Annotated in this window: 105 protein-coding genes and 2 pseudogenes (2 of these 107 cut by a window edge); 42 read left to right on the top strand and 65 right to left on the bottom strand. The window is 63.0% G+C overall.

Annotated features, from left to right (window positions below; genetic code table 11):
• Nucleotides 1-2,389, bottom strand: a pseudogene (fdnG, locus tag HMPREF1484_RS06460) (formate dehydrogenase-N subunit alpha) (its annotated part extends 794 nt beyond the left edge of the window); the annotation flags it as partial.
• Between the two features lie 238 nt (nucleotides 2,390-2,627).
• Here fdnG and pepN point away from each other — a divergent pair.
• On the top strand, nucleotides 2,628-5,183 hold the full coding sequence (gene pepN / locus HMPREF1484_RS06450) for an aminopeptidase N (RefSeq protein ID WP_016664228.1): 2,556 nt from the start codon (nucleotides 2,628-2,630) through the stop codon (nucleotides 5,181-5,183).
• A 116-nt stretch (nucleotides 5,184-5,299) separates the two neighbouring features.
• Nucleotides 5,300-6,226: a mechanosensitive ion channel family protein gene (locus tag HMPREF1484_RS06445; RefSeq protein WP_016664227.1), complete on the top strand. Its 927-nt coding sequence runs from the start codon at nucleotides 5,300-5,302 to the stop codon at nucleotides 6,224-6,226.
• A gap of 9 nt (nucleotides 6,227-6,235) precedes the next feature.
• Here HMPREF1484_RS06445 and HMPREF1484_RS06440 read toward each other — a convergent pair whose 3' ends face one another.
• From HMPREF1484_RS06440 to HMPREF1484_RS06425, 4 genes are all read right to left on the bottom strand, one after another.
• Nucleotides 6,236-6,715 carry a thioesterase family protein gene (locus HMPREF1484_RS06440; RefSeq protein ID WP_016664226.1) on the bottom strand — a complete coding sequence of 160 codons (480 nt, stop codon included), beginning with the start codon at nucleotides 6,713-6,715 and terminating at the stop codon, nucleotides 6,236-6,238.
• Between the two features lie 14 nt (nucleotides 6,716-6,729).
• Nucleotides 6,730-8,106: a sodium/glutamate symporter gene (locus tag HMPREF1484_RS06435; RefSeq protein WP_016664225.1), complete on the bottom strand. Its 1,377-nt coding sequence runs from the start codon at nucleotides 8,104-8,106 to the stop codon at nucleotides 6,730-6,732.
• A gap of 106 nt (nucleotides 8,107-8,212) precedes the next feature.
• Nucleotides 8,213-8,533, bottom strand: a complete 321-nt coding sequence (locus HMPREF1484_RS06430) for a putative quinol monooxygenase (protein ID WP_016664224.1) — start codon at nucleotides 8,531-8,533, stop codon at nucleotides 8,213-8,215.
• 45 nt (nucleotides 8,534-8,578) lie between these two features.
• On the bottom strand, nucleotides 8,579-9,097 hold the full coding sequence (locus HMPREF1484_RS06425; RefSeq protein WP_016664223.1) for a gluconokinase: 519 nt from the start codon (nucleotides 9,095-9,097) through the stop codon (nucleotides 8,579-8,581).
• 99 nt (nucleotides 9,098-9,196) lie between these two features.
• Between HMPREF1484_RS06425 and HMPREF1484_RS06420 the strand changes: the two genes are divergently transcribed.
• The 3 genes from HMPREF1484_RS06420 to HMPREF1484_RS06410 are packed head-to-tail and all read left to right on the top strand — an operon-like array spanning nucleotide 9,197 to nucleotide 12,115.
• On the top strand, nucleotides 9,197-10,261 hold the full coding sequence (locus HMPREF1484_RS06420; RefSeq protein ID WP_016664222.1) for a D-2-hydroxyacid dehydrogenase: 1,065 nt from the start codon (nucleotides 9,197-9,199) through the stop codon (nucleotides 10,259-10,261).
• 35 nt (nucleotides 10,262-10,296) lie between these two features.
• Nucleotides 10,297-11,202 carry an acyl-CoA thioesterase II gene (locus HMPREF1484_RS06415; RefSeq protein WP_016664221.1) on the top strand — a complete coding sequence of 302 codons (906 nt, stop codon included), beginning with the start codon at nucleotides 10,297-10,299 and terminating at the stop codon, nucleotides 11,200-11,202.
• On the top strand, nucleotides 11,183-12,115 hold the full coding sequence (locus HMPREF1484_RS06410) for an SMP-30/gluconolactonase/LRE family protein (RefSeq protein WP_016664220.1): 933 nt from the start codon (nucleotides 11,183-11,185) through the stop codon (nucleotides 12,113-12,115). Before HMPREF1484_RS06415 ends, HMPREF1484_RS06410 begins: the two co-directional genes overlap by 20 nt.
• An 83-nt stretch (nucleotides 12,116-12,198) precedes the next feature.
• On the opposite strand, the gene HMPREF1484_RS06405 is transcribed toward HMPREF1484_RS06410, so the two are convergent.
• From HMPREF1484_RS06405 to HMPREF1484_RS06360, 11 genes are all read right to left on the bottom strand, one after another.
• Nucleotides 12,199-13,491, bottom strand: a complete 1,293-nt coding sequence (locus HMPREF1484_RS06405; protein WP_016664219.1) for a sugar ABC transporter substrate-binding protein — start codon at nucleotides 13,489-13,491, stop codon at nucleotides 12,199-12,201.
• Between the two features lie 98 nt (nucleotides 13,492-13,589).
• On the bottom strand, nucleotides 13,590-14,420 hold the full coding sequence (locus tag HMPREF1484_RS06400) for a carbohydrate ABC transporter permease (RefSeq protein WP_016664218.1): 831 nt from the start codon (nucleotides 14,418-14,420) through the stop codon (nucleotides 13,590-13,592).
• 11 nt (nucleotides 14,421-14,431) lie between these two features.
• Nucleotides 14,432-15,298, bottom strand: a complete 867-nt coding sequence (locus HMPREF1484_RS06395; RefSeq protein ID WP_016664217.1) for a carbohydrate ABC transporter permease — start codon at nucleotides 15,296-15,298, stop codon at nucleotides 14,432-14,434.
• A gap of 92 nt (nucleotides 15,299-15,390) precedes the next feature.
• Entirely contained in the window at nucleotides 15,391-17,919 is a 2,529-nt protein-coding gene (gene glgP / locus HMPREF1484_RS06390) for an alpha-glucan family phosphorylase (protein WP_016664216.1), read from the bottom strand.
• Between the two features lie 103 nt (nucleotides 17,920-18,022).
• The gene (locus tag HMPREF1484_RS06385; protein WP_147594899.1) at nucleotides 18,023-18,865 is read right to left on the bottom strand and encodes a hypothetical protein; all 843 of its coding nucleotides are present in this window, start codon (nucleotides 18,863-18,865) and stop codon (nucleotides 18,023-18,025) included.
• Nucleotides 18,846-19,337 carry an ATP-binding cassette domain-containing protein gene (locus tag HMPREF1484_RS06380; RefSeq protein WP_051120641.1) on the bottom strand — a complete coding sequence of 164 codons (492 nt, stop codon included), beginning with the start codon at nucleotides 19,335-19,337 and terminating at the stop codon, nucleotides 18,846-18,848. The genes HMPREF1484_RS06385 and HMPREF1484_RS06380 overlap by 20 nt, the downstream gene beginning before the upstream one ends.
• 20 nt (nucleotides 19,338-19,357) lie before the next feature.
• Nucleotides 19,358-19,561 (bottom strand): ATP-binding cassette domain-containing protein, encoded by a 204-nt coding sequence (locus tag HMPREF1484_RS11895; RefSeq protein WP_016664213.1) that lies wholly within the window; start codon nucleotides 19,559-19,561, stop codon nucleotides 19,358-19,360.
• Nucleotides 19,558-19,938: a GntR family transcriptional regulator gene (locus HMPREF1484_RS06375; RefSeq protein ID WP_016664212.1), complete on the bottom strand. Its 381-nt coding sequence runs from the start codon at nucleotides 19,936-19,938 to the stop codon at nucleotides 19,558-19,560. The genes HMPREF1484_RS11895 and HMPREF1484_RS06375 overlap by 4 nt, the downstream gene beginning before the upstream one ends.
• 131 nt (nucleotides 19,939-20,069) lie before the next feature.
• Complete coding sequence (gene ettA, locus HMPREF1484_RS06370; protein ID WP_016664211.1) at nucleotides 20,070-21,752, bottom strand: energy-dependent translational throttle protein EttA; 1,683 nt, start codon at nucleotides 21,750-21,752, stop codon at nucleotides 20,070-20,072.
• Between the two features lie 101 nt (nucleotides 21,753-21,853).
• A complete protein-coding gene (locus tag HMPREF1484_RS06365; RefSeq protein WP_016664210.1) occupies nucleotides 21,854-22,567 on the bottom strand; it encodes an HAD family phosphatase in 714 nt (237 codons plus the stop codon).
• A 47-nt stretch (nucleotides 22,568-22,614) separates the two neighbouring features.
• The gene (locus HMPREF1484_RS06360) at nucleotides 22,615-23,718 is read right to left on the bottom strand and encodes a PDZ domain-containing protein (protein WP_172620174.1); all 1,104 of its coding nucleotides are present in this window, start codon (nucleotides 23,716-23,718) and stop codon (nucleotides 22,615-22,617) included.
• A 142-nt stretch (nucleotides 23,719-23,860) separates the two neighbouring features.
• Between HMPREF1484_RS06360 and HMPREF1484_RS06355 the strand changes: the two genes are divergently transcribed.
• The gene (locus HMPREF1484_RS06355) at nucleotides 23,861-25,408 is read left to right on the top strand and encodes a zinc-dependent metalloprotease (RefSeq protein ID WP_016664208.1); all 1,548 of its coding nucleotides are present in this window, start codon (nucleotides 23,861-23,863) and stop codon (nucleotides 25,406-25,408) included.
• Entirely contained in the window at nucleotides 25,405-25,941 is a 537-nt protein-coding gene (locus tag HMPREF1484_RS06350; RefSeq protein ID WP_016664207.1) for an NUDIX hydrolase, read from the top strand. Before HMPREF1484_RS06355 ends, HMPREF1484_RS06350 begins: the two co-directional genes overlap by 4 nt.
• An 89-nt stretch (nucleotides 25,942-26,030) precedes the next feature.
• On the opposite strand, the gene HMPREF1484_RS06345 is transcribed toward HMPREF1484_RS06350, so the two are convergent.
• The gene (locus HMPREF1484_RS06345; protein ID WP_232049690.1) at nucleotides 26,031-26,588 is read right to left on the bottom strand and encodes a M48 family metallopeptidase; all 558 of its coding nucleotides are present in this window, start codon (nucleotides 26,586-26,588) and stop codon (nucleotides 26,031-26,033) included.
• A 578-nt stretch (nucleotides 26,589-27,166) separates the two neighbouring features.
• Between HMPREF1484_RS06345 and HMPREF1484_RS11685 the strand changes: the two genes are divergently transcribed.
• Complete coding sequence (locus tag HMPREF1484_RS11685) at nucleotides 27,167-27,328, top strand: DUF5679 domain-containing protein (protein ID WP_016664205.1); 162 nt, start codon at nucleotides 27,167-27,169, stop codon at nucleotides 27,326-27,328.
• 83 nt (nucleotides 27,329-27,411) lie between these two features.
• Here the strand turns inward: HMPREF1484_RS11685 and HMPREF1484_RS06340 are convergent, their stop codons facing one another.
• Together HMPREF1484_RS06340 and nudC are read right to left on the bottom strand one after the other, a co-directional pair.
• On the bottom strand, nucleotides 27,412-29,508 hold the full coding sequence (locus HMPREF1484_RS06340) for an ATP-dependent DNA helicase UvrD2 (RefSeq protein ID WP_016664204.1): 2,097 nt from the start codon (nucleotides 29,506-29,508) through the stop codon (nucleotides 27,412-27,414).
• Nucleotides 29,505-30,389, bottom strand: coding sequence for an NAD(+) diphosphatase (nudC, locus tag HMPREF1484_RS06335; RefSeq protein ID WP_016664203.1), 885 nt, complete (start codon nucleotides 30,387-30,389; stop codon nucleotides 29,505-29,507). Before nudC ends, HMPREF1484_RS06340 begins: the two co-directional genes overlap by 4 nt.
• 120 nt (nucleotides 30,390-30,509) lie before the next feature.
• Between nudC and HMPREF1484_RS06330 the strand changes: the two genes are divergently transcribed.
• The gene (locus tag HMPREF1484_RS06330) at nucleotides 30,510-31,421 is read left to right on the top strand and encodes a phosphotransferase (RefSeq protein ID WP_051120639.1); all 912 of its coding nucleotides are present in this window, start codon (nucleotides 30,510-30,512) and stop codon (nucleotides 31,419-31,421) included.
• Between the two features lie 23 nt (nucleotides 31,422-31,444).
• Here the strand turns inward: HMPREF1484_RS06330 and HMPREF1484_RS06325 are convergent, their stop codons facing one another.
• Together HMPREF1484_RS06325 and HMPREF1484_RS06320 are read right to left on the bottom strand one after the other, a co-directional pair.
• Nucleotides 31,445-34,741, bottom strand: coding sequence for an ATP-dependent DNA helicase (locus tag HMPREF1484_RS06325; RefSeq protein ID WP_016664201.1), 3,297 nt, complete (start codon nucleotides 34,739-34,741; stop codon nucleotides 31,445-31,447).
• Nucleotides 34,738-37,944 carry a UrvD/REP family ATP-dependent DNA helicase gene (locus tag HMPREF1484_RS06320; RefSeq protein ID WP_016664200.1) on the bottom strand — a complete coding sequence of 1,069 codons (3,207 nt, stop codon included), beginning with the start codon at nucleotides 37,942-37,944 and terminating at the stop codon, nucleotides 34,738-34,740. Before HMPREF1484_RS06320 ends, HMPREF1484_RS06325 begins: the two co-directional genes overlap by 4 nt.
• Nucleotides 37,945-38,084: 140 nt before the next feature.
• Here HMPREF1484_RS06320 and HMPREF1484_RS06315 point away from each other — a divergent pair, with 140 nt between their 5' ends.
• The 3 genes from HMPREF1484_RS06315 (at nucleotide 38,085) to HMPREF1484_RS06305 (ending at nucleotide 40,620) form a co-directional block, all read left to right on the top strand.
• On the top strand, nucleotides 38,085-38,696 hold the full coding sequence (locus tag HMPREF1484_RS06315; protein WP_016664199.1) for a TetR/AcrR family transcriptional regulator: 612 nt from the start codon (nucleotides 38,085-38,087) through the stop codon (nucleotides 38,694-38,696).
• A 195-nt stretch (nucleotides 38,697-38,891) separates the two neighbouring features.
• A complete protein-coding gene (locus tag HMPREF1484_RS06310) occupies nucleotides 38,892-39,113 on the top strand; it encodes a DUF3107 domain-containing protein (RefSeq protein WP_016664198.1) in 222 nt (73 codons plus the stop codon).
• Between the two features lie 19 nt (nucleotides 39,114-39,132).
• On the top strand, nucleotides 39,133-40,620 hold the full coding sequence (locus HMPREF1484_RS06305) for a DEAD/DEAH box helicase (RefSeq protein WP_016664197.1): 1,488 nt from the start codon (nucleotides 39,133-39,135) through the stop codon (nucleotides 40,618-40,620).
• 19 nt (nucleotides 40,621-40,639) lie between these two features.
• Here HMPREF1484_RS06305 and HMPREF1484_RS06300 read toward each other — a convergent pair whose 3' ends face one another.
• Nucleotides 40,640-41,989 carry a hypothetical protein gene (locus tag HMPREF1484_RS06300; protein WP_147594898.1) on the bottom strand — a complete coding sequence of 450 codons (1,350 nt, stop codon included), beginning with the start codon at nucleotides 41,987-41,989 and terminating at the stop codon, nucleotides 40,640-40,642.
• Nucleotides 41,990-41,994: 5 nt separating this feature from the next.
• Nucleotides 41,995-42,846 carry a PHP domain-containing protein gene (locus tag HMPREF1484_RS06295; RefSeq protein ID WP_016664195.1) on the bottom strand — a complete coding sequence of 284 codons (852 nt, stop codon included), beginning with the start codon at nucleotides 42,844-42,846 and terminating at the stop codon, nucleotides 41,995-41,997.
• A 72-nt stretch (nucleotides 42,847-42,918) separates the two neighbouring features.
• Between HMPREF1484_RS06295 and HMPREF1484_RS06290 the strand changes: the two genes are divergently transcribed.
• Genes HMPREF1484_RS06290 through HMPREF1484_RS06275 form a run of 4 tightly spaced genes read left to right on the top strand, consistent with a single transcriptional unit; the run spans nucleotide 42,919 to nucleotide 47,560 of the window.
• On the top strand, nucleotides 42,919-44,451 hold the full coding sequence (locus tag HMPREF1484_RS06290) for an aminopeptidase P family protein (RefSeq protein WP_016664194.1): 1,533 nt from the start codon (nucleotides 42,919-42,921) through the stop codon (nucleotides 44,449-44,451).
• Nucleotides 44,448-45,767 carry a magnesium transporter MgtE N-terminal domain-containing protein gene (locus tag HMPREF1484_RS06285; RefSeq protein ID WP_016664193.1) on the top strand — a complete coding sequence of 440 codons (1,320 nt, stop codon included), beginning with the start codon at nucleotides 44,448-44,450 and terminating at the stop codon, nucleotides 45,765-45,767. Before HMPREF1484_RS06290 ends, HMPREF1484_RS06285 begins: the two co-directional genes overlap by 4 nt.
• A gap of 5 nt (nucleotides 45,768-45,772) precedes the next feature.
• Complete coding sequence (locus tag HMPREF1484_RS06280) at nucleotides 45,773-46,435, top strand: DUF1003 domain-containing protein (protein WP_016664192.1); 663 nt, start codon at nucleotides 45,773-45,775, stop codon at nucleotides 46,433-46,435.
• A 6-nt stretch (nucleotides 46,436-46,441) separates the two neighbouring features.
• The gene (locus tag HMPREF1484_RS06275) at nucleotides 46,442-47,560 is read left to right on the top strand and encodes an Mrp/NBP35 family ATP-binding protein (protein WP_016664191.1); all 1,119 of its coding nucleotides are present in this window, start codon (nucleotides 46,442-46,444) and stop codon (nucleotides 47,558-47,560) included.
• 26 nt (nucleotides 47,561-47,586) lie between these two features.
• Here HMPREF1484_RS06275 and HMPREF1484_RS06270 read toward each other — a convergent pair whose 3' ends face one another.
• Nucleotides 47,587-48,018, bottom strand: coding sequence for a hypothetical protein (locus HMPREF1484_RS06270; protein ID WP_016664190.1), 432 nt, complete (start codon nucleotides 48,016-48,018; stop codon nucleotides 47,587-47,589).
• Between the two features lie 130 nt (nucleotides 48,019-48,148).
• On the opposite strand from HMPREF1484_RS06270, the gene HMPREF1484_RS06265 reads away from it, so the two are divergent.
• Nucleotides 48,149-48,805 (top strand): O-methyltransferase, encoded by a 657-nt coding sequence (locus HMPREF1484_RS06265; RefSeq protein WP_016664189.1) that lies wholly within the window; start codon nucleotides 48,149-48,151, stop codon nucleotides 48,803-48,805.
• A 42-nt stretch (nucleotides 48,806-48,847) separates the two neighbouring features.
• Here the strand turns inward: HMPREF1484_RS06265 and HMPREF1484_RS11290 are convergent, their stop codons facing one another.
• From HMPREF1484_RS11290 to dapE, 3 genes are all read right to left on the bottom strand, one after another.
• Nucleotides 48,848-49,018 carry a DUF3117 domain-containing protein gene (locus tag HMPREF1484_RS11290; protein WP_016664188.1) on the bottom strand — a complete coding sequence of 57 codons (171 nt, stop codon included), beginning with the start codon at nucleotides 49,016-49,018 and terminating at the stop codon, nucleotides 48,848-48,850.
• 98 nt (nucleotides 49,019-49,116) lie between these two features.
• Entirely contained in the window at nucleotides 49,117-49,863 is a 747-nt protein-coding gene (locus HMPREF1484_RS06260) for a TIGR00730 family Rossman fold protein (protein WP_040386885.1), read from the bottom strand.
• 10 nt (nucleotides 49,864-49,873) lie between these two features.
• The gene (gene dapE / locus HMPREF1484_RS06255; protein WP_016664186.1) at nucleotides 49,874-50,965 is read right to left on the bottom strand and encodes a succinyl-diaminopimelate desuccinylase; all 1,092 of its coding nucleotides are present in this window, start codon (nucleotides 50,963-50,965) and stop codon (nucleotides 49,874-49,876) included.
• Nucleotides 50,966-51,034: 69 nt separating this feature from the next.
• Between dapE and dapD the strand changes: the two genes are divergently transcribed.
• The gene (gene dapD, locus HMPREF1484_RS06250; protein WP_016664185.1) at nucleotides 51,035-51,985 is read left to right on the top strand and encodes a 2,3,4,5-tetrahydropyridine-2,6-dicarboxylate N-succinyltransferase; all 951 of its coding nucleotides are present in this window, start codon (nucleotides 51,035-51,037) and stop codon (nucleotides 51,983-51,985) included.
• A gap of 2 nt (nucleotides 51,986-51,987) precedes the next feature.
• Nucleotides 51,988-52,914 (top strand): hypothetical protein, encoded by a 927-nt coding sequence (locus tag HMPREF1484_RS06245; RefSeq protein ID WP_016664184.1) that lies wholly within the window; start codon nucleotides 51,988-51,990, stop codon nucleotides 52,912-52,914.
• A gap of 19 nt (nucleotides 52,915-52,933) precedes the next feature.
• Here HMPREF1484_RS06245 and HMPREF1484_RS06240 read toward each other — a convergent pair whose 3' ends face one another.
• From HMPREF1484_RS06240 to typA, 11 genes are all read right to left on the bottom strand, one after another.
• Nucleotides 52,934-54,283, bottom strand: coding sequence for a citrate synthase (locus tag HMPREF1484_RS06240; protein WP_016664183.1), 1,350 nt, complete (start codon nucleotides 54,281-54,283; stop codon nucleotides 52,934-52,936).
• 30 nt (nucleotides 54,284-54,313) lie between these two features.
• Complete coding sequence (dapC, locus tag HMPREF1484_RS06235; RefSeq protein WP_016664182.1) at nucleotides 54,314-55,465, bottom strand: succinyldiaminopimelate transaminase; 1,152 nt, start codon at nucleotides 55,463-55,465, stop codon at nucleotides 54,314-54,316.
• 31 nt (nucleotides 55,466-55,496) lie between these two features.
• Nucleotides 55,497-56,330: an inositol monophosphatase gene (locus HMPREF1484_RS06230; RefSeq protein ID WP_016664181.1), complete on the bottom strand. Its 834-nt coding sequence runs from the start codon at nucleotides 56,328-56,330 to the stop codon at nucleotides 55,497-55,499.
• Nucleotides 56,327-57,130, bottom strand: coding sequence for a glycerophosphodiester phosphodiesterase (locus HMPREF1484_RS06225; protein ID WP_084813933.1), 804 nt, complete (start codon nucleotides 57,128-57,130; stop codon nucleotides 56,327-56,329). The genes HMPREF1484_RS06230 and HMPREF1484_RS06225 overlap by 4 nt, the downstream gene beginning before the upstream one ends.
• Nucleotides 57,127-58,272 carry an ABC transporter ATP-binding protein gene (locus tag HMPREF1484_RS06220; protein ID WP_016664179.1) on the bottom strand — a complete coding sequence of 382 codons (1,146 nt, stop codon included), beginning with the start codon at nucleotides 58,270-58,272 and terminating at the stop codon, nucleotides 57,127-57,129. Before HMPREF1484_RS06220 ends, HMPREF1484_RS06225 begins: the two co-directional genes overlap by 4 nt.
• Complete coding sequence (locus HMPREF1484_RS06215) at nucleotides 58,269-59,069, bottom strand: ABC transporter permease (RefSeq protein ID WP_016664178.1); 801 nt, start codon at nucleotides 59,067-59,069, stop codon at nucleotides 58,269-58,271. Before HMPREF1484_RS06215 ends, HMPREF1484_RS06220 begins: the two co-directional genes overlap by 4 nt.
• A gap of 1 nt (nucleotide 59,070) precedes the next feature.
• The gene (locus HMPREF1484_RS06210) at nucleotides 59,071-59,964 is read right to left on the bottom strand and encodes an ABC transporter permease (protein WP_016664177.1); all 894 of its coding nucleotides are present in this window, start codon (nucleotides 59,962-59,964) and stop codon (nucleotides 59,071-59,073) included.
• A gap of 9 nt (nucleotides 59,965-59,973) precedes the next feature.
• Complete coding sequence (locus tag HMPREF1484_RS06205) at nucleotides 59,974-61,158, bottom strand: extracellular solute-binding protein (protein ID WP_016664176.1); 1,185 nt, start codon at nucleotides 61,156-61,158, stop codon at nucleotides 59,974-59,976.
• A 233-nt stretch (nucleotides 61,159-61,391) separates the two neighbouring features.
• Nucleotides 61,392-61,724 (bottom strand): ferredoxin, encoded by a 333-nt coding sequence (gene fdxA, locus HMPREF1484_RS06200; RefSeq protein ID WP_016664175.1) that lies wholly within the window; start codon nucleotides 61,722-61,724, stop codon nucleotides 61,392-61,394.
• The gene (locus HMPREF1484_RS06195) at nucleotides 61,721-62,197 is read right to left on the bottom strand and encodes a hypothetical protein (protein ID WP_016664174.1); all 477 of its coding nucleotides are present in this window, start codon (nucleotides 62,195-62,197) and stop codon (nucleotides 61,721-61,723) included. The genes fdxA and HMPREF1484_RS06195 overlap by 4 nt, the downstream gene beginning before the upstream one ends.
• Before the next feature lie 14 nt (nucleotides 62,198-62,211).
• A complete protein-coding gene (gene typA / locus HMPREF1484_RS06190) occupies nucleotides 62,212-64,128 on the bottom strand; it encodes a translational GTPase TypA (RefSeq protein WP_016664173.1) in 1,917 nt (638 codons plus the stop codon).
• 177 nt (nucleotides 64,129-64,305) lie between these two features.
• On the opposite strand from typA, the gene pgi reads away from it, so the two are divergent.
• The 4 genes from pgi to HMPREF1484_RS06170 all read left to right on the top strand — a co-directional run bounded on the left by pgi (nucleotide 64,306) and on the right by HMPREF1484_RS06170 (nucleotide 70,360).
• Nucleotides 64,306-65,997: a glucose-6-phosphate isomerase gene (gene pgi / locus HMPREF1484_RS06185; protein ID WP_016664172.1), complete on the top strand. Its 1,692-nt coding sequence runs from the start codon at nucleotides 64,306-64,308 to the stop codon at nucleotides 65,995-65,997.
• 196 nt (nucleotides 65,998-66,193) lie between these two features.
• Nucleotides 66,194-67,228, top strand: a complete 1,035-nt coding sequence (locus HMPREF1484_RS06180) for a 6-phosphofructokinase (RefSeq protein ID WP_016664171.1) — start codon at nucleotides 66,194-66,196, stop codon at nucleotides 67,226-67,228.
• A 51-nt stretch (nucleotides 67,229-67,279) separates the two neighbouring features.
• Nucleotides 67,280-68,053: a ZIP family metal transporter gene (locus tag HMPREF1484_RS06175; protein WP_016664170.1), complete on the top strand. Its 774-nt coding sequence runs from the start codon at nucleotides 67,280-67,282 to the stop codon at nucleotides 68,051-68,053.
• A gap of 72 nt (nucleotides 68,054-68,125) precedes the next feature.
• Entirely contained in the window at nucleotides 68,126-70,360 is a 2,235-nt protein-coding gene (locus HMPREF1484_RS06170; RefSeq protein WP_016664169.1) for an NADP-dependent isocitrate dehydrogenase, read from the top strand.
• A 20-nt stretch (nucleotides 70,361-70,380) separates the two neighbouring features.
• Here the strand turns inward: HMPREF1484_RS06170 and HMPREF1484_RS06165 are convergent, their stop codons facing one another.
• The 4 genes from HMPREF1484_RS06165 to HMPREF1484_RS06150 all read right to left on the bottom strand — a co-directional run bounded on the left by HMPREF1484_RS06165 (nucleotide 70,381) and on the right by HMPREF1484_RS06150 (nucleotide 75,360).
• Nucleotides 70,381-72,291, bottom strand: a complete 1,911-nt coding sequence (locus tag HMPREF1484_RS06165; protein ID WP_016664168.1) for a potassium transporter Kup — start codon at nucleotides 72,289-72,291, stop codon at nucleotides 70,381-70,383.
• Between the two features lie 151 nt (nucleotides 72,292-72,442).
• Nucleotides 72,443-72,937 (bottom strand): thiol peroxidase, encoded by a 495-nt coding sequence (gene tpx, locus HMPREF1484_RS06160; protein WP_016664167.1) that lies wholly within the window; start codon nucleotides 72,935-72,937, stop codon nucleotides 72,443-72,445.
• 111 nt (nucleotides 72,938-73,048) lie between these two features.
• Nucleotides 73,049-74,056, bottom strand: a complete 1,008-nt coding sequence (locus HMPREF1484_RS06155) for a PPK2 family polyphosphate--nucleotide phosphotransferase (protein WP_016664166.1) — start codon at nucleotides 74,054-74,056, stop codon at nucleotides 73,049-73,051.
• A 44-nt stretch (nucleotides 74,057-74,100) separates the two neighbouring features.
• A complete protein-coding gene (locus HMPREF1484_RS06150) occupies nucleotides 74,101-75,360 on the bottom strand; it encodes an MFS transporter (protein WP_016664165.1) in 1,260 nt (419 codons plus the stop codon).
• Between the two features lie 186 nt (nucleotides 75,361-75,546).
• Between HMPREF1484_RS06150 and HMPREF1484_RS06145 the strand changes: the two genes are divergently transcribed.
• Nucleotides 75,547-76,482 carry a DUF808 domain-containing protein gene (locus HMPREF1484_RS06145; RefSeq protein ID WP_016664164.1) on the top strand — a complete coding sequence of 312 codons (936 nt, stop codon included), beginning with the start codon at nucleotides 75,547-75,549 and terminating at the stop codon, nucleotides 76,480-76,482.
• 19 nt (nucleotides 76,483-76,501) lie between these two features.
• Here HMPREF1484_RS06145 and HMPREF1484_RS06140 read toward each other — a convergent pair whose 3' ends face one another.
• A complete protein-coding gene (locus HMPREF1484_RS06140) occupies nucleotides 76,502-77,014 on the bottom strand; it encodes a phosphoribosyltransferase (RefSeq protein WP_016664163.1) in 513 nt (170 codons plus the stop codon).
• Between the two features lie 229 nt (nucleotides 77,015-77,243).
• On the opposite strand from HMPREF1484_RS06140, the gene HMPREF1484_RS06135 reads away from it, so the two are divergent.
• Nucleotides 77,244-79,871, top strand: a complete 2,628-nt coding sequence (locus HMPREF1484_RS06135) for an MMPL family transporter (protein WP_016664162.1) — start codon at nucleotides 77,244-77,246, stop codon at nucleotides 79,869-79,871.
• A gap of 59 nt (nucleotides 79,872-79,930) precedes the next feature.
• Nucleotides 79,931-80,545: a hypothetical protein gene (locus tag HMPREF1484_RS06130; RefSeq protein WP_147594897.1), complete on the top strand. Its 615-nt coding sequence runs from the start codon at nucleotides 79,931-79,933 to the stop codon at nucleotides 80,543-80,545.
• Nucleotides 80,546-80,554: 9 nt separating this feature from the next.
• On the opposite strand, the gene HMPREF1484_RS06125 is transcribed toward HMPREF1484_RS06130, so the two are convergent.
• Complete coding sequence (locus tag HMPREF1484_RS06125) at nucleotides 80,555-81,790, bottom strand: threonine/serine exporter family protein (RefSeq protein ID WP_016664160.1); 1,236 nt, start codon at nucleotides 81,788-81,790, stop codon at nucleotides 80,555-80,557.
• 380 nt (nucleotides 81,791-82,170) lie between these two features.
• On the opposite strand from HMPREF1484_RS06125, the gene HMPREF1484_RS06120 reads away from it, so the two are divergent.
• Nucleotides 82,171-83,769 (top strand): inorganic phosphate transporter, encoded by a 1,599-nt coding sequence (locus HMPREF1484_RS06120; protein WP_016664159.1) that lies wholly within the window; start codon nucleotides 82,171-82,173, stop codon nucleotides 83,767-83,769.
• Here the strand turns inward: HMPREF1484_RS06120 and HMPREF1484_RS06115 are convergent.
• Nucleotides 83,766-84,311: a GNAT family N-acetyltransferase gene (locus tag HMPREF1484_RS06115; RefSeq protein ID WP_040386503.1), complete on the bottom strand. Its 546-nt coding sequence runs from the start codon at nucleotides 84,309-84,311 to the stop codon at nucleotides 83,766-83,768. The two genes, HMPREF1484_RS06120 and HMPREF1484_RS06115, sit on opposite strands and share 4 nt — an antisense overlap.
• Nucleotides 84,312-84,566: 255 nt before the next feature.
• On the opposite strand from HMPREF1484_RS06115, the gene HMPREF1484_RS06110 reads away from it, so the two are divergent.
• On the top strand, nucleotides 84,567-85,499 hold the full coding sequence (locus tag HMPREF1484_RS06110; protein WP_016664156.1) for a DUF2382 domain-containing protein: 933 nt from the start codon (nucleotides 84,567-84,569) through the stop codon (nucleotides 85,497-85,499).
• 97 nt (nucleotides 85,500-85,596) lie between these two features.
• Nucleotides 85,597-86,025 (top strand): GNAT family N-acetyltransferase, encoded by a 429-nt coding sequence (locus HMPREF1484_RS06105; RefSeq protein ID WP_016664155.1) that lies wholly within the window; start codon nucleotides 85,597-85,599, stop codon nucleotides 86,023-86,025.
• Here the strand turns inward: HMPREF1484_RS06105 and HMPREF1484_RS06100 are convergent.
• Nucleotides 86,018-86,446 (bottom strand): M48 family metallopeptidase, encoded by a 429-nt coding sequence (locus HMPREF1484_RS06100; protein WP_016664154.1) that lies wholly within the window; start codon nucleotides 86,444-86,446, stop codon nucleotides 86,018-86,020. The genes HMPREF1484_RS06105 and HMPREF1484_RS06100 overlap by 8 nt on opposite strands.
• A gap of 133 nt (nucleotides 86,447-86,579) precedes the next feature.
• Between HMPREF1484_RS06100 and HMPREF1484_RS06095 the strand changes: the two genes are divergently transcribed.
• From HMPREF1484_RS06095 to HMPREF1484_RS06085, 3 genes are all read left to right on the top strand, one after another.
• A complete protein-coding gene (locus tag HMPREF1484_RS06095) occupies nucleotides 86,580-87,290 on the top strand; it encodes an ASCH domain-containing protein (protein ID WP_016664153.1) in 711 nt (236 codons plus the stop codon).
• A 62-nt stretch (nucleotides 87,291-87,352) separates the two neighbouring features.
• A complete protein-coding gene (locus HMPREF1484_RS06090) occupies nucleotides 87,353-88,141 on the top strand; it encodes a class I SAM-dependent methyltransferase (protein WP_016664152.1) in 789 nt (262 codons plus the stop codon).
• Nucleotides 88,142-88,241: 100 nt separating this feature from the next.
• A complete protein-coding gene (locus HMPREF1484_RS06085; protein WP_016664151.1) occupies nucleotides 88,242-88,595 on the top strand; it encodes a VOC family protein in 354 nt (117 codons plus the stop codon).
• Between the two features lie 132 nt (nucleotides 88,596-88,727).
• On the opposite strand, the gene HMPREF1484_RS06080 is transcribed toward HMPREF1484_RS06085, so the two are convergent.
• From HMPREF1484_RS06080 to HMPREF1484_RS06055, 6 genes are all read right to left on the bottom strand, one after another.
• Nucleotides 88,728-89,519 (bottom strand): ABC transporter ATP-binding protein, encoded by a 792-nt coding sequence (locus HMPREF1484_RS06080; RefSeq protein WP_016664150.1) that lies wholly within the window; start codon nucleotides 89,517-89,519, stop codon nucleotides 88,728-88,730.
• Nucleotides 89,516-90,550, bottom strand: coding sequence for an iron chelate uptake ABC transporter family permease subunit (locus HMPREF1484_RS06075; RefSeq protein WP_016664149.1), 1,035 nt, complete (start codon nucleotides 90,548-90,550; stop codon nucleotides 89,516-89,518). The genes HMPREF1484_RS06080 and HMPREF1484_RS06075 overlap by 4 nt, the downstream gene beginning before the upstream one ends.
• A complete protein-coding gene (locus HMPREF1484_RS06070) occupies nucleotides 90,547-91,485 on the bottom strand; it encodes an iron ABC transporter permease (protein ID WP_172620173.1) in 939 nt (312 codons plus the stop codon). Before HMPREF1484_RS06070 ends, HMPREF1484_RS06075 begins: the two co-directional genes overlap by 4 nt.
• A 51-nt stretch (nucleotides 91,486-91,536) precedes the next feature.
• Complete coding sequence (locus HMPREF1484_RS06065) at nucleotides 91,537-92,589, bottom strand: iron-siderophore ABC transporter substrate-binding protein (RefSeq protein WP_016664147.1); 1,053 nt, start codon at nucleotides 92,587-92,589, stop codon at nucleotides 91,537-91,539.
• Nucleotides 92,590-92,642: 53 nt separating this feature from the next.
• On the bottom strand, nucleotides 92,643-93,530 hold the full coding sequence (locus HMPREF1484_RS06060) for a siderophore-interacting protein (RefSeq protein WP_016664146.1): 888 nt from the start codon (nucleotides 93,528-93,530) through the stop codon (nucleotides 92,643-92,645).
• Between the two features lie 412 nt (nucleotides 93,531-93,942).
• The gene (locus tag HMPREF1484_RS06055; protein WP_016664145.1) at nucleotides 93,943-94,725 is read right to left on the bottom strand and encodes a GAP family protein; all 783 of its coding nucleotides are present in this window, start codon (nucleotides 94,723-94,725) and stop codon (nucleotides 93,943-93,945) included.
• Nucleotides 94,726-94,921: 196 nt separating this feature from the next.
• Here HMPREF1484_RS06055 and HMPREF1484_RS06050 point away from each other — a divergent pair, with 196 nt between their 5' ends.
• Nucleotides 94,922-95,533, top strand: a complete 612-nt coding sequence (locus tag HMPREF1484_RS06050; RefSeq protein WP_016664144.1) for a TetR/AcrR family transcriptional regulator — start codon at nucleotides 94,922-94,924, stop codon at nucleotides 95,531-95,533.
• An 87-nt stretch (nucleotides 95,534-95,620) separates the two neighbouring features.
• On the top strand, nucleotides 95,621-98,218 hold the full coding sequence (locus HMPREF1484_RS06045) for an excinuclease ABC subunit UvrA (protein ID WP_016664143.1): 2,598 nt from the start codon (nucleotides 95,621-95,623) through the stop codon (nucleotides 98,216-98,218).
• A 293-nt stretch (nucleotides 98,219-98,511) separates the two neighbouring features.
• On the opposite strand, the gene HMPREF1484_RS06040 is transcribed toward HMPREF1484_RS06045, so the two are convergent.
• From HMPREF1484_RS06040 to HMPREF1484_RS11800, 4 genes and pseudogenes are all read right to left on the bottom strand, one after another.
• A complete protein-coding gene (locus tag HMPREF1484_RS06040; protein WP_141740568.1) occupies nucleotides 98,512-99,504 on the bottom strand; it encodes a serine hydrolase in 993 nt (330 codons plus the stop codon).
• 74 nt (nucleotides 99,505-99,578) lie between these two features.
• Entirely contained in the window at nucleotides 99,579-99,881 is a 303-nt protein-coding gene (locus HMPREF1484_RS06035) for a HigA family addiction module antitoxin (protein ID WP_016664140.1), read from the bottom strand.
• Nucleotides 99,868-100,150, bottom strand: a pseudogene (locus HMPREF1484_RS11990) (type II toxin-antitoxin system RelE/ParE family toxin). Before HMPREF1484_RS11990 ends, HMPREF1484_RS06035 begins: the two are co-directional and overlap by 14 nt.
• A 120-nt stretch (nucleotides 100,151-100,270) precedes the next feature.
• Entirely contained in the window at nucleotides 100,271-101,245 is a 975-nt protein-coding gene (locus HMPREF1484_RS11800) for a GNAT family N-acetyltransferase (protein ID WP_016664138.1), read from the bottom strand.
• A gap of 512 nt (nucleotides 101,246-101,757) precedes the next feature.
• On the opposite strand from HMPREF1484_RS11800, the gene HMPREF1484_RS06015 reads away from it, so the two are divergent.
• Nucleotides 101,758-102,300 (top strand): DUF488 family protein, encoded by a 543-nt coding sequence (locus tag HMPREF1484_RS06015; protein ID WP_016664137.1) that lies wholly within the window; start codon nucleotides 101,758-101,760, stop codon nucleotides 102,298-102,300.
• A 439-nt stretch (nucleotides 102,301-102,739) separates the two neighbouring features.
• Complete coding sequence (locus tag HMPREF1484_RS11795; protein ID WP_034372423.1) at nucleotides 102,740-102,868, top strand: hypothetical protein; 129 nt, start codon at nucleotides 102,740-102,742, stop codon at nucleotides 102,866-102,868.
• A gap of 93 nt (nucleotides 102,869-102,961) precedes the next feature.
• On the opposite strand, the gene HMPREF1484_RS06005 is transcribed toward HMPREF1484_RS11795, so the two are convergent.
• Entirely contained in the window at nucleotides 102,962-104,485 is a 1,524-nt protein-coding gene (locus HMPREF1484_RS06005; protein ID WP_016664135.1) for a SulP family inorganic anion transporter, read from the bottom strand.
• A gap of 197 nt (nucleotides 104,486-104,682) precedes the next feature.
• Here HMPREF1484_RS06005 and HMPREF1484_RS06000 point away from each other — a divergent pair, with 197 nt between their 5' ends.
• The 4 genes from HMPREF1484_RS06000 (at nucleotide 104,683) to HMPREF1484_RS05985 (ending at nucleotide 108,092) form a co-directional block, all read left to right on the top strand.
• Nucleotides 104,683-105,066: a MerR family transcriptional regulator gene (locus HMPREF1484_RS06000; protein ID WP_016664134.1), complete on the top strand. Its 384-nt coding sequence runs from the start codon at nucleotides 104,683-104,685 to the stop codon at nucleotides 105,064-105,066.
• A gap of 242 nt (nucleotides 105,067-105,308) precedes the next feature.
• The gene (locus tag HMPREF1484_RS05995; protein WP_016664133.1) at nucleotides 105,309-105,761 is read left to right on the top strand and encodes a hypothetical protein; all 453 of its coding nucleotides are present in this window, start codon (nucleotides 105,309-105,311) and stop codon (nucleotides 105,759-105,761) included.
• A gap of 82 nt (nucleotides 105,762-105,843) precedes the next feature.
• On the top strand, nucleotides 105,844-106,203 hold the full coding sequence (locus HMPREF1484_RS05990) for a helix-turn-helix transcriptional regulator (RefSeq protein ID WP_016664132.1): 360 nt from the start codon (nucleotides 105,844-105,846) through the stop codon (nucleotides 106,201-106,203).
• A complete protein-coding gene (locus HMPREF1484_RS05985; protein ID WP_016664131.1) occupies nucleotides 106,200-108,092 on the top strand; it encodes a cation-translocating P-type ATPase in 1,893 nt (630 codons plus the stop codon). Before HMPREF1484_RS05990 ends, HMPREF1484_RS05985 begins: the two co-directional genes overlap by 4 nt.
• Nucleotides 108,093-108,329: 237 nt before the next feature.
• On the opposite strand, the gene HMPREF1484_RS05980 is transcribed toward HMPREF1484_RS05985, so the two are convergent.
• From HMPREF1484_RS05980 to HMPREF1484_RS05955, 7 genes are all read right to left on the bottom strand, one after another.
• The gene (locus HMPREF1484_RS05980; protein WP_016664130.1) at nucleotides 108,330-108,770 is read right to left on the bottom strand and encodes an HIT family protein; all 441 of its coding nucleotides are present in this window, start codon (nucleotides 108,768-108,770) and stop codon (nucleotides 108,330-108,332) included.
• Nucleotides 108,767-109,090, bottom strand: coding sequence for a HigA family addiction module antitoxin (locus HMPREF1484_RS05975; protein ID WP_016664129.1), 324 nt, complete (start codon nucleotides 109,088-109,090; stop codon nucleotides 108,767-108,769). Before HMPREF1484_RS05975 ends, HMPREF1484_RS05980 begins: the two co-directional genes overlap by 4 nt.
• On the bottom strand, nucleotides 109,065-109,316 hold the full coding sequence (locus tag HMPREF1484_RS11275) for a type II toxin-antitoxin system RelE/ParE family toxin (protein ID WP_081976445.1): 252 nt from the start codon (nucleotides 109,314-109,316) through the stop codon (nucleotides 109,065-109,067). Before HMPREF1484_RS11275 ends, HMPREF1484_RS05975 begins: the two co-directional genes overlap by 26 nt.
• A gap of 9 nt (nucleotides 109,317-109,325) precedes the next feature.
• Nucleotides 109,326-109,631, bottom strand: a complete 306-nt coding sequence (locus HMPREF1484_RS05970) for a helix-turn-helix transcriptional regulator (RefSeq protein ID WP_016664128.1) — start codon at nucleotides 109,629-109,631, stop codon at nucleotides 109,326-109,328.
• Nucleotides 109,632-109,636: 5 nt separating this feature from the next.
• Entirely contained in the window at nucleotides 109,637-109,987 is a 351-nt protein-coding gene (locus tag HMPREF1484_RS05965) for a type II toxin-antitoxin system RelE/ParE family toxin (protein WP_016664127.1), read from the bottom strand.
• Nucleotides 109,988-110,159: 172 nt separating this feature from the next.
• On the bottom strand, nucleotides 110,160-110,519 hold the full coding sequence (locus HMPREF1484_RS05960; RefSeq protein ID WP_016664126.1) for a DUF6176 family protein: 360 nt from the start codon (nucleotides 110,517-110,519) through the stop codon (nucleotides 110,160-110,162).
• A 355-nt stretch (nucleotides 110,520-110,874) separates the two neighbouring features.
• Complete coding sequence (locus HMPREF1484_RS05955; protein WP_016664125.1) at nucleotides 110,875-111,501, bottom strand: MFS transporter; 627 nt, start codon at nucleotides 111,499-111,501, stop codon at nucleotides 110,875-110,877.
• A gap of 332 nt (nucleotides 111,502-111,833) precedes the next feature.
• Between HMPREF1484_RS05955 and HMPREF1484_RS05950 the strand changes: the two genes are divergently transcribed.
• Together HMPREF1484_RS05950 and HMPREF1484_RS05945 are read left to right on the top strand one after the other, a co-directional pair.
• Nucleotides 111,834-112,148, top strand: coding sequence for a transposase (locus HMPREF1484_RS05950; protein ID WP_016664124.1), 315 nt, complete (start codon nucleotides 111,834-111,836; stop codon nucleotides 112,146-112,148).
• Nucleotides 112,148-112,990 (top strand): IS3 family transposase, encoded by an 843-nt coding sequence (locus HMPREF1484_RS05945; protein ID WP_016664123.1) that lies wholly within the window; start codon nucleotides 112,148-112,150, stop codon nucleotides 112,988-112,990. Before HMPREF1484_RS05950 ends, HMPREF1484_RS05945 begins: the two co-directional genes overlap by 1 nt.
• Before the next feature lie 69 nt (nucleotides 112,991-113,059).
• Here HMPREF1484_RS05945 and HMPREF1484_RS10950 read toward each other — a convergent pair whose 3' ends face one another.
• Nucleotides 113,060-113,317, bottom strand: partial view of an antirestriction protein ArdA gene (locus HMPREF1484_RS10950; protein WP_255348421.1) — the final stretch only. Its footprint extends 576 nt past the window's final position; only the last 258 of its 834 coding nucleotides appear in the window; its start codon lies off the right edge, out of view; its stop codon occupies nucleotides 113,060-113,062.

The following is a 113,317-nucleotide window of genomic DNA, read 5'->3' as shown; positions in this document are numbered from 1 at the left end:
GACCGACCCACTTCTCCTGCTCCTCATCCCACCAGATCCAGGCCTTCTCCGGACTCCACGGCTTACCGTCGGGGTCTGCAGAGGCGCGGTTGTACAGGATCTTGCGGTTGGCCGGCCAGACCCAGCCCCATTCCCTCTCGGTGTAGGGGCGGCCATCGGCAGGCTCGCGCACCGCGGCGTGGTTGATGCCGTCGGCGTACACGCCCGCGTAGATCCAGCAGCCACCGGCCGTCGAGCCATCGGCCTTCATATCGACGAACTTCGACAGCGGTTTGCCCTTGTTTTCGCCCTCGGTGTAGTACCCGTTGATCTCGCGGATCACGGCTTCGGCATCAACCTCGCCGTGCTCATCGAGCGGGTAGTCCCAGGTCATGTCAAGGACGGGCCTGTCTCGAGGATCGTCTGAATCCTTGAGCGCTTCGCGGATGCGATTGCCGAGATCGAAGAAGAACTGCAGCTCGCTTTCGGCGTCGCCCGGCGGCGTGACTGCCTGGTGGCGCCACTGCACCATGCGCTGAGTCTGCGTGAACGAACCGGCCTTTTCTGTGTGGTTCGCAGCGGGCATGAAGAAGACTTCGGTGTCGATGTCTTCGGTCTTCAGTTCGCCAGTCTCGATTTCGGGGCCGTTCTTCCAGAACGTCGCCGTCTCGATCATGTTGAAGTCACGCACAACCAGCCACTTGAGGTGGCTGAGCGCCTTGCGGTGCAAGCGACCATTCGAGCTTCCGACCGCCGGGTTCTGGCCGATCACGAAGTAGCCATCCACCTTGTCCTGAAGCATGAGCTGCAGGGTCTGGTAGGTGCCATGCGCACCCGTGAGCCGCGGCAGGTAATCGAAGTGGAAGTTGTTCTCTTTGGTTGCGCTTTCTCCCCACCAAGCCTTGAGAAGGCTCGCGGTGAACTCTTCCGACTTTGCCCAGAAGCCCTTCTGCTTCTTGGTGCCCACCGAGTCGAGGTAGGTCTCCCAGGTATCCGTCACGCCTGCCTTCGGCATCGGGAGGTAGCCGGGAAGGATGTGGAAGAGCGTCGGGATGTCGGTCGAGCCCTGAATCGTGGCGTGCCCACGCAACGCGAGGATGCCCGAACCGGGGCGCCCCACGTTGCCCATGAGCAGCTGGAGAATCGAGGCTGTACGAATGAACTGCGCACCACCCGTGTGCTGGGTCCAACCCACGGCATAGCAGAATGCGGTCGTCTTATCGCGGCCCGAGTTCTTCGTGATCGAGTCGGCGATGTAGGCGAAGTCTTCCGGGCTGACGCCACAGACCTTCTCCACAACCTCCGGCGTGTAGCGCCGGAAGTGGCGCTTGAGGATCTGGAACACCGTTCGCGGGTGCTGCAGGGTCTCATCGCGGACGGGGAGGTTCTTCTCCTCGTCCATCTCGTACTGCCAGCTCGAGGTGTCGTACGTTCCCGTCTCCGGATCGAAGCCCGAGAAGAAGCCGTCGAGGTCCTCAGGATCTTGGTAATCCTCGCTAATGAGGGTCGAGGCATTCGTGTAGTGCTTCACGTACTCCTCGAAGAACAGGTTGTTCTCGAGAACGTGGTTGATGAGAGCGCCGAGAAGCACGATGTCGCCGCCTGCGCGGGTCGAAATGTACTTATCGGCAAGCGCCGAGGTGCGCGAGAAGCGCGGGTCGACGTGGATCACACGTGCGCCGCGAAGCTTCGCTTCAATAACCCACTGGAAAGCGACCGGGTGACACTCGGCCATGTTGGAGCCTTGGATGATGATGCAGTCCGCATTCGCGAGGTCCTGCACCGGCTGCGTGGCTCCGCCGCGCCCAAACGAGGATCCCAAACTGGGAACCGTGGCGCTGTGTCATATGCGGGCTTGGTTCTCGATCTGAATAGCACCCGTGGCGGTAAACAGCTTCTTGATGAGGTAGTTTTCCTCGTTATCGATGGTCGCGCCACCGAGCGAAGCGATACCGAGCGTGCGGCGCACGGGGCGGCCGTCTTCGTCGGTATCTTGCCAGTGCTTCTTGCGCGCCTCGAGGTAGCGCTCGGTAATCATCGACATAGCGGTCTCGCGATCAAGCTTGACCCACTCTTTCGACTTTGGAGCGCGGTAGAGGATGTCGGTCACGCGCCCGGGAGCGTTGACGAGCTGCTCGCTCGCGGAACCCTTCGGGCACAGGCGGCCACGCGAGATTGGCGAGTTGGGGTCGCCCTCGATCTGGATGACCTTGTTGTCTTTGACGTACACGCGCTGGCCGCAGCCAACGGCGCAGTAGGGGCACACGCTCTCAACGACCTTGTCGGCGGTTGTCGTACGCGCCTCGAGGTTCTGATAGGTGGGCGACTGGGAGGTGGGGCCGAGCCCCAGCACATCGCGAGACTTGGCCTGCCTCAGCACAGGCCAATTAAGAGGATTTAGTGATGCCATACGACAACCCTACCAGCGCCACGCGCAAAAGAAACCCTGGTCAGAAACGATCTTTAAGAAACTAAACCATTGCAAAAACTACTTCGGCGTCGGACTCCCTATCCCTCCGGGCGGCCGGGCACTACCCGCTCGCCCAGCCCTCGCGTCCGTGCATTCACCCCACCCGCTCCCACCCTGCGATGCAAAGATGGAGGGGACCCGCACGCGATGCGGCCCCCAACCCTAGGAGAATTCGAGAATGACCTCTGAAAATCTCACCCGCGCCGAGGCGCAGGAACGCTCCTCGTTCCTCAGCACCTCCCATTACGACGTGAAGCTTGACCTCACCAAGGGTCCCAAGACATTCCTCACGGAATCCACCATCTACGTCAACGCCACCGAGGCTCGCGAAACCTTCGTCGACCTCATCGCTCCCGAAGTCCTCGAGATCACCCTCAACGGCGAGACCCTCGACAACCCCGGCGAACGTTTCGACGGCGCGCGCGTCCAGCTTCCCGCGCTCAAGGTCGGCGAGAACGTCATTACCATCCGCGCCAACGGCGCCTACATGAACACGGGCGAAGGCTTGCACCGCATGGTCGACCCGGTCGACAACGAGGTGTATCTCTACACCCAGTTCGAGGTGTCCGATGCCCGCCGCATGTACGCCAACTTCGAACAGCCCGACCTCAAGGCCACCTTCGCCTTCACGATCACCGCTCCCGCCCACTGGCGCGTCATTTCGATCGCCCCGAGCCCCGAGCCCGTCCCGGCCGGTGAGGATTCCGACGGTCAGCCGATCGCCACGTGGACTTTCGAAAAAACACCGAAGATCTCGACCTACCTGACGGCTCTCATCGCAGGCAAGTACGAGGGCTACGACGGCACGATCACCTCCCGCAACGGCCGCGAGATCCCCGCGGGTGTCTACGCGCGCGCGTCTCTCGCCCCGTACCTCGATGGCGAGTACATCGTTTCGATCGCCCAGCAGGGCTTTGAGTTCTACGAGAATCTCTTCGATTACGACTACCCGTTCCCGACCTACGACCAGATCTTCGTGCCCGAATACAACATGGGCGCGATGGAGCACCCGGGCGCCGTGACGTTCGTGGAGCGCTACGTGTTCCGCAGCGCCGTCTCGGACGCAATCCGCGAACGCCGCGACCTCACGATCCTCCACGAGCTCGCTCACATGTGGTTCGGCGACCTTGTCACGATGAAGTGGTGGGACGACCTGTGGCTCAACGAGTCCTTCGCTGAGTTCGCCTCGACCCTCTCTTCTGCGCGCGCTACTCGCTGGACGAACGCATGGACGACCTTCGCTGGTTCGGAAAAGGCCTGGGCCTACAGCCAGGACCAGCTGCCGTCCACGCACCCGATCGTGGCCGACATGGTGGACTTCGACGCGGTAGAGACGAACTTCGACGGCATCACTTACGCGAAGGGCGCCTCGGTTCTGCGCCAGCTCGTCGCATACGTCGGTGAGGAGTCGTTCTTTAAGGGTCTTCGCGCGTACTTCAAGAAGTACGAGTGGCAGAACACGACCCTCAATGATCTGCTCGACGAGCTCGAGGCCACGAGCGGCCGCGACCTTCGCTCGTGGAGCAAGCTGTGGCTCGAGACGACCGGCGTGAACACGCTCCGCCCCGAGATTGATCGCAATAACGACGGCACCGTCGCGTCGTTCGCAGTTCTGCAGTCCGCCGCGAGCGAGCACCCCACGATCCGCCCGCACCGACTCAAGATCGGCGGCTACAGCCTCGAGGGCGGCGTCGTGACCCGCACCGTGAGCGTCGAGACCGACATCGACGGTGAGCGCACCGAGATCGCGGATATCGCGGGCAAGAAGGCCGACCTGTGGCTCATCAACGACGAGGACCTCACCTACGCGAAGGTCCGCCTCGACGACGATTCGCTCGCGTTCGCCCTCGAGCACCTGCGCGATATCGACGACGAGCTCGCTCGCACCCTCGTGTGGAGCGCCACGTGGGACATGACGCGAGACGCCGAACTTCCGAGCCGCCGCTACCTCGATCTTCTCCTGAAGAACATCGACCGCGAAAAGGACTCCTCGGTTCTGCGCACGCTCCTCGGGCGTCTGGACCTCGTGGGCACGCGCTACGCGGCCCCGGCTGATCGCGCTGAGCGCGAGAAGAAGGTTGCGTCGGCTCTGTGGGAGCTCACGCAGGGGGCCGACGGTGGCAGCGATCAGCAGCTCCAATTCCTCGAGTCGTATCTGCAGTTTGCCGGCAAGGACGACCTCGACACGGTCAAGGGTCTGTTCGAAGGATCTCTCACCCTCGCGGACCGCGAAATCGATACCGACCTCAAGTGGCAGATCACCATCGCTCTCGCCGCTCTCGGCGCTATCGACGAGGCCGGAATCGACGAGGTACTCGCGAGCGACGACACGCAAAACGGCCGTAAGAGCGCCCTCACGGCGAAGGCCGCGATCCCCACTGCCGAGGCGAAGGCAGCAGCGTGGAAGAAGACCGTCGGCGAGGACACGCTTGCGAACGAGCACCTCACCTGCGCCATCGTGGGCTTCAACCGCGCGAGCGAGGAATTGCGCGCGCCGTACATCGATCCGTACTTCGAGATGATCGAGAAGGCATGGGCGTCACGCTCGAGCGAGATCGCGAACCGTCTTATCCAGGGCTACTTCCCGGGCCAGTACCCGAGCGAAGAGATCGTCGCGAAAGCGGACGAGTGGCTCGCTTCGCATGAAGACGCGATCTACGGCATGCGCCGCCCCGTCCTCGAGGGTCGCGACTCCGTCGCGCGTGCGGTGCGCGTCCAAAACGCCGACAAGTAGTCCGCTGAGGAGGCTGCGCTGAGGGCGCGGCCACCGTCGGAAACCGTGGGCGGCCTCACCATCGGTGGGGCCGCCTTTTCATGCCCGTCTCAAGGTTTCCCTCCTACGGTGGGGGCATGAACTTTTTGGCAGAAACCACGACCCAAGAGGCTTTCTCGCTCGTGGACCGGATAGGCCAGTGGCTGCTCTCCAATGGCGTCACGATCCTCGTGATCATTCTGGTCGCCCTACTCGTGCGCTTCGTGGTGGGCATACTGGTCAATCGCATTTTTCAGACGATGTACCAATCAGGTTCGCGTATTTCGCGCATGACCAACGTCGTCGTGAAGAAGCACCCCGATGCCGGCCTCGCCGCCGCCCACGAGGAGCGCCGCAAGCAGCGTGCGGACACCCTCTCGACGGCGTCGAAGAATGTCGCGAGCGTCGTCATTTGGTCGATCGCGTTCGTCATGATCCTCGCGCAAGTGGGCGTCAACATCGCGCCGATCATCGCCTCGCTTGGTGTTGCCGGCCTGGCCGCCGGTATCGGCGCGCAAACGCTCATTAAGGACGTTCTTGCGGGCGTGATCATGCTGTTCGAGGATCTGGTGGCCGTCGGCGATTACGTCGATCTTCAGTTCGCCGAGGGAACCGTCGAAAACGTGAATTTGCGCGTCACCCAGGTGCGCGGCCTCAACGGCGTCCTGTGGACGGTGCGCAACGGGGAGATTATTTCGCTCGGCAATTACTCGCGCGGCCTCGGAACAGCGTTCGTCATACTCGATATCGCGAGCAGCGCCGATGATGCTGCGGTGACGGAGGCGATCCACGCCGTGTTCGATACGCTCAAGGCCGATCAAAAGTGGTCGAAGCTCATTGTCGGCGCGCCCCAGGCCACCGGAATTCTTTCGGTCGACGGTGCTCGCTACCAGCGCCGGATCACTGCCGACACCATCCCCGGCAAGCAGTGGGATGTGGAGCGCGAGATCCGCAAGCGCCTTCGCGCCGAGTTCGATAAGCGGGGCATCGAGTTTGCGCTCCCGCGCTTCCAGGAGTCGGCGTAGAAAAACGCGCTACGCGCGCCGGAATGTCAGCGGCGCGCTTGTGAAGCTCTCGAGGGCCGTGCGTAGCCGTGTGGGCATGCGCACGGCCTTCGCGGTTTCGGCCTCGACAATCACGATCGTCGTGCGCGCGATCGCGTAGGGCCGCTCCAGTTCGTCGGCCGTGAGTATTTCGTAGTCGAGGTCGAGCGACGCTCCCCCAAGCTTCGAGATCCACGTGCGCACGATGACCCCGTCCCGGCGGTAACCGAGCTGGCGCGCGTACTCGATCGTGTGGGCGGCCACGAGCGTGTGGAAGGCACCGCCCGGCGACAGCTCTGTGAGCGCGGTTGGGTACGCGGGGGCGCCATTCGCGAGCTCGGTGTCCGACGGCCGCCAAAAGGCCCTCGTGCGGGCCTCCTCGAGCAGCCGCAGATACGCGGTGTTATTAACATGCCCGTACCCGTCAAGGTCACTCCACCTGACGGGTACGGGAATATCGAGGAAAGGCACGAGTGCGACGAGCCTTATTCTGCCCTGTGGTCAAACGTGCCGTGCACGCCGACGCTTTCAATCATGCTCGTCGTGGGCGCGGGCTCGCGGCGCCTAAACGCGAGCGCGAGGATGATGACGCCCGCGAGCGTGAGCGCAAGCGCTACCCACCACGAGGCGCCCGCGAGAACTAGAGCCGGGAGCGTTGCGATGGTCGCGATATCGACAAAGCCGATCGGGATATAGGCGATGCCGTAGTAGTCGAGCGTCTTGGACTTCATGTCGGGATCGACGATGCGCAGGAGCGCCATGCCCATACCGGCGGTGCCGGTGTTCCAGCCCCACGTGAAAATGCCTTGCTCAACCTTGTGATCGGCAAAGAGTTTCTTGGAGACGAACACGTAGTAGGCAAGCACGAACAAGGTGCCCGCGAGGATAAGAATGAGAAGCGGCTGCCAGTAGGAGGCCACGACCTTCGGATCGATCGAGGCTACGCCGAAGGCCACGAGCAGGTCGGTTGACATGCCGCTTCCACGCTCAAAAATTTTCCCTTCGAAGACGTTTTCCGCTTTGAATGCTTTGAGAACGAACAGCACGACGTACCCGAGGAGGAACGAGACGCTGAAGGTAGGAACCGACAGCCACTCGACCTGGCTATTCGCCCACGAGGTGAACATGTAGGCGAAGGCCGCAATCATGAAGAGCAGCCCCAGGTGGTAGGTGATCGGGTCCAGGCTCGTCGAGGATACGGGAGAAACACCAATCGATTCGCGGTTCTCTTCGGCGATGATGCCCGTGCGAAGATCCTTCGGAAGGGACTTGAAGTCCTTGAGGTAGGCCGTGTTGCCGCGCATCGATTCGACCTTGATGATCGCGATTCCGCCCACGACGGACAGGATGATGCCGATCGTGGCGGACGTCATCGCGAGGGAAAGTGCCTCGGGCCATGTGTTGCCAAAACCGTCGGCGATCGCGGCTGCCGTGCCGTGGCCGCCCATGAAGCCGGCTGCGAGGAGCAAGCCGAAGCCGTCGGGCAGGTCATTGAAGAACAAACTGAGAATGCCGAGGGCGAAAATCAGACCGAAGCCCCATTGGAGAACCGAGATGGCCTGGGAGACGGACCACATGGTGCGAACGGCACGAAACACGTTGCCGAGTCCCGCGATTTTCGAGGTGAACGGAAGCGCCGCGAATACGACCGCGATCAGGATCGAGGAGTAGATGGGGACGGAACTACTGAACGGGATGATGTTCAAGACGTTGGGGCCGAGAATAAGGCCGAGAAGCCCGGCGATCAGGCCGGCGGGCAAGAAGAGAGACTGAATCGGCTTGACCCAGGCGCGCAAAAGCACACCGATGAGGATCAGAAGGCCCATCCAGCCGAGGTCGGTAAAGACGTCCCACGCGCTCATCGTTCACATCCTTTGACTCATCTCGCGAATATTTGCAAACGAGTCACGGTACCACGGGAAAGGGCTGGTGAGTCACGTTCACGTGAGAGGTGGCACCGGTTGGGACTTAATCCGCGAGTTCACCCATGGGACCCCAGCCTTCACCTTCGATGTCCTTCGAGATGATCTCGGGAGTTTCAGAGATGAGCGGGCGCATGGCATCCAGGCCGGCCTGGAAGTGCGGGGCGTTGACGTGCTTCTCTCCGGCCTCGGCGTCACGGTACATCTCGACAAGGAGGAATTCGTTTTCGCGCTCCGTGCTGCGGTACCACTCGAAGAAGAGGCAACCTTCCTCCGCGCGGCACGCGTTCGTGTAATCCGCAAGTTTTTCGAGGAAGGTGGCGGTCTCTTCGGGCTTGACCTGGTATTTCACGTTAATGAAAATCATGGCGCCAACCTAGCTTTTGACCCTGCATAGATCCTTGCCGCGCGCCTAGCAGGTGCGAGTGCCGTCATTGAGGCCGGTGATGATGTTCTCGACGACGTCCTTCGCGGGCTGTTCTATGCTCGCGATGATGCCAGCTTCGTCGTCGTCAAGCTGTTCGAGAGTCGCGAACTGGGAATCAAGAAGCGAAGCGGGCATGTACTCGTGGTGACGGTGCGCGATGCGCCCAGCGATGAGTTCTCGACTTCCCGCAAGGTGCACGAATTGGAGATCCGGTGCGAAGGAGCGCAGCTGATCGCGGTAGCGGCGTTTAAGCGCGGAGCACACGATCGCGCACGTGACGCCTTTCGCGCGCTCACGCGCGATGGTCTCGCCGATCGCGTCCAGCCATGGAGCGCGGTCCTGGTCGGTGAGCGGAGTTCCCGAAGCCATTTTGGCTTTATTGGCCGCTGGGTGAAGATCGTCGCCGTCGATGAACGTCAGCCCTAGACGGTCAGCGAGGGCCTTTCCGACGGTGGATTTTCCCGTGCCCTGCACGCCCATGATGATGAGCGGGGTCTGGCTCACGACAAGTCTCCTTTTGGTGTGCGGCGCTAGTTTTCCCCACCACTGTAGAGGATTCACCAGTGCGTTCCCCCTAGGATTGAAGGAGCGAAAGGAGACCTCATGCCACGCTCGAACGACCAGCGCCTGACCCTCGCCATCGCCGTCGACCTCCCCGAAGACGAATGCGCGTTGATCCGCGAGCGCGAACCTCGCGTGAGGCTCGTTCGCACCGGAGCTCTTGCGCGTCCGCGCCGGTACGACTCCGACTGGGTGGGCGATCCGGCTTTCACGCGCTCTGATGCAGACGAGCGGGCGTATCAGGAGATCCTCGAAAGCGCCGATGCCGTCGTGGGCCTTCCTGACGATAGCCCCGCGAAGCTCGCAGAGCTCGTGCGAAGCAACCCTCGGCTCCGCTGGGTTCACACGATGGCTGCGGGCGGCGGAGCACAGGTGAAAGCTGCGCATCTCAGCTCTGAAGCGCTTGAACGCGTCACGTTTACAACCTCGGCGGGCGTGCACGGCAGCACCCTTGCGGAGTTCGCAATCTTTGGACTACTCGCTGGGGCGAAGAACCTTCGTGGCCTCGAAGATGATCAACGTGCGCACGTGTGGCCAACCATTCGCGTACACCCTCGCCACCTCGATGAAATGACGGTTCTCGTGCTCGGTCTTGGCGGTATCGGCAAGGCTGTCGCCTCCCGGCTCAAGGCTTTCGGCACCGAGGTCTGGGGAACCTCGCGCTCGGGCCGCGCTGTCGAGAACGTGGACCGCATCGTGCCGCTCGCTGACCTTCACGACGCGCTGTCGAGGGTCGACGCCGTCGTGGTGACGCTTCCCGGCACGGACGAGACTCGCCACATGCTCGATCGGCAGGCGTTTTCTTCGATGAAGAAGGGCATGATCCTCACAAATGTCGGCAGGGGAAGCGTGATTGACGAGGCTGCGCTTCTCGATGCCCTCGACGACGGCACCGTCGATTTCGCTGCACTCGACGTGGTGGAGCGCGAGCCCCTCCCTCACGAGCACCCACTTTGGGATCACGAAAAGGTTCTCCTCAGCCCACACTCGGCAGCCCTGAGCGCGCAGGAGGGGATGCGCATCGCGGCGATCGTGGCACGCAACGCGACGGCGCTCCTCGACGGCACACCCCTCACAAATGTTGTCGATACCCTCAACTTTTATTAGGAAGGCGTTCATGCGCCCTTCGTTAAGATGGGCGCATGTCGATTCCTGAGCCAGCAGCCGTGACCCGCAGCCTCCTCGATCTTTTCGAGCTTCGGAAAATCGATGGGCCCGAGCAAACATTTGAGGGGACTTCGCTCCCCCAGCCGGGCGGGCACGTGTTTGGCGGGCAGATGATGGCGCAGGCCCTGATCGCAATGGCGCGCACCGTGCCGGAGGGGCGCCGTGTGCACTCGACCTACGCATCGTTCCTCGAGCCCGCTCGCGCGAGTGAGCCGCTGACCTTCACCGTACGCACGCTCCGAGATGGCGGGTCGTTCTCCACTCGCGCACTCGAGGTCACGCAGCGCGGAAACCTCGTCCTCACGATGAATGGCTCGTTCCAGGAACGCCAAGAAGGAGTGCACCACGTGGACGAGGTGGCGTCGGACCACTCCCCCGACATCCTCCCGAGCACACGCGACGAACTGGGCCGGGTAGACCACCCGCTCGCGCAGTTCATGGCGTACCAGCGCCCCGTGGACATTCGAAACGCGACCGGCTCTTTGTACTTCAATCCGGACCCTGAAAAGCGCGCCGAGCAGGCCGTGTGGATGCGTGCTCTCACCCCGATCGACACCCGCGACCCGCTCACCCATGAAGCGTTCCTGACGTATGCGAGCGACTACACTCCCTTCGAGCCGACCATCCGCCGCCAGGGCCTCACGTGGCTCACGCCCGGCCTGCGCGTCGCCACTCTCAACCATTCGATGTGGTTCCACTCGGATGTCAACGTCGACGACTGGCTGCTGTATGTGCAGCGCTCCCCTGCCGCGACCGGCGGCCGCTCGCTCAGCGTTGGCCAGATTTACACGCGCGAAGGCTCGCTCGTCGCGACCGTGAACCAAGAGGGCATGTTCCGTATCCGCACGGAGGTGAAGGACAGTGACCACCCCGCCGTTTGATCCGAGCGCCCGCGTCGAGAAGGTCGCAACCGGCGCGGCCTGGGCCGAGGGCCCTCTGTGGTACCCCCTCGAGAAGGTGGTGCGCTTTAGCGACATCCCGAACAACCGCATCATCCAGCTCGACCCCGCAACCGGCGAAACGCTCGTGTGGAAAAGCGGCGTCAACTACGCCAATGGCCGCGCTCACCATCCCGACCTGGGAGTCGTCGAATGCAACCACGGGACCCGCTCGCTCGATAAGGCGCCGCTCGTGCCGTTCATGGATGCGGAAATGCTCATCGACTTCTTCGAAGGCGGGCGCCTCAACTCCCCTAACGACGTTGCCGTGCACCCGATCGAGCACACGATCTGGTTCACCGACCCTCCCTACGGGATCCTCAGCGAGGGCCAGGGGCAGCCGGGCGAGATGGAGTACGGGCGCTCGTACGTGTTCAAGCTTGATCACCACGGCGACCTCGAGGCCGTTGTGACCGAACTGAGCCGCCCGAATGGCATCGCTTTTAGCCGCGACGGTAAACGCCTGTACGTCACGAACACCGCCGATAACCCCGATAAACCCGAGGAGAACGCCCCCGAATCCGTCACGGATAGCGCGGGCCGTCACCATATTTGGGCCTTCGACCTCGGCGCTGACAACGCGGTCGTCAAGGGCAGCGGGCGTCCGTTTGCCTGCCCCGCGGCCGGGGTTCCCGATGGCATCACCGTCGACGAAGAGGACCGGGTGTGGTCCTCCGGCGGGGACGGGGTGAGCGTGTTCGATTCCGACGGCTCTCTGATCGCCCACGCGCCCGTTCCCGAGGTTGTGTCTAATCTCTGCTTCGGCGGGGAGGACGGCCAGGACCTCTTCATCACGGCCACCACGAGCCTTTACCGGCTCCGCACGAACACCCGCGAGCCGTGGAGTTTCGCCTGATCGAGACTGTCGACAGGTACAGAAAAGGGGAAGCAGCACGCTTTTGCACTGCTTCCCCTTCATGACATCGGTACACGACGCCATCACGCCATTGCGGCGTTGCCCTCTTCCTGGGCTTTCTTGACGCCTTCCTCGGCGGAGAGATTGCCCGCGAAGATCTCCTGGAAGACGGGCATTACGGCATTAAGGCCGGCGAGGGACTTTGCGCCGGTATCCGCGGGGCCGGGATTCTTCGCCGCTTCGATGAACTGCTCGACGTCGACGCCCTGCTCTTTCCAGAAGTCCACGAAGGACTGCTGCGCATCCACGTGGCCGGGGAACGAAATTCCCTGCTCACCCAGGGGCAGCTGCCCCTCCTTCGAGCCGAGCCATTCGAGAAGCTTCACAACCGACTCCTGGTCCTCGCGCTTCGCGTTACCCGCGGCAACCACGCCGTGCACGAGCGACTTCGCCCCCTTCGGGCCTGCCACCATGGGGGCGATAGCCCACTCGAAGGCGCCGTCGACCGAGTCGTGGATCGTCTTGAGGCTAAACGGGCCGCTCTGGAAGAGGCCGAGCTTACCCTGAATAAACAGGTCACGCGCGAAATCGCCGTTCGTATTGGTGTCAGCGGCCGAAGGCGCAACCTTGAGTTCGTTGACGAGCGCAGCGAGGTAGGAGAACACCTGGACGCCCTGCTCTGAATCGAATGCGTACATATCGTTGGCATCCTGCCACTCGGCACCGTTCGAGCTCAGGAAGGGGCCAATGATGGATTGGCGATCGCACGCCGCATTGAAACCGAACACGCCATCCTTCGTGAGCGCGGTGGCGGCATCGCGAAGGGCATCCGAGCCGGCGGTGGGATCGAAGGCGAGTGTCGTGGGGTCCACGCCAGCGGCGTCGGTGAGGTTCTTGTTATAGAAGAGAGCGATCGAGTCCCAGACCTGCGGAACACCCCACAGCGAGCCGTCGCGGGTGTACAGGTCAACGACAGCCTTCTCCCAGTCCTTCACGGACCCGCCGAGCTTCTCCGAAATATCGACGAGCGCTCCGGCCTGCTGGAATTGGGTGAAGCTCGCGGAATTCAGCCAGAACACATCGGGGGCGCTGTCCGAAGCGCCGTCAGAGAGATCGAGAGGCAACTTCGTCCAGTAGTCGTCCCACGGAACAACCTCGACCTCGACCTTGATCCCTGATTCCTCGGTGAACTTCTTGAGCGACTCCTCGTATGCCGCCTTCGCCGTGCTATCCCAAATGCGGAACTTAAGCGCCCCGGCGTCGGCACCCGAGCCCTTCTTCGCGGACGAGCCCGAATCTGACGGCGAGCACGCGGCGAGTGCCGCGGCCGCGGAGGCTACGAGTCCACCGGAGAGAACTGTGCGACGTGAAACCATGTGATGGCCTTTCTTCAACGGTCGTGCGGGCACCCTCGTGCCCTGCACATTGTTAACGCACGAGCATACCGGATATTTATGGATGCCATAAGCGATGTTTATCGCAGTTCGGTTCCACCGATCGACTGCGCTACCTGCTTCTGGAACACGAGATACAGGAGGATGAGCGGAATCATCGCGAGCGTCGTTGCCGCCATGACCATCGTCCAATTGTTGTTGTATTGAGTACTGAGTGCCGAGGTCGCAACCGTAAGGGTCTGCCACGTGTCCCCCGTCGTGATGATGAGCGGCCACATGAAGGAGTTCCAGTGGGTCACCACGGTGATCACGATGAGCGTCACGATGATCGGACGGTTGAGGGGCACCACGAGGCTGCGAATCATCCGCAGATGCCCCGCGCCGTCAACGCGCATCGCATCCAGCAGCTCTTGAGGCACGCTCCGGAAATTTTCACGGAGCAAAAACACGGCGTAGGGGCTACCAAACACGAACGGCAACACGAGCGCCCAGAAGGTATTGCGCAGCCCCATCTGCTGGAAGGCGAGGAAAAGAGGCACGACAACCACGACCTGCGGAACAAGCAAGGTCGCAATAAACGCCCAAAACAGCACGTCACGACCGGGGAATTGCAGATACGCAAACGCGTAGGCCGCGAGAATGGAAAAAACGATCTGCCCCACAAGGATCACCGCGACCATTTGCGTCGTCACGGCAAACGGGGTCACAAAGCTATGGGACCCCGTGAAAAGCGCCGAAAAGTTCTCGATCGTCGCGGGGTCCGGAAGATGAATGGGGCCCTGGCGCAGGAAGTCACCGGGGGCACGCAGCGCCGTCATGATCGACAGCGAAAACGGCGCGAGTGTAAGCACGGCAGCAACGATGAGGATCGTGTACGCCACGACCGCTGAAAGCACCGACTTTTTCTTCATAGACACCGCCCTCAGGACATGTCGTAGGTGATGCGGCTCGAAAAGAACCGCTGCTGAATAAACGAGAGAGCCGCGAGGATGACGAAGAGGATCACGGCAACGGCCCCAGCCCGCCCAAGCCGACCCGCACCAAACGCCTCGTTGTAGATGAGCGAGGCAATGACCTGGGTGCTATCGCCGGGCCCTCCCCCGGTCAGCGAATACACGGTGTCGAACACCTGGAAGCTCGCAACCATCTGCGTGAGCGCCACGAAGAACGTCGTGGGATTCAAAAGGGGCAGCGTAATCGCGAAAAACCTCCGGATGCTGCCCGCACCGTCGAGCTCAGCGGCTTCGTAAATCGACGGCGGGATCTTCTGGAGCCCGGCCTGGTAGAACAGCGCGTTATATCCGACGGCCTGCCACACCGCAACGAACGCCACGGCAGGAAGGGCGAGCGTGTGCGAACTCAACCATTCGATTCGAGTTCCAAGCAGCGCGTTCAGGGCGCCGTAGGTGGGCTGGTAGATCCATTTCCACACGACGCCGATCGCAACCGGCGCGCACACCCACGGGATCACGACGATCACCCGGAACAGAGTCGACCCGGGGAACATCTTATTGAGCTGGATCGCGAGGAGTAGCCCGAGCGCAATCCCGAGAGGCACGCTCATGAGGGTGAAAAGGAGCGTGACAAACAAGGAGTTCCACAGGGCGTCACCCGTGAACAGGATCTCGTAGTTCTTGAGACCGATGAAGTCGTGCGAGCCAACGATCTCCCAGTTCGTCAGTGAAAGCCCGAAGGCCACAACAACCGGCAAGAGAATAAAGGCAAACACACCTATCGCCGCGGGCAACACGAAGAGCCACGAAAGAATCGGGTGGCGAAGCCGCATCATCCGATCGACTCCTTCCACCCGATACTCTCTGACACCTTGAGGTCGATACTTATGCCCGACCTAACGACAAGCTATGCCAGCGTACACCCCATTCACTGTGCGACGTGCACTAGGCCAAGCTCAGCGGTGTGAGCAAGAACGCGATGCGAGGGCACAACGCGCACGGTGTAGCCCACCGACCCGAGGGTTTCGAGCGGGTGCTCGGCCGCATAGCGGCCATCCACGCCCTGCGTCATCGCCACGGTGGTGGGATCCTCAAGTTCGCCGTCCTCGTTCGCGGAGCCCACGACAAGTTGGACCTGGACGTCGTCGGCATGGATCTCCCCGAGCTCAACACTCGCGCTCACGGCGAGAACATCACCGTCAACCGAATCCTCGACCTCGCGAACACTCACGCCACCCCAGCCCTGCGCGAGCCGCTGCTTGTACTCAGCGAACTCGTGAGAAAGACCCTCATCGTTCGCAAACAGCGCAACCGACTGCGATGCCGGCGCATACAGCTGCTCGACATAATCGCGCACCATGCGAGTCGCGGTCACCTTCGGCGCGATTTCCATGAGGGAATTGCGTACCATCTGCAACCACTTCGCCGGAACGCCGCTCTCGTCCCTGTCGTAGAACAGCGGAACGATGCGGTTCTCGAGAATGTTGTAGAGGCTCTCCGCCTCGAGGCGGTCGCGCTCGGCGCGATCCTCGATGTCGACGGTTTCGATCGTCCAGCCCGCGTCGTCGGTGGCCATTTCATCCCACCAACCGTCGGAGGTCGAGAACGTGAGACCGCCGTTGAGCGCAACCTTCATGCCCGAGGTGCCTGAGGCCTCCTCCGGGCGAATTGGATTGTTGAGCCACACGTCCGAGCCGGACACGAGGTACTGCGCCATGCGAATGTCGTAGTCCGCGAGGAACACGATGCGGTGGCGCACGCCGTGATCGTCCGCAAACTGCACGAGGCGCTGCATGAACTCCTTGCCGGGGTAATCCGCGGGGTGTGCCTTGCCAGCCACGACGATCTGCACGGGCCGCTCCTCGTTGAGGAGGATTTCCCGCAGGCGCTCCGGCTGGCTCAGCATGAGCGTGAGGCGCTTGTAGGTGGAGACGCGACGCGCGAAGCCGATCGTGAGCACGTTCGGGTCGAGCACCGAATCAACCCAGCCAAGCTCGCCCGGGTGCGCACCGCGGCGCACCCACGAACGGCGTACATCTTCGCGCGCACGCTCGACAAGATTCGCGCGCAGCGTATTTCGGACATCGAGAAGTGCCTTGTCACTCAAGGTCCCAAGCTGCGACCAGTCGCTGCGCGCCGACAGGTCAATATCGCCGAACACGCTCTTGTACAGCGCATCCATGGGGCGCGAGATCCACGTGCGGCGGTGTACACCGTTCGTAATCGAGGTGATCGGCACCTCCGCCTCGTCGAAGCCCGGGTAAAGGTCCTTGAACATGCGGCGGCTCGTCTCGCCGTGGAGCTTCGCAACACCATTCGACCGCTGCGAGAGGCGGAACCCCATGTGCGCCATGTTGAAGATCTGCCCGCCATCCTCGACACCGAGCGCGAGCGCAGCCTCCACCGGCAGATTCGGGACGAGGCGTGAAATGCCGTTGCCGTCCGCATCGAGGAAGTGACGCAGCTGGCCCGCATCGAAACGATCGATACCGGCGGGAACGGGGGTGTGAGTGGTAAAGACCGAGCCCGCACGGGTCTTCGTGAGCGCCGCATCAAAACTCAGGCCCTTACCCATGAGCTGACCGATGCGTTCGAGGCCGAGGAAGCCCGCGTGGCCCTCGTTGAGGTGGAAGACGTCTCGCTCGCGGCGCCCCTCGAGCTCAGCAAACCGCTCGACGGCTCGCACACCGCCGATGCCGAGCACGATCTCCTGTTCAATACGGTGGAAGTGGTCGCCACCGTAAAGGCGGTCGGTGATCTGGCGGGCGCCCTCGTCGTTGCCTTCAACGTTCGTATCGAGGAGAAGCAGCGAGATGCGCCCCACCTGGGCCTTCCACAGAGCGATCGTGATGATCCGCTCGCCGGGGAACGTGACATTCACGCACACCTGGTCACCGTCGGCATCCGTCACGGGCACGACCGCGAGATCCTCAGTGACGTTCTGCTTGTAGTTTTCCTGCTGCCAACCTTCGCGGTTGAGCGACTGGGAGAAGTAGCCCCACTGATAAAGCAGACCCACGCCGATGAGGTCGACGCCGAGGTCCGAGGCGGACTTCAGGTGGTCACCGGCGAGGATGCCGAGACCACCCGAGTAGATCGGGAGGGTCGGGGTGATACCGAACTCCATCGAGAAGTACGCGATTGCCGGAGCGGCCGGCACCTCTTTCTGGAACCAGCGCTCACTCGTCATGTAGGTGTCGAGATCCTCGAGGCAGTCCTCGAGGGCAGAGCGGAACTTCGGATCAGCCGCAACCTCGCTGTAGCGGCGCGCGGGCACCATCCCGAGTTGCACAACGGGATTGCGGTTGCTCTCCTCGTACGCACGCGGATCGAGCGCCTCGAAAAGGTCGCGGGTTTCGGCGTTCCAGGTCCACCGAAGGTTGTAGGCGAGGGTGCGAAGCCCCTCGAGCTCGGCGGGGAGTTCTGACGTCACGGAAAGAGTACGAAGTGCCTTCATATCCCTTAAGGTAGCCGAGCCCGCCGCTTACCATGCATGTTCCGCATGAAAAGTTCTTGCGGAGTTTGCTTGAGGTTAGCGGCGGGCTCGACCACGGCGATCATTACTGGATATCGCGGATTTTCGAGCAGTCCCACGCGCACCAGAAGAGAAGCGCGAGCGTGACGAGGCTCTGGAGAACAGGAAGTGCGATTGGGAGCAGTGGAACCTCCGCATCTGTCTTCACAGCGTTGATGATGGAGCCGAGGATGCTCACCGTCTCAATAGACCACGAGTCGACGTTAAACGACAGGGGAATGAGGATGGACACCACACCCACGAGTTGCGATACCACGGCCCACATGAACACCGCGACAATCACAGGCCCCGCGACTCCAAGCCTGCCCAAGAACCCCTTACTTCCCACAAGCACGGCGAAATACACGTAGGCGAGGAACGACACGACCCCAAGCACTATCCACATGAGCCCGCACGTCAACACCACCGGGTGCTCGCGGAATAGTTGCCCGACTCCGGTCATGAGATCACCGAGGGCGAGGTCTCCTTTGGGTGCAAGACACGCGAACGAAAGAATCACCATCACGAGCGTCCCCACGACCGATACGAATAAAGCAAGCACGCCGCTCACGAGCTTCCCTGCCAAAAGGGCGAGCCCACCGACGGGCCACGTGCGAGTGACCGGGGCTTCACGCCCCACCATGCTCACGTAGAAATACCCCGCAAGCACTAGGCCGGTCGCAGCGACCAACAGGCCCGCAGCCATCCATACCCCCACAAAAGCAACCGGCTTGAGAGGCGCCACGAGGGCCCCTAGGCCGGAGAACGCGAGTGCCACCGCAATGCCTGCGAGCGTGGCCATACCTGTCATCGGTAACACGCGGCTCATATCGAGCCGCACAATGGTCCCGAAGCCAGGCAACCTCATGCTATCTGCGTGTGCGTTCATATCCATACACCTTCCTCAGTCGTTCGACGAGCCCGTCGCCCGTCTGTTCACGCAGTTCATCGGGACAGACATCGTCGACGATCTGACCGCGGCGCATGAGAAGCGCCCGATCCACGATCAACTCGAGATCCTGCACCATGTGCGAAGTAATAAGGAGAGAACAGTCGTCGCCGAGAGCCGCGATCACCTCGCGCAACGTTTGCTCGCGCGAAAGCGGATCAACGCCAGAGATCGGCTCATCGAGAAGAAATAGCCGCGCGTCGCGTGCCATGGCGAGCGCGATATGCGCCTTTTCCTGCTGCCCTTTACTAAGTTCATGCAGACGCCGCGTTGGCTCTATACCGAAGTTTTTGAGGATCGCGCGCGCCTTAGCCTCGTCGAAGTCCGCGAACACCTGCCCAAACACGCGCATGCAGGACTCGACAGTAAAGCGCGCTGGAAGCGCCGAACGATCCGGCAGGTAGCTCACCATCGATTTCGATCGTGGCCCGACTAATTCGCGCACACCCGCACTTCACCAGAATCCAGTCGAACGAGGCCCGCGACTGCCTTGAGGAAGGTCGATTTTCCACAGCCGTTCTCGCCGATCAGCCCGACGATGCTCCCAGGCTCGACATCGAGATCGACGCTGTCGAGGGCAATCGTTGCCCCGTAGGCCTTTGAAGCCTTGTCTACTCGCAAAAGTTGCGAAGTCATGGTTTTTCACCCTTTCGAGAGTGATTTAAGAGACGCTCACGGAAGAGCGTTTCAATATCCTGGGGCGAGAGTCCTAGCCCCGTGAGCTGCTCGAGTGCACGATCCGCAATCGCTTCACTCTCGCTAGTTTTGAGGTCATCCGTAGCGTCATCAGTGACGAGCACTATGCGCCCCGATGTTCGCTCGCTCTTGGTATGGCCCCGCCGGTCCATCTCGGCGAGGGCTTTCTGTACGGTGTTGGGGTTGACGCGATAGTCGAGGGCAAGGTCGCGAGTCGAAGGGACCTTTTGGCCCGCAATCCATTCGCCCGCCGCAATTTTTCGCGTGAACTCCTCGACCAGCTGGACCCACACCGGTCTCGAAGCATCGAAGTCCATCCACACCACCTTGTCTTACTGTATTACGTACTTAATACAGTAGCACAGATGTTAAGGCAAAGAAAACCCGGGACCTCGAAAGTCCCGGGTTTTTCGGTCGACTCCTTCGCTCAAAGGAGCGAGCGACGTTATTAGTCCCTCGTGAGGCGGCGATGCGTCACGCGATGCGGACGCGCGGCATCCTCTCCAAGACGCGCAACCTTGTTCTTCTCGTACGACTCGAAGTTGCCTTCAAACCAGTACCAATTCGAGGGGTTCTCCTCGGTGCCCTCGTAGGCAAGGATGTGGGTCGCAACGCGGTCAAGGAACCAGCGGTCGTGCGAAACGACCACGGCGCAGCCGGGGAAGTTCAAGAGCGCGTTTTCGAGTGAACTGAGGGTCTGCACGTCGAGATCGTTGGTCGGCTCGTCGAGGAGCAGCAGGTTGCCGCCCTGCTTAAGCGTGAGCGCGAGATTCAAGCGGTTGCGCTCACCGCCCGAGAGCACGCCGGCCTTCTTCTGCTGGTCCGGGCCCTTGAAGCCGAACTGCGACACGTAGGCACGCGAGGGAATCTCAACCTTGCCGACCTCGATGAAGTCGAGGCCGTCACTCACGACCTCCCACAGGTTCTTCTCGGGGTCGATGTTCTCGCGGTTCTGGTCGACGTAGCTGATTTTCACGGTCTCGCCGACCTTGAGCTCGCCACCGTCGAGAGGTTCGAGCCCCACGAGGGTCTTGAAGAGGGTGGTCTTACCCACGCCATTCGGACCGATCACGCCGACGATGCCGTTCGGTGGGAGCGAGAAACTCAGGCCGTCGATGAGAACGCGATCGCCGAAGCCCTTCTTAAGATTCTTCGCATCGATCACGACGTTGCCGAGGCGCGGGCCCGGCGGAATCGTGATTTCTTCGAAGTCGAGCTTGCGCATCGACTCGGCTTCCTTCGCCATCTCCTCGTAGCGAGCGAGGCGTGCCTTGGACTTTGCCTGGCGGCCCTTCGCGCTCGAGCGAACCCATTCGAGTTCTTCCTTGAGGCGCTTTTGGAGCTTTTGGTCCTTCTTGCCCTGAACCTCGAGGCGCTCTTGCTTCTTTTCGAGGTAGGTCGAGTAGTTGCCCTCGTACGGGTAGAGGTGGCCACGGTCGACCTCGGCGATCCACTCGGCGACGTGATCGAGGAAGTAGCGATCGTGGGTAATCGCGATAACGGCGCCCTCGTAGCTCTGCAGGTGCTTCTCGAGCCACAGAACTGACTCGGCATCGAGGTGGTTCGTGGGCTCATCGAGGAGGAGCAGATCGGGCTTTTGGAGGAGAAGCTTGCACAGCGCGACGCGACGGCGCTCACCACCGGACAGGTGCGTCACCGGCTCGTCACCCGGAGGGCAGCGAAGCGCGTCCATCGCCTGCTCGAGCTGCGAGTCGAGATCCCAGCCGTTCGCGGCGTCGATCTCCGTTTGAAGAGTGCCCATCTCGGCCATGAGCGCATCGAAATCCGCATCCGGCTCACCCATGAGCTCGCCGATTTCGTTGAAACGCTGGACCTTCGCGTAAAGCTCGCCCATGCCTTCCTGGACGTTCTCGAGGACGGTCTTCTCCTCGTTGAGCGGCGGCTCCTGAAGGAGAATGCCCACGCTGTAGCCGGGGCTGAGGCGCGCTTCGCCATTGCTCGGCTCGTCGAGCCCCGCCATGATCTTGAGGATGGTCGACTTACCCGCGCCGTTCGGGCCAACCATGCCGATCTTGGCGCCCGGGAAGAAGCTCATGGTGACGTCGTCAAGGATGACCTTGTCGCCCACTTGCTTGCGCGCCTTGTACATGGTGTAGATGAACTCTGCCAATGTCTCTCCATTTGACTCGTGGGTTGGTTCCCCCGCCATGCCGCCGGCTCGAGCCGCAGCGGCGGGCACAATGGTTTCAGTCTAACGGTGGCGCCTGCGTTTCAGCCGAGCGGAACCCCACGTTCGGTAAGGATTTCACGCGCGATTTCCCAGCCGGGTCGGTCGGGTTCGGCGGCGGTGTCCGACGCCACCGTGCGGTCATTGCGCGGCCAATAGTGGGCATCGATGCCGAGCTTGCGGGCGGCATCGACGTTTGACTGCAGGTCGTCGAAGAAGATCACGTTGCGAGGTTTGGCAACGCCGCCCGTTTCGTGCGCAATCGCGTCGAGGAGGATTTCGAAGATCTCGAGATCGGGCTTTTGGACCTTCTCTTCGGCGCTAATGATCGCGAATTCAAAGGGCTCGAACCATTCTTGCTGACGCACGTACTCGCCGAAGGGTGCGTTCGTGTTCGAGAGCAGTGCAATTCGCACCGAGTTGCGCGCGAGATCGTGAATAAGTTCGCGACTCCCCTTGGCGATCTGACCCCAGTACCGGTTATCGAGGTCGATGAGGGCTTCGATCTCCTCGGCGGTCGGCTCACCGATCGCCCCGGCCTCGCACACGGCCCGCCAATACTCGACGACCGAGATCTCCCCGCCGTCGAGCTTCACGCGCTCGCGCCAGTACACCTCACGAACCGATTCGTACTCGCCACCGACTTCGGCGTGAACGACCGGAACGGGATTGTGGTGGGCGGCGAGCACACCTCCGAAGTCGAACACCACCGTGAACTGAGTGACCGAATCCTGTGACCTGCGCCTTGCGCTTGCCATAACCTCTCCTTCGTGTCGTGTGCGTGTACCGACGCTGTTCTCGCTGCCTAACCGCACGTAGGCAGGCCCCTGATCGAACCCGTAGAAGCGATCTGTTCAACCGAGTTGATGGCATCCGAAAGCGTGTCGATCTTGACCACCTGAAGGCCCTTGGGGATGTGCCCGGTGACATCATCGCAATTGTCCGAAGGGGCGAGGAAATACTCGGCGCCGTCGGACCGCGCCCCGATCATTTTCTGGCGAATCCCGCCGATCGGGCCCACCGTGCCCTGCTCATCGATTGTGCCCGTGCCCGCGATCTTCTTGCCTCCCGTGAGATCGCCGGGCGTCATCTCGTCGTAGATCGCGAGGGCGAAGATCATGCCCGCACTCGGCCCGCCGATCCCGTCAAGCGCGAAGTTCACCTTCACTGGGAACTCGAAGCCGCGCGAGAGCACGATGCCGACAAGCGCCCGCTCCCCCTCGTAGCGCGGCATGAGCGCGAAGGACTTTTCTTCGCCTTTGCGTCGCACGGTCACGTTTACCTTCTGCCCTCGCGGCGTGCGGCCAATGGCCTCTCCAGCCGAAGCGACATCGGTGACCTGCTGGCCGTTGACCGTGAGCACGACGTCGCCGGGCTCGAGGCGATTAGCCGCCCCTCCATCGCTTCGCACGCCTGCGACGATGGTCGTCGTTGAGTACGAAATGCCCTGCTTCGCGAGCGCAGCGGCGATCGCTTCCTGCTGCGAGCCGTTCATCTCAACCGTGTTCATAAGGCTGTTGTCTTCGGCATCCGTATCGTCCGGGTAGAGAGCCTCAACTGGCATGATCGAGCGGTCCCGATCGAACCACGCGGACATGACACCGGCGAGCGGGATGTCATAGCCGGGAGACCCCTGGACCGACACGGTCGTCATGCGCAGTTCGCCTTCACTTGCGGCCCCATCGCGATTCTCGACGCTCACGATGTCCTTGCCCTCGTATTCGCCGAGCACGTTGAGTGAGGGGCCGGGCGATTCGACGACGTAGGGAGCGGGCAGCACGGCGGCAACCACGGTCATCACGACGAGCACGAGCGCCGAGAGGTTCACCGTCCATAGGCGGCGCCTGTACAGGCGCGCATTCGTGACACTCTCGGGAACGATCATGAGCTTCGATAGGGCATTTTTCACGCGGTCATTGTCCCAAAGATTCCGCGAAAGCGCCTGCATGCCCCTTCGCGGGAAGCGAAAACTGTACCCCTCGTTCCCCGCGGTCGATACGCTTGGGTAATCCGTGGTCGGCGGCCCGCCGCCTCAATCGACAGGAGCGCGCATGAGCGACGAGTCCAACGAAGAAAACCTCCGCAAGTTCCTCGAGGAGATTTTCCAGGGGCAGATTCCCCCGGGCGCACTCGAGGGTCTCGATCTTTCCGAGCTCGCGAAGAGCGCCGGCCTGCCCAGTGACCCGGCAATGCTGCGCATGGCAGCGATTCAGATGCAGTCACTTTTTGCCGCGGGCGGCGACGGCCCCGTCAATTGGAAACTCGGCCATGATCTCGCGCGCCAGGTCGCGGCCGGAAACGTCACTCTCCTGCCCACGGGCGCACTCCCGCAGATCGGCGGCACGTCAATCGGCACGGCCGGCGATCCAAACGTGGGCGACACCGAAGAACGCGCCCTGCGCGAAGCAGGCAACATCGCAGCACTGTGGCTTGCGGAGAAAACAGATTTCGCAGTCGTGAGCGACGCGGTCGAGTGCTGGAGCCGCGGTACATGGGTGAACCGCACGCTGCCGCGCTGGCAGAAAATCGTCGAGCCGGTCGCGCAATACATGGCCGAGGCGATCGGCGATGCTTTTGCGAAGCAGCTCGGCGAGCTGGGCGGTCTCGAGCAGCTTGGCAGCACCGGCCCCCTCGGCGCCATGGGCGGGGCCCTCGGCGACCCGAGCGCCATGATGAAGAAAATGGGCGGCACGATGTTCGGCCTCCAGTTTGGCCACGCGATCGGCTCAATTGCGCGCGAGGCGATCGGCGTGACCGACCTTTCGCTTCCGCTTTGGACCTTCTATGCCCCCGTGATCGTGCCCGCAAACCTCACCGATGTCCTCGAGGGCACAGAGCTTGACCTCGACGCGGCGCGCATCTTCTTTACCGCGCGCGAAATCGCCCACCAGACCCTCTTCAAGAGCGCGCCGTGGCTTCCGGAGCATCTGTTCACCGCGATCGAGGGATACGCGCGAGGCATCACCCTCGACATGGGGGCTCTCGAGGAGAAGATCCGCGACCTCGACGTCAACAATCCCGCGGCGATCAGTGCAACCAACCCCGAGGACATCTTCACGTTCACGCGCTCGGCTGAGCAGGAGCGCGCCCTGACCGAACTCACCACGACCCTCGCGCTTATCGAGTCGTGGGTCGATCTCGTCGTGACCGAAACCCTCCGCGACAAACTCCCCCGCCTCGACGCGATGCGCGAACTCGTCCAGCGCCGCCGCGCAACCGGCGGGAGCGCGCTCGACACCCTCACAAATCTCGTGGGCATCGAACTGCACCCGCGCTCGGTCAAGGAAGCGTACGCATGGTGGGAGTCAGTGCTCGCGACCGAAGGGATGCAGGGCCGCGAAAAGGTCTGGGCCCACCCGGATCTCCTCCCCAGCCCCGAGGTTCTCAGCGGGCGCCCGCAAGCGCCACAGGCACCCGTGCCCACGGAGGATTCCGACGGTGACGGGCTTCCCGACCTTCCCGAGTTCGGTTCGATGAACTCCGCCTCTCCCGATTTCGACGAGGAACTTCGCAAGCTGCTGGACGGCGAGTTCGACGGCCGCGGAGAGGAACCTGAGGATCCCCGAGGCGACGACGAAAACCCGAGCGACGAGCAGTGAGTCTGCCCGGCCGATTCCTCGCAGAACTCGAGACATGCACCCCTTCGCGTGAGAGGGAGCAGTTTCTCGCGCTTGCGGCCTCGAGCGAGAATGCACACCTCAAGTCGAGTGGGCCCGTGCATTTCACGGCTAGCGGAATCGTCATCGATGCCTCCGGCCGGTTCGTTGCGCTGCATCACCACCGCAAGGTCGGGGCATGGCTCCAATTCGGCGGGCATATCGACGCGGGCGAGGAGAGCTTCGAGGGGGCCGCGAGGCGCGAGGTTTTCGAGGAGTCGGGGCTTGAAGACCTCGAGATCGTGGGCAACGCTCCTTTTAAGCTCCATGCGCACACCCTCAATAAGAACTTCACCGTGTGCAGCGAGCACTGGGATGTGCAGTACCTCATGCGCGCGGCAGTGACTCCCACGGGGCCCACGGATGCCCTGAGACTGAGCGAGGAAAGCAACGACGTGCGCTGGTGGAGGCTCGATGCGCTCCCGGCAGGCGTCGTACCTGACCTCGTTCCTACACTCGAACGGCTCCGCACCTGATCCCACAGCGTCCTCCTGCCGCGTTTCCGCTCAACTGTTTGAGGTGCGCACACGCGACCGGGCGAGGCCGGATCAGCGGACTGGGGGCATCAATCTTCATCCCGAGCTGAGCGCTGGGCAAATACGTACCCCTCGAGGAACCCATTCGCGCGCTCATGCTCGGGGTAAGAAGCCTCGAGGGTGCGGAAGGCCCGCGAGTGATTCGGTTCGAGAAGGTGGGCGAGCTCGTGCACAAGGACCGACTCGATCACGTATGTCGGCATGCCCTGCAGGACGTGTGAAAGACGTATTGAGCCATCCGCGCTCGTGCATGATCCCCAGCGCTTGCCTTGGTTTGTTACCCATCGCACGCTCGAAGGCTCTGGCACGCTCGGCAGGTACTTTTCCCTCAACGCACGGGCGAGCGCCATGAGGTCCTCGTCACTCGCAACTGCCGGCTCAGCGCGGTTGCCGTACTTCGCATACATGTCGCGCGCCCACTTGCGCGTCTCACGTGCCGAAAGTCTCGCGGGCACAAGCAACTCAAACACTCCGCCCCTGCGACGTGCGGTGATGGTTTTGCGACGGCGAGCTGAGCGAACCACGTCGATGGGCTCGCCGATGCCGTCGAGGTGGAGTTGTTCGCGTTCGGGTCGTCGGTGGGGCACGCAGCGAGTGTAGTGCGCGCGAGCTTGACAAGCACCCCGGTGTTGTGGATAAGCGAGGAAGTGCGGGGACTCCCGTCCCCTTTGTGACGAATTTTGCGGACTGCAACACATGTTGCAAGAAATTAATATTCACCACCGAGAAGCAGCATTCGCGCAGGTCAACATCACCGTTAGACCCCTATACCCGATTATCCACACACACTTTCCACACAGGTTCAAGGGGTGTCCACAACAACACCAAAGTTATCCACATTCACTCCCCGTCGTCGCTTTGACCCAGCCCGCCCCTGGCACTACATTCGATGAAGAAGCGATCCTCCGGGAAAACAAACGCTCGTGGGCGGGGAAGGCCTATGTGCGTTAAGCGCCCCCGGAGGATCGCCCCTTTTTTTATAGACAGCCGACACCTAAGTCTCCGGAACACCTCCTCAACCAGCCGTACTTGCGAACCATTCCCAAAAAGGGCTCTGACGTGCGGTTTCTTTGTCTCATACGCGGAGTGTTGAGTTCTCAAGGGCCCGAAATTGCCTATACAGTGGCGAGGAACAATGAGTTCATCACAATCCCTAGGAGCAACCATGGCTGACGAAACCTACACGGGCGAGTTCTACTGCGTGAAGTGCCGCGCGAAGCACGAAGCAACCGGCACCATCCAGGTCAACGACAAGGGCCGCCGCGCGGCAAAGGCTGAGTGCCCCGAGTGCGGCACGAAGCTCAACCGCTTCCTCCCCAGCAAGTGAGGCACGCGAGCGCACATTCGCTCGCCGTCCCCGCGAACAAAAAGAACCGGCGCCACGGTGGCGCCGGTTCTTTTTACGTGCGTTCAGCGAGCCTCGCTGATAATCGCGAGAACCTCCTCACCGAACTGGGTGAGCTTCGTCTGCCCCACGCCGGGCACCTGGTGAAGCTCCTCGAGGCTTCCGGGCGCTCGATCCGCGATCGCGAGCAGAGTCGAATCGGTAAACACCGCGAAAGCAGGACGCTTGAGCTCGCTCGCGCGCTCGCGACGCCACGCACGTAGTCTCCCGAAGAGCTCCGCGCTCTCCTCTCCCCCGCACTCCGCGTGGCGCCCGACTTTCTGTTCACCAGGCGTTGTGAGAGCCTCGCCGCACCCCTTGCACGTCGTGAACACACGTGCACCGCGCCGACCCGTCGTCCGCTTCATCGCCACGCGTTCAGCAGCGCCTTCGTCGCGGTGATCGAAAGCCCCCGCGATAAACCGAGAGGCCTTCCTCGATGCCTTCGCGCCCTCGGCCCGTGCCGCGGCCCAGGTGACGGTAAGGACGTCGCGCGCACGCGTCAGGGCGACGTAGAACAACCGGCGTTCTTCTTCGATTTCCTTGTCGGTCTTCGCGTATGAGATGGGGAACGTCCCCTCACTCGCTCCCACGACAAACACCACTGGCCACTCAAGGCCTTTTGCCGCGTGCACCGTTGCAATCGTGACGGCCTCGCTCACGGGGGCGCTTTGCGCCTCGCGGCGCTCCTCGAGCTCAGCCACGACGTCTTTCAGGCTCGCTCCCGCACGCTCGGCAATCGAGTCAGCCACCTGCACGAGTGCATTGAGAGAAGCCCACCGCTCGAAGATCGCCCCGCGGGATTCGGGAGCCTTCGGCGACCAGCCGCGCGAGGACAGGACATCGCGAACGACACGGCCCACATCCGGGTCGTTGCCTCCGCCCGTGCCTAGCGCCGCCCGCAGAGCACTCATCGCCTCGTGCACCTCGCGGCGCTCGAAGAACTTCTGGCCGCCGCGCACCTGGTACGCGACCCCCTCGCGGTCGAGAGCATCCTCGAACCGCTCGCTGTGAGCATTGACGCGCAAGAGAATGGCGATCTCGCTCGCATTCCTGCCCTTCGCGAGAAGCTCGGCAATCGAGCGCGCAACCTCACGCGCCTCAACTGTTTCATCGGGGTAGCCAACGACGAGGGGCCGGGTGGCGTCGGACCGCTGCGCCCGAAGCTCCACGTGCGAGTCCCTGCCCTCTTGTGCCCGCGCGAGCACAGCGTTCGCGACCTGGACGATTTGCGGACTCGAGCGGTAATTGCGCTCGAGCCGGATCACGTTCGCGCGGGGGAATTCCTTCCTGAATTCGAGCAGATAGCTCGAATCCGCTCCCGCGTACGAGTAGATGGTCTGTGCGGCATCACCCACGACGCACACGTCGCTCGCGTTGCCAAGCCACGCACGCAAAAGCCGGAACTGCAGGGGGGAGATGTCCTGATACTCGTCGACCGTGAAGTGACGGTACTGGGAGCGCACGGCGTGCGCCATCTGCGGATGCTCTTGAATCATCGTGGCCGTCAGCAAAAGAACATCGGCAAAGTCAATGAGGTGAAGCTCGGTTTTCAGGTCCTCGTACTGGGTCATAATCCGCGCGAGAGTGCGCGGCTCGAAACCTGCAACTCCCGCCCGAGAAAGACGCGCCGCCGCGAGCGGGTACTCCTCGGGAACGATCATCGAGGATTTCGCCCACTCGACCTCGGCGGAGATGTCGCGAAGGGCCGCCGGATCCACACGCATGTGCAGACGGCTCATGGCCTGCCCTACGAGCGGCAGGGTTCGGTCCACGAGGTCCGGGGCCGGGCCTCCGACGGTTGACGGCCAAAAGTAGGTGAGCTGCCTGAGCGCCGCGGAGTGGAACGTTCTGGCCTGGACGGCCGGCACACCCAGGTCACGCAGACGGGAACGCATCTCGGCAGCCGCCTTGGTGGTGTACGTCAGTGCGAGAACGTGGTTGGGCGCGTAGCCCCCACTGGCAATCGCGTAGGCGATGCGGTGGGTGATCGCCCGTGTTTTGCCCGTGCCGGCGCCCGCGAGAACACACAGTGGCGCGCCAACGGACTGGGCGACCTGGCGTTGCTCGGGGTCGAGACCCTCGAGGATGTGCTCGGCACCTCTCATCTCCGCAGTGCTCACGCGAGCTCCCCCTTCCTCCATGCGTCGATCATCGAGTGTGCGATTGACGTGGGCGATGGCAGGCGTAACTCCCCGCGCTCGAGGGCTCCCGTGAGTTCATCTCGCGTGAACCATGTGGCGCTCGCGAGCTCCTCGCGCTGGAGGGTGATGCTCGTACCGCTGCCTTTCGCAAGGCGCGAGGTGAACGCCACCATGATCGAGCGTGGGAACGGCCACGGTTGGGAGCCGAAATAGTTGATGTCACCGATGATGAGCCCCGTTTCTTCATGAACCTCGCGTTTGAGGGCATCCTCGAGGTCTTCTCCGGGTTCGACAAAGCCCGCGAGCGCCGAGACCATGCCGCCCGTGAAGCTGCGATTGTTGGCGAGCAGCACGCGATCATCGTGGTCGCGAACGAGAGTGATCACGGCGGGGTCGGTGCGGGGGAAGGAATCATGGCCGTTATCGCATGACTGCGACCATCCTCCGCGGGTCATTTTTACGGGGCTGCCGCAGCGCGCGCACGCGCGCGAGTCTCGATGCCACGTGAGCATTCCCACGGCGCTGAGTGCGAGGCTTCTCTCACGCGGGGAAAGCATGGGCGCGACCTCGCGGATGCTTCGCATGTGCACGTCGCTCGGGGGCGTCATGCCCGCGCCGTCAAGGCTTCTTTCGTGGCAGGCCCAGGCCTCGCCATCCTGCCACGGGCCGAGAAACACAGCGCCCGGAGCCTCGGGCATCCACAGGCGAACGTCGCCGTCCGAACACTCCTGCACCGCCACCGTGTCGCCGTGAACGACAACCGCGCGCCGCTCGAGTGTCGCGTGGGAGGGAGCGGGAATTCCTCGCGCATCATCTGGTGCCACGAAGTGGGACGTGAGGTACGTGTGAGGAAAATTCATGGGCGCTCGCATGTGTCCCACAGTATCCAACCCGCAGACAATGGATACGGTTAGGGGGTGAGACGAAATTCCTATGCACTGGCTGCCCTTGCCACGGCCGGGATTCCAGGTGTGATCCCCGTGGCCACTTCCGCGACCACCCCAGAGGGTGAGGAGATCGAGTCTGCACTCGTGCGTGACACGCAGGAACGACTGTGGGTCGTGAGCGCCCCCTCGACCCCCACTGCGGGCGCGCGTCTCGCGAAAGAAATTGGTGTACTCGAAGCGCTCTCGCGTACCGAGCTCGCTCCTTACCTGCAGGCGCCTCAGGGGTTTGCGTCGATACCCGAGGGCGGTCGCGCAGCCATCGCCCTCGCGCTCGAGGGGGTCCCGCTGCACCTCGATGAAGTCAGTCACGACCACGTGCTCGCCGCGAACGTCGGCCGCGCTATCGCGACGATCCACAACACTCCGAAAGCCGCGTGCCAGGCCTCTGGAGTCGAGGAATTCACCGCGGAGGAGATCCGCTCGAACTACCGCGCGAGCGTCGAGCGTGCCCGCGACCGTCACCCGATCCCCTCGGCCGTGGCACAGCGATGGACCCACTTGCTTGCCGATGATTCACTGTGGCAGTTCACGCCGCGTTTCACCCACGGCACTTTGAACGAAGACACGACCCTCACCACAGGCACCGAAATCTCTGGCTTTACCGGCTGGGAAAACGCGCAGGTTGCTGATCCGGCTCGTGATCTCACATGGATGCTCCACGGCCTCGACCCGGAAGCGTTCGACGCCTTCTTCACGGCGTATTGCGCGAACCTCGATGTGCGCCCGGATGCACGCCTCCAGGAGCGCACTCAGCTCGTCGGCGAGTTCGCCGTTCTCGAGTGGCTACTGTCGGGAAGCGACACCGACGATCAGTCAATCGTTGCCGATGCCCTCGAAATGCTGCGCGAGGTTGATGATGACCTCGCCGAACTTGCCCGCCGGGAAGCAGAGCACGAGTTCGATGAACTTGCCTCTCACGACCCCGAGATCACGCCCGAGCGCTAGCGCCTTTCAGCCCATACGCATAACTACGCGAGCGCGGCGAGCATCCGGCTCAGTTGCGCCTCGCTCGGGTGTCGCGTGATGTCGATCGTGCGTTCGGCTTGGACGTAGTGGAACTTGGTCTCAATCTGGTTGAGCGGCAGGCCGGTCTTCTGGTGCCACGCGAGGCGGTATACGGAGAGTTGAAGCGATTTGCGCGCGAGCTCCTCGCCTGAGGGGACGCGGCCCGTTTTCCAGTCCACGATCCATACCCCCTCACCAGACGGGTTCGGGTACACGGCATCGATCACGCCGGAGAGAAACGCCTTCTCAAGCGCGAGCGAAACCGGAACTTCGAGCGCGAGGGGAGTCATCGTGGCGAACACTGAGCGATCGAACTTGTCCTTTAGCTCCTGGAGGCTTTCGCGGACGTCATCGTCATCCTGATCGAGGGAGAGTTCCTCCACATCGAGCAGGGCGCCGTGAGCGTGGGTTTCCTCGACCCACGAGTGAAACCGTGTTCCGAGCCGCGCACTCGCGGAGGGTTTTCGCGGCATCGGTCGCACGAGTTCTCTCACGCGCTCATCGGCGTTTGCGCCCGAGAGCGCCACGAGATCCGAGGGGCTTAAGCGCGACGGGAGGCGCACGCGCCGTGCTTCACGCTCGGCACGCTGACTCGCGATGACGTGTCGGGTGGCTTCGGTGAAGCGCGCCAGGTCGGGGTGGGGCTGGGGCGTGGCGAGAGCATCCACATCACTCTCGCGCGCGAGCGCGACGGCTGCTGCCGCCGCCTTAACAGCTGCTTCTCGCGGGTGAGCTTTCGCGGGCCATGCGGCGAGGCGTGGAGAGGATTCGAGCGGGTTTTTCTCGCCGACTTCGCCTTCCATGTCAACGACCGCGACGCCCTCGAGCGCGCGAATCTCATCGGCGAAACGAGAGGCGCGGCGCGGCTTTGAGACTCCCTCGCCCCACGCCGAATACGTGAGCAGAGCGCTCTTTCTCGCACGTGTGAGCGCAACATACATGAGGCGGCGCTCCTCTCGCAGACTCTCTTTCCCACTGTCGAGACGAAACTCTTCGAAGAGTTCGTCGAGTTCAACCTGGGTTTCTGCCTCTGCCCAGCGAAGCTCCGCGAGAATCTCGCTATCGCCGCGAAGTTCGACGGGGATCGTGGCGAGAGAAAGTTCGTTGATCCACCCAAGCTCCCTCGGCGCGGGATACTCACGCGCGCCCTCCGGTTTTGCTGCACTCTGGCTCGTGTAGGAGGGGAAGGCCCCCTCGGTGAGGGAGGCAATCGCCACGTGATCCCATTCGAGTCCTTTCGCGGCATGAATGGTCGAGATCACGACTGCGCTCGAGTCACGGGGCCGGGTGGGCGCGGCTTCAAGACCACGCTCCTCGGCCTCGGACACGTCGAGATGCGCGAGAAACGCCGAGAGGCTCGGGGCTGTGGCTGTGCGGGCGTAACTTGCCGCCTGCGCACGAAGCCGCTCGATGTTCGCGAGCGCGTGTGACACGTCCCTATCCGGATCTGATTCGAGCGCGATATCGATGCCGAGGGCCCTCACGGCGACCGTCACAAGGTCTGGAATATCGAGCCCCTGGGCGCCGCGCACCTCCCTCACGATTTGCGCGAGCCTGGCGAGTCGTTCGCGGGCAGGCACGCTGAGGCGCTGGCCCGCAGGGCTCACGAAATCAACCGGGGGCGGCGAGGTAACGGCATCGACGAGCGTGAAGGCCGCAGCCGGATCAATGCGAGCTGCCCGCGCTCCGTCACTGCGTTCGAGCACACGGCGCCATTCACCGAGCACGGCGATGTCCGCCGGCGCGAAGCGGAAGCGCGGCCCTTCGAGCAGTTCAACGAGTGCATCGGAGCGCGAGGCATCGTTCACGACTTCGAGCAGCGCGCGCACATCGCTCACCTCGCGCTGAGCGAGGAGTGAATCGCCGCCCGCGACGCTCACGCTGAGCCCTGCGTTTTCAAGCGCGGATTGCAGAACCGGGATCCGCGAGCGCGAACGCACGAGGACCGCCGCGCTCGCTGGCGCCTCGTCGAGCGCTTCGCTCTCGGCTTCATGGGCGGCACGGATTTCGCTAATCCACTCGGCGATAGCGCGGGCCTCGTCGAACTCTGTCGCGTGGGCGGCGACGGTGATCGAGCCCGGGCCTGCGCCGGGTCGCGGGGCAAGCGTCGGAACCTTCACCCCGGCCGTGCTGCCCGCGAGCGGGGCGCTGATCGCGTTTGCCCCCTTGAGCAGGGCCGCGTCGTTGCGCCACGAGGTGCTGAGCGTGTATTGGCGCACTGGTGTGTCCTCGCTCCCCCACCTCTCCACGAACGCGGACAGTGACGCAGCCGAGGCACCGCGCCACCCGTAGATCGCCTGGTTCGGATCCCCCACGGCACACGTCGCGTGCCCGGTGCCGAAAAGTGACGCGAGCAGGTCGAGCTGTGCGACCGAGGTGTCCTGGAATTCGTCGAGAAGAACCACGCGGTGCTGGGTGCGTGCGTCCTCTCGCACCTCGCTGCTCGCCTCCGCAATAACGGCGGCGAAGCTCACCTGATCGGAAAAGTCGATCGCACCTCGCTCGCGCTTCTCGCGAGCAAATGCTTCGAGGAGCGGCACGAGGGCTCGTCGCTGCTCGAGAACGCGCCACAGCCTCTTGACGCTCGCTGGAGAGGTGCGTTTCTTCCCTCCATCGCTTTGAAGCGGGAGGTTCATCGTCTCGACTTCGATCTGTCGAAGATACTCATCGAGGTCCCGCGCAGTGCGGAGGTGATCGCTGAGCGCCCCCGAAAGTGAGAGCACCGCCGAGGCCACGGACCCGCTCGAATGATCGAAGGGAAGTTCCCCCTGCCATGATTCGACGAGGTCGTAGGCGATCTGCCACGCCGCTGCGGGCGGGAGCACCGTGAAGTCTGGGTCAATGCCGATCCGCAGCGCGTGCTCGTGCACAAGATCGAGCGCAAAACCGTTGTAGGTCGCCACGCGCGGCGACTGGCCGCCGAGGTGAACGGTGCTCGCCGCAAGCGTCGAGGGCAGCTCGATTCCCGCCGAACGCATGGCGGACGCAAGGCTCGAGAGTCGCCGATCGATGCGCTCGGCGAGCTCGTGCGCCGCTTTCTTCGTGAACGTCAGTCCAAGCACGTGGCGCGGTTCGACAAGGCCGTTTGCAATAAGCCATACGACTCTCGCCGACATCGTTTCGGTTTTGCCGCTTCCCGCGCCGGCAACGACGAGCGCGGGGGCGAGAGGAGATTCGATGACGGCTACCTGTTCGGGCGTCGGCTCGGGCTGGCCGAGAAGGCGCGCCACCTCGCGCGCGCCTAGGCGCACATTCGTCACATCTCCTCCTGAAACAACGGGCATGAACGCTTGGCGGGGCACACCTTGCAGTGGGGGTTGCGAACGAGGTTCACGCGCGCCGAGCGCAGTCGCGCGTCGATCTCCCGAACGAGGTTCTCGAACCAGTCGGGATCATCTCCCTCCCCGAGCGGCGCCTGATGCCGCAGGGCACTCGACTTCGCGTCAGTGCCAACGTAGACGAGGCTCGCCCCGACAACGGGCTCGTCACTTTCCATGTGCGCCAGCGCGTATTGGTAGGCGGCCAGCTGAGGGTCGCGTTCTGCCTGGGCTTTCGACTGTGCAGACTTACCCGTCTTGTAATCCACGACCCTGAGTCCGCCCGCTTCACGCTCAACCCTGTCGATGGAGCCGCGAATATCGACCGCTTCACCAAGCGGAACGGAAAAACGCTTCTCGACCGCTGCGACGTCCGGATGCGCGCTCTGGTAGGCCCCGAGCTTTTCGAGCATCTGCACGATTCGAGCGCGTTCGGCGCGCGTGCGCCAGTTCTGTTCGACCTCCTCGCCCTCGGGTGCGCGCTTCGCAAATTCAGCAACGAGCTCGGCCGCACCCGCCCTGGGGTGGGCCTCCGCGAGAGCGTGGATGAGAGTGCCCACCTCCTGGGCGGTTCCACTGCTTGTGCGGGCGCCCGCGCTTTCGAGGAGAAACGCACGCGGGCATTGCGCGGCTGTCGCGAGACTCGACGGGGAAAGCGCGAGGGTGCTACCCGAGGGGAACGGGGAGTCGGTGCGGGTGAGCGGCTGGTGATACCAGTTCTCAGGGCCTGCACTTTCGATCCCCTCCCGCTGAAGGGCCGCGAGAAGGCCCGCGAGGTGGCTAGGGTCCGCACTCTCGGATGCGAGGGCCCGCGCGAGCGCGGAAACAAGTTGGCGAGATTCGGGAAAGGGCCCGGGATTTGCGCTGCGGAGGGCCGACGCTACCCAGCCACACGGCACTACCTCGCACTTCACGGCGCTTTCGAGCACGCGAAACAAGCCCGAAGGCGCCGATTCATCGTTCTCAACGGCGGTCACGAGAACGCGGCTCCGTGCACGTGAAAGTGCCGCGATCGCGAGGCGAATCTCGTCGTGGAGGTTCGCGTTTCGCCTCATCGCCCGAAGTTCCGCTCGATTGGGTATGGGCCCGGGCCGGTCGATAAAGAGTGCCAGATCGGCGGCGCCGAGCACCCCCGAGCGGAGGCGGAGATTCGGCCAGGCCCCCTCGTTGAGGCCCGCGAGAATCACGGTATCGAAGCTCTCTCCCGCGACGGCTGCGGGCGTGAGTACGCGCACGATACCGCTCACCCGCCCGCGTGCGCTGAGGGAGTCCTCCGGCACGGCCTGGGCCTCGATGTGCGACATGAACACCGCGATGTCGTCGCCTCCGCGTCGCTCTTCGTAGCGGTCGGCCGCAGTAAAAAGCGCGCCGAGCGCATCGAGGCGAGCGTTGGCGAGCTGTGCGCGCGAGCGCGCCTGCACGCTCGCAGTCATGGCAATCGCCTCGTTCTGCCACCGCGCGGCAAGGTGCGAAGCCTCCCACGCCGCCCACAAAAGCGGAAGAATCCCCGAATCGCGCGCGGAAACGATCGCGTCGCGCATTCGGCGAAGTCGCCGAAGCGGAGCCGTCACCGCACGAAGGTAGCGTTCTCGACCGCTTTCTGACTCAGCAGCGGCACCTGCTGGCGCCGGTAGCGCAACTCCCGCATCGTTGAGGATCGAGAGGATCGCGGCGTCGCCGCGCGTGTGTGCACTGTGCGAGAGGGCCCAGCGCCGCAGCTCGCGCACCATGCCGTCGTCGATTCCGCCCCACGGCCCGCGGAGAATCTCGACGAGGCGCTCATCGCGTAACTGCTCGATTCCGAGTGCCCACGCAAGGATCGTGAAAAGGTCACGGATCACAGGCTCCTCGCGAAGCGCGGTAGCGCGAAGCGTCGCTTCGGCGTCAATCCCGACTCGTGACAGCCGCTCCGCGAGGGCCCGCGCGGCCGACGCCGAACGGCATACGACGGCGATATCGTCACGGGACACGCCGTGAACGGCCGCGAGGAGCCGAATCGCTGTCGCGATATCACGGGCTTCTGCCTCGTCACTCGAGGCGGTCGCGAGCGCGAAAGAATCAGCCACGCCTTCCTCATGGGTGAGCTTCCTCAGCGCAGTCGGAGCGCCCTCGAGCGGGAGGTGTGAGGCGAGTGTGGCAACGAGTCGCGAAAGGGCCGGTTCCTGGGCGTAGCTCTGCTCGAGCGTGACTACGGCACACGAACGCGAGTCAGAGGCGAGCGCACTTGCCATCCGCGATGCCGCATCGGCCATGCCACCACGAAAGCCCTCAACAGTCGCATCCGGGTTCGAGGTCACGAGGAAACGTCCGGAGCGGGCCGCGAGCGCCGAGACGATACGCACTCCGCTCGCGGTGAAGTCCTGGGCGTCGTCGATAGCGAGAAACTCCAGCGCCTCGGCGTTCTCGATCACCGCGCACGCGCGATCGACCAGAACCCCCAAATCAAGGCGCGCGCCCGCTTCGATCGCCATACTCCCCTCGAGCGCAAGCGAATCAAGGTAGGCCTCGAATACCGGCGCGGCTGCCGTCCACTCAGTGCGCCCGCACTGCTCGCCGAGCTCGGCGAGCTGTCGGGGCCCGAGGCCCCGCTCGGTGCAGCGATTCAGAAGGTCACGAAGTTCCGCGCGAAAACCCGCAAGTGGGATCGCTGCCGGATCAATCGACTCGGGCCACTGCGCGGGGACCTGCGCGAGAAGCTCCTCGAGGAGCACATCTTGATCAGCACCCGTCACGAGACTCGGTTGCGCACGTGAATTGCGCGCCGCCTCCTCACTCACGAGCGCGAAGGCATACGCGAGAGGGGTCATGACCGTCGGTAGCTCTAAATGAATCTGCGCACCCGCAGCGCGCTCTGCCATCGCTCGCCTCGAGAGTTCCTCGCGAAGAAACGCTGCACGCTCCCTCGTGGGGGCGAGAAGAACGACGGCGCGAGGATCAACACCTCCGCGCATCGACTCCCACGCGGTGTGGACACACAGGGAGGATTTCCCACTTCGCGGGGAGCCGTAGGCGAGCGTCGGAACCCCCTGCGCCACCGACTCGAGCGCACGCTTTTGCGCTGGCCCCGCTATCACCAGCGCAAAATCCGCGAGCATTGCGCCAGAATCGCGCGCGGCAAGCCGCAACTCCGCAGGATTTTCCTGCATGCCGCTTCCCTCCAATGCTTTAGGCCGAACCACGTCACTCATCGAAATATCACCCCACCATGGAGGTGAGACAATTAAACTACCCAGACAATGTTTTTCCGCGTTGATCGCCAGCGCCACCCGAAACACCAGGAGACACCATGCGCCGCCGCCTCCCTCGCGCAGAACGCCGTGCCCAGCTGCTCAGTGTTGCCACGTCAAAATTCGGTGAGCGCGGCTACCATCCCACGTCGATGGACGACATCGCCGAGGCCGCCGGTGTCACAAAGCCCGTGCTGTACCAACATTTCAGCTCCAAAGAAGACCTCTACATCTCCGTGATCCAGCAGGTTGGCGAGGTGCTTCGGGAGCGCATCGACGGCTTCGCCTTCGAAGGCGCCACGACCTACGACCGCGTCCGTGAGGGCATCGACGTGTTTTTTGGAGTGTTCGATGAGAACTCGAACATGCTGAAGCTCTTCTTCGGCAGCGAGTACGTGACCGAGAGCGTACAGGAGGAGGTTACCCATGCGACGTCGCGCGCAGCCGAATCCGTTGGGACACTCCTCGCCCGCGCGCGAGACCTCTCCCCCGAGGAAGCCATTGTCGTTGGTCGCACCGTCGTCACGTCCGTGCAAGCGATCGCGCGCGAAACGGATGGTGCCACCGAGGAACGCCGAGAGGCCATGCTCTCCTCACTTGCGCTGCTGCTCACAGGCGGGATTCGCGCGTTCGACCCTCGCGACGAAAAACTCACGCAAAACCCCGAGTAGGGCCCTGAGCGAACGCTGCACGGTTTCAGCTCTTCGCTCGATACACTTGCATGAGCGTGTGCTGAGCGGCCAGGCCGCTAAGCCTCGCTCACCTTTGCCGCGCCCCCGAATCTCGAAGCATTCTCAGCGAGACTCGTGCGGAGTGTGCGGCTCGCAAACCGTGCGCCCAGTGCGCACATGAGAAAAGGACACCCCATGGAAATTCGCATTGGCGTCACGCATTCGTCGCGGGAACTGTCGCTCGAAACCGACATGAGTGCAGCGGACCTCACCGCGCTCGTGGAAACGGCCATCAATGAGAGCTCGCTCCTCACGGTCACAGACACCAAGGGCCGCACGGTTCTCGTGCCCGGGGCGCGCATCAACTACGTCGAGTACTCGACCGAAGAGCCGCGCCGCGTTGGTTTCCTGGGCTAACGGAAAGTAGACCCCGAACGTGACTGACAACCAGACCTTTGCCGATTTCGGCGTGAGCGAAGAGATCGTCTCCTCGCTCGCCGATAAAGGCATCACCACTCCCTTCCCGATCCAGGCCATGACCCTCCCGATCGCGCTCAAGGGCCGGGACATCATTGGCCAGGCGAAGACCGGCACTGGAAAGACCCTCGGCTTCGGAATCCCCGCACTCGAAACCGTCGACCCTAACGTCACCGAAACCGATTCGGCATTCGGTAAACCGCAGGCCCTCATCGTGGTCCCGACCCGGGAGCTTGCCGTCCAGGTCAGCACCGATATTCAGGCCGCCGGCAAGCGCGGCGGCGTTCGGGTCCTCACCCTCTACGGTGGCCGCTCCTACGAACCTCAGATTGAGGCACTCAACAAGGGCGTCGACATCGTCGTGGGCACACCTGGCCGGCTCATTGACCTCATGCGCCAGAAGTATCTCGACCTTTCCCACGTGAAGGTCGCTGTTCTCGACGAAGCCGATGAGATGCTCGACCTCGGCTTTCTCGAGGACGTCGAGAAAATCCTCAAGGCCGTGCCCGCGAAGCGCCAGACCATGCTTTTCTCGGCCACGATGCCCGCGCAGATCATGGCGCTTGCGCGCCGCTTCATGACCCAGCCGACCCACATCCGTGCCCACGATCCCGGGGATACCGCCCGCACCAAGGCGGACATCACCCAGGTTGTCTACCGTGCGCACCAGCTCGACAAGATCGAGGTTCTCGCGCGGATCCTCCAGGCTGAGGGCCGTGGCCTCACAATCGTCTTTACACGCACAAAGCGCGAGGCTGACCGCACCGCCCACGACCTCGAGGCACGCGGCTTCGCGGCCGCCCCTCTCCACGGGGATCTCGGCCAGGGTGCGCGCGAACAGGCGCTTCGCGCGTTCCGGACCGGCAAAGTCGATGTCCTTATCGCGACTGACGTCGCCGCACGCGGCATCGACGTTGATGACGTCACCCACGTCATCAACTACACCGCACCGGAAGACGACAAAACCTTCCTGCACCGCACGGGTCGCACGGGCCGCGCGGGTAGGCGCGGAACCGCCGTAACGTTCGTGGACTGGGAGGATCTCGCGCGCTGGGCGCTCATTGCCCGCCAGCTCGGCCTCGAGTCGACGGAAGCGCGCGAAACCTACTCCACCTCTCCGCACCTGTTTAGCGACCTCAACATTCCCGAGGGAGCTAAGGGGACCCTCCCGAAGGACAAGCGCACGCGCGCGGGCCTCGACGCCGAAGAGATCGAAGATCTCGGCGGTCCCGATTCGCGCAAGCGTCGCGGCACGAACGGCCGCGGCAAAGGTCGCGGTGAGAGCCGTGGCCGCGGCAATAGCCACCGCCGCGGTGGTTCTCCTCGAGGCGGCGAGTCCGTTGATTCCGGGACGAAGGCCGAAGGCGACAAGGCGCCGCGTAAACGCCGCCGCCGCTCGCGCACGCGTCGTGTCAACGGCAAGGTCGTCGAGCGTAGGAACGACTAACCGCCCTCGGCACTCGCGATTAACCGCAGTTCGCGATTTCGGTGCGGTTACTCGCGAGCCATGCGGTGAATTCGCTAGGACTGAGCGCGGCCTTTTCTCGAGCTTCGGGAAGGGCCGCGCGCACGGCTTCGGTGTCGGGCACGATTGAATCGGGGGCGGCGCCGATCCTATTGAGGTTGATTTCGCCGTCCGTCGCAAGACTCACAAACGCGAGGTAGGCCGCGAGGTTTGTGCCGCTCGCCTTCGAAAAACCGCCGCATGGCGCGACGAACTCGCTCATGCCTAGCGCGCCTACCGTGTTGAGGAGATTCGGCCTATTGGACGGCAGTGCCTCACGGTCGCTCGGATCAACGAGGAGCGTCGCGGTCGACACATCGGATTCAACGAAGCGGTGCGTGCCGACGACGCTCGGAATCATGTCGCTTGGCAGCAGGTTCACTCCCGGCGCCAGCTGCGCCTGGAGCGCCGAAAGCGAGGTCGCAAACGGGCGCGGCGTACATACCTTGGGGTTCTCGCCCACGCAGCTAGCCCCGAAAGCCGTCTCGACCGGCTGAACGCGGCCGTTGTTGGAGATTCCCCCGGCGAGTGCGAGCACGGCAACGAGCACACCCCCGCTCGCCCACGTGAGAGAGCGCTCGCCAATGGCGGGCATGATGATCCCCACGCCGAGCCAGAGGATTGCGCGAAGGCCCGCGCTTGCGAGCGTCGGCTCGTAGAAGGACCACGGCGTGTCGATGTAACCGCCGAGGGCCGGGATTGACGCCGATACACCAAAGACGAGGGTCCACCACGCGATGAGGTACGCGATGACGCCCGCGATCCCCACCGCTAACGCATTGTTGATGACAAACGTGAGCACGGCCCCGCCGATCGCGAGGCTCGATATGAACGCCCATGTACCGATGCTCCACAGAATCCACAAGAGCGGGTTGATCGCCTTCGCGTCCCCCACTCCCCAGTGAACAAGACTCAGCGCGAGGACTGCGAGCGTCGGAATGAGCGTGAAGACTGCACCCCAGAGAATCGCTGCCAAGACGATTCCGGGCGAGAGCCGCCGGGACGGTTTCCTCATTCCCCGTTCAAGCTGGTGGGACTTCTCTCGCGCCTCGTCCGCGGCGCGCTCGGCGAGGCTTCGCCACGCGAAAACGAGTGCCCCCGCGACACTCGCGATAAGGCAAGCGAGGTTCTGCGGGGCTACGAACGCGCTAGGCCCCCAGCCGATCCACACGCTCGACGTGAGTGCGAGGGCCATGGCGATAATCCCGAGGGTCGCCACGGTCACGAATAGCGAGGCTTGTGGGTTGCCGACGATGGCTCGGGCAACTTCACGGGCATCGCCCCTACGGCGAGCGCGCTGAGAGCTTGACATCCCCATCACAGCCTTGCGGACGTCGCCGCGAGGATGCGCGCGAGGTTCTCGTCGCTCGTCGTGTTTTCGCCGAGGCGATTCGGTTTTCCGCTCCCGTGGTAGTCGCTGCCGCCCGTGACGATGAGATTGCGCTCGCGTGCGATCGCCGCAAGCGCTGCACGCTCAGCCTCACCGTGCTCGCGGTGGAAAATCTCGAGGCCGTCGAGGCCGCAGTCGATGAGTTCTTGGCATCCGTCGGAATCGAGCCCCTTGCCGCGCGTACGTGTCATGAGGTGCGCCCCTACCGCAAGCGCTCCAGACGCGTGAATCCCCGCGATCGCGTCTTCGGCTTCGAGGGCGCGGTAGGGCACGTAGTAGGGCGAGTGGGGAGCGAGCAGGTGCGCAAAAGCTTCAGCTCGGCCGCTCACGACGCCAGCGCGCGTCAGGGCGTCCGCGATGTGGGGGCGTCCGACGCTTGCCACGCTCACATCGCGGCTGCTTTCAGTATCAAGGACCGCCTCCCACGTGATAGGGAAATCCTCGCTCAGCCGCTCGACGATACGCTGCGCGCGTCGCTCTCGCGACTCACGCACCTCGTCGAGCTTGGCGGCGAATGCCGACCCCGGAGCGGAAGTATTACCAAGGGCGAGGATGTGGATGCTCCGGCCGTTGAGCTTCGCGGAGACTTCCATGCCGGGAAGGAAACCGAGGCCTGCGCTCCTCGCGGCCCCGCGGGCCTGAGCGATCCCGCGGTCAGTGTCGTGGTCGGTGAGAGCGATGACGTCGACTCCCGAGCGGCGCGCCTGTTCGATGACGGCCGCAGGCGGCTCTGTGCCGTCCGATACCGCCGAATGGGTATGAAGATCGATGAGGCTCATCGTTCCTCCTCTCACACCTCTTCTTGGCCGGCCCGGGTGGCTCTTGGCGCTCCCCCGTGAGAATATCGAAGGGTGAGTGAGATCAATAATTCAAAGTCCAGCGCCCCCGAGACCACCGACGATCTGAAGTCGAGGGGCGATACCCGCAGCCAGCGCCCCACGAGCGAGGCTTTTCTTAGCTTCCTCACCCAAGGGTGGGATGAGACGCTCCCGCCGGCAGGCCGCCGTGCCGTTGCCGATTTCACGCCCGCACGGCGCGACTGTCTCGTCGAGACGGTGCCCGCAACTCGAATGGTGCTTCCCGCCGGGGGCCTCAAGGTCCGCAGCAACGATTGCGACTATCAGTTCCGCCCCCACACGGCGTTTGCGTACTACTCGGGCCTCGGCACCGATGAGGAGCCCGATTCGGTGTTCGTCGTCGAGCCCGACGCCGAGGATCCCCGCAAGAGTCAGGCCACGTACTTCTTCAAGCCGCGCTCGGGCCCGGAGACCAACGAATTCTTCGCGGATTCTCGCTACGGCGAAATGTGGGTCGGGCGCCGCCCCACGCTCGAGGAAGTCGAGGAGCAGATCGGCGTGCCGTGCCGCCACATCGACGAGCTGCGCGACGCGCTTGCGAAGGACCTTGGCGACAACCTCGACCTCGCTGTCATCGAAGGAGTCGATGAACGCATCGATGCGCTCGTCGCCGAAATCCGCGAGCAAAACGGCCTCGAAGGCGGGCAAAAGGCCCGCACGGTCAATTCGTTCCTCGAGCAGAGCGCGTCTGAGTCCCGCGTTGTCAAGGACGCATGGGAAATCGAGCAGATGCGAGCCGCTGTCGCGACGACAATCAAGGGTTTCCACGAGGTCGTGCGGAACTTCCCGGAGGCCATCGCCCACGAGCGCGGTGAGCGCGTCGTGGAGACGGTCTTCAACCGTACGGCGCGCGCCGACGGCAACGGCGTCGGCTACGACACGATCGCGGCCTCCGGCCCGAATGCGTGCACGCTTCACTGGGTGCGAAACAACGGCGCCGTCAAGGAAGGCGACCTGATCCTCATCGACGCAGGTTGTGAAGTCGATTCGCTCTACACCGCGGATGTCACGCGCACGCTCCCCGTGACGGGTACCTTCACGGAGCCGCAGAAGAAGGTCTACCAGGCCGTTCTCGACGCTGCCGATGCCGTGTTTGCCGCGGCGAAGCCCGGAATGAAGTTCCGCGACCTGCACGCGACCGCGATGGAGGTTATCGCGGACCGCCTCGATCAGTGGGGCTTGCTTCCCGTGAGCGCCGAGGAGTCCCTCAAGCCCGAGGGCCAGTATCACCGCCGCTGGATGGTGCACGGCACAAGCCACCACCTCGGCATGGATGTTCACGACTGCGCCCAGGCACGCCGCGAAATGTACCTCGATGCGACCCTCGAGGAGGGCATGGTGTTCACGATCGAGCCGGGCCTGTACTTCAAGGAGAACGACCTCCTCGTTCCCGAAGAGCTGCGCGGCATCGGTGTGCGCATCGAGGACGACGTTCTCGTGACGAAGGACGGCGTCGAGAACCTCTCGCGCGAGCTTCCCCGCGAGATCGACGCGATCGAGGCTTGGATGGCGGAGTTGCTCAAGTGAGCCCGCACGAGCGTTTCTTTGCCGCACGCCTCGCGGGCACCGGGCTTTTCGACCCGCTCGGTGACCGCATTGGCAAGGTCCGCGATGTCGTTCTGATTCCGCAAGAGACCCACACCGCACGCGCGGTGGGACTCGTCATCGAGGTGCCCGGGAAGAAGCGCATTTTCTTGCCGATCACGAAGGTCACGTCGATCTCGACCGGCCAGGTCATTTCCGACGGTTCCCTCAACCTTCGCCGCTTCGAAATGCGCAAGAGCGAAATTCTCGCGGTGGGTGATCTGCTCGACCGCAAGGTGAACCTCGTTGACGGGACGGGCGACGCGTTCGTTGAAGATGTCGCGCTCGAGCAGGACCAGATCTCTAAGGAATGGGAGATCACGAGGCTCCACGTGCGCCGGTCGAAGGCTAAGAACGCGTTTTCGAAGCTCGTGGGCCGCAATGAGACGCTCACGGTCGGTGTCGATGAGGTCAAGGGCCTCTTCGGGACTCAGGCGGAGCAGTCCGCACAGATTCTGCTGGCCTCGTATTCGGACCTCAAGCCCGCTGACCTCGCGGATCTCATCCAGGAGATGGAGCCGAAACGCCGCGCCGACATCGTGCGTGACCTTTCAAACGAGCGCCTCGGATGGGTTCTCGAGGAACTTCCCGAGGACATCCGTGTTGAGCTCATGCAGGGACTCGAATCAGAGCGCGCCGCGGACATTCTCGATGCGATGGACCCGGATGACGCTGCGGACCTTCTCCAGGAGCTTCCCGAACCTATGGGCCAGGATCTCCTCACGCGCATGGAGCCGGAGGAGGCCGAGGACGTGCGCCGCCTGCTCGCCTACGACGAGTACACGGCCGGCGGGCTCATGACGACCGAGCCGCTGATCGTCGCCCCCGAGACCCCGGTCGCGCACTGCCTCGCTCTCATATCTCGCGAGGAGATCTCCCCCGCGCTCGCGTCGATGGTGTACGTGTGCCGCCAGCCGCTCGAGACGCCCACGGGCAAGCTCCTCGGGGGCGTGCACTTCCAGCATTTGCTTCGCGAACGTCCCGAGCGCCCCGTGGGCGAAATCATCGATCAGGATCAGGTGACGATGGCCCCTACGAGCCATCTCCATGACGTGACTCGCGAAATGGCGACGTACAATCTTGTGTCGCTTCCCGTGGTCGATAAGGATTCCCACCTTCTCGGTGCCGTGACGGTCGATGACGTCCTCGACCACGTTCTTCCAGAGGATTGGCGCGAGAGCGATGAGCCCGTCGCAACGACGACGGGGCAGATCGACCTCACGGGGATCGCGAGGGCAATTTCGGACCAGGAGGGGTGAGCTAGATGGCACGTGGCAAGAAGAAGCGCCCCCAGCTCGATGATCCCGCGCGCAAGAGGCGCGGGCTGTGGCGCATGTTTTCGAGGCGCCGCCCGAAGGACGACAACAATGATGGTTTCGGCCGCATGGCCGAGGCGATTGCGCGGTTCATGGGTACGCCCGCGTTCCTCGTGGGCATGACGATTTTCTGTGGCGTGTGGCTCGGGTGGAACACGTTCCTTCCCGAATCGGTCCAGTTCGACCCCCGCGCGCTCAACTTCACGCTTCTGACCCTGATTCTCTCGCTCCAGGCGTCGTATGCCGCTCCGCTTCTGCTCCTTTCGGACAACCGCCAGGCCGACCGCGACCGCGTGCAGGCCGAGCAGGATCGCCAGTCGAACGAAAAGGCTCACGCGACCACGGAGTTCATCACGCGTGAAATCGCGAGCTTGCGCATCGCGATGGCGGATGTGGCCACCCGCGACTACGTGCGCGGCGAGCTTCGAGACCTCCTCGAGGAGCTTCAGGCTGGCGACGACGACCCCACACCGGCCGCGGAAACCGCGGATGGCGCTGAACCGATCGAACCCGCACGCGATCACGCGCATTTGCGCTCGCTCCTGCGCGAGGACATTCGCGCCGTGCTCCGCGAGGAACTCGAGCAGATGCGCAGCGATGCTGCGGAGTGAGGCCCCGTGAGAACTGACCTTGCCTCGCAGGTTCGCTCCGCGCTCACGCGCGTGATCGACCCCGATCTCGGCCGCCCCATCACCGATGTTGGCATGGTCAGCTCTGTTGAGGTCACACCTGAGGGGGTGGCTCTCATCCACCTCGTGATGACGGTCGAGGGGTGCCCCATGCGCTCCCGAATCGAGAAAGAGGCCGCCGAGGCTGCGTCTCACGTTTCGGGCCTCACGGAAGTGCGCGTGACGTCGGGGACGATGAGCGAGGAGCAGCGCCGTGCCCTTGTCGAGGATCTTCGCAAAAGGCGCCGCGAAGTTCCCTTCAATAAGCCTGGATCTCTCACGCGAGTGATAGCGATCAGCTCGGGCAAGGGAGGCGTCGGAAAGTCCACGGTGACGGCTAACCTCGCCCTCGCCCTCACTCGCCTCGGCTATAGCGTGGGCGTCCTTGACGCCGACATTCACGGTTTTTCGATGCCCGGGATGTTTGGGGTGAGCACCCAGCCAACCCGCGTGAATGACCTTCTCATGCCGCCCATCGCCCACGGTGTCAAGGTCATGTCGATCGGCGTTTTCGTGCCCGAGCATCAGGCGGTCGTGTGGCGCGGCCCGAAAATGCATCGCGCGATCGAGCAGTTTGCGACGGACGTGTTCTGGGGCGATCTCGATTTTCTCCTTCTCGATCTCCCGCCGGGAACCGGCGACGTCGCTATTTCGGTCGCGCAGGTGCTGCCCACCGCGGAGCTTCTCGTCGTCACGACTCCCGACTCAGCCGCGAGCGGCGTCGCTTCGCGCATCGGCTCTCTCGCTCGCTCCACGGAACAGACGATCATCGGGGTGATCGAGAACATGAGTTGGTTGAGCACCGATAGCGGTGAGCGCCTCGAGATTTTCGGTAGCGGCGGCGGCGAGCGCGTCGCCGCTCAGCTAAGCGAGGATCAGGGCGCGGACGTTCCGCTCCTCGGGCAGGTTCCGCTCGCGCAAAGCGTGCGCGAAGGGTCCGACGCCGGCCGCCCTCACACCGCCTCCGAGTCCTCGAGCGAGGCGTACCTCGCGTTTATGCGCATCGCTGAGCAGCTCGCGAAACCGCGTGGTCTTTCGGGCCGGAAACTCCCGCTCTCGCTCGCGTAGCGCGCCTCGCAAGGTGCGGCGTAGGCTCAGGTTGCCTCGGGGTCGAACGGGGTCCCTTCGGGCTCCTGGGCCGCCTTGGAACCAGCCGCGCTGCCGGAGCCTTTCGCTGCCGCGCCGACACTCGCCACCGCTGCCGATGTGGCGCTCGTAGAACTCTTCACCGCATCGCGAAAATCGTTGACGTCGTCCTCGAGGCCGGTCGAATCCCACGCATCGCGAATGATTTTGCGCGGATCGTATTGGCGCGGGTCGTACTTCTTGAGATCGTCGACGGCAATGCCCATTTCGTCTTCGATCGACGCACGGGAGTTATCCGCCCATTTACGCAGATCGCGCACCCAGTGGATGACCTTGCGGGTGTATTCGGGAAGGCGCTGCGGGCCGATCAGGATCGTGAAGAGCAGGATGATGATGAGCAGTTCCCATCCCCCAAAAGTGAGGAAGACATCTGAACCCATCGACGTGCCTGCCTTGTCTCGTTCCGCTCAAAATGGTGCTCCGCCATTATTGCACGCACAAGTGGGAAACTCGCGCGGCGTGGCCTAAGCTTGAGTGCCACGAAATTCACGGCAAAGAGGGAGAGTGCACATGGCAACGGGCAAGTTGGCGAGCTGGGCGCTCAGCGAGCAATTCCTCGATGAGGAGCGGCTGTTTGCCGCCCCCGGGGTGTGTGAGCGGGCGCGCGAGCGCGGCAGCGCGATAGGCCTTGCGCCGGTTCTTGCGGGCTCGGCCGCACACGCGCGTAGCGTCGTCGCGATGCTCGGGGCACGGGCGATCGTGCAGGTGGGTGCTGGGGCGGGTGCGCTCAGCCTCTACCTCGCGAGTGCGATGGGTTCCGACGCCACCCTCACCGCAATCGATCCTGAGCCGGAAAACGTGCGGCTCGTGCGCAAGGCCTGTGCTGAGGCCCAGATCCCGGAGGCGCGCGTGCGCACGATTAACGCGCAGCCGCTCGACGTGTTTACGCGCCTCACGCGCGGCGCCTACGACATGATCGTCGTGAATGCGAGCGAGCCAAGGCTCGGCGCTCTCGTGGAGGGGGCGCTCGACATTATTCGCCTCGGTGGGGCACTGGTCATTATGAACGTCATGCACCACGATCGTCTCGGCGATTCGTCAGCGAATGACCCGGAGACGGCCCACATTCGGGAGGTCGTTGCCGATCTTAAGGAGCGAGACAATCTCGTGCTCGCGCTGTCACCCGCGGGGGACGGGGTGCTGACAGCAGTCAAGGCGAGGCTGTGAGGGAATAACCCCCACAGCCTCTAGGCAATTCAGGAGATGAGGTTAGGCGGGAACAACCGTGTTGAGGGCGTCGCGCAGCTCGCGCGCCTCATCCGCCGAAATTTCTACGACGAGACGACCGCCGCCCTCGAGCGGTACTCGCATGATGAGGCTCCGGCTCTCTTCGGCCACTTCGAGGGGGCCGTCGCCTGTACGAGGCTTCATCGCTGCCATGATCGTTCGCCCTTTCTCTGGCAATGGATCTGTCGTCCCTATTCTTTCACTTTGATCCGCCGATTCCTGGGAGGGCATAGAAAGCGCGAGGTAAACGGCTACTTCATATCGCGTTTGAGGACCTCGATAACCTCGTCGGCCGTGTCAACGATATTGATGAGATCGGTGTCGCCGGGAGAAATGTAGCCGTACTCTTCCTGGACGGTTTGCTCGAGCCAGGCGACAAGCCCGCTCCAGTAATCGCGGCCCACGAGAATAAGCGGAAACTTCTTGATCTTGTGCGTCTGGATGAGGCACAGCGCCTCGAAAAGCTCATCGAATGTGCCGAAGCCTCCCGGGAAGGCCACGAACGCCTGCGAGTACTTCACAAAGCAGGTTTTGCGCGTGAAAAAGTAACGAAAGTTCACGCCGAGCTCGACGTATTCGTTCATGCCCTGCTCAAACGGTAGCTCGATGCCAAGGCCCACGCTCGTTGTTCCTGCTTCAATCGCGCCGTGGTTGCCGGCCTCCATGATTCCGGGACCGCCGCCCGTAATGATGGCGAGCCCCATCTCGCCGATGCGCCTGGCCACCTCGCGTGCAAGCGCGTAGTGCGGGTGATCAGCTTTCGTGCGTGCGCTGCCGAAGAGCGCGACAGCGGGCCCGAGTTCGGCGAGCGCGCCGAAGCCCTCAACGAACTCCGACTGAATGCGCATGACCCGCCACGGATCGGTGTGAACCCAATCGCCCTCGCCCGCGTTCTGGAGAAGACGCTGGTCCGTGGTCTCGGTGGGGCGCTGTTTACCGCGCAGGAAAACGGGGCCCTTGCGGTAGTCGCTCAGTGGTCCGTGAAAGTGCTTTTTCATGATTTCCACGTTAGCTCAGGAACCGTTCAAGAGACCTGTAACAGTGGGTGAGGGCAGCCGTCGGAATGTATTCCCCATCCGTGTGGGCCAGAAGCGGGTCTCCCGGGCCAAAGTTGACGGCTGGCGTGCCGAGTGCACTGAAGCGCGCCACGTCGGTCCATCCCTGCTTCGCTTCCACGCTCACCCCATCGCCAAGGGCCGCGAGAAAGTCCCGGGCTGCGGGCCGTGTGAGGCCGGGCAGGGCGCCGCCCGAGGAGTCCGTGACCTCAAACTCGAGGTCGAGCCCAGCAAACACCTCTTCGATATGAGCGAGCGCCTCCGCTTCGCTCGTGCTCGGCGCGAAGCGATAGTTCACGAGTATTTCGGCCCGGTCGGGAATCACGTTCGTTGCGATGCCGCCCTCGATTGCCACCGCATTGAGGCATTCGCGGTACAGGAGACCGTCGATTTCCACGTCCTTCGGCTCGTAGTCCGCAAGCCGCGACAGCGCACCGGAAAGAGCGTGGATCGCGTTCTTCCCAATCCATGCGCGACCCGAATGAGCCGCGATGCCCCGCGCGGTAAGTCGCACCCGCATCGTGCCTTTGCAGCCTGCCTCCACTCCCCCGTTCGACGGCTCACCGAGAATCGCAAAATCGGCTTCGAGAAGCTCGGGGCGTTCGCGCGCGATACGCGTGAGCGAGTTGAGGCTTGCCTCCACTTCCTCGTGGTCATAGAAGATCCACGTGAGATCGTGACGAGGCGACGCGAGGGAGCACGCGAGCGCAAGGAACACGGCGACTCCCCCCTTCATGTCGCACGCACCGCGGCCGATGAGCCGCTCCTGCCCGTCCACGACCTGCACGCACGAGGGAAGATTGCCTGCGACGGGAACGGTATCGAGGTGGCCGGCGAGAATGACGCGCTCAGCGCGGCCGAGGTGGGTGCGGGCGATGACGGTGTCGCCATCGCGAATAACCTCGAGGTGCTCGCATGTACGCAGCGTCGTCTCGACCCTGTCGGCAAGGAGAGTTTCGTTGCCCGAAACCGACTCGGTATCGACGATTGCACGCGTGAGCTCGGTCAGGCCCGCATCGAGGGGCAGCGGTGTCGTGTTCATCATGCACACAAGCGTAGAGGTTTTCGGCGCGCTCCAACGAAATCCGAAGAGGCGCGCTATAGCCTGTGAGCCATGACTGAGAACACAAGCGCATGGGGCATCGGCCTCGCAACCATCGCGGACAACGGGACGACCCTTGACACGTGGTACCCCGCACCCGAACTGGGCAGTGCCCCCGATGACCTCGCCAACCATCCCCTCGCCGCCGCCCTCGCAAAGGCCGCGCGAGACGATGCCGCACGCGGCACCCGTCAGGAAGTCGTCACACGAGCCATTTCCCTGGCAGAGGCGCCGCGCGATGCGTCCGATGCGTACTTGCGCCTCCATCTACTCTCCCACCGCCTCGTAAAACCGAACGAGCAAAACCTCGACGGTCTTTTCGGCGCGCTCACGAATGTTGTGTGGACGTCGGAAGGGCCGTGTGCCGTGGACGGCTTCGAGGAGACGCGCCTGCGCCTCATCAGTGAAGGCCGGCGCCCCACGGTCTACTCGATCGATAAATTCCCCCGCATGGTCGACTACGTGGTTCCCGACGGCGTCCGCATCGGCGATGGCGACCGATTGCGCCTCGGCGCTCACCTCGCGAGCGGCACAACCGTCATGCACGAAGGCTTCGTGAACTTCAACGCGGGCACCCTTGGCACCTCGATGATCGAGGGGCGCATCTCGCAAGGTGTCGTCGTGGGCGATGGCTCCGACATCGGTGGTGGCGCCTCGACCATGGGCACCCTTTCGGGCGGCGGGACGGAGCGCGTGAGCGTCGGAGAGCGCTCGCTCGTTGGAGCAGAAGCAGGCGTCGGCATCGCCCTCGGCGACGACTGCATCGTTGAGGCCGGGCTGTATGTCACCGCGGGCACGAAGGTCACCCTCATCAACGGCGAGAATCGTTCCGTCGTCAAGGCTCGCGACCTCTCCGGGGTGCCGAGTCTCCTGTTCCGCCGTAACTCGCAATCGGGCGCCGTCGAGGCCGTCTCGCGCTCGAACAAGCGCGTTGAGCTGAACTCCGACCTTCACGCGAACTAATCATGGCCAAACGCCCCGCGCTGTCTCGCGTGGTCATCCCGCTCACGCTCCTTGCGGTTTTTCTCGCGGTCGTGGGCGGGAGCTTCGCCGCGCTCACTCTCTTTGACGGCGGCCAGCGCACGGGCCGCTGCACCGCGAGTGGGCTCTCGACATCGCATTCGTACTCGACCGAGCAAACCCTCAATGCCGCCACGATCAGTGCGGTCTCGATCGACATGGGACTGCCCCCTCGCGCCGCGTCGATCGCCCTCGCGACCGCCTACCAGGAGTCGAAGCTTAAAAACATCGACTACGGGGATCGCGATTCGGTAGGGCTCTTCCAGCAACGCCCCTCCCAGGGGTGGGGCACAAAAGAGCAGATCATGGATCCTGTGTTTGCCTCGACGGCCTTTTACGAGAAGCTCGCCAAGGTCAAGGGGTACGAGGACATGGACATCACCGTCGCGGCGCAAAAAGTGCAGCGGTCAGCGTTTCCCGATGCCTACGCCGATCACGAGGTCGAGGGGCGCCTCTTCTCCTCTGCGCTCACCGGCAACAGCGGCCCCGAGCTCGAATGCGACCTCGCCGCCGCTGGAGGTCCAGCGCATCCAGAGAAACTTCGCGAGTCTCTCGCGCGCGAGTTCACCCGGATGAGCGAGTCAGGCGAGGTGAAAAGTTCGCTCGGCGCCGCGGGATCAAACGCGCCTCAGGGGGCGGGTCACACGACCGTGGTCATCAAGACGGCCGACGAAAAGCGCGGCTGGGCGCTCGCGAACTGGGCCGTCGCCCATGCCGCACAGGACAATATCGTGGGCGTCGACTACCGCGGGCACCGTTGGGATCGCTCACGCCACGTCTCCCAGACGTCGTCGCAGTGGGACAGCGACGCAACGGGCGGGGCAAGCGGCGAGGATGACGCGGTCGTGATCTATTTCGCGAAGGGGGCGTGAGGCACGGCCGCAGCCTCGGTTATTTGGCCTTGTTCTCGCGCGCCTTCAGTTCCTCGCGAAGATCGTGGAGCAGGAGCTCCGACGTGCCCGTACGCTCCTCGATCGGAACGTATGCGCGCTCGGCTTCGCCCGTGTAGATCTGCCGCGGCCGCATAATCTTCGTGTCGGGATCGTTGATCGCCTCTTGCCACTGTGCGATCCACCCGGGCAGGCGCCCGATCGCGAACAGCACCGTGAACATGTGCGTGGGAAAACCCATCGCCTTGTAGATGATGCCCGTGTAGAAGTCGATGTTCGGGTAGAGATGGCGTTCAATGAAGTACTCGTCGCGAAGCGCGATCTCCTCAAGCTTCATCGCGAGCTCAAGGCGCTCATCATGGATCCCGAGCCGCTCGAGCACCGTATCGGCAATGCCCTTCACGAACTTCGCACGCGGATCGTAATTCTTATACACCCGGTGCCCGAAGCCCATGAGACGGGTGGAATCATCCTTGCTCTTGACCTTCTCCATGAACACTCGCGGATCCTGACCAGACTTTCGAAGGTCGTCGAGCATGTGCATGACGCGCGTGTTAGCGCCGCCGTGCGCCGGCCCAGACAAGGCCGCAACGCCGGCCGAGATCGAGGAGAAGAGGTCCGCTCCCGCCGAGCCGACGAGGCGCACCGCGGTCGCCGAGCAGTTCTGCTCATGATCGGCGTGGAGAATAAATAGCTGCTCGAGTGCACGCACCACAACCGGGTCCGCCACGAAATCCTCGACGGGAAAAGCGAACATGAGCCTCAGGAAGTTCTGCACGAGGCTCAGCGAGTTATCCGGGTACATGAGCGGCTGCCCGTTTGCGACCCGGTGGGCGTACGCCGCCATCGTGGGCATCTTTGCGAGAAGACGGAACGTCGAAATTCGGACCTGCTCAGGGTCGTTCGGGTCGAGCGAGTCCTGATAGAAGGTCGACAGCGCACTCACGCCCGCTTGGAGCACGGCCATGGGGGCGGCATCGCGCGGAAGGGCGATGAACACGCGCTTGAGGTTCTCGTCGAGAAGAGTCCGCTGCTCGATCGAGTGCACGAACTGGTCGAGCTGTCCCTTCGTGGGCAGCTCGCCAAAGATCAAGAGGAATGCGACCTCAAGGTAGCTCGAGTGCTCGGCGAGCTGCTCGATCGGGTAGCCGCGGTGCCGGAGAATCCCCGCCTCACCATCGATGAACGTAATGGCCGACGTCGTCGGCGCCGTGTTCATGAGCCCCGGGTCGAACGTCACCGCCCCCGTTTCCTTGCGCAGCCCCGCGATCGAAACACCGAGGTTGCCCTCGGTCGGCTCGACGAGCGGCAGATCCAGGTTTCGGTCATTCACGCTAAAGTGTGCGGTCATCGCGTTCCTTTCGTGTCTGTCGCAACGCTCTTAGCGGGCGGCTCGGAGCCTTTCGGCAGCGCTAGCGATCCGCTCGTCCGTCGCGGTAAGGGAGATGCGCACATGTCGCGCACCCGCCTCGCCGTAAAAGGTACCGGGGGCAGCGAGGATTCCCAATTTTGCAAGGCGCTCAATGCTCGCTTCGCTCGCCTCACCGAATGTCGTCCACAGGTAGAGGCCGGCCTCGGAATGCTCGATTTTTCCGCCGAAAGCTTCGAAAGCGGGTGCGAGAGTCTCACGGCGAGCGCGGTAGGTTTCGCGCTGGCGGGAGGCCGACGCTTCCTCTCCGAGGGCCGCTGCCATGGCGTTTTGAACGGGGCCCGGCACCATGAGCCCGGAATGTTTACGAACCGCGAGCAGCTCGCCGACGAGGGCAGGGTCGCCGGCGACAAAAGCGGCACGGTAACCAGCGAGGTTCGATTGCTTCGAGAGCGAGTAGGCGCACAGCACATTCGTGAGGTCGCCGTCATTCACGCGCTCATCGAGAATCGATGGGGCCTCGTCCACATCCCACGTGAGTGGCGCGTAGCATTCGTCGGAAGCGACGATGATGTCCCTCTCGCGTGCCCATGCAAGGAGGGCACGCAGCTCGCCGATATCGTGCACCGCTCCCGTCGGATTCGACGGCGTATTGAGCCACAGCAGGCGCACCGAGTCGAGGCAGACGTCGGAACCGAGCGCCCCCTCCCCCTCGCGTGCAAGCGCCCGCACATCGAGTGGGACGGGCCGGGCTCCCGCGAGCCGTGCGCCGAGGTCGTAGGTCGGGTAGGCGATATGGGGAAAGGCGACTGCCTCCCCGGTGCCGATGCCGAGCTGGAACGGAAGGTGCGCAACGAGTTCTTTCGAGCCGATCGTGGGAAGCACGCCACTGGCGCTGAGAGCTGAGGGAGCACCGCGGTGTGCGCGACAGAAATCGACGATGGCCTCGCGCAACTGCCCCGTTCCGGCGACCGTCGGGTAGCCGTGCGCATCCGAGGCGGCCACAAGTGCTTCCTGGGCGACGCGGGGCGTTTCATCAACGGGAGTGCCAACCGAGAGATCGACAATCCCATCCGGGTGTCGCTCGGCGAGTGCGCGCGCCGAGGCGAGCGAATCCCACGGAAAGGACGGCAAGGTCGAAAGGAGCGGCGTTCGCGAAGTCATGGTGCTCATCCTACGACCCCAGTGCCAGCTCTTACCGAGCTCGATCGCCTTCGCTCTCAACGGCGCGGCGCCACATACCGTGCAGCTCCGCCGCGATCGCGGGGTGCGCGACCATGATGCCGGTGGACGGGTCAGAAGGAAACAGGGTGTCGTGGCCGTCCCAATCGAGCACCCTCAAACCGGCCTCGTGTGCGATGAGCATGGACGCGAGGTGATCCACGGCTCCGAATCGCCCCACGAGCGCACCATGCCCTCTGCCGACCGCAGGCCCCACGAGCGACAGGGTTCCCGAGCCCATGATCCGGCTCGTCACGTCGATCTCGCCCAGAGAGCGGATAAATTCCGCCTGGCCCTCGAAGAATGTAGCCCCGAGAAGCTCAGTGAGAACGACGGAACCGGGCAGAGTGGACCGGTGTTCAACCGTGATGGGGCCACCGCGGTGCATGGCTCCGCGCCCCCGAATGGCCGAAAGAATCTCTTTCGTGCGCGGGTCTGCGACGACGCCAACGACGGGGCCATCCTCATCACACATGGCGAGGGAGAATGAAAACCAGGAGATGCCGTGCGCGTAGTTCGTGGTGCCGTCGATGGGATCGCAGTACCACGTGTACTCAACCCCGGCGCTGTCCTCGAACTCTTCCCCAACGAAAGCGTGCGTCGGAAACTCTTCCGCAATGGTCCGGCGTACCCAAAGCTCGATCCCCAGATCAATATCCGTCACGAAATCAGCGGCGTTCTTCTTTGTCGCAAACATCGAAACGTTCGAGGATGTCGAGCGGATCATCGCCCATGTGGCAAGTGACTGCGCAAGTTCGTGCGCGCGCGTCAACACATCGCGCCTTCGTCCCACGTGATCGGCGCTCATGCTCCCCGCACCTCCGCGTTCTGGTTCAGGACGCGCAGGAGGTCGCCCGCACGGTTGGACGTCACGGCCTCAACGCCCATCGCCGCAAGCGCTCTTGCAGTCTCGGCATCGTCAACGGTCCAGCAGGTGGTACGCAGCCCGAGGGCACGCGCATCGCCCACGGTTGTGGGCGAGCACATGCCAAAGTGGGGGTTCCACGAGTAAGGCTGGAGCTCCTCGACGAGGGCGGGATCCGGAACACCATCGAGGGGGTAGGTCATGCGCAGACGTGCAGCGGGGAGGATCTCGCGCACGGCACGCATGGCGGTGACTCCCCCCGTGAACTCCGCCCGTGCCGCTGCCGCGCGACGGTCATCTGAGTGGTGTCCCTCTCCCGCGGCGATTGCCCGGATCCGCGAGGCGCTCACGCGCGCAATCTCCTGCTCCGCCCCGTCAGGTTCGCCCGGGAAATCGAGAAGAAGCACGGCATCGCCCACGGCATCGAGAGCACGCTCGAGCGTGGGGACTCCCCGCTCAAAGCCGTGGTCATTCGCGCACGCGCCATGCTGAGTCGGCTCACGGGCTTCTAGCGCGCTCACCGAGAGTTCAGCGGGACTGGCCGTGCACTCCCACAAGCGCTCGAGCGTGGAGTCGTGCAGAAGAATGGGTTCTCCCTCTGCGCTGAGCCTCAGATCGACCTCGACAACCTCGAGCCCCTCGGCTACCGCGTGTGCGATCGCTTGGAGAGTGTTCTCAACGTGGGCAACGGGGTCGCCACGATGTGCAACGAGCTGCACAGGACTCATCATTTCTCCGTTCATGCTGCTGACTGCTCCCCGGTAGGTCCGGCAGGCGAGGTAGCCGCGTCGACGAGAACACCATCGCGATACACCAGCGCTTCGGTGATGCGCACCCCCACCTCATCGTCAACGCGCAAGTCGTCGGCCTTCGCGAGCGAGCGCACACGAATGGCGCCGACCCGCACGACGAGGTCGCTGAGGTGGCCCTTTGGGGTGATGCGCTCAATGGTGCCCTTGAGCTGGGCGGCGCGGGGATCGCCAATCACGACGTTCTCGGGGCGAATACCGCATTCGGCATGTTCGGCCGCTCCGGTCACGAGGTCAATCGGCAGCGGCTCGAGACCTTCGACGTAGATGCGACCGGAACCGTCGGCACGGCGCTCCACTCGCCCTTTCACGAAGGACATCGTCCCGATGAAACCCGCGACAAACCGCGTCGCCGGTCGGCGATACAGAGTCGTTGGATCAGTCAGCTGTTCGATCCGGCCGCCGTTCATGACGGCGATGCGATCAGCAACGGCGAGCGCCTCCTCCTGATCGTGCGTCACAAAGACGCTCGTCATGCCAAGTTCCTGCTGGATACGACGAATCTCTTCGCGAACCTGGACGCGAAGTTTCGCGTCGAGGTTCGAAAGCGGCTCATCGAGAAGCAAGAGCGAGGGGTTTTGGACGAGCGCACGCGCGAGAGCAACGCGCTGCTGCTCGCCGCCCGACAGCCGCGCCGGTCGGCGCCCGGCCTTCTCCTCGAGTCCGACGAGCGCGAGGGCCTCACGCACGCGTGCGGTGCGCTCGTCGCGTGGGACCTTGGCAACCTTGAGCGGGAATGCCACGTTCTTTTCGACGCTCATGTGGGGCCAGAGCGCGTAGTTCTGGAACACCATCGCCGAGGGCCGGCGCTCCGGAGGCAGCGACGTCACATCACGCTCACCCACGGTGATCCGCCCCGCATCCGGCGTGAGGAACCCACCGATCATCCGCAAAGTCGTCGTTTTCCCGCATCCCGAAGGGCCGAGCAAACAGACCATCTCTCCCTTCCCGATCGCGAGATCAAGATCTTTGATGATGCTCTTGCCACCGAGCGTGATGCTGACGGAGCTAAGCGTGAGCGGCTCGGGAGAGAACCGGCGAGCGGTTCGGGCAGCTTTCGATGCGGACTGTGTCATCGGATTTGGAAACCATCTGCGAGAGCCCCACCCATGATGTGCTTCCTTACGAGAAGAAGCAGCACAACGGAGGGGACGGTGAGCATGATGGAAAAAACGGCCGCGACCTGTTCCGGCGAATTGAGAACGAGCGTGTAGAGCTCGGTCGGCATCGTGGAATAACTGGGGGCACCAACGAGGTAGGTGGCCTGAGCTTCGTCCCACGACGCGAGGAAAGCCATGATGAGGGCGACGAAATACCCCGGGGCGGCAAGTGGAAGCGTGACGCTCACGAAAGTCCTGAGCCATCCGGCACCGCTATCGCGCGCGGCATCTTCGAGCCTGCGCGGTACCGCCGCAAACGAGGCGGCAGGAATCCACGTAAGAAAAACGACCTGACCGAGCATATGTGCGATCGTGACACCCGGAATGGTCTCCATGAGGTTGAAGGCGTAGTACAAAGCCGCAATGCTCACAAAAAGCCCCATTTTCGGGAACGCATTCGTTGCGAACAGGCCAAGGAGCATCACCGTGCGCCCCGGGAACTGCATACGCCCAAAGGCGTAGGCAGCGGGCATGCAGATGAGAGCCGTGAGCGTCGTCGATAGGACGGCGAACATGAGCGAATTGAGGATCGAGGTGACGAACTTTGGAGTACCGAAAACCTTTCCCCACCAGTCAAAGGTGAGTCCAGCCGGAAGGAGGTTCGGCACGCGCCACTCGGTCGCGAAGGCGTGAAGGGCGAGCCACACAATCGGCCCGGCTACGAAGAGCAGCAACGCAAGCGCGGCAAGTCCTGACGCAATTTTCCTGGGCATATCAGGTCATCTCTTCTTTTGCTTGTCGGTAGTTGGCCCAGACGTAAAGAACCCCAATCAGCGCAGCGAGCGCAAACACGACAATGGCCATGACAACTGACTGCTGCGGCTCTCCGTACGTGTTGAAGTGTTTCGTCATACTGACGCCGAGCATGGTCGGAGCCGAAGGGCCCGTGAGCCAGGGAACCGTGAACGACCCGACGTTCCCAATCGCGGTGAACGTCATGGCGATGACCGTGGGCACGAATGCCATCGGTGCCACGACGTCCTTCACAATGCGGATCGTTCCCGCACCAGCGTCCCGAGCGGCATCAATCAGGGCGTCAGGCACCGATTGAACCCCCGACGACACCATGAGGACCGCAAACGGAAGCGAGGACCACACCTGAGTCATGAGCACGAGGGTCGACGTGAACGCAATTTGAGGCGGGCTCGCCACGCCAAGACTCCGCATCGCTGAGCCAAAGAAACCGTCGGCCGCCCAGAAGCGAATCATGGCCCACGCCCCGATTACTCCCGGGATAAACATCGGGATGACGGCGAAAGCGGGAAGCATGCGGGTGATGCCCGACGGCCGCAGCCTCATCGCGAGAGCCACGAGCCACGCGAGGGCCGTGACGATCACGGTGGTGAGAATTGAAATGCTCACCGTCACCCGCAAATCCGAGAGAAATCGCGGATTCGAAAAGACCTCGCGATACGCGTCGAGAGTTGGAGCCCACGACTGCGTCTCGTGCGTGTTCTTACCGATCATGGCGATCGTCGTGTTCAACCCACCCGTGTACCCGAGGCTCAAGCCGAAGGCATTGATGACGGGAAAACCGATGAAAACGATGATGAGGAGGATCGGTGGGCTCGCGAGGAGCACACCGACCCATGACTGTCTCGATGCCACGCTTGCTCCCTAGGCGGTCGGAACCTTCTGGTCCCAGAGCTTGGCCTTGTTGTCTTCGTGGTCGCCAAAGTAGCCCTGGCCGAGGTTCTGCGTGTCGATGCCGTCGAATTTCTTTTGAATCTCCTCGGGCATGTCCTCGAGCGGGATGATCGGGTAACCCGCCATTGTCGTGGAAATGATCTGCTGCCCCTCGGGGGAAAGCGCGAATTTCGCGAGCGCGAGCGCGGCAGGCTTGTTCTTCGAGTTCTTCGGGATCCCGAGGAACGATGCGCCGCCCGCGAACGACGGATTCGAGATCTGCGTCGCCTTGACCCGTTCCGGGATCTTCCCGGACTCGCGGCCGGAAATGAACTGATCGGACCACACCGGGATCATCGCGACCTCGCCGTTGACCAAAAGCTCAATGCTCTGTTCGTTGCCGTTCGGGTAGGTGCCCTGGCCGTACGTGAACTTACCGATGCGCTTGAGCTCTTCCCAACCCTTGTCCCAGTGCTTTTCGTCGGCCTCGTCGTAGCTCGTCGTCATACGCTCGCGGACGTCCTTCGGGATGTACAGGTCGAGCACGCTCGTCACGAAGGCCGAGCCTGAGCCGCCCGTCGAAGGAGAGTTGTAGGCGAACTTGCCGGGGTTCTGTTCGATCCAGGTCAGAAGCTCCTTGAGAGTCTTCGGAGGTGTGGCGACTTGCTCCGTGTCGTACGCGAGGAGCACGGAGGAGGCTCGGTAGGGGAAGGCTTGTCCAAGTCCTTGGGCAAGCGCATCCTGGGGAACATCGCCGAGGGCGGGAATCTCTTTGGCGCTCACGTTGAGCAGAAGTTTCGCGTCTGCCGCGTCCGTCACCCAGCCGTCATCGATGAAGTCCATGCCCGAATCGCCGTCGCCGGCAGCGGACAAGCGCGCGAGCGATTGCTGGGAGCGTTCGGAGTGCAGATCGTGGTCAACCTTGATCGTGACCTTCGGGTATTTCTTCGTGAAGGCCGGCCCAAGCCCGTCCTGCCATAGGTCGCGCACGTTGGTGTCGCCGCCCGCGTGGATGCGAAGGGTCCCTTCGACCTCACCCGTCACATCGGCTGCCGACTCACCTCCCTTGTCGGAGGCTCCTGAAGAGTTTTTCGAGGCTGGCGCACATGCTGTCGCGAGGCCCGCGAAGCTAAGGGCAGCACCACCAAACAGAAGTGAACGTCGATTGAGGGACATTGCGTGGCCTTTCCACTGGCGCGCAAGGGGCGCATCGATTTGGACGACGCCTCGAGGTTAAGCGCGCCGATGCCCCCGCTACGCCCGTCCCCCGCCCACGCTCGCGAAAGGTCGTCAAGAGTTCACGCAGTGGTCATGAAAGACCCCGTTTAAAACGGGCTTTGCTAGCCGAACTTGGGCCTTCTGTTACTTGATGCTCACCTGCAGGCCACGTGGACTTTTGCTTCGAGGTTTTAGCCTTCGAGCGGGTTTTCCTGTGGGGGAAGTTTCTCGATGACCTCGTGGTCAAACGACTGCGGACCCAGCTTCGCCGCACCACCGGGGCTTCCGAGCTCGTCGAAGAACTCTACATTCGCGCGGTAGTACTCGCTCCACTGATCGGGCAGGTCGTCCTCGTAGTAGATCGCTTCGACGGGGCACACGGGTTCGCACGCACCGCAATCGACGCATTCGTCAGGCTGAATGTACAGCGAACGCTCGCCTTCGTAGATGCAGTCGACGGGGCATTCGTCAACGCAGGCACGGTCTTTGACATCAACGCACGGGAGGGCGATGACGTAGGTCATGGCTTCACAGTCCTTTCTTCGCGCTGGTTCGCGCGCGCGATGTTTCTGATTTGGATGGCCCACACGATAGCGACACCCACGAGAGGCACGATCACGCCGAGGAACTGGGCGGCCCAGCCCTGCCACTGCGCTTCGCCCGCAATCTGTGCTGGAACGAGAAGCCCTCCCCCGAGCGACGTGCCCGAAAAATACACGGCCACGAGTGTGAAGGCGAGAGCATCGATGAACAGTGGGAGCTTGCGCCCGCTAAGCGCGACCAGCATGCAGGTTGCGACGACCTCGTAGGCGCAACCAAACAGGAGCCCCCACGGCACGGACACGTCTTGGACGGTCGAGCGCATACGGTGCGTCCCAATCACGACAAGGCCGCCGAGCACCCCCACGATCGCGCCGACAACGATCTCGGTCGCGCGCGAGGTGGGCCTCGTACCGTCGGCGAAAATGACGCCTTCGTTGGGGTCCTTGTGACTCATTGTCTCGCCCTCGATTACGAGTTGCGGGCGCGAGCGCGAGCGCGCGCACGCTCGGTCGGGTCGAGGACGACCTTACGGATGCGCACGATTTCGGGGGTGACCTCGACGCATTCGTCCTCGGCGGCGAATTCGAGCGACTCCTCGAGCGTGAGCTTGCGCGGCGGAATGAGATTCTCGAACGCGTCTGCCGTGGCCGAGCGCATGTTCGTGAGCTTCTTTTCCTTCGTGATGTTCACGTCCATGTCTTCATTGCGGGAATTTTCGCCGACAACCTGCCCCATGTACACCTCTGAGGTGGGTTCCACGAAGAACGAGCCGCGTTCCTGGAGGTTGATCATCGCATACGGCGTCACGGCACCCGCGCGGTCAGCCACGAGGGAGCCCGTGTTGCGGAATTCAATGGGGCCCATCCAGGGCTCGAAGCCTTCGGCGAGCGAGGAGGCGATGCCGGTACCGCGCGTTTCGGTCAAGAAGCGCGAGCGGAAACCAATGAGGCCGCGCGCGGGAACGAGGAATTCCATGCGCACCCAGCCCGAACCGTGGTTGTTCATGGTTTCCATGCGCCCCTTGCGGGAGGCCATGAGCTGCGTGATTGTCCCGAGGTATTCCTCGGGAACGTCGATCGTCATACGCTCGATCGGTTCGCACGTGACGCCGTCGATCTCGCGGGTCAGCACCTGCGGCTTCCCCACGGTCAGTTCGAAGCCTTCGCGACGCATCTGTTCAACGAGAATCGCGAGAGCGAGCTCGCCGCGGCCCTGAACCTCCCATGCGTCTGGGCGATCAGTGGGCAGAACCTTGAGGGACACGTTGCCGACGAGCTCGGCATCGAGGCGGTCCTTGACCTGGCGGGCGGTGAGCTTGTGGCCCTTGACCTTGCCGGCGATCGGCGAGGTGTTGATGCCGATCGTCATCGAGATCGCGGGGTCGTCCACGGTGATGAGTGGGAGCGGACGAGGATCGTTGAGGTCGGTGAGGGTTTCGCCGATCATGATGTCGGGGATACCCGCAACGGCCACGATGTCGCCGGGGCGCGCCGTGCGCGTCATCTGCTCGCGTGTGAGCCCCTTCGTTTCGAGAAGTTCGGTGACCTTCACGCTCTTGATATCGCCGTGGCGGGTCGCCCACGCGACCTGCTGGCCCTTCTTGAGCTCGCCGTTCTCGATGCGCAAGAGCGCGAGACGGCCGAGGAACGGCGAAGCATCGAGGTTCGTGACGTGTGCCTGCAGCGGCATGTCGTCGTCATATTCGGGAGCGGGGATCGATTCGAGAATCGTCTTGAAGAGCGGTTCGACCGTTTCGGAATCGGGAAGCTCGCCGTCTGCGGGCTTGTTCGCGCTCGCACGCCCAGCTTTGCCGGAGGCGTAGATCACGGGGACGTCGAGCAGTGCGTCGAAGTCGATCTCGGCGTTGTCTTGCGAGAGGTCCTCAGCGAGGCCGAGAAGGAGATCCGTTGTTTCGTTGACGACCGCGTCGATGCGGGCGTCGGGACGATCAACCTTGTTCACGACGATGATCACGGGAAGGCTCGCGGCAAGGGCCTTGCGCAGAACGAATCGGGTCTGCGGGAGCGGCCCCTCGGACGCGTCCACGAGCAGCACGACGCCGTCGACCATGGACAGGCCGCGCTCTACCTCGCCGCCGAAGTCGGCGTGCCCGGGGGTGTCGATCACGTTGATCGTAATGCCCTCGGGGTGCCCGATCTCGGCTGCCGTCGGCCCCGAATAGTGGATCGCGGTGTTCTTCGCGAGGATGGTGATGCCCTTTTCGCGCTCGAGGTCACCGGAGTCCATCGCACGCTCGTCAACTTTGTCGCGTTCGCCGAACGCGCCGCCCTGGCGGAGCATGGCGTCCACGAGGGTCGTTTTGCCGTGATCGACGTGGGCGACGATCGCGACGTTTCGAAGATCGGAGCGGTGCTGAATGGTCATAGGAGCCTTATCTGTTCGGGATCGGCGGAAGTCTCGTGAGGTGTGGGGGTCCGACGCTTGCCTGGCCCACGCGCGCCCGATTCATGGTAACGCGTCCGGGCCCCTTATCGGCTGCGTGAGCCTTCTCGCGTGACGAATAGAAATCTGCCTCACAGGGTGAGGGATCACAATGGAAACATGAGTGAAAACAGCAATCTCTCCCCCGCCCCCGTTGATCCGACGACTACCGAGGCCTGGCAACGCCTCGAAGAGCACGACGGCATGCTCGACAAAGGCCTGCGCGAAGCGTTCGCCGAAGATCCCGATCGCGCCAAGAAGCTGAGTTTTGAGGCGGCGGATCTGTTCGTTGATCTCTCGAAGAACCTTGTATCCGAAGAAACCGTCGGACTCCTTCTCGATCTCGCAAACGAGACGGGCGTGTGCAAGCGCCGCGACGACATGTTCACGGGCGCGCACATCAACACGACCGAGGACCGCGCCGTTTTACACACCGCGCTTCGACGCCCGAAGGGGGCATCCCCCGCCCTCGACGTCGACGGCCAGAATGTCGATGCCGATGTGCGCGAGGTCCTCGAACGCATCTATGAGTTTGCGAATAAGGTTCGCAGCGGCGAGTGGACCGGCGTTACGGGTAAGAAGATCGAGACCGTCATCAACGTTGGCATCGGCGGCTCCGACCTCGGCCCCGTGATGGTGTACGAGGCACTGCGCCCGCTCGCGGATGCGGGGATTGAGGCACGCTTCATCTCGAACATTGATCCGACCGACGTGGGCGAGACGACGCGCGACCTCGATCCCGAAACAACCCTCGTGATCGTCGCGTCGAAGACGTTCACGACGCTCGAAACGATCACGAATGCGAAGCTCGTGCGCGCGTGGCTGCTCGACGGCCTGCACGCCGCGGGCGTCGCTGAATCACAGGATGCCGAAGCCGTCGCGAAGCACTTCGTGGCCGTCTCGACCGCACTCGACAAGGTCGAGGAATTCGGTATTGACCCGGCCAACGCCTTCGGGTTCTGGAGCTGGGTGGGCGGTCGCTACTCGGTCGATTCGGCGATCGGCACGATCCTCGCCGTCGTGTTCGGCCCCGAGGCCTTCGAAGAGTTCCTCGGCGGTTTCCACGCGATGGACGAGCATTTCCGCACAGCAGCTCCCGAGGAAAACGTGCCTTTGCTCATGGGGCTCGTGAACGTGTGGAACGTGAACTTCCTCGGCGCCGAGACTCACGCGGTTCTTCCCTACAGCCAATTCCTTCATCGCTTCCCCGCCTACCTCCAGCAGCTCACGATGGAGTCCAACGGCAAGTCCGTGTGTTACGACGGCTCAGCCGTGACTGCGGAGACCGGCGAGATCTTCTGGGGCGAGCCCGGCACGAATGGTCAGCACGCCTTCTACCAGCTCATCCACCAGGGTACGCGCCTCATTCCCGCGGATTTCATTGCGTTTGCTAATCCCACCTACGCACTCAAGGACGGCGATACCGACGTCCATGAGCTCTTCCTCGCGAACTTCTTCGCGCAGACCAAAGCGCTCGCCTTCGGCAAGACCGCAGAGGAAGTTGAGGCCGAGGGGACGACCGGCGCGCTTGTTCCCGCACGCGTGTTCTCAGGCGACCGTCCGACCACCTCGATCATGGCGAGCGCTCTCACTCCGAGCGTCCTCGGCCAGCTGATCGCGCTGTACGAGCACATCACCTTCGTGCAGGGCGCAGTGTGGGGCATCAACAGCTTCGATCAGTGGGGCGTTGAGCTCGGCAAGCAGCTCGCGAAGCAGTTGACGAGCGCCGTCGCGGGCGACGAGTCGGTTCTCGCCGAGCAGGATTCCTCGACGCGTCAGCTCATCGAGTACTACCGCGCGCACCGCGCCTAAATTGCGCGCTTAAGAAAACGGGACCTCGCCGAGGCGGGGTCCCGTTTTCTTTGACAAGTGGGTAACCCCCACAACCCCTATGCAATCCAACGCCGTTGCGGCTCGGCAGTCGGTCCGCCTAGCGGGATTCCCACGAAGTCCCGCGACTTTGTCTCTAGGATGGACGTGGCGCAAGACATAACCGAAGGAGAGTGGCATGAAGGTCGGCATTCTGACTTCTGGCGGCGACTGCCCGGGACTCAACGCGGTCATCCGCGGAGCAGTCCTCAAGGGAGATTCCATTTACGAAGATGAATTCGTGGGCTATCTCGACGGCTGGAAGGGAGTACGCGACAACGAATTCATCCCGATCCCTCGGCGCCTTGTGCGCGGCATCGGCCGTCAGGGCGGAACGATCCTCGGCACCTCGCGCGTCAACCCCTTTCACGAGGACGGAGGGGGCGCCGAGGGTGTGCGCAAAGTTCTCGAGGACCACGATGTGGACGCCCTCATCGCTATCGGTGGCGACGGAACACTGTTCACGGCCAATCGCCTCGCAGAGGCCGGCATCCCCGTGGTCGGCGTCCCGAAAACAGTGGATAACGACCTCGACGCCACGGACTACACGTTCGGCTTCAATACCGCCGTTGATATCGCAACCGAGAACCTCGACCGCTTGCGTATGACCGGCAACAGCCACCACCGATGCATGGTCGCCGAGGTCATGGGGCGCAGCGTCGGCTGGATCGCGCTCCACTCGGGTATGGCTGCAGGCGCGCATGTCATCTGCATCCCCGAATTCCCGCTCACGATCGACGAAATCTGCGAGTACGTTGCGCAGCGCGCTGCACGCTCAAAGCGCCGCTCCCCACTCGTCGTCGTCGCCGAGGGGTTCGTTCCGAAGGACGCGCCGGCAGACTTCATGGACTACGAGATGGACGAATTTGGCCGACCGATCCTCGGCGGCGTCGCCCAGCGCCTCGCCCCCTATATCGAAGAAGCCACGGGTATCGAAACCCGCGCGACCGTGCTCGGACACATCCAGCGCGGCGGCGAACCGAATGCGTACGACCGCGTCCTCGCGACCCGATTTGGCATGGCCGCAATCGACCTCGTGCACGAAGGCGGTTTTGGTCGCATGGTTTCACTGCGCGGGACCGACATCGTGAACGAGCCGCTCACCGAGGCAATCGACTCGGTAAAGCGCGTGCCCAGGTCCAGATGGGACGAGGTTCGCGTCCTTTTTGGGTAGGAACGCCGCGCATTTGCGCCCCAGTCCCGCTTTTTGATAATAATTCTTAACATGCTGACCGCGCTCGCCCTCACCACAATTGCCGGGCTCGCCACGATCCTCGGCTCTCTCATAGCCTTGAGTGAGCGTGCCCGCGAACCGAAAGCCCTAGGCGCGGCTCTCGCGTTCGCCGCAGGTGCGATGCTCACCGTCAGTGCTCTCGAGCTCCTCCCCCACTCGATCGGTGTGCTCGGAGCTGGCACGACCACCCTTTACTGCGTTGCCGGCCTCGTCATTGTGGGCGCCCTCGACCTTGCTTCGCGAGCGTGGGAGCGCCGTGCGGTCACGAGCGCTAGGGAGGCGCCGCAACCGTCGGACTCCTCAAGTGCACGAGCGCTTTTGCGCACGGGCCTCATCACGGCTCTCGCACTCACCGCGCACAACATTCCCGAAGGGTTCGCGACCTTCTCAAGTGCCCTGCAAGACACCGTCTTCGCACTCCCGCTTGCGGCCGCGATCGCGCTGCATAACGTTCCCGAAGGCGTCGCCGTGGCCGCCCCCATCCTCCACGCGACCGGGTCACGCACGAAGGCCATCGCCGCGACAGCGCTCTCGGGGCTGTCCGAACCGGTCGGAGCCCTCGCGCTCTACGGGCTCCTCACCGCCACGGGGCACGCCGCGAACCTCGAATGGGCAAACCCCCTCATCGCAGGGGTGATGATCGCGATCAGCGCGCTCGAGCTCCTCCCCCTCGCCTACACGCACACCCGGCTCGCGCGAACCCTCACGTGGTGCGGTGTCGGTGCGCTTGTCATGGCCGCGAGCCTATGGGCGCTCGCCGGCTGAGCGCGAGGTTTGCACCCCGCCGCCGCCTGGTACGTTTGAGAAGTTCGTGACCATCACCGCGAGGAGAAGCTGATGTCCGCCATCATGTACACCATCACCGACGAAGCCCCCATGCTTGCGACCGCCTCGCTCCTACCAATCGTGCGTGGCTTCGCCTCGAAGGCCGGCGTCGACATCGAAACCCGCGATATTTCACTCGCAGCTCGCATCCTCGCCGCATTCGCGGACCGCCTCCCCGAGGACCAACGCGAACGTGACGCTCTCGCCGAGCTCGGCGCCCTCGCTCGCACCGCAGAGGCGAACATCATCAAGCTTCCCAACATTTCGGCCTCGGTTCCGCAGCTCAAAGCCGTAATCGCCGAACTTCAGGCACGCGGTTACGACCTCCCCGACTACCCGGATAGCCCCGAAACCGACACCGAACTCGACATCCGTGCGCGATACGACGCCGTCAAAGGCTCCGCCGTCAATCCGGTGCTCCGCGAAGGAAATTCTGACCGCCGCGCGCCGCGCGCGGTCAAGAATTTCGCGAAGGCCCACCCGCATCGCATGGGCGAGTGGAGTACTCACTCGCGCACCGAGGTCGCCACCATGAGCGAGGGCGACTTCCGCTCGAGCGAACGAAGCTTCGTCGTTCACGGCGACACAACCTTCCAGATCGTCCACGTCGCCACCGACGGCACCGAAACAATCCTCAAAGACACCGTGGCCGCCGAAGACGGCGACATTATTGACGCGAGCGTCATGAGCATCGGTGCTCTCGAGCAATTCCTCACCGCTCAGATCGATAACGCCCGCGAGCACGACGTTCTATTCTCGCTCCACCTCAAGGCCACGATGATGAAGGTCAGTGACCCCGTCATCTTCGGTCACGCGGTGCGCGCATTCTTCCCCGAGGTCTTCACGCGGTTCGGGGCAAAACTCGAGGATGCGGGGCTCTCGGCGAACAACGGTCTCGGCGCGATCCTCTCGGGCCTCGAGGCGCTCGATGCCGAAACCGCCGAAGCGATTCGCACGCTCGTGAATGACCGCCTCGCCGAAGGCCCCAAGCTCGCGATGGTCGACTCGGATCGCGGCATCACGAACCTTCACGTGCCGAGCGACGTCATCGTGGATGCGAGCATGCCCGCGATGATCCGCACGGGCGGAAAAATGTGGGGGTCCGACGGCGCCCTGCACGACACGCTTGCCGTCATTCCCGATAGCTCCTATGCCCCCATCTACCAGGTTGTGATCGACGACTGTCGCCTCCACGGTGCCTTCGATCCGACGCGCATGGGAACCGTGCCAAACGTCGGCCTCATGGCGGAAAAAGCCGAAGAATACGGCAGCCACGACAAGACTTTCATCGCCCCCGCAGACGGGCGAATCGAGATCCGCTCGACGTGCGGGTGCCACGATGCGGCGCTGACATCGCACGCCGTCCAGGCCGGCGATATTTTCCGCGCGTGCCACACGAAGGATGCACCCGTGCGCGACTGGGTCGCGCTCGCTGTGCGTCGTTCCCGCCTGAGCGAAACACCCGCCTTCTTCTGGCTTGACCCGGAGCGGGCCCACGATCGCGAAATTGCGGCGAAGGTCGAGCGCGCCCTCGCCGACGAGGACACCGACGGCCTCGACATCCGCGTGCTCAGCCCCGTCGAGGCCATGTGGGAGACTCTCGCGCGGACGCGCGACGGACTCGACACGATCTCGGTCACCGGCAACGTTCTGCGCGATTACCTGACCGACCTCTTCCCCATCATGGAGCTCGGCACCAGCGCCAAAATGCTCTCGGTTGTGCCCCTCATGGCGGGCGGCGGGCTCTTCGAGACGGGAGCGGGCGGCTCCGCTCCGAAACACGTCCAGCAGCTCGTGACGGAAAACTACCTACGGTGGGACTCTCTCGGGGAATTCCTCGCGCTCGCCGAATCGCTGCGGCATCTTGCGCGCCGCGACGACAATCACGATGCCGAGGTGCTCGCGGATACCCTCGAGCGCGCAACCGAAACGTTGCTCACCGAAGGCAAGTCACCCGAGCGGCGCCTCGGCGGCACCGACAATCGAGGCTCGCACTTCTACCTCGCACTGTACTGGGCGCGTGAGCTCGCTTCACAAAGCGACAGCAGTGCGCTCGCGCGCACGTTTACGCCCGTCGCGAGCGAGCTTGATGAGTCCGCCGCTGACATCGAGCGCGAGCTTCTCGCGGTTCAGGGCACGAAGGCCGAGATCGGTGGTTATTACCGGCCCGATCCTGAATCGACAGCAGCGGTCATGCGCCCTTCAGCCACGCTCAACGCGATCATCGACCAGCTCGCGGCGCGCTAACGCGCCCGCCTCCGACCTCCCTAGAAGCGCAGGTCGGTTTCGACGCCCATCGAACGCGCAACCGGCAAGTGGAAGTGGTCGCTTGCGCGTGCCTGGTTTTTGAACATCACGCGGAACACTTTCTTCGCGACGAGCGTCAGGAACGTCGCGGGCGCAAGCACGAGGTTGGCGCGCGCTGTCACGAACCACGTGGACTTGAGACGCTGATTGCTCCAACGCTCGCTCGCATCGGGGCACGAGGCGAGAAGACGCATCGCTTTCGGCACATCCAGGTGTTCCTTGAAGCCGAAGTGGACGTTCACGCATTCGACGCCGTCGGGCACGCCCGGGACGTCCAGAATCTTGATGCGATCTTCCGCGTTCACGCGTGGAACAGGCTCGGTCGTCACCTCAGCAATCACGACGCGCGAGTGGATGGCGCGATTCACGCGCGTTTGCGTGAGAAGCGCGAGCGGCGGCGTATGGACATCCTGGTGGAGGTACACGACGGTTCCCGGGAGCTTTTGGAGCTGCTTCTTTTCCGTGCGCGCCACGAATTCCTCCCACGTTCCGCACAGGTCCCGGCGGCGCTCACGAAGGCGATTGGCGCCAAAGCGCCACACGTGCATCGTCGCGATGCACAGCGCCGATACGACGAGGGGAATCCACCCTCCCGTGAATACTTTCGCGGCGTTGGCCGCAAACAGGAAGAGCTCGGCGCTCGCAAAGAACGCGGCCACGACGATTACCTTCCACAGTGCCCACTTTCGCACGTAGCGGAGGTAGAGGAACAAGAGGGCAGTCGAGAGGAGGAACGATCCCGAAACGGCGATGCCGTACGCGCTCGAGAGCCCCTGCGAGGAGCGAAAGGCGAGGATGAGCACGAGTGCCCCCACGCACAGTAGCCAGTTCACACCGGGCACATACACCTGCCCCTTGTGCTCGCTCGTATACGTATGCGTGAGGCGCGGAAGCAACCCCAGCCGCTGGGCCTGCATCGACACGCTAAACGCCCCCGCGATCACGGCCTGCGAGGCAATGATCGTCGCGAGGGTCGCAAGAATCACCACGGGGAATTGAAGGTTGTGCGGGACGAGATCGTAGAACGGGTGGCTCGCGCTGCGTTCGCGCAGAACGAGCGCTCCTTGCCCCAGATAGTTCAGTGCGAGGCACGGGAAGACGAGCGCAAACCATGCCCTCGCGATCGGTCCTCGACCAAAGTGCCCCATATCCGCATACAGGGCTTCTGCTCCCGTCACCGTCAGCACAACAGCGCCGAGAGCGAAGAAGGCCAAGAGCGGTTCCGTCACGATAAAACCGAGAGCGTGATGCGGGGAAAGCGCCCCGATGATTTCCGGAGTCTTCACGATCGACAGCACGCCGAAGGTCGCGATCACAAGGAACCACACGATCATGACGGGCCCGAACGCGCGGCCCACGACGCCCGTCCCCCACCGCTGAATACTGAACAAGGCAAGCACGAGCACGAGCGCGATTGGCACGACGAGCGGGCCGAGGGCGGGAGACGCCTCTTCGAGTCCCTCCACAGCCGACAGAATCGAGATGGCCGGGGTGATGAGCGAATCGCCGTAAAACAAACCCGCCGCGCACATCCCGAGCACCATTACCGCGCCGAGCAGACCTCGCGTGCGCGCGCTCGACAGGACGGATGTCAGAAGCGCCGTGAGCGAGAGCTCGCCTCCCTCACCGTCGTTATCGGCACGAAGGAGCACACCTACGTACTTAATGGAGACCGTGAAGGTGACTGCCCACAGCACGAGGGACAACGCACCAAAAATATGCTGGGGATCAGGGGGAAGCGGGTGGCCGTCGGCCTCTGTGAAAAGCGCTTGGAATGCGTAAATCGGCGAAGTGCCGATGTCTCCGAAAACAACGCCGAGGGCGGCGACGGACAGTGCAAAAATACCTTGTGAACGGGCGTGAGTTGTCATCACGACCGACGAGTCTAACCTGGCCCCATGAGTCAAGAAACCGTTAAGGCTGTCTCGTGGCTCACGAATCCGTAAGGCCGTACAGCGGCTATCAGCCCCACATACGAAAGCGCCCCGGCACACACCGGGGCGCTTTCGTACTGTCGCGAAATCAGAGAGCCGCGAGTGCAGCCTCGTAGTCGGGCTCGTCATCGACACTCGGCACGAGCTGCGAGTGCACAACCTTGCCGGTTTCGTCGGCGACGAGCACGGCACGAGCGAACAGGCCGGCGAACTCGCCGTCGGACAGCACCACGCCGTAGTCCTTGCCGAAGCTCGAACGGAAAGCCGAGAACGTGTGGACGTCATCGAGGCCCTCCGCGCCGCAGAAACGCTCCTGCGCGAACGGAAGATCAACCGACACACCGATCACGACGGTGTTGTCGAGCGAGGAGGCCTTCTTGTTGAACGTGCGCAGCTGCGCCTGGCACGTGGGCGTGTCAACCGAAGGGAAAATGTTCAGCACAATGCGCTTGCCGGCGAAGTCGTCAAGAGTGACGTCTTTCAGCTCGGCGTCTGCAAGGGTGAACGCGGGAAGCTGATCGCCAACCTTGGGGAGCTCCCCGTTCGTCGACACGGTTGCGCCTTCAATGGTGACTTCTGCCATCGTCATTCCTTCTTTCATCGCTATGTCCGGCCGCGACATGCGGCCCTGCTACGACTCGTACAGTAGAACCGCCATCTGACCGTTGCCAGAAAGCGGCGCACCCTGACACGCCTACGCCCTCTCCGCTTTCATACGCTCAATGGCCTTCTTCACATCAAAGTCAGCTTTCGGATAAGCGGGGGCGATGCGTTCGAGCGCATCGGTCAGAAGCTGCTGAACAGCCAGCCGCGCGTACCACTTTCGATCCGCGGGAACGACGTGCCACGGAGCCCACGCCTTGTGCGTCTCGCGGATCGCAGCGTCGTACGCATCCATGTATGCATCCCAATGCTCACGTTCGTCGAGGTCGCCCATGTTGAACTTCCAGTGCTTATCTTCGCGTTCGAGACGCTCGTAGAGCCTCTCCCACTGCTCCTCCTTGGAGATGTGCAGCATGACCTTCACGACCTCGTAGCCCCGTTCTTCGACGAGTTGCTTTTCAAACCTGTTGATGTCGCTGTAGCGCTTCGCGAGAGTCTTGTCGTCTGCCCACCCGTGGACGCGGTGGATGAGCACGTCCTCGTAGTGCGATCGATCGAACACGCCGATGAAGCCCGGCTCGGGAAGCGCTCGACGAATACGCCACAGGAAGTGGCGATTCTTCTCCGTTGCCGTTGGGGCCTTGAAACCTTTGATTCGCACGCCCTGCGGGTCAACAGCGCCCACCACGTGACGCACAATTCCGCCCTTGCCGGCAGTGTCCATGCCCTGGATCACGAGAAGGACGCGGCGGCCATTTTCTTGGTCGCGATGCTCGGCCCACAGTCGCTCCTGGAGCTCACTGAGGTACGCGCTGCGGGCGGCGAGGATTGCTTTGCCGTCCTGCTTGTCGCCGCCAAACTCGAGCCGCGCCTTCGTCGAGAGGTCGCGCACGGAAGTGAAGCCCTCGAGGTCGAGCGGGAGCTCGTGCCCGCGTGGGCGCGCGTCAACATAGGTACCGTCCTCGACGATGTCGAGTGCAGCATCACTTACCTTCAGGTGTTTCTTCGCCTGATCGAGAACGATCTGTTCGCGCTGTTCACGCACGGGCGCCTGAGCGTTCTCAGTGCTCTTTTTGCTCTTCTTGTCCTTTTTGGCCATACCTTCAGTCTAGGAAGCGGCGAGGGGCCCTCCCTGACTCATACTTACCTAGAGGCTCGCCTGTGCGTGAGTGCGATGAAGCGCGTCACGATGAGGGCACCGAGGGCGACGGCAGCCGTCGACACCCAGACCGCCGCGCGGAGCCCGGCGCTGTCCACGATGAGGCCGCCAATGATCGCACCCCCACCGATCGAAATGTTGAATGCCGCGCTATTGAGAGCGGTGCCTGCCTCAACTCGATCCCCCGCCTCGGCGTTGACGAGCGACTGAATCGACACCGAGGCCATGCCGCCAAAAAAGCCCCACACAGCGATGATGACGAGAGCATTGACGGGGGCGGACATCACGGTCGCGACGAGGATGAGCGAAAGCGCCGTACCCACCGCAAGGACAAGAACCGCCAAGGCAGCAGAGCGTTTGATGAGCGGGCCGGCGGCGAAGTTCCCGATGAGGCCGAGCGCCCCGTAAAGCAGCAGGTACATGCTGATCTTTTCGAGATCGACGTGGGCGAAGTCTTGAAGGATCGGACTCACGTAGCTGTACGAGACGAACTGGCCCGTCACGATAATGAGCGTCAGCACAAATGCGTAGCGCACGCCGCGGATCTTCACAGCACCGAGGGTCGAGCGCACGGTTTCCACCGCGGCCGACTGCACGGGCCTGACCATTGCGACCATCATGAGGCCCACGACGAGGGCGAGAATACCCGTGGCAGCGAACGCGCCGCGCCACCCGAGCATCGTTCCGAGCCACGTTGCGAGAGGCAGTCCAAGCACGAGCGCGCTCCCGTTCCCGGCAAACGCAATGGTCAGCGCAGTCGTGCGGTCCTCTTTTTTTACCTGGCCAATCGCGACGAGCGGAAGCACGGGCCAGTTCATCCCGATTGCAATCCCGGTGAAAATGCGCGAGGCAAGAAAGAGCGGCCACGAGGTGGAGAAGAAGGAAATCGTGCAACTCACGACTACCGAGAGAAGAGCGAGTAGCAGCACGGTCTTACGGTTCAAGGGGCGAGTCACGCTCGGCACGAGTAGGGCCACAACGCCCGCGATCACGCCGGGAAGTGTCACGGCGAGCCCGACGGTTCCTCGGCTCACACCGAGGTCGTTGGAGATAAGCGTGAGCACGCCGATGGGAAGCTCTTCGATGGTGATAAGCGTGAAGATCCCGAGAGCCAGCGCGACCACCGCGATCCAATTCGAGCTCTCCGGCTCGCTGTTCGGTGCTGCCTCGGGGAGGGTCGACGGATCGACCTCCGGGTTAATCGCGGGAATAGAGCCTGTCACGGTAGGAGGAACAGCCGACACGGCACACCCCTTCATCGTTATGCGGCAGACACGTCAGGTGCCTGGGCTCACGGATGTTGACCCGCGCAGCGCCCAACACTCTAGGAAAAGACGCGAGTCTCCTCCAAGTTGTGGTGGCGGGATTCACCGCGCGGATACCCATAAAATGGGAGCGCCCTCGACGCGCGCACCGGAAGGTTTTTCCTTATGGCCATTGGCTTTGCCGCACTGCTCGACGATATCGCCGCCCTCGCGCGCATGGCCGCGGCCAATGCCGACGATGTTGCCGCCGCGTCCATGAAGGTCAGCGCAAAGGCAGCGGGAGTCGTCGTTGACGACGCAGCCGTAGCTCCGCAATACGTACGCGGAGTCAATCCCAAGCGGGAGCTGCCGATCATTTGGAAAATCACGAAGGGTTCCTTGCTCAACAAGGCCATCATCCTCGTGTTCGCGCTCCTTCTTTCGCAGTTTGCGCCGTGGGTCCTCACGCCGCTACTCATGCTGGGAGGCACCTACTTGTGCTTCGAAGGTGCCCATAAGATTTGGGAGCTTGTCACCGGCAACAAGGAAGCGAAAGAAGCCGAGCCTTCCGTTGTGCAGGGAGAGGATGCGGAAAAGAAGGTTGTATCGGGGGCCGTGCGCACCGATTTCATTCTCTCCGCAGAAATTATGGTGATCTCGCTCAACGAGGTCGCTGACCAGCCCCTCGTGGATCGCGCCCTCATCCTCGTGGTCGTCGCGATTGTCATCACGCTCGCCGTTTACGGGGTCGTGGGGCTGCTCGTCAAGATGGACGACGTTGGGCTCGCGCTCACGAAACGAGATTCAGGCGCCGCGAAGACGTTCGGCGCATGGCTCGTGCGGGCAATGCCTGTCGTCATGACCATCATCAGCTACGTCGGAATGTTCGCCATGCTGTGGGTTGGCGGTCACATCATGCTCACGGGGCTCGATGAGCTCGGGCTGCACGCACCGTACGCGCTCGTGCACCACCTCGCCGAGGGCGTCGAGGCGATCGCGGGCGTGGGCGGAGTGCTCGCCTGGCTCGTCGATACGCTGTGCGCCCTGGTGTTCGGGCTCGCGTGGGGCGCCGTCGTGGCCGGCGTGTGGGCACTGACCCCGTGGGGGAAGAAGGCCCACTAGCGCCAGCGGGGCCGGCCGCTTACTTTTCCGTGGGAGTGACGGGCGGTTCAGCCGACCAGGGGAACACGATCCAGTCGGCGGTATGTTTCCAGACGAAATGAGGCTCGACGACCGACGTCGGCTTCGAGTACAGGACCGCGGAGCGCGCCTCGGCGCCTTGAGCCTCGAGAAGCTCGAGGACAAGCGCGAGGGTACGGCCGGAATCGGCAACATCGTCGACGACGAGCAGGCGCTTGCCTTCAATAGCCTCGGTGTCAAGCAGCGGCGCGAGGAGAACTGGATCGGGAAGGGTCTCGTGAACGTCGGTGTAAAACTCGACGTTGATAGCGTCGGCAAGTTTGAGTCCCAGAGCGTATGCGAGGGACCCCGCCGGGAGCAGGCCGCCGCGCGCAACGGCGATGATGATCTCGGGCTCGAAGTCCGAATCAATGATGGTTTGTGCAAGTTCACGGCTCGCGGTGCCGAAGGTCTCCCACGTGAGGACCTCCTTCACCTGCAGATCGCTTGAATCGGCGTGGTAGGCCCCTGTCACGGCGTCCTCGTTTCCCCGGCTTTTCCGGATCGCACCGGTTGTTCCGGTGGTGTGTTCGTTGTCTTCTCCCCCGTCGGACCCTCGGGGCCAACCGGTCGTGGCTCCATTCTAGGGGCGAAATTCCGCGTCTTCGAAACGCTGCTGCCGGGTGCGTACACTAGTAACGACTTCGATACAGCCGCCCACCCTTTTGGTAGGCACCTCGCATGTGAAGACAGCAGGAGCCGCGATGCTTGATTATTGTGCGTCTCTCATCGTGCGTGCGCGGCACCTCATCGTCGCCCTTGCGGCGTTGTGCGCGGTGTTCTTTGGAGCGTTGATTCCCTTCGTCGGCGTGAATGCCGACATGGCGAAGTATCTGCCGTCCGCATCACCGATGCGCGCCGGAACCGAAGTCCTCACAGATCAGTTCGATGACCCCGATCTTTCGACGTTTCGGGTCATGGTGGATGGACTCGCTGACGACTCGGAGCGCAAAGAGGCCCTCGCTGCCCTCGAGAAGCTCGATGGGGTTCACCACGTCACATCGTCAACCAATGCCACTCCTGCCGATGGCGACCCAGCCCGATACATCAACGGTGACCACACGCTCTTCGTCGTCTCCTCCGAATCCGACTACGCAGACCCTGCGGCGACGTCCCTTGCCGAGGAACTCTCCGCACTGAGCGAGTCCGGCCTGAACGGGCACTCCCTCACCTTCACGAGCGATAATCCGTCGACGAGCGGTGAGCTTCCCCTGTGGATCGCGGCTATAGCTGTCGCTCTGCTCGCCGCGATCCTTATCGCGATGAGTGCATCGTGGATCGAGCCTTTGCTCTACCTCGCGACGATTGGCATCGCCGTGCTCCTCAACATGGGATCCAACGTTGTCCTTGGCGAAATCGCCGAAGTGACGTTTTCGATTGCCGCTATCCTCCAGCTCGTCTTGTCGATGGATTACTCGATCATCCTCGCCAATCGATATCGGCAGGAACGCGCCGCGCAGAAAAGCCACGGTGCGGACTCCGTACCAGATGCGAGCGCAATCGCCATGCGCCGAGCCTTGCCCAAAGCCTTCAGCGCAATCGCCTCGGCATCGATTACGACCATCGTCGGCCTCCTCATGCTCGTCTTCATGAGCTTCAAGGTGGGCGCCGATCTTGGCATCGTCCTTGCCAAGGGCGTGGCGATTTCGATGCTGACCGTTTTCACGGTCCTTCCCGCATTCCTTGTCATGTGCGACTCCTTGATAGCGCGCACGCCAAAACCGTTCCTCAGCCCCCGCTTGGGCGTGCTCGCTCGGCTCGAGCACGCTGCACGGTGGGTCGTTCTCGCTGTGTTCGTCGCTATCCTTGCGGGATCCGCGTTCCTCCAGTCCCGTACGGAGACGGCGTACACGCTTTCGACCCCCGACCCGGTCGCCGAGCATTTCACCCCCGATAACGACATCGTGCTCGTCTATCTCAATTCGAATGCTGAGCACATCCATGAGATTGCCGATGCTGTAAAGCGCGATCCGCACGCGATAAGCGTGATGGGCTACCCCACCACCGTCGGGGAGCCGCTCACGAAGGGCGAGATGAAACGCACCTTGGAGGAATTTGAGGACTCGCACGACTCTGGGAACGCGAGTGGGAACAAAGACGGTTCCGACGGCTCCTTGGCCCTCAACGACACGGCCCTCTCGATGGTGTATTTCGCCTACCACGACGGACAGGCGGGAACCATGACGCTACAAGAATTCGTGGCTGCCGCTCGCGAGGCTGAAAACCTCAGTCAGAAGGGAGAACTCGGGTCTTTCACGTCGGGCGGCATCAGCCGGATTGAAGGAGTCGGCGCCCTCGAGCGCGCACTCGATTCAGGTCAGGTGCCCGGTGACGTTCTCGGCCGCGAGTTCACCCCGAAGCAGCTAGCGTCGGTGCTCAAAAGCATGAAGGGGCGCGGGAGCGAGGGCGATTATTCAGGCGGCACGAGCGATGCGATTCCTATCGACGAGGACGATCTCACTCAGCTCTTCGTGCTGCACCGCGCGCTACACGAATCGGATCCGTCCTGGACGATGTCACTCGATGACCTCGTGCACTTCATGCTCGAAGAGTCCGGGCAGGGCGGGCGATTTGAGGGGCAGTTGAGCACTGAACAAGTTTCTCAACTCGAAAGCGCCGCCGCAGACATCGCTGATGTTCGCGCGCGATTCGTGGGAACCGAGTTCTCGCGTTTAATTATCCGTACTGACTACCCCAAGGAAAGCCCGGAAACTCTCGCATTCGTCGAGAATCTCGTCGATCTCGCAGACGCCAAGGTACCCGGTGAGCATTTCTTCGTGGGAGATTCAGCCATGGTGTACGAAATGCGCGAGGGATTCGGCGCGGAAAATGTGAAGATCGCACTTTTCACGGCGGCCGCAATATTCATCATTGTGGCGCTCACGTTCCGCTCGATCGCCGTGCCTGCGATTCTTGTACTGCTTGTGCAGGTGGGCGTCTTTATTACGGTGAGCACCGTCGGGCTCCAGGGATACAGCATGTACTACCTCGCGATGCTCATCGTGCAGTGCATTTTGATGGGAGCCACGATCGATTACGCGATCGTCCTCACGACGTATTACCGGGAGGCACGGCAGGAACACGGGGTGCGAGAATCGCTCGCGCGCGCCTACGACGGTTCGATTCACACGATCCTCACCTCCGGTCTCATCATGGTGCTGGTGACGGGCGTGATCGGTTTTCTGTTCTCAAATCCGACGGTTGCCCAGATCTGTCGAACCATCGCGATCGGGGCGTTTGCGGCCATCATCCTGATCGTGGGGATCCTGCCTGCGCTGCTCGCCGTTCTCGACCGGGTGGTGGCTCCTAAAAACGCGGCGCCACGCGCATAGGGACACGGCAGCGAAAAGGCACGGCGCCGTTTGGGGCGGCCTAGAATTACCCTATGGTCATGCATGAGGTGAAGGTTCTCGTCCCCGAAGATCGGCTCGCCGATTTCTACACGCGTTTTGGCACGTGGCTCGCGGAAAGCGAGACGGCCCTGCCCAAAGCGAACGACGACGCGCACGAGAGGCCCGCGACGGAAGACGGGGGCCTTGCGGAAACGCGCCCCAGCGGCGAGCGCGCCGTCAACCGAGGCAAAGACGAGGCGCAACCGGCGTCGGACCGCACACCCCCTGAGCCGGAAAGCCCGCGCCGCAGCGCCGCTGCCGCTGCGCCCACCTCAAGCGATCACGACCTTCTCGACTGCGCCGTCGAGTGGTGGCGTTCCCTCAAACGAAACGAGCGCGATATTTTCACGCTTTTCATGGACGCTGCGCCGAACACGCTCGGAGCGCCCGAGATTGTGGCCGCGCTCGGACTCAAGAGTGAACGCGTCATCCCCGGTGTCCTCGCCTGGCCGCGCCGCAAGGCTGCCCGTGCGGGCTTTCCCCTCGCGTGGAAGTTCGAGCACGATGCCGACGGCAAGGCCCGCTACGGCCTTCGCAACATGCCGGAAGTGTCAATGAGCGCACACGAATATGCATCGCTATTGCGCGAGGCAAAGCGCAAGGTCGAGGGCTAGCGACCGCCCCTATCGCACGGCCGAGCGCCACCTCGTGATGAAGCCGTGAGAGAGGATGAGCCCGAACGTCATCGCGGCGAGAATCAGCAGGGCGGTGGAGAAGTCCTGTGCGATGCCGACCACGACAACCGTGCTGGGGCGCGCCGTCAGCTGCACCATCCCCGCCACTGCGCGGAACAGGTAAATGCCGGGCACGAGCGCGACGATGGCGGCGAACCCCACGCCTGCGAATGACAGGCGTTTGCGGTGCGCAACAGCGCTCAGCACAAGTCCCGCGACAATGCAGGCCGCGAGATCGGCGTTAATGACGTTCACTCCGCACGAAACCATGAGAATCCAGCGTCCAGCATGGATGAGCCCTCCCACGAGGATGGGCCACGCCGCCTGCGTAAGCGGCATCGAGAAGTAGACGCTGAACGCCATCGCGGCGAGCGCTGCCGCGAGCGCATCGACCCATAGCGAAGGCGTACGGGCACCAGCAGTAACGGGAAGGTCGCTCCCCACGAGGAGAAGCCCCACGACGAGCCCGCCGCTGATCGCGGCGAGGATGATCCCGCCATACACGAGGCGATGCCACCCCACCGTGACGTTCTTTCCCGTGACGTCGAGCGCGCCGTTGATGAGGTGTGGGCCCGGCACAAGAATCATGGCGGGGCACACCGCGACGAGTCTGGCTGCCGATGCGATACCAAGGTGATCGGCGACCCCACCAAGAATCCCCGCGAGCATGGCAGCCGCAAGCGCCTGGCCCGGCACGGCGATGCCGTGAGCCCCGAGCCATCGCCTCATACAACCGCCAATACCCGCTGCCAGCGCGATCAACAGGTACGACAGCGGGCTGCGGGCGCCGTAGATGAGAGCGAGACCCCACGCACCGGCGATACAGGCGAGGACGAAAAGCCATAGCGGGGCGTGCGAAATCGAGGCTGCTTCGTCGAGCCGAGAATTGAGCCGCGCGAGTTCACGATCACCGATGTCGCCACTGGCCGGAAGCGAGTCGATAGCTCGTAGCGTCGCGTTAACGCGCGCCATGTTGATCGCCTCGGGTCGCACGTGGACGGTCGTGTGCGCACGACCGTCGATGTCGACGAGGACGACGCGGTTCCATTCAACAATGCACCGTACCGGCAAGCCGAGTCGAGCGCTCAGGGATTCGACCGCGGAGATTGCCTCCGACGTGAGGTGGCCGTACCCCACGAGGGTTCGTGCCGCGGTTGCGAGAGCCCGCATCCGCTCGTCTCGCATGGGTCCTTCTCTCTCTTCGCTGCGTCTCGTATGTGAACGGCCCCGCACCAGAAACAGCCGGGCGTGCGCCCGTCTAACCCTAGCGCTCCCAGTACATGAAGGTTTCTTCATTTTCGCCTCATGGCAGTTTCATGCAGCACAGGCACCGTGATGGCTAACAGCACAACCGAGAAGGAGAAAAACCGTGCCCCCTCGCCGCCATCGCCCCTTCCTCGGCTTTCGCCCGCGCAGAATCCAGCCGTCTACCCCACGTACTTTGTGAAATTCATGGCCAACAGACTGGGAATATCCACCCAAAGGCAAAGTGCGCGTAACCTTTCAGTTGCTCTGCCGATGCATCATGATGCGGTCCACTCCCCGCCCTCGAAGGATTGTTCCTCATGTCTCACGACGTCCTCGAACCAAAGCGCCAGTTCCTTGGCCCCGATCGCAATTGGCACCTCGCCTTCGGTGTCCTCACACTCGGCACGCTCATTTTGTGCATTTACTGGGCGCTTGGCTACACCGACACTGGATCGTGGGGCATCCTCATCACGACCATCGTCGTGGGCCTGTTCATGGCGTTCAACATCGGCGGTAACGACGTCGCCAACTCGTTCGGCACGTCGGTGGGCGCGGGAACGCTCAGCATGAAGCAGGCACTCATGGTCGCCGCGATCTTCGAAGTGAGCGGCGCCGTGATCGCTGGTGGCGATGTCACTGAGACTGTGCGAAGCGGAATCGTCGATCTCGATGCCTTCTCCGTTCAACCACTCGACTTCGCCTTCATCATGATGTCGGCACTCCTTGGCGCGGCCCTGTGGCTGCTTGTCGCAACAAAGATGGGTTGGCCCGTCTCGACGACCCATTCGATCGTCGGCGGCATCGTTGGCGCGGCCGTGACGCTCGGACTCGTCACGGGCACCGGTGGTTTCGAGATGGTGCAGTGGGGCGAGATCGGCAAGATCGCGCTGTCCTGGGTCGCGTCGCCTCTCCTCGGCGGGATCGTCGCCTACATTCTCTTCGGCGCGATCAAGCGGTACATCCTCGTGTACAACGAAGAAGCCGATGAAAAGCTCCGCCAGCTCAAGATCGACCGCGCCGCGCACCGTGAAAAGCACAAGAAGGCCTTCGAACGACTCACGGAGATCCAGCAGATCGCCTACACGAATGCCATGGCGCGCGATGCCTCTACGATTCAGTCAGACCCCGATTACGACGTTGAGGATCTCGACTCGGATTACTATCGCGAGCTCCACGACATCGAAGAACGCGCCGAGCACATCAATGCCCACCGCGCACTCGATACATGGGTGCCACTCCTCGCTGCCGCCGGCTCAATCGTGATCTCCTCGATGCTCCTCTTCAAGGGCCTCAAGAACCTCCACCTCGACATCAACGGTGCGGGCAACATCCTCATCATGGCGATGGTGGGTGCTGCCGTGTGGATGGCCGTGTTTATTTTCGCGAAGACGCTCAAAAACGAGGACCTCTCCCGCTCGACCTTCCTCTTGTTCTCATGGATGCAGGTGTTTACCGCCTCGGCGTTCGCTTTCAGCCATGGTTCCAACGACATCGCGAATGCGGTCGGCCCGTTCGCCGCAGTCCTCGATGTTCTCAAGACCGGGTCGATCTCCGCTAATGCAACAGTGCCCGCTGCTCTCATGCTGAGCGCCGGCGTGGCCTTGGTTTGCGGTCTTTGGTTCATCGGCCGCAACGTCATCAAGACCGTAGGTACGGGCCTCACGAAGATGCACCCCGCCTCCGGCTTCGCCGCGGAGCTCTCCGCTGCGGGCGTCGTGATGGGAGCCTCGATGATCGGCATTCCCGTCTCCTCGACTCACATCCTCATCGGCGCGATTCTCGGCATCGGTCTCATCAACAAGGCCGCTAACTGGAATCTCATGAAGCCGATCGCCCTCGCGTGGGTCATCACGCTTCCCGCCGCGGCTGCGATCGGGGCCCTCGGCATCGTGATCCTGCGCGCCGTATTCGGCTAAACGTCCGTTTGAAATACGGGCTTTTGAAAAACCGGGTCGTGGTGCACTACCTCACCCACCACGAAATCGATATCGCCCACGCGCTCCCACCCGTGCTTGCTGTAGAAACGCTGCGCCCGGTGGTTATCAGCATTCGCGTTGAGCCATAAACCCTCCACACCGCGTTCACGAGCGCGTTGCTCGGCGGCTTCGAGGATTGCCGCCGCGACTCCTTTGCCGTGCACCTCGGGAACGGCGTAGCACTTGGAGAGGAGCCCCGCGCGCTGGAGCGTCACGCCTAGATTCGGTGCGGGGGCGCCATCTGGTCCGAAGAGCAGGAGCGCGTAGCCCACAAGTGCTCTTCCGACGGTTGCCACGAGCACATCGTGCTCCGGGTGATCGATGTGCGCAGCAAAATGTTCGGGAGTGAGATGCTCGCGAATATAGGCGTCGATGTGGGCCTGAGCAAGCGTCGGAGGACAAGCCAAAGGAAAAGTACGGGCCGCAAGTTCGCTAACAGCGAACGCATCGTGAGGGTGTGCATCTCGAACGATGAAGTCCATTTCTCCATTGTTTCTCACTCGAGCCTGAAAAACACACGCATAGCTCTTTCAGGCTCACAGCGCTTTGTCCAGCACACAGCAAGGTTCCTCTCGCGCGCCGGTCAGACTACGTGGAAATAACCCCAAGGAACCCATGGAAAGTTGGATCTCGCTTGGGGCGCAAGGGCTCCGAGCGCTCCACAAGAGATGCTCACGAGCTTCCCAAAGTGTCTCGAAAGTCTGAACAGGACAAAGCACGAGGAAAGGACAAAAGCCATGAACCTCCGCGATCAGATCGACACTCTCCAGAAAGCCACCGTTATCGACCGCGACGGCAACAAGATCGGCTCGGTCGGCCAGGTCTACCTCCACAACAGCACCGGCGAGCCCTCGTGGGTCACCGTCAACACGGGCCTCTTCGGCTCGAACGAGACTTTCATTCCCCTCGACGAAGCTCAGCTCAGCGGCGACGAGATCACCGTCCCCTACGAGAAGGACTTCGTGAAGGACGCTCCGAACATCAGCGAGGACGGCGAGATCACCCCCGAGCAGGAAAACGAACTTTACCGCTACTACGGCGTGAAGGACCCGGGCTACGGCACCGAGACCACCGCCAACGCGGGCGAGGTCCGCGAGGATCGCGACCTCAACCAGCAGGGCCTCGCGAATAATGCCGCCGGCAACGAGAGCGCAGCAGGCGTCGGCACCGCCGGTGTTGCCGGTACCGCGGGCGTTGCGGGCGCTGCCGGCGAGCGCGATGCCGCTAGCGACGTGAACCGTGAGGACTACGCCGCTGATGCGGATCGCCGCGAAGCTGGCGACGTGAACGACGAGCAGAAGATCACGCTCCACGAGGAGCAGGTCAACGTCGGTACCGAAAAGGTCGAGACCGGCCGTGTGCGTCTGCGCAAGCACGTCGTCACCGAGACGAAGACCGTCGAGGTTCCCGTTGAGCGCGAAGAGTTCGTTGTCGAGCGCACCCCCGCGACCGGCACCGCAACCGACGCTCCCCTCGGCGAGGACGAGGTCGAGGTCTCGATCTCCGAGGAGCGCCCCGTCGTGAACAAGGAGACCGTTGCAACCGAGGATGTCCGCGTGGGCACCCGCACCGTTCAGGACACCGAGAAGGTCGCGACCGACGTTGCGCACGAAGAGGTTGCCGTGGACGGCGTTGACGCCGAGGGCAACCGCAAGGGCGACACCATCTGAGCTGCTCTGAAGAGCTGACGCTCGAAGAAGCCCCCGCTAGCTCGCGTAACTGCGAGTGGGCGGGGGCTTCACTATTTCCGACGGTAGGCTAGCACCCATGGATTTCGTGACCTACGCGATCGATGACGCGCCCACGCGAGAAGAGCTTGTTTCGCTTTATGATTCCGTTGGTTGGTCGGTCTACACTCGCACCCCTGACCGGCTCAAAGCAGCGATTGGTGCCTCCCTTCGGGTTGTCACCGCGAGAGTTGATGATGAGCTTGTGGGGCTCGCCCGTATCGTCGGCGACGGACTTACCATCCTCTATCTCCAAGACATTCTCGTGAGGCCAAATCACCACCGCCAAGGAATCGGGCGCGAGCTCTTTTCGCGCGCGTTCGAGCCCTACAGCGACGTACGACAAAAGGTGCTCATGACCGACTGCGGGCAAGCCACACGCTCGTTTTACGAAGCCATGGGCTTCACTGAGACCCGCGACCTCGGCGACCTCAGCGAACAGGTGCGCGTTTTCGTGAGGTTCAGCTGAGCGGCCGCTCGATATGCGTGGCCTTGCTCGCCAAGAAATCGATGTACTTCGGGTCTTCGTCGGCAAAAATCTCCGGGCCCGCACCCATGTATGCGCGCATGAGCTCATCCGCCGCGCGCGGTTCGTTACCGAGCTCGAATTGCGCCTGGCCGAGCCGCAAGTGAATGAACGGATTGCCGAGAGCATCCGGGCAGTGCATGCACGTCGTGAGCGCCGCGTGCGCCGTCTCGAAATCCCCGCGAAGCACGTGCGCATCGCCGATGCTCGCAAGAAGCCACGTTGCTTGCGGCCATTGCGTTTTTGGCTCCGGGAGCATTGTCCAGGCAAGATCGAAAAACTCCACCGCGCCAAGGTAATCCTCAGCATCCATGCGTTCGTTTCCCTTTTCGGCGAGAGCGTCGATGTCTTCTTCCCAACTCATGATTTCCCCTTCCGTGTGGCGTTGCGCGGCCAGCGTTGCAAGAAAGGCTGGGCGTAGTTCGGGGTTGTGGAAGCTTCGGCCGAGACCTTCTAGATGAGGAAATGCTCCGCCACGGCGTTGATACGGTGAGGGCATGATTACGTCCTCGCTCAGAAAGCTCGTCAGCGCTGCAACCGACCATGCCAAGCGGTGCAATGACAACGGCGATCACACCGTGGCTGCCGCTCTCCTCACCAAGTCTGGCGGCACGGTCCTTGGGCTCAATGCGTTCCACTTTCTTGGCGGTCCGTGCGGCGAAATCTCGGCACTTGCGAACCACGCCGCAGAATGCGCCAACGATCCCGTAGTCGCCATCGTTGCCGTCTACGGTCCGACCGGGCAAGTGATCTCGCCGTGTGGCAAGTGCCGCCAGGTGCTTTTCGACCGTGATCCCGCAATTCAGTGCGTGATTCGCGGTTCCAACGGGCTCGAGGCCGTAAGCGTTTCTGACCTACTCCCCCATGCCTACGACTGGCGCACCGTGGAGCTCCCGCAAAAGATCTTCATGTGGGAAGGCTACGAGCGCGCGATTAGGGAGGGAGATAAGCGGCAGACCATCCGAGTCGACGATCCGTTCCGCCCCGGCCCCGCGCAGCTCGTTTTCGAAAAAGAGAGCGGTGAGGCCACGACGATCGACGCCTCCGTGACCTCCGTGAAGCCCACTCGCCGCGGCGGTCTCACCGAGGAGCATGCAAAGCGTGACGGTTTTGCGTCTCTAACGGAATTGCACGAAGCCCTCGATAGGCATTACCCGGGCCTCGCAATGGAAGACAGTGTCGACGTCGTGACGTTTGAGCTCACATAGGCAGAGCCGCTGAAGGCACGCTCCACAGTTACGTGATAACGCTTCTCATGTAGTGTGTGGGCATGGCCTCCCCTAGCGACATCTGGTCCGCGTGCGACTACGCCCCGACCGCCGCACGCCTGCAACCCGTCTCCGCCCTCGTTGCCACCCAACTGGCTCAATTCGTGGAAAGCCCCGCGACCGTCGCCGACATCGGCTCTGGGCACGGGGAAGGTGTCGCGGCACTCCTTGCCCAGGGCTACACCGTGACCGCCATCGAGCCAACCGGCCGGATCCGTGAGAGCGGCCAGAAGCACGCACCTGAGGCGACGTGGATTGATACCTTTGGCGAAGCTACAGGCTTAGAGACGGCATCTGGCGATGCGGTCACAAGCACCTTTGGGACAATGATTTGCGACCCTACGAAAGGGCCGGCGGAGTGGGCTCGCATCCTTCGCCCCGGCGGCATGCTCATGATGACCGCGTGGAACCAAGAGGGCTTTCTCGCGACGATGACCGACGCGATGAACGATGCCATTGCTCCCGATCGGTCAACACAGACCCCGCCACACATGGCCTGGGGCGTCGACGATGTGGCGCACGAGCGTTTGTCGCCGTGGTTCGACCACATCAGCATCGAACACCTCGACCTGGACTGGTCATTCGAAAGCGTCGAAGAGGGTATGCAGCTTTACCGAGGAGGAAGCCCGACCCACGCTTGGATGGCCGACCATGCCGGTACCCGCCGAGAGGCTCTTTGGACCGCGCTGCGCGATCACCTCGAGGCCCACGCCGATGATTCCGGGCGGATCCACTCGACGACCGGTTACGCACTTGTCACTGCCCAGCGTCGACGTGACACGGGCCGATAACGTCTGAGGCGTTAAAGCAGAATCCCACGGCGCACCGTTGGACATTTACCTACCTGCGATTAACAGGCAGAAACAACGACACACACGTACGATGCGAGCTATGCGTGACGCAACCTTTGCTATCCGCCAGGTAACCTTCGACTGCGACGATCCCTCTGCACTCGCTGAATTCTGGTCGTCCGCCACAGGATGCGCTATCGCCGCCGACTACGGAGACTTCGTTTTGCTCGACTCCACTCCGGCACTAGGCTTTCAGCGCGTTGAAGATCCCACTCCCGGTAAAAACCGCGTGCATCTCGACGGCGGCGGAGTTGAACGCGAAGCTTTAGTAGAGCGCCTCAAGAAGCTAGGCGCCACCGAACTCGGCAGTCATGAAGCACCGGGACTTGTGTGGACCGTTATGGAGGATCCGGAAGGCAACGAGTTCTGCGTGGGCGCCCCTACCCCTGGTTAGCCCCAGATCGGATCTGTTCAGCATCTCCTTGTTTCAGACCGCAGTCCACTGCGTGCATACCGAACCTGGGATCAGCATTTCACCGCCTTGAGCCGTCGGATCCGAACGCGCCACGGGACGGCGCCGGCATCTTCACAGTCGATGTTTGCGAGCAAGCGGAAGAACCACCGGCCCACGCGGATCCTCGAGGTCCACGCGGCATGTGATTCGGTAGGTCTCCTCCACATTCTCCTCAGTGATCACCTCGGCAGGAGTTCCCTCGGCAACCAATCGCCCTTGGTTCAGCATAAGCACGTGATCGGCATAGGCAGCTGCCTGGGGTAGATCGTGCAGAACGGCCATGACCGTACGACCTTCATCGACCAGGTCGGAGCAGAGGTCGAGAAGTAGGTACTGCGCCGAGAGGTCCAGAAATGTGGTCGGCTCATCCAGCAGGATGACTGGGGTGTCCTGGGCAAGGACCATCGCTAACCAGACGCGCTGCCGCTGGCCACCAGACAGCTCGTGCACGTACCGGTCGACGAGGTCGGCAACTCCGGCGCGTTCAACCGCCCGATTGATGGCCTCACTGTCGCCGGGTGCACTGCTACTGAGGAACGAGTGGTAGGGGTGGCGGCCACGCGCCACGAGTTCGCCCACGCGCAGACCACGTGGGGCCACGGTGGCCTGCGGCAGAAGGCTGCAAGTACGAGCCAGTTGTCGACGCCCCATACGGGCAACATCGTGGCCGAGCACCGTAACTCTGCCTTCGTCGGCCGGCCGCACCTGGGCCACAGCGCGCAACAAGGTCGACTTGCCACACCCGTTCGGGCCGATGACGACGCTGAAGCTTCCCTTCGGCACCGTGGCACTAAGGCGGTCAACAGCGGTCAGGCCACCGAAGCGAATGGTGAGCTCGTTCATATCGATCGCCGAACTGGTCATAATGAGCCCTCCCGGATTTGTGAGATGAGAACCGCGCCAAGGAAAAGACCGCCGATCAGGGCTGTGAGTACACCCACGGGAAGCCCGGCCAGGAACGCCACGTGTCGAACGGCGAGATCGGCCAGGCACACCGTCGTCGCGCCAACTAACGCAGCGGATCCCATCGCCGGCCGCCCGGTCAATCCACGAGCCAAATGAGGGGCAGTGAGCGCCACGAAGGCGAGCGGGCCTGCTGCTGCCACCGCGCCCACAGTCAGCAGAATTCCCACTAATAGCGCGAACGAACGCGTCTTGGCCGGGCGCGATCCGAGACCGTGAGCCGCATCGTCGCCAAGGCTGATGAGATCGAGATCAACACGTAGCCCCAGCGCCACCGGTCCCAGTAGTAGGAGCACCGACCAGACGACCAGAGCATCACCCCAGGTTCGCGCGGTCAGCGACCCCGTGAGTGCAGCCGCGAGAGCCATGGCCTCGGACTGGCGCGAGAAAACCAAGACAAACTGCGTCAACGCGGTGGAGGCCGCTGCAATACCGATCCCTGCGACGATCACCGCGCCGGGATTACGGAAGCCTGTTGTCGTGGCCCACGGGATGATGAGGCCGGCCGCGAGGGCACCACCCAGCGCGCCAAGACTGGTCGGAACATTGAGCGCACTCGCCACCGCCATCCCAGCTCCAGCTGCGGTGGTAATCCCAATGACATCGGGAGTGACGAGTGGATTCGCAGTAGCGCGCTGAAATAATGCTCCTGCCAGTCCCAGCGCCGCACCCGCCCCGACCGCCACGGCAAGGCGCGGTCCGCGCAGTGTCGTCAGAGCGAGGCTCCCGCGTCCGGTGAGCAGATCGAGCAAAGCTTGCGGTTGACGTGTAAGAGGGGTGCCGAGCCTGCCAACGGCCAGCGTCCAAGCGCAGGATGCCACTAGAGCCACCACCAGAATCACCACCGCGAGGACATGCCGGGTACGGCTGCGCTGGGCGAGACGGGCGGCGCGGTCCTGATTCGCGGCGAGGGAGGTAGGGGCCGCGTTCACAGCACGCCTCGTGAGCGGCGGACTACTGCGAGCAGCAAAGGCGCACCCAAGAGTGCGGTCACGACTCCAACAGGTACCTCAGCAGGACGCAGGACCAGGCGTCCAATCACATCAGCCAGCAGCATGAGTACCGGCCCAATCAGACAACACAACCCGATGAGCGCACGCGCCGAGCCTTGAGCGAATCGTCGGGCCAAGTGCGGTGCAGCGAGACCGACGAAGACGATAGGGCCAGTAATCGCTGTCGCGGCCGCGGTCATCAGAGCCACCGCGGTAAGAGTGAGAGCGCGCACACGTGCGGGATGGTGTCCCAGGCCCGCGGCAACTTCGTCGCCAAGAGCCACGGCATCCAGCCCACGTCCCACGGCGAAGAGCCCCGCGCCCGCGACTGCGATCACCACCACGGGCCACCAATCAAGAAAGTCGCCTACCGCCAGCGATCCCGCCGACCAATAGCGCAACGCGTCAAAGGCTGCCTTGTGGCGTAGGCTCACGGCCTGCGAGTAGGCAACGGCGACGGCTGTCGTCACGGCCCCGGCGAGTACCAACCTGGTGGCATCGGGGCCACGCCCGAAACTGCCAAGTACCATCACTGCAACCGTGGCCACCGCCGCTCCGGCGAAGGCTCCCCCGACGAGCTGAAGGCCAGCGAGGCCGGGGATCGACGTGACGGTAACGATTCCAGCTGCTGCACCACTTGTCAGTCCCAGAACCCCCGGATCCCCGAGGGGATTACGAGTGACTGTCTGGATCGCGGCGCCAGAACTGGCGAGGGCGGCGCCCGCAACCAGCCCGCACAAGGTGCGTGGGACACGTGCTGCCAGCACCTCCCGCACGTGGAGATCGCCGCCACTGTGGATGGCTTCCACCAGATCGGAAAGCCCGATAGCTTTACTGCCCAGAGCAAGACTGAGCACACAGGTGATACCGAGCACCACCGCCACGAGAGCGGTGGCGACCAGAGTACGTCGACGAGCCAGCAAGAGTTAGTCCGTCACCTTCGCGACGGCCTGGTCGATGAGATCAGTGAGACGCGGAAGGCTCCACGGCACGGTGAGCGGGTTGATCATGCTGATCGCTGTGACGAGCTGCGGGTCAGTCGGGGCCACCACGCTGTCACGCTTGATGGCAGGGATCGACGAGTAAAGCTTCTGCGAAGTGACCTGTTTCTTGGTCGCGGCATCCAGATGAAAGGTGAAGATGAGGTCAGAATCCTTGAGTTTATCGGCATTCTCGAGGCTGATGAGCGCCCAATCGGACCCATCGTTGGCCGTGATGGTATCGACAATTGGGTCGACCGTCAGGCCGAGCATGCTGATCAAGGCCACGCGTTGTTCCGTGGGACGAAAAATGCCAAGCGTTCCCTGGCCTTCAGTGTAGATGTAACTGAAGGTCGTGCCCTCCCAGTGTGGGTGCTGAGCAACAGTGTCGGCGAGGGTTTTCTTGAGGTCGCTAATGACTTTGTCGCCGTCGCTGGGGCGCCCCAGCGCCTTGGCCACCATGCGGATCTCGCCGTCCCAAGTAGTGGTCCAGGCGGATTTCTCGTAGGCGACAGTCGGGCAGAACGCGGTCAGTTGGTCATACTGTTTCTGGGTGAGCCCTGACCATGGAGCGAGGATCAGGTCGGGCTCGAGCTCCGCAATGGCCTCGACGTCGAGTTGCTCACCGCCGGCGAATAGAGCTGGAAGGGGCCGTCCCGCCTTCTCGAAGGCTTCTCGGTTCCAGGGTAGATGTCCATCCTTGTCAGCTCCCCAGGCATAGGTTTCAACGCCAACCGGGTAGACCCCCATACTGATGAGGGCCTCAGTGGCGCCCTGCCCGATCGTGACAATTCGCTGAGGCGCCTGCTTGATGGTCGTGGATCCCAAGGCATGGCGAATCACAACGGGGAAACTGCCCGCCAACGCGGTTTCGGTGGACGTTGACCCAGCACTCGAACGGTCGCTGCCACAACCGGCGAGGGCAGACAACGAGAAGGCTCCGGCCAGGGCGAGCAGCCCGCGACGAGGCATACTCAGACGCTGATCTGAGGGATACATTTCTGGTGTTCCTTTAGGTGTTATGCGGGCCCGACGCGGTCGCGTCGGGATGGTCAGGATTCGGCGTGTCCTTGACGCCAGTAGCTCATGAAGGCCACCCGATCGCGGGGGCAGCCTCGTTCGCGTACGAGGAAGCGGCGCATACGTTGCACAGCCCCTTTTTCGCCTGCCAACCAGGCGAAATGCTCGCCGTCGGCATCTCCGGCGGGTTCATCCCACAGGATTCCAGCGTCATCGTCAAGGTCATCGACCGCTACGCTTTCGGCCGCTTCGGGCGGCCACGTCAGCGTGTAAAGTTCGCGCTCGAGCAGGCTTCCGGGAGCCTCCCCTTCGCGGCACAGCACTCTAACGTCAACCCCGGGCGGGACCGTGAGGGGCCATGCATCCTCAGGGGTCGGCATCTCGATGAGAATCGTGCCGACGGCATCTGGGGCCAGCGAGGCAGCAATGTTCGCTATCGCCGGTGCTGCGGTTTCGTCGCCAGCCACCAGGATTTGCTTGGCACTACCCGGATGCCAGGCCAGGCCAATGGTGTCAATGTCCTTGAAATCGGCGCGGGGGACAGCTACGACGAGCCGATCGCCAGCAGCCACGGTTTCGATCCACCGGCCCGCGGGGCCGCTGGTGCCGTGGCGAACCACATCGACGTCGAGCTCGGCCATGTCTGGACGCATTGCCCGTGCCGTGTATGTCCTCACGGACGGCTGATCACTTGGCGGTAAAGACACGAGGGCGTCATACCAACCTGGGATACGCGGGATGTCCTCCAGTGCGTCACCGTGGTATCGGGGCAGCACGAGCTTGATCCGACGGTCAAGGCAAAGCGGAGCAGCCTTCTTAAGTCCTTCTCCGCTCAGGGTGACTCGACGCATCGAGGGGCACAAGTCGCGCACTGCGTCGACGCGGACCTCAACCGCGGTATACGAGAGCTTTGATCTCATGCCGCATAACGTACCACAATTAGACAAGGCTCGCCTTACTTAATTCGTTCGCGCCCGGCATTTCCGTGGCAATCATCATTGCGTCAGCCGTCGGAAACCGGACTCGATATCCGCCCCCGGTGGTTTGATCCAGACGACTCGCCTCAATCGCGCGAGGTGCATGGGGGACGTTAAGCCAAAACCGCAGCGCAACATGTTTGGGAGTTACTGACTTACGCGCCGTTCACCTGGGGCGGTTAGCTGACTCACCGGCAACAAGATCCGCGAACTCAACAGCTACCTGACACCCCCTACCGCGTAGCGCTGTACGCAGTCATCTACGGCACGCTCTCACGTCTCACGGGCTCCCATACCCCGTTCCCTAGAAGGAGACACCGACGAAGGCGGACCGTGTTGCACTACTACCTGTTGCTCAGCCCATCAGCCCGAGCCGCACCGCACTCCTGTACGCCATATACAAACCAACGATTGCCGCGATCCACAGCAGTGTCACCTTGGCTTCGTACTCCAGCCGGCCAATGGCACGCTCCAGCCGCGGAAAAATAGCGGGCCCCGCGACGCCCGCGATGACGCTCATCAGAATCGCTGGCAAGATCATGACGGCGCAGTAACCCACAATCAGCGCAATCTTGCTGGACATCCCCACTGACATGGACTGGATAATCCCCATCGCACCCAAATAGGGCAACATCGTGGCTGCCTCTACAACGGCGGCTCCCAACGCCAACGCCACCATACCGCTCACACTCAGCGAAACACCCCGGGCGAGGCGAAATGCCCGACCCTCCCGGACATCGGCGTCAGGAAGCGCAGCGGCAGAGGTAATAGTTGCGGCAGCGGCGTCGACACTCGCCACAGACGGCTGCTCCACCGAATCAGACCCTTTGGCTGCTTGCTTTTTAGGGTTTGGGGCGGCCACCCCAAAAAGGAAAAGCCCCACACCTAGAACAAGAGTCACCCATCGGAACCAATCGGCCTCGGCGACTCCAGAAAAACGCTGCACTACCGCTTCAAAACCGAACAGCAAAGCAATGCCGAGACCACAGTAGGCCCCACCAATCGTCGTGAGATATGCACCCAACAGGCCGAAACAGACTCGACGCCACACAAAAATGAGAGCAATAGGAATGACAAGAGTTCCTACGCTCAAGCTATCGACGAGCGCGAGACCAGCGAGGGCTAGAAAGTCTGACATGACGTTCTCCAATGGTCAGGTACGGAAATCGCGGCCATGGGAATGCTCTCCTCAGCTTGCGGAACGATGAAGGAGATTCCACATCCATACATTTGTACGAACTTTTCGATTGATACGATCGTATGGAACGTTTCAGTGAGATGCAACCAGGCAACGAACGGCTGGCAGCACTTGGGTCACGCAAGATTGGAGACTCATGCCCGTTGACCCCAACATCCCCTTCACCGGCACAGCGGCACTGATCGCCGACGCTGCTATTCGAGTGATGGTCAACCAGGGCCTCGATGCCTTGAGTGTTCGCAATGTCGCGGCAGAGGCGGGGGTCGCACCCGGGACTGTCCAGTATCAGATGGGAACGCGGGACGACATCATCGCGAAAGCATTCATGCGGTCTATTCAGCGGCAGGAGTCGCGGGCGCTCCGAGAGACCGACGCGACAGACTTTCACGCGGTCATCCGCAGCCGCCTAGCCGAGCTCCTGCCGATTGGTCCTGTCCAGCGTGAAGACGCTGCAGTGTGGGTTATCGTGGGCGCCGCCGCTTCCACACGCGAATGGCTAGCCGACTTATACGACGCCGAAGTGGAACGCTTCCGAGCACGTGTAAGCAACGGGCTTGCGGCAGCTGAACGGCATGAGAGCTTGAGCAGCCGACTATCGCCTGAACAAGGAGCTCGCTTGGTCACGGCACTCGTCAACGGGCTCACGATCGACTACCTCAACGGCCCGAAAAACTCGACTCAGCAGTTGCTGGCAGACCTCGATGCGGGACTCGCGCTGATCGTGGAGCCTTCCCGGTCTCAGGTCTAGAACGACAGGAAGGCCACGCGCCGCCCGCGACTGCCATTGGCAAGGCGCCGCCGACCAGGGCGCAGCTTGCTAGGTAGAGTAGCGACCATGACCCACTCCACGTCCGAGCCCCCGGCACCACGCACTACGGCACCTGCGGGTCACGATCCCATGATCCGGGTGCGCGATGCGCACCTTCACAACCTGAAACACATCGACGTCGACCTGCCCCGGGATACGCTCGTGGCGATCACCGGCGTATCGGGTTCGGGCAAGTCGAGCCTGGCCTTCGGCACCATCCATGGGGAGGCGCAGCGCCGCTACCTGGAGTCTGTCTCTCCCTTCGCGCGCCGTCTCATCGGTGGCGCGGTCAACCCGCGCGTGGGGTCAGTGACAGGCCTGCCGCCGACGGTGGCCCTGCAGCAGTCCACGACCCTCGGTGGGGCGCGCTCCTCCGTGGGGACGATCTCAAATATCTCGAATAGTGTTCGGCTGCTCTTTTCCCGCTCCGGCAGCTACCCGGACGGTATGCGCGAGCGGCTGGAATACGGCAGGCTGGATTCCGACGCCTTCTCCCCCAACACCACCGCCGGCATGTGCCCCGAGTGCCAGGGAACCGGAACCGTGCACCGGCCGACGGAAGACTCAATGGTGCCCGATCCCAGCCTGTCTATCTGGGACGGCGCGATCGCCGCGTGGCCGGGAGCGTGGCTCGGAAAGAACTTCCGGGACATCCTTGGCGCCCTCGGCTACCCGCTGGACATCCCTTGGCGGGAAATTCCGCAAGAGGACCGCGACTGGATCCTGTTCACGGACGAGCGACCTGTGGTGACGGTCCACCCGGAGCGGGATGAAAACGCCGTGCACTTGTCGTATAAAGGCAAATGGCGCTCGGTAGCCACCTACCTCACCGAAACTCTGGCGGAGACGGGATCGGATAAGACCCGCCGCCGGGTGCTCTCCTTCTTGCATTCATCGACATGCCCGACGTGCCAGGGCCGTGGTTTTCAACCGGATACCTTGCAAGTGAGCTACGCCGGTCACGCCATCGACGAATTCAACGACTTGGCGTTGAAGGACCTGCTGACTGTGTTGGAGGACCGCCTCGAGCGCTTGGCGGCGATCGAGAAGCAGCAGTGGAACGAACACGACGAGGCCGAAGAACTGCTGCTGGATCAGGTGCTGCCCACGGTGCGCGCGGCGATCGAGCTGGGGCTGGGGCACTTGAGCCTCTCTCGCCCGGCGCGGAGCTTGTCTGCGGGTGAGCACCAGCGCTTGCGACTGGCCTCCCAGTTGAACTCGAATCTGTTCGGCACAACCTATGTGCTGGATGAGCCCTCGGCCGGCCTGCACGTCGTGGAGCGAAAGGCGGTCTCCGAGCTGCTCAAGCGCTTCGTCGACGCGGGGAATTCGGTGCTTCTGGTGGAGCACGATATGTCCCTCGTCGCGGGATGCGATTGGATCGTGGATATCGGCCCGCGCGCCGGTGAGCGCGGCGGGGAGCTGGTGTTCTCCGGCCCCACTGACCAGTTCCGCGCCAACGCCGAGCAGCTGGACTCGCCCACCGCTACCGCCTTAAACGCGGACTTCCCCGAGCTGACGGACACCCCGGCCGGAAGTAGTGAATCCATCGGCCTTCGCGGCGTGCACGCGCGCGCCTTCGATGGGGTCGACGTGGACTTCCCGCTAGGGGCGCTCACCGCGGTCACGGGAGTGTCCGGTTCCGGCAAATCCACCCTGGTCACCGGGGTACTGGCCGACGTGGCATCCCGCGCGGCTAAGCAGGTTGTCGGCGCCGATGAGGTCTCGGTCGAGGATCCGGATGCTGACTTCACGGCAGGCTCCGACCCGACCCGGGATTTCCGGGTGGAGAGCGCAATGGGGATCGATAGCATCCGTCGGTTGGTTCACATCACCCAGAAGCCGATTGGACGCACGGTGCGTTCCACCGTCGCGACCTACACGGGTCTTTTCGATTATGTCCGCAGGCTGTTTGCCGACACCCCGGAGGCGAAGCGGCGGGGCATGTCGGTGTCGGACTTTTCCTATAACACGAAAAAGGGTCGCTGCCCGGAGTGCGATGGGGCGGGCAGTATCGAGGTCGAGCTGGTGTTCCTACCCGGCACGTACACCACCTGCCCGGCCTGCCACGGCAAGCACTATAAACCGGAGATTCTCGAGGTGCAGTGGAGCGGCCGCAGCATCGCGGATATCTTGGCGCTCACCGTGGACGAGGCGCTCGAGGTCTTCGCCGAGGAGCCGAGGATTCTGCGCTCAGTCGAATTCCTGCACGCACTCGGCCTGGGCTACTTGCGGCTAGGGCAGGGTTCCCCGGAACTCTCGGGCGGGGAGGCGCAGCGCATCAAGCTGGCCTCCGAAATGCAACGCGGCTCCAGCCGTAAGCACAGCCTGTACCTCCTGGACGAGCCTACGACGGGGCTGCACCCGGCGGACGTTGATCTATTGCTGAGCCAGCTGCGTCGCCTGGTCGATGACGGCGCGACGGTGGTCGTTGTCGAGCACGACCTCCGGGTGATCGCCCAGGCCGACCACATCATCGACGTCGGCCCGGGAGCCGGAGATGAGGGTGGCCAGATCCTCGCCACCGGAACACCGGCGGCGGTCGCTCAGCATGCTCTGCATCCGGATTCGCGCTCGGTGACGGCCCAGGTGTTGGCCGATCGAGCCGGCATAAGCCGTGCCTAAGAATCTCAACGCCAAAGGCCCAGTCGCCAGACTATTACGGCCCAGGCGATCTCCATCTTTCTCGGGGGCCAAAGTCGACTAACCCGCGTACCTGCCACGGCTAAGCAGTCGCGCTGCCGGTAATGGCTTCGCGGTCCTCACGCTGCCGCTCGATGACTAGACCATCCTTAGCAGCATCCAGTGAGACACGGAGAAAAATAACGCGACTCAACAGCGCTACACGTCAAAACTGAACACGGTCGAGTTCCGCTGGGGAGAAACATACGGCGAACGCTTCCTACCTCACTGGTGCTTCAAGGCAGCGAGCGGGCCAGTGCCATCCCAAGGTCATCAACCGAGTTCATCGTGTTGCTAAGTACGATCACGCCCTGCCCACGGCCGGGTTGAAGACTTATCCAGCTGCTGAAGCCACCGGTCATGCCGTTGTGCCACACCAGTGAGTTCTGGTCGATATGCCAGCCGTAGCCGATGCGCAGACCGTCTCTGGCAACGACTGCCTGATCCATCGCAGCCGTGCCCGGCGCGGTGGCGTCCAGCAGGGACTGAAGATATCGAGTCATGTCAGCAAGGGTCGATCGGACACTGCCACTGGGCGCTTCAGCACCCAACGTCCATGGCGCGGATCGCCGCCCCCACATGACCGAGTAACCGCGGGGCGCATCTACTCCAAGCGACGTCGGATCTGTTGGAACGAAGGTGTCGTCCATCCCCAATGGTGCGAACAGCCGTTCTTGAAGCAGTCGCGGAAAACTCGTTCCCGCTCGGCGAGCCAGCGCCTGCCCAAGCAAGGAGTAGCCGAGGTTTGAGTATGCGTATTCCCTTGGCCCCAGGCGAGACCGGCTCGCATCCGCAATCAGACGCTCGAGAGTCACTGACGAACTTGGGTCATGCACGAGCAACGGCCAAAGAGCAAGATCAGCGACGTTGCAGCATGTGCTCGCCATATTAGGCAGGCCGCTGGTGTGAGTAGCAAGCTCTTCAAGCTCGATGGCAGCCACCTCGCTGCTCGCCAGATCAAAGAAGGTTCCCAGAGGAGTCCGTCGGCTTATTTCACCGCGCTCCAGCATGTCAGCAAAGACCGCAGCCGTCATCGTCTTGGTGATCGAACCGATCTCGTACTGCGTATGACGACCCGCACCGAAATGAGCCTCACGGAGTACACCGTTGTCGATAACTGCGATACTGGCCCGGTCTCGAGGCCCGCGCGAACGTCGAAGAATCGTCTCGGCTTCACGAACGAGCCAAGGATCCCCCGACGACTCGCGGCACAGGCTCGGAGTTCTCATTCGGGCGAAGATTTCAACAGCCGCTACTCCTGCGACCACCAGACCGGACCCGACGGCCAGCCGTCTGCGAGAGCTCACGCGACCTGCAGGGGCGTGATCGCCGCGATCTGCTCCTCCGCGAGGTCCTCCGCACGGTCCAGCTCGTAGTGGCTCTGCAGGTTGATCCAGAACTCCGCCGACGTGCCGAAGTACTTCGCGAGCCGCAGCGCGGTGTCGGCAGTGATGCCCCGCTTGCCGTGCACGATCTCATTGATCCGCCGCGGCGGAACCCCGATCGAGACGGCGAGCTTGTTCTGCGTGATGCCGAAGCCCTCGATGAAGTCCTCCATGAGGACCTCACCCGGGTGGATCGGCTCGATCCTGTCAGTGGTAGTCAACGATCTGCAACTCCTCCGGTCCGGCGTCGCTCCACACGAAGCAGATACGCCACTGGTCGTTGATTCTGATGCTGTACTGCCCGGCCCGATCACCCCTTGAGGGCCTCGAGCCGGTTGCCGGGCGGGACCCGGAGGTCCTCGAGAGACTCCGCGGACCCCACCTGACGCAGCTTGCGCAGTGCGACGCGATGGATCCTCGGATCGATGGACCGCACGCGCTCACGACGCCACAGCCGTTCGGTCGCCTTGTCGCCGAACGATCTGATCATGAAGCCAGTCTATAACGGAGGCCGTCATTAACGCTAGACGTTAAACCTGAACTCAATCGAGTTACGGCGCCGAAGAACATGACGGATCACCACAGCCCAGGTCGTGAAGCTCAGCGATCCTTACAAGGGCATGACCATGAACAAGCAGGGGTTGTCATCACCCCACAGATCAGTCTCCTCCAGCGGCAGGAAACCGCACTTCTCGTAGAAGTGGCGGGTGTGGGCGTATCCAGTGTCGGGATGCGATGGCCCCAAGGTCTTCACTTGGAGCAGTCGGACACCATCGACACGGGAGGCGGACGCCACGGCCCTGAGCATGGCCGATCCAACGCCCCGACCATGCCAGGCTCGGTCCACGACCATGAAGTGGATGTCGGCGGATACCGGGAAGTCGCGGTCGACCAAGGTCACGCCGATGACCCTTCCATGTTCGTCGCGCACAGACCACGTCTCCATGTGCCGGGCTGCGTCGATGTACTCCTGATTCGCTTCTTCCAGGCCGAACCACTCCGGGACTGTCGCCAGAAGCCGTGCGACGTCATCCGGGAGCTGCGTGTCTCTGCGGCACTCCCAGAGTGATGGATGAGGACGCAATGCGCACATCTTCACGCTGTCCCAGCGTCGGCCGTTCCACGACCGCGCCTCGGGAATCCGGCCACACTCGACGAAACCGCATCGTCTCGCTGAGGCGATCATCCTCTCGTTGCCTGACCATGTCTGAAGGGTGACGACGTGAGCGTCAGTCTCGTCGAAGATCAGGTCGAGCCACTGGGTGAGTGCCGCTCGGCCGATACCCCTCCCCCACCAACGTGGGTCGAAGACCACGATGCCAAGCTCCCACCAGCCGCCGCCTGCGGGCTCCTCCTCAAAGCGCGAAACAAAACCAACAGGTTCTCCATCGACCTCGATGATCCGGCGATCATGACTGCCTAATCCTGCACGCTGCCGCTGATCAAACTCCTCACGGCTGGGGTTCACAGGGGCCTCGAAGTAGGGCCCATCCCACAGCTTCCACGCGGCATCCGGCGTCGCGTGCTGCCAGGCCCACAAGAAGTCGAAATCATCGGCACTCACCGGCCGGAGAGTCACATTCACTGCGCCAGCCTACCTTGGCCGAGACTGGAGACATCAGGGTTTTTCGTCTCTCGCCCAGATGGCGAAAGCGCCGCTGCTCGACGGCTCGGCAGACCGGAACTACACATTGAACCTAAATTCGACGACGTATCGTTGCAAAAACACCTTCTCATTCGTGAATAGCAGCTAAAAACCACCACACCCCGCTATGTGCGGCAAAGATAGAGTGCACACCAGGTAGCCTCAGCCCCGCTCCTCGTGCAGCGGCATCCTTAAACAAGACATACATGGGATTCGCCCCACATACGATTAACTCAGGCTTCCGATGTCGCCCAAGCGATCCGTTGAAACTTAACCGAACGGTCCGTGCGGAATACTCGGCCATAAATGGGATTTATACGGCGGAAAGGTGGGCGCGAATGCATCAAACGTCCTGTCTGCTACCTCCGCGTTCTACCGGTCCGACCACCTGCCGATGCACGATACCTGGACGCCAATGTTGGTGTAACCGCTTGACGCGTAGCATTGGCGACATGCGCATTTTCACCGTGGGCCACTCCAACCTCGAGTTCGAGGACTTCGCTGAAATGATCAAGGCTGCCGGTGTGGTATCCATCGTGGATGTGCGCAAGCTGCCCGGGTCCAGGAAGTACCCGTGGTTCAACGGCGACCCCCTTGCCGAACACCTTCCTACATGTGGCATCACTTACAGCAGAAGTGAGGGCCTCACCGGGCGGCGCAACGTGTCCCACTCGGTGCCTTTTGAGGTTAACGGCAACTGGCGTAACCGCAGTTTCCACAATTACGCCGACCATGCGCTGGGCGGGGAGTTCTCGGACGCGCTCTCGCAGCTACGGGTGAACGCCGCCGAAACCCCCACCGCGATCATGTGCTCCGAGGCGGTGTGGTGGCGCTGCCACCGGCGTATCATCGCCGACCACCTCATCGCCCGCGGTGACGAGGTTGGCCACATTATGGGCCTGGGGGCAGCCGGGGCGACGGTGAACGAGGCAACGCTCAACGACGGCGCAGTCATCGGCAACGATCTCCTCGTGCGCTACGCCGAGCGGGACTAGCGCGTACCCCAGAGGCCAGGGGTGCGGAAACTCGGACTATGCCTCAGGCGCGACCTACGCCTTGTATTCATGGAGCGCCCGCCCCTTATGAGCAGCAGCATCGGAGGCACACCAGTGGATAGCACGCTCAAACGAGCTTTAGGTTAGGAAATCTGCACCCCTCAATCTAAGAAGACCACCGGGAACCCCGATAGTGCCCCGAAGCATCGAATCGAAAAACGTGCTACCGACTTGCCACGGACCTAGACGTTGAACTTGAAGTCCACGATATCTCGTTACAAAGTCACTCTCTCGTTAACACCACCAAAAGGAGCGTTATCCAATGAAGCGTTCCGATTCTTAAGCTTCGGGCATTACGCCTTCGGTGGCCAGCGCGGGTCATCCGCGGAAAAGATCGCCAAGACTCATCTGGATCGCCCAGGCTGCGAACGAAATCGGCGTGAACGACGCGTCCTTCCGAGTCCACTACTTCGTGCCGCAGGCCTCCGCCCCGATGCCGCTGCTCGGTGCTGTCGCGGCCACCACCAAACACATCGAGGTGGCCAACGGTGTCATCGACATGCGCTAGCGCATCTCATGGTTGTGACGTTGGATAGCGGCTGCCGCCCGCGGCTGCGCCGCGGTTGCCCCCGACGTGACCGACTGGCCCACCTGAGCCCTGTCAGTGACCGTTGCCGAGTCCTCCCGTGAGTCGGGCGTGGAACCCAGTCGTGAACTCGTTCATCCCGACGAGCTCGACCGTCTTGCCGTGCTGTTCGTATTTGGTCTCGATTGCGTCGAGCGCCGCGACGGTGGAGGCATCCCAGATGTGGGATCTCGTGAGGTCGATGATGACTCGGTCAGGGTCGTCGGCGTACTCGAACATGGTGGTGAGGTCGTTGCTGGAGGCGAACAGGAGCTGACCCTCGACTGTGTAATGCGCGATCCGAGCGCCATCCTGTTCAGTGATCTCACGCCTGACGTCGATGAGGTGGGCGACGCGGCGCACGAACATCACAGAGGCGACGAACACGCCGACGACGACACCGACGGCGAGGTTGTGGGTGGCGACGACGACGGCGACGGTGATGACCATGACGGTCGTCTCACTTTTAGGCATCCGGCGCAGGGTGGAGGGCTTGATGGAGTGCCAGTCGAAGGTACCTACGGAGACCATGATCATCACCGCGACCAGCGCCGCCATGGGGATGATCGCAACGATGTCGCCGAGGACGACGATGAGGGCCAAGAGGAACACACCTGCGAGGAACGTCGAGATGCGGGTGCGGGCCCCGGACGCCTTCACGTTGATCATGGTCTGCCCGATCATCGCGCAGCCACCCATGCCGCCAAACAGGCCGGAGAGCAGGTTCGCGACGCCCTGCCCCCAGCTCTCCCGGGTCTTGTTCGAGTGGGTGTCGGTCACATCGTCCACGAGCTTCGCCGTCATGAGCGATTCCATCAGGCCTACCAGCGCCATCGCGAGGGCAAACGGCGCGATGATCGTGAAAGTCCCCCATGTCAGCGGCACATTCGGTATGAACAGCTCGGGAAGGCTGCGCGGCAGCTCACCCTTGTCGCCGACTGCGGGTACGTTGATCGAGAAGACGACCGCGGCGGCGGTCACCAGAGCGATCGAGACCAGTGGGGCCGGTATGACCTTAGTGATCTTCGGTATGAGGACCATGATCAGCAGCCCGACCGCGACGAGAGGGTAGACCATCCAGGGCACGCCGATGAGTTCGGGCACCTGTGCCATGAAGATGAGGATCGCCAGCGCGTTGACAAAGCCGACCATGACGCTGCGCGGGATGAATCGCATGAGTCTGGCGACTCCGAAGACGGCGAGGAGGATCTGGAAGACCCCAGCCAGAAGCACCGTCGCGATGAAGTAGTCCAAGCCGTAGTCGCGGGCGACGGGGGCGATAACGAGAGCGATAGCGCCCGTCGCCGCGGTGATCATGGCGGGTCTGCCACCGAGGAACGCGATGGACACTGCCATCACGAATGAGGAGAACAAGCCCGCACGTGGATCGACGCCCGCGATGATCGAGAACGAGATCGCCTCGGGAATGAGCGCCAGCGCCACGACCAGGCCTGCGAGAACTTCGCGAGTGAGGATGCGCGGGGTCTTCAGTGCGGTGAGCACCGACGGTTCGGGCCGGTACCGACCCTTGTCTTCTTTGGTCGCAGTGGGCAAGGCCATGCGGTACCTCCATCTGTTCAGGGCGGCGCTCTCAGGCCAGGAGCGGAGAATGTCTGGTGGTGCGCGACAACGTGCGGCTTCGCCTGGCGATAGATCGCCACGGCGGAGGCATGTCCAGTCTCATGTGGACACGAGAGTCAACACTAACGTAACGTGAGAGTTGTGTCGAACTGAGACGATGAGATGAGGAGGCCCCCGTGCCCGAAGCGGGAATGATGCACATCGGAGAGCTGGCTGAGCGGACAGCTCTGTCGCAGCGCACCATCCGCCACTACGACGAGATCGGACTCTTGACACCCTCCGGACGCTCCGAGGGCGGGTTCCGGCTCTACACTGAGGGCGATCTCGGCAGACTCCTGCTGATCCGGCGCATGAAGCCACTGGGATACTCGCTCGATCAGATGGGCGACCTACTCCGGGCGCTCGACGGCGCAGATGGCGTCGGTGCTGCCGCCGAGAGCGCCCGGCGGGCGCTGAACGATTTCCGCACCGACGCGGAGGAACGCCGCGCGAAGCTTGCCAAGCAGCTTGACGCCGCTGACGAGTTCATCGGCCTGCTCGCCGCGCACTCCTCGGACTGAGTCGAAACAGACACACGATGCGCTATCTGTGCCAGCGAGGCCACTTCGAAGCGTTCATGGCTGCAGTGGACGGCAACGGATTCGCCACCGCCGCACCGCTGGACCGGCAGTAGCCCAACATATTCCAGCCCGGCTCCGCCCTGCCGGTCGTCCCCATGGTGCCCGAGCTGCGTTAGCACATTTCCTACGGCTCCGGCACCCACGCTTCTGTCGAGCAAACCGCCGAGGACGGACTCAACCTGATGTCGTCCACTCTGGTCTCCGAGACCAACGCCGAGCCCCTGAGCGAAATCCAGGCAGACCAGATCAGTCGCTACCGCGCCGCATGGAAGACGGCGGGCCATGCTTGGACGCCGCGCGCGTCGGTTTCGCGCTCCGTCTTCCCCATCGCTGACGGCGCGGACATGCAGATGTTCGGCATGCAGGCCACCGGCTCCGATCAGCTGGGCATGCTTCCCGACGTCGGCGCCTCCACCTTCGGTCGCACCTTCGCCGCTGAGCCCGACAAGCTCATTGAGCAGCTCAAAGCCGATCCCGCCGTCATGTCCGCCGACGCCCTGCTCATCATCATCCCCACCGGGATGGGCGTGGACGTCAACGTGAAGATCTTGGACAACTTCGCCACGCATGTCGCCCCCGCTTTCGGTTGGCAGCCGAACCGCGAAGGCCCAGTTACCGGCTATCCCATCGAGTAATTCCTGCAGGTCGCAAGCTCTTCGCTTCAATGTCAGTTCAGTGCATTTTGAATAGTTCGGCACACGTTGTATTGTTCAGTACATGCTGACTATTGCTTCACGCCTCGACGTCATGAACCGGCTCGGCCGGGCCATGGCTGATCCGACGCGCTCCCGAATCCTGATGACCCTACTCGACGGTCCGGGCTACCCGGCCGAGATTTCGCAAAGCTTGGATCTGACCCGCTCGAACGTCTCGAACCACCTGTCCTGCCTACGCGATTGCGGCATCGTCGTCGCCAAGCCGGAGGGCCGCAAGACTCGCTACGAAATCGCCGATCCGCACCTCGCGGCAGCGCTCGACGCGCTAGTTAACGCGACGTTGGCTATCGACGAAAACGCCCCGTGCATCGCCCCTGAGTGCTCGGTGCCCGGCTGCGGCGAGAAAGGAGCGGACGCATGAGTTCAGCATGTGGATGCGAACACGAACCCGCCACGGAGATCGAAGAGCTCGATCGGCCATGGTGGAAGGACCCCGAGCTACTGCTACCGATCTTCTCCGGCGTAGCCCTCATTACAGGGCTGGCGCTGGACTGGTCCGACTTGGAGACGCCCGCGACGGTACTGTATTGGCTTGGTCTGCTGTTGGGCGCTTACACGTTCGCACCTGGAGCGATCCGGAACCTTGTCACGAAGCGAAAGCTCGGCATTGGTTTGCTGATGACGATCAGCGCGGTAGGCGCGGTGATCCTCGGCTTCGTTGGAGAGGCCGCAGCGCTAGCGTTCCTGTACTCGATCGCCGAGGCGCTGGAGGACAAGGCAATGGATCGGGCCCAGGGCGGACTGCGGGCACTGTTGAAGTTGGTGCCGCAGACCGCAGCGGTACTGCGCGACGGCACGGCAGTCGAGGTCGTAGCAAAGGACCTCGTGGTTGGCGAGCTCATGGTCATACGCCCCGGGGAGCGGATCGCCACGGACGGCATCATTCGGTCTGGGCGCTCCAGCCTTGACACTTCAGCGATCACCGGAGAATCCATTCCGGAGGAGGTTGCGCCCGGCGACGAGGTGCCCGCGGGAGCAATCAACTCCGCCGGCGTGCTGGAGGTCGAAACGACCGCAGCTGGAACGGACAACTCACTGACCACACTCGTGGACCTGGTCGAGCAAGCGCAGGCGGAAAAGGGCGACCGCGCCCGGATCGCCGACCGGATTGCCCGACCCCTAGTGCCCGGGGTGATGATCCTGGCGGTGCTGGTCGGCGTGATCGGCTCGGTGCTGGGCGACCCCGAGACGTGGATCACCCGCGCGCTGGTGGTCCTGGTCGCAGCATCGCCGTGCGCGCTGGCAATCTCCGTGCCGCTGACGGTCGTGGCCGCGATCGGCGCAGCCAGCCAGTTCGGAGTGGTCATCAAGTCTGGCGCGGCGTTCGAGAGACTCGGCGGCATCCGTCACCTGGCAGTGGACAAAACCGGAACCCTTACCCGCAACCAGCCTGAGGTTACCGGAGTGGTCCCGGCAGACGGATTCGATCGGACGCAGGTGCTCTCCTTCGCGGCGGCCGTTGAGCAGCAATCGACGCACCCTCTCGCCGCGGCGATCGCGGCAGCGGGGCCCGAAGCGCCCACCGCCTCGGACATCAGCGAGGAAGCTGGGCATGGCATCGGCGGCACCGTCGAAGGTCGACGGGTACTTGTGGGCAGCCCCCGATGGATCGACGCCGGGCCACTGAAAGCGGACGTTGAGCGCATGGAGTCCGAGGGCCAGACCTGCGTCCTGGTCACCGTCGATGACGCTCTCGCCGGGGCGATCGGGGTCCGCGACGAGTTGCGGCCCGAGGTGCCCGAAGCCGTGCAGGCCCTGCACGCCAACGACGTGGAAGTAAGCATGCTCACCGGCGACAACACTCGCACCGCCCGGGCGCTGGCTCAAATCGCCGGAATCGACGACGTGCGCGCCGAGCTGCGCCCGGAGGACAAGGCAAGCATCGTCGCCGAGCTCTCCTCTAAGACGCCGACAGCGATGATCGGCGACGGCATCAACGACGCGCCGGCATTGGCGGGCGCTACGGTGGGCATCGCGATGGGAGCGACCGGCTCTGACGCCGCGATCGAGTCCGCTGACGTCGCCTTCACAGGCCACGACCTCCGGCTAATCCCGAAGGCACTACAGCACGCCCGCCGAGGCAGCAGGATCATCAACCAAAACATCGTGCTGTCTCTGGCCATCATCATCGTGTTGATGCCGCTGGCGATCAGCGGCGTGCTGGGCCTGGCCGCCGTCGTGTTGGTACACGAGGTCGCCGAAGTCATCGTGATTTTGAACGGCCTGCGGGCTGCGCAAGCGAAGCGCTGAGGCTTTGATCGGCAAGTCTGATAGGGATTCAACCACACGCCGCGCGGACGCACCTTGGACCAGGCGCGTCATTCGAGTTCACGGTCTGCCTCCGTGGAATCGGGATCGTACTCGGCCACCTGGCCCTTCTCGATGCATGCGGGCACGGGAGCTGTGGGCGAGCCGCCGCCCGGCACGTTCCCCCAGCCGACCAAGGGCCTCCGAGCGCTCCGGGTCTCCAACGCGGACCGTGGAAGCTCAGACGGCAGCCGCTAGCGTCGCACTGAGACGAGCACCAGCCGCCGCTTGATCGATCGCCGTGACAGCAGAGTTCGTCTCGGGCCACGTATCCACGCCGTCTCCGTTACGACGCGGCACCACATGGACGTGCCAGTGAGCAACCGACTGGTCACTCCCCGGACCACAGGCGCTCAGCAGATTAACCCCCGTACCGAGCCTCGCCTCCACCATCGCTGAACCAATAACGCTGCAAAGCTCAACCACCGCCGCGCGAGATTCGGACGTCGCCTCGAGGACCCCAAGGCAGTGTTGCTTCGGCACGACAAGCGTGTGCCCGGCTGACAGCGCAGAATCAGTCAACGTCAAGAAGGCAAGTGCCTGCGAACTCTCCGCAATGATGGTCGCAGGGCTGGAACCAGCTACGATGTCGCAGAAGATGCACTGATCGCTGGATTTCACGACGCCAGCTCCCAGGGCGTAGTCTCGTCCACCTGTTCGGCGGTGCGGACTGCAGCCAGTGCCAGCTCATGCCGCAACTGCAGATTCAGCCAGAACTGCGGCTCGATCGCGAAGTAGCGCCCCAGCCGTAGTGCCGTGTCCGCGGTGACCGCGCGCTTACCGTGCACAATCTCATTGACCCGACGCGGCGGCACACCGATCGAGGCCGCCAGCTTGTGCTGCGTAATGCCGAACCCCTCGATGAAGTCATCCATGAGGATCTCTCTCGGACGGATCGGCTCGATCAGGTCACTCTCAGCGGTCGTCGACGAGTTCGACATCGTCTGCACCTCCATCTCTCCAGACGAAGCAGAGACGCCATTGTGCGTTGACGCGGATGCTGTGCTGTCCCACGCGGTCCTCGTTTAGTGGCTCTAACCGGTTGCCAGGCGGTATGCACCGCGAGTCGACGAATCGAGCAGTGCGGGTCTGCGTCAGCTTTCGTGTGGTTGCGTTCTGGACACGGGAATCGACCGAGTTCAGGCACGCATGGCCATGGCGTCGCACGGGAGCCTGTCAGGCCACTTGGACGCGATGATCGCCCAGAACATACTCGATCGACAGACCGCCGCCAACCGCCTCAAGGTAATTGCGGATCGTACCGACCTTCGCATTATCAAGGTCGCCATGCTCGATCTTGGAGACCTGACGCTGACCCACGCCGATGCGTGCAGCGAGCTGCGCCTGCGTTAGACCAGCATCTTCACGAAGCTCACGGAGTCGGTATGCGCGCGTCTCGGCGAGCATCCTCTCCTTATGCGCGTCGACGCGCTCGCGGTCCACGGGATGCTCGGCGACAAAGTCCTTCAGTGACAGGGCCATTTCGGTCACTCTCCTCTCAATTTGCGCAGGTGTTCATCGAAAATGTCGTCGGCCAGTGGAACGTTCGTCTTGTACCAGCGCGTCCAGTTGCCAGCCTTGTCGCCAGCGATCAACATGATCGCTGAGCGCTCCGGATCGAATGCGAACAAGACGCGCAGCTCAGATCGTCCAGCCGAACCCGGCCGCAGCTCCTTCATGTTGCGATGTTGTGACGACGACACAGTGTCAACGATTGGCCGCCCGAGCTGTGGGCCACGTTCTTCGAGTAGCTCGATCGCAGCTATCACCTGCACCCGCGAATCATCGTCCAGCGAAGCGAGCCATTCGGCGATCAGCTCGATGTCCACGTTCCACATAACGCAAGCTTAGACCATATATGGTCTAAGCTCAACAGGGTGTAACAGCGTCTTCTCGGGCCGGCCAGCGCAGGCCCACAAGAACCCTGGAGGTCAGCGCGTCGTGCGCGATGATATTGATCACAATATCCGACACGCGCCAAACAGCGCGCAACTGGATGATCGCCGCGATCTATTCGCACACGAGAGGCACCATCGCTGCCTCCACACGCTGTGGCACCATGTGCACCCGCGGTGTGAGGTCCTCACCCGGATAGGTGTCATCGATGCACTCTTTCCAGAATGCGACGTGATGCTTGTCGAGCCAGTGTTCAGAATGATTGACAGACTGCCCACTCTCACCCTGCACGCTGTACCAGTAGAGGTAATCAACGTTGTCCACGACTTCGTGGAAGATCGTCTCGACGTACATCTCCTCGGGTTCGAGAGTCTCGCGTACTGCATCCTCATTCTCGTTCAGGAACGCCATCCACTCGTCAACTTTGGCTCGCGCGCCTTCCCGCACCCGAAACCTGGTGAGCTCAATTCGCATGCGACCAGCCAACCATGTAACGAGCGCTTCCGACGACAAAACGAAGGCGAACCGAGTCACACATTGAAGCGGAACTCCACCACGTTCCGTAGCCGAATAACCTCAGCTTGCGAACTCGGCAAAGCAGCGCGATGAGCACGCCGCAGAGAGCCAGCGGCGCACCGAGCCGGTCGAGCCCGTCGTCCAGGAAGACCGCCATGTCGTGGGAGAGCAGGACGATTGGAGTGACCGTGACCAGCAGGAGGAGGATCCGCGCGATGACGTCGGCGCGGTGCTCGCGCAGGATTGCGCCGATGCCCGGCTGCCCTTCGTCTGCTGCGGTGCCCGCGGCTCGTCGGGGAGCGGTGACCGCGGGTCAGGTTCGATCCCTACTCCGCTCGACCAGACAGACCGCTGCCGCAGCAGTTGAGAGGGCGGCGACGATTGCGACCGGCAGCCAGGCGGTGCCGCCGATGAGCGCTCCGGCGACGGCGGTGCCGGCCGAGCCGGCGGCGATCTTCAGCGCGCCGACCCAGATGAAGATCTGCCCGCGCGCCTCGGGCGGGGCGTACTCGCTCCGAGCCGCGAGCGTAGCCGCGAAGAACAGTGAGTTCGCAATCCCTGCTGCGCCGAACGCGACGAGGGCAGCAGTGAAGTTCGTCGTCGCGATGACCAGGAGCAGTGCCGCAGCGACGACTGCCGCGAGGACGCCGGTGAGCTTGTCGGCGTCCCCGTGCAGCGGCCGGACCATGAGCAGCCCGGAGCCGGCGAGGGTGCCGATTCCGTAGCTTGCGACCAGGCTCCCGGCCAGCGCCGCCTCGCCCAGGGACTGCGCGACCGCGACGGCATAGATCGGCAGCGCCGCGACGGAGAATGCGACGACGACGGTCAGGACGAGAGTGCGCCGCAGCGGGCCGGATCGCCGGATCGTGACGAGGGTGCGTCCTGGGGACGGGACCGCGCCGGGGTCGTCGAGCGGGGACTGGCGCGGCAGGGCGAGCACGGCTCCGGCCCCGACGACCTCAGCGGCCGCCAGTGCCAGGGTCGCGACGAGCGGGCTCGCGGCTGCGGCGAGCCAGGCGACCGCGGCCGGTCCCAGGGTGCCGCTGAGCCTGAAGTGCTCCCCGGAAGTTGGACTGAGAATTCAGTTTCTTCTTCCGGGGAGTCTTCATGTATGCGAGTAGTTCTCTGACCCAAGCCCAGCAGCGGGCGGCTGTAGGGTTGTTCGAGGCGGGCTGGGGCGACACGGCCGTGGCGTCTGAGCTTGGTGTGAGTCGTTGGCCGGTGCGAAAGTTGTTCCAGCGTTGGCGTGTTCGAGGCAGAGGAGCGCTGGTCATGGCATCGGGCAAGAAGGTCTATCCGTTCGAAACGAAGGTGGCCGTCGCGCAGCGTTTCCTGGCTGGGGAGCCGAAGACGGACCTGGCGATCGAATTCGGTCTGTCCTCTCCCCAGATCGTCCAGAGATGGGGAAGGATCCTGCGCGAGCAGGGCGAAGACGGTCTCAGACCCAGACCACGAGGTCGGAAGACGGCCACGGGGCCGTCCGACGAGATCGAAACTCTGCGGCGCGAGGTTGAGCGGCTGAGGGCGGAGAACGCCTACCTGGGAAAATTGCGGGCCTTGATGGAGCCACAAAGTCGGTCAAGGTGATGGCCGTCGTTTCCCTCAAGGCAGACCACAGGCTCACCGATCTGCTCGCCGCGGCCGGGCTGGCGAGATCCACGTTCTTCTATCACCAAGCCCGCCTCACCGCCCCGGACCCGCAGGCTGGGTTGAAGGCGGCGATCAGGGAGGTCTTCGAGGCCTCGCGTCGCCGGTTCGGGCATCGACGGGTCTGGGCCAAACTGCGGGCCCAGGGCTGGATCGTCGCGAAGAAGACCGTCCTGAAGTTCATGCGCGACCTCGGGCTGCGTTGCGAGATTCGCCGCAAGCGGTTCCGGTCCTTCAAGGGCGAGGTCGGCAAGACCTTCCCGAACCTTCTCCAGCGTGACTTCACCACCACTGGCCCGAACCAGAAGTGGGTCACCGACGTCACCGAGTTCCACCTCGACGGCGAGAAGGTGTATCTGTCGGCGGTCATGGACCTGTTCGACCGCCAGATCATAGGCGCGACCATCGGCCCGTCACCGAACCTGGCCCTGACCAACACCTCCCTGGAACAGGCCGTCGGCCGGCTGCGAGAGGGAGACCACCCGATCGTCCACTCGGACCAGGGATTCCAATATCAGCACTGGCAATGGCGCAGGATCCTCGGCCAGGCCGGCGCGAGAGGATCGATGTCCCGGCGCGGGAACTGCCTCGACAATGCCGTAATCGAGAGCTTCTTCGGCCACCTCAAGGACGAACTGTTCTGCTCGACCACGATCACCACCGTCGAGCAACTCACCACCGAGTTCACCGACTACATCGACTGGTTCAACCACCACCGCCCCCACAACAGCAACAAGGGCCTGCCCCCGGTCCAATACCGGGAACAGACCCTTGCCGCCTAGGCCCTAGGCTTTCAAACCAGTCCGACAATCGGGGACCAGTTCACCAAATCTGGCTGCGGGGCTCTTATGTCACAGGTCTCGGAATACGAACACCCCACCGTCGGGTGCGGGTATGACGGTGTGGTCGAACAGCAGGTCGCGGGTCCATGATTCCCAGTTGAAGTACCGCTGAGCCTCCTCGGGCCATCCGTCCATTAGACCGGTGTCCTCAGCGAGCTGGGCGGCGAAGTCGTCGAAGCGCTCCCACTGCCCGCAGTAGCGCTCCTCGAAGTCGGAAGTGCTGGGCAGGCAGCGCCCCACGGAGGTGTAGTTACCCGACTCCACCCA

This window comes from Dermabacter sp. HFH0086 (genome assembly GCF_000413375.1).
Taxonomy (GTDB): Bacteria; Actinomycetota; Actinomycetes; order Actinomycetales; family Dermabacteraceae; genus Dermabacter; species Dermabacter hominis.
This window is presented reverse-complemented; position numbering and strand designations above follow the sequence as displayed.

Excerpts from the sequence above, each read along its gene's own strand:
- pepN (WP_016664228.1), top strand. The coding sequence starts at position 2,628 with ATGACCTCTGAAAATCTCACCCGCGCCGAGGCGCAGGAACGCTCCTCG.
- HMPREF1484_RS06320 (WP_016664200.1), bottom strand. The coding sequence starts at position 37,944 with ATGCAGGAAAATCCTGCGGAGTTGCGGCTTGCCGCGCGCGATTCTGGC.
- HMPREF1484_RS06395 (WP_016664217.1), bottom strand. The coding sequence starts at position 15,298 with ATGATGCGGCTTCGCCACCCGATTCTTTCGTGGCTCTTCGTGTTGCCC.
- HMPREF1484_RS06085 (WP_016664151.1), top strand. The coding sequence starts at position 88,242 with ATGCGTGACGCAACCTTTGCTATCCGCCAGGTAACCTTCGACTGCGAC.
- HMPREF1484_RS06060 (WP_016664146.1), bottom strand. The coding sequence starts at position 93,530 with ATGAGATCAAAGCTCTCGTATACCGCGGTTGAGGTCCGCGTCGACGCA.
- HMPREF1484_RS11290 (WP_016664188.1), bottom strand. The coding sequence starts at position 49,018 with ATGGCAGCGATGAAGCCTCGTACAGGCGACGGCCCCCTCGAAGTGGCC.
- HMPREF1484_RS06375 (WP_016664212.1), bottom strand. The coding sequence starts at position 19,938 with ATGGACTTCGATGCTTCGAGACCGGTGTGGGTCCAGCTGGTCGAGGAG.
- HMPREF1484_RS06430 (WP_016664224.1), bottom strand. The coding sequence starts at position 8,533 with ATGATTTTCATTAACGTGAAATACCAGGTCAAGCCCGAAGAGACCGCC.
- dapE (WP_016664186.1), bottom strand. The coding sequence starts at position 50,965 with ATGATGAACACGACACCGCTGCCCCTCGATGCGGGCCTGACCGAGCTC.
- dapC (WP_016664182.1), bottom strand. The coding sequence starts at position 55,465 with ATGACTTCGCGAACGCCGCTCCTTTCGACCTTGCCGTCCTTTCCGTGG.
- HMPREF1484_RS05975 (WP_016664129.1), bottom strand. The coding sequence starts at position 109,090 with ATGTCGAACTCGTCGACGACCGCTGAGAGTGACCTGATCGAGCCGATC.
- HMPREF1484_RS05945 (WP_016664123.1), top strand. The coding sequence starts at position 112,148 with ATGGCCGTCGTTTCCCTCAAGGCAGACCACAGGCTCACCGATCTGCTC.
- HMPREF1484_RS06445 (WP_016664227.1), top strand. The coding sequence starts at position 5,300 with ATGAACTTTTTGGCAGAAACCACGACCCAAGAGGCTTTCTCGCTCGTG.
- HMPREF1484_RS06300 (WP_147594898.1), bottom strand. The coding sequence starts at position 41,989 with ATGTCAAGCTCTCAGCGCGCTCGCCGTAGGGGCGATGCCCGTGAAGTT.
- HMPREF1484_RS06205 (WP_016664176.1), bottom strand. The coding sequence starts at position 61,158 with ATGTCCCTCAATCGACGTTCACTTCTGTTTGGTGGTGCTGCCCTTAGC.
- HMPREF1484_RS06385 (WP_147594899.1), bottom strand. The coding sequence starts at position 18,865 with ATGAACGCACACGCAGATAGCATGAGGTTGCCTGGCTTCGGGACCATT.
- HMPREF1484_RS06380 (WP_051120641.1), bottom strand. The coding sequence starts at position 19,337 with ATGGTGAGCTACCTGCCGGATCGTTCGGCGCTTCCAGCGCGCTTTACT.
- HMPREF1484_RS06170 (WP_016664169.1), top strand. The coding sequence starts at position 68,126 with ATGTCCGCCATCATGTACACCATCACCGACGAAGCCCCCATGCTTGCG.
- HMPREF1484_RS06365 (WP_016664210.1), bottom strand. The coding sequence starts at position 22,567 with ATGGCAAGCGCAAGGCGCAGGTCACAGGATTCGGTCACTCAGTTCACG.
- HMPREF1484_RS06050 (WP_016664144.1), top strand. The coding sequence starts at position 94,922 with ATGCCCGTTGACCCCAACATCCCCTTCACCGGCACAGCGGCACTGATC.
- HMPREF1484_RS06310 (WP_016664198.1), top strand. The coding sequence starts at position 38,892 with ATGGAAATTCGCATTGGCGTCACGCATTCGTCGCGGGAACTGTCGCTC.
- tpx (WP_016664167.1), bottom strand. The coding sequence starts at position 72,937 with ATGGCAGAAGTCACCATTGAAGGCGCAACCGTGTCGACGAACGGGGAG.
- HMPREF1484_RS06220 (WP_016664179.1), bottom strand. The coding sequence starts at position 58,272 with ATGACACAGTCCGCATCGAAAGCTGCCCGAACCGCTCGCCGGTTCTCT.
- HMPREF1484_RS06240 (WP_016664183.1), bottom strand. The coding sequence starts at position 54,283 with ATGACCGCACACTTTAGCGTGAATGACCGAAACCTGGATCTGCCGCTC.
- HMPREF1484_RS06405 (WP_016664219.1), bottom strand. The coding sequence starts at position 13,491 with ATGGTTTCACGTCGCACAGTTCTCTCCGGTGGACTCGTAGCCTCCGCG.
- HMPREF1484_RS06215 (WP_016664178.1), bottom strand. The coding sequence starts at position 59,069 with ATGCCCAGGAAAATTGCGTCAGGACTTGCCGCGCTTGCGTTGCTGCTC.
- HMPREF1484_RS06195 (WP_016664174.1), bottom strand. The coding sequence starts at position 62,197 with ATGAGTCACAAGGACCCCAACGAAGGCGTCATTTTCGCCGACGGTACG.
- glgP (WP_016664216.1), bottom strand. The coding sequence starts at position 17,919 with ATGAAGGCACTTCGTACTCTTTCCGTGACGTCAGAACTCCCCGCCGAG.
- HMPREF1484_RS06110 (WP_016664156.1), top strand. The coding sequence starts at position 84,567 with ATGAACCTCCGCGATCAGATCGACACTCTCCAGAAAGCCACCGTTATC.
- HMPREF1484_RS06005 (WP_016664135.1), bottom strand. The coding sequence starts at position 104,485 with ATGGCCTTGCCCACTGCGACCAAAGAAGACAAGGGTCGGTACCGGCCC.
- HMPREF1484_RS06260 (WP_040386885.1), bottom strand. The coding sequence starts at position 49,863 with ATGAAAAAGCACTTTCACGGACCACTGAGCGACTACCGCAAGGGCCCC.
- HMPREF1484_RS06130 (WP_147594897.1), top strand. The coding sequence starts at position 79,931 with ATGCATGAGGTGAAGGTTCTCGTCCCCGAAGATCGGCTCGCCGATTTC.
- nudC (WP_016664203.1), bottom strand. The coding sequence starts at position 30,389 with ATGAATTTTCCTCACACGTACCTCACGTCCCACTTCGTGGCACCAGAT.
- HMPREF1484_RS05995 (WP_016664133.1), top strand. The coding sequence starts at position 105,309 with ATGTCGTCCACTCTGGTCTCCGAGACCAACGCCGAGCCCCTGAGCGAA.
- HMPREF1484_RS06065 (WP_016664147.1), bottom strand. The coding sequence starts at position 92,589 with ATGTATCCCTCAGATCAGCGTCTGAGTATGCCTCGTCGCGGGCTGCTC.
- HMPREF1484_RS11895 (WP_016664213.1), bottom strand. The coding sequence starts at position 19,561 with ATGACTTCGCAACTTTTGCGAGTAGACAAGGCTTCAAAGGCCTACGGG.
- HMPREF1484_RS06095 (WP_016664153.1), top strand. The coding sequence starts at position 86,580 with ATGATTACGTCCTCGCTCAGAAAGCTCGTCAGCGCTGCAACCGACCAT.
- HMPREF1484_RS05950 (WP_016664124.1), top strand. The coding sequence starts at position 111,834 with ATGGCATCGGGCAAGAAGGTCTATCCGTTCGAAACGAAGGTGGCCGTC.
- HMPREF1484_RS06270 (WP_016664190.1), bottom strand. The coding sequence starts at position 48,018 with ATGGGTTCAGATGTCTTCCTCACTTTTGGGGGATGGGAACTGCTCATC.
- HMPREF1484_RS06100 (WP_016664154.1), bottom strand. The coding sequence starts at position 86,446 with ATGAGTTGGGAAGAAGACATCGACGCTCTCGCCGAAAAGGGAAACGAA.
- HMPREF1484_RS06145 (WP_016664164.1), top strand. The coding sequence starts at position 75,547 with ATGGCCATTGGCTTTGCCGCACTGCTCGACGATATCGCCGCCCTCGCG.
- HMPREF1484_RS06400 (WP_016664218.1), bottom strand. The coding sequence starts at position 14,420 with ATGAAGAAAAAGTCGGTGCTTTCAGCGGTCGTGGCGTACACGATCCTC.
- HMPREF1484_RS06435 (WP_016664225.1), bottom strand. The coding sequence starts at position 8,106 with ATGAGCGCGTGGGACGTCTTTACCGACCTCGGCTGGATGGGCCTTCTG.
- HMPREF1484_RS06015 (WP_016664137.1), top strand. The coding sequence starts at position 101,758 with ATGCGCATTTTCACCGTGGGCCACTCCAACCTCGAGTTCGAGGACTTC.
- HMPREF1484_RS06315 (WP_016664199.1), top strand. The coding sequence starts at position 38,085 with ATGCGCCGCCGCCTCCCTCGCGCAGAACGCCGTGCCCAGCTGCTCAGT.
- HMPREF1484_RS06165 (WP_016664168.1), bottom strand. The coding sequence starts at position 72,291 with ATGACAACTCACGCCCGTTCACAAGGTATTTTTGCACTGTCCGTCGCC.
- HMPREF1484_RS06055 (WP_016664145.1), bottom strand. The coding sequence starts at position 94,725 with ATGTCAGACTTTCTAGCCCTCGCTGGTCTCGCGCTCGTCGATAGCTTG.
- HMPREF1484_RS06135 (WP_016664162.1), top strand. The coding sequence starts at position 77,244 with ATGCTTGATTATTGTGCGTCTCTCATCGTGCGTGCGCGGCACCTCATC.
- HMPREF1484_RS06045 (WP_016664143.1), top strand. The coding sequence starts at position 95,621 with ATGACCCACTCCACGTCCGAGCCCCCGGCACCACGCACTACGGCACCT.
- HMPREF1484_RS06125 (WP_016664160.1), bottom strand. The coding sequence starts at position 81,790 with ATGCGAGACGAGCGGATGCGGGCTCTCGCAACCGCGGCACGAACCCTC.
- HMPREF1484_RS06295 (WP_016664195.1), bottom strand. The coding sequence starts at position 42,846 with ATGAGCCTCATCGATCTTCATACCCATTCGGCGGTATCGGACGGCACA.
- fdxA (WP_016664175.1), bottom strand. The coding sequence starts at position 61,724 with ATGACCTACGTCATCGCCCTCCCGTGCGTTGATGTCAAAGACCGTGCC.
- HMPREF1484_RS05985 (WP_016664131.1), top strand. The coding sequence starts at position 106,200 with ATGAGTTCAGCATGTGGATGCGAACACGAACCCGCCACGGAGATCGAA.
- HMPREF1484_RS06355 (WP_016664208.1), top strand. The coding sequence starts at position 23,861 with ATGAGCGACGAGTCCAACGAAGAAAACCTCCGCAAGTTCCTCGAGGAG.
- HMPREF1484_RS06225 (WP_084813933.1), bottom strand. The coding sequence starts at position 57,130 with ATGAACGGAGAAATGATGAGTCCTGTGCAGCTCGTTGCACATCGTGGC.
- HMPREF1484_RS06120 (WP_016664159.1), top strand. The coding sequence starts at position 82,171 with ATGTCTCACGACGTCCTCGAACCAAAGCGCCAGTTCCTTGGCCCCGAT.
- HMPREF1484_RS05970 (WP_016664128.1), bottom strand. The coding sequence starts at position 109,631 with ATGGCCCTGTCACTGAAGGACTTTGTCGCCGAGCATCCCGTGGACCGC.
- HMPREF1484_RS06420 (WP_016664222.1), top strand. The coding sequence starts at position 9,197 with ATGCCACGCTCGAACGACCAGCGCCTGACCCTCGCCATCGCCGTCGAC.
- HMPREF1484_RS06040 (WP_141740568.1), bottom strand. The coding sequence starts at position 99,504 with ATGAGAACTCCGAGCCTGTGCCGCGAGTCGTCGGGGGATCCTTGGCTC.
- HMPREF1484_RS05960 (WP_016664126.1), bottom strand. The coding sequence starts at position 110,519 with ATGCGAATTGAGCTCACCAGGTTTCGGGTGCGGGAAGGCGCGCGAGCC.
- HMPREF1484_RS05965 (WP_016664127.1), bottom strand. The coding sequence starts at position 109,987 with ATGTGGAACGTGGACATCGAGCTGATCGCCGAATGGCTCGCTTCGCTG.
- HMPREF1484_RS06090 (WP_016664152.1), top strand. The coding sequence starts at position 87,353 with ATGGCCTCCCCTAGCGACATCTGGTCCGCGTGCGACTACGCCCCGACC.
- typA (WP_016664173.1), bottom strand. The coding sequence starts at position 64,128 with ATGACCATTCAGCACCGCTCCGATCTTCGAAACGTCGCGATCGTCGCC.
- HMPREF1484_RS06180 (WP_016664171.1), top strand. The coding sequence starts at position 66,194 with ATGAAGGTCGGCATTCTGACTTCTGGCGGCGACTGCCCGGGACTCAAC.
- HMPREF1484_RS06245 (WP_016664184.1), top strand. The coding sequence starts at position 51,988 with ATGGCCAAACGCCCCGCGCTGTCTCGCGTGGTCATCCCGCTCACGCTC.
- dapD (WP_016664185.1), top strand. The coding sequence starts at position 51,035 with ATGACTGAGAACACAAGCGCATGGGGCATCGGCCTCGCAACCATCGCG.
- HMPREF1484_RS06280 (WP_016664192.1), top strand. The coding sequence starts at position 45,773 with ATGGCACGTGGCAAGAAGAAGCGCCCCCAGCTCGATGATCCCGCGCGC.
- pgi (WP_016664172.1), top strand. The coding sequence starts at position 64,306 with ATGAGTGAAAACAGCAATCTCTCCCCCGCCCCCGTTGATCCGACGACT.
- HMPREF1484_RS06080 (WP_016664150.1), bottom strand. The coding sequence starts at position 89,519 with ATGACCAGTTCGGCGATCGATATGAACGAGCTCACCATTCGCTTCGGT.
- HMPREF1484_RS06155 (WP_016664166.1), bottom strand. The coding sequence starts at position 74,056 with ATGGCCAAAAAGGACAAGAAGAGCAAAAAGAGCACTGAGAACGCTCAG.
- HMPREF1484_RS06115 (WP_040386503.1), bottom strand. The coding sequence starts at position 84,311 with ATGGACTTCATCGTTCGAGATGCACACCCTCACGATGCGTTCGCTGTT.
- HMPREF1484_RS06105 (WP_016664155.1), top strand. The coding sequence starts at position 85,597 with ATGGATTTCGTGACCTACGCGATCGATGACGCGCCCACGCGAGAAGAG.
- HMPREF1484_RS05990 (WP_016664132.1), top strand. The coding sequence starts at position 105,844 with ATGCTGACTATTGCTTCACGCCTCGACGTCATGAACCGGCTCGGCCGG.
- HMPREF1484_RS06415 (WP_016664221.1), top strand. The coding sequence starts at position 10,297 with ATGTCGATTCCTGAGCCAGCAGCCGTGACCCGCAGCCTCCTCGATCTT.
- HMPREF1484_RS06230 (WP_016664181.1), bottom strand. The coding sequence starts at position 56,330 with ATGAGCGCCGATCACGTGGGACGAAGGCGCGATGTGTTGACGCGCGCG.
- HMPREF1484_RS11685 (WP_016664205.1), top strand. The coding sequence starts at position 27,167 with ATGGCTGACGAAACCTACACGGGCGAGTTCTACTGCGTGAAGTGCCGC.
- HMPREF1484_RS06265 (WP_016664189.1), top strand. The coding sequence starts at position 48,149 with ATGGCAACGGGCAAGTTGGCGAGCTGGGCGCTCAGCGAGCAATTCCTC.
- HMPREF1484_RS06175 (WP_016664170.1), top strand. The coding sequence starts at position 67,280 with ATGCTGACCGCGCTCGCCCTCACCACAATTGCCGGGCTCGCCACGATC.